This is a genomic window from Sorangium sp. So ce128 (assembly GCF_051525245.1).
In the GTDB taxonomy this organism is placed as follows: domain Bacteria; phylum Myxococcota_A; class Polyangia; order Polyangiales; family Polyangiaceae; genus Sorangium; species Sorangium cellulosum_B.
Map to the genome: position 1 here is coordinate 3,048,825 of NZ_CP150313.1, position 115,009 is coordinate 3,163,833.

Consider the following 115,009-nt stretch of genomic DNA (forward strand, 5'->3'; position numbering starts at 1 on the left):
CGTCGATGAGGATGTTGGGCTTGGGCAGGAAACCCGTGAAGCAACGCTCGATGCCAAGTTCGCGCGCGGAGTTTTGGGCGTAGTCGGCGCCACCCGTGCTCCAGCAATACAGCACGAATCCGTGTTCATGGAGCTGGCGCACGTGTTCGACGACCGCCGACATCGGGATCCGTTTCGAGCCGAAGGAGCGGACGAGCGTATCGTCGACGTCGACGTAGGCCACGAGGTGCTTCGCGTTCATGACAACCTTCCATCTGACCCGTAACTCAGGCGATCGTCAAGGTGCTTCCCCAGAATGGTCAGAACATGCGTGAGTTCGTCTACGGCCCAGACTTTCGCCGCGCGAAGCGCGGTCGGAGGCAGAGCAAGAGAGAGTGCACAGGGAGGCGGGGAGGCGGGGAGGAGAGAGGTTACACAGGGGGACGGGAAGGCGAGAGATGTATCCAGACCAAGGTGGAGAAGCGAGAGGTGGAGACCATCAACCTGATGGTTCGAACGACTGAGCCCCATCTCTCGCCTCCCCGTCTCCCGTCAGGTGCCCCCAGCGCTTCGAACTCACCAGGGGTGCTCGTCGGGACCAGCAGGATCGCGCTGTCATCCGCCGGAGAGCCGCGCCGCGAGCTTGCCCAGCGCCTCCGGGGTGCCGCGGACCGTGACGGAGACCTCGTCGCCGTACTCCTCCCGGACCACCTGGAGCCGATCGCGCAGCTCGGCGAGCACGCCGTGACGATCGTAGGGAATCGATACGGTCTGCTCGACGAGGTGCTGCGCGAAGAAGGCCTCGATCCGCGCCCGGAGCGCGTCGCCGTCCCGGTGATCGAGGGCGCTCATCAGGAGCGCGCCCGGATGCTCGCGGGCGAGCGCGTCGCGCTCCTCGCGACCCAGGCGGTCCGCCTTGTTGAGCAGGAGCAGCGCCGGCGTCTCCGCGGCGCCGATGTCCGCGAGGACCTGCTCCGTCACGCGGATCTGCGAGCGGAACGCTGGATCGGCGGCGTCGACCACGTGGAGCAGGAGCCACGCTTCGCGCGCCTCGGAGAGCGTGGAGTGGAACGAGGCGACCAGCGCGTGGGGCAGCCGGTGGATGAAGCCCACCGTGTCGGCGACGAGCACGGCCGGCGTCGCCGGCGGCGAGAGCTGGCGCACCGTCGTCCCGAGGGTCGCGAAGGGCCTGTCCTCGACGAGGACGTCGCTGCCCGTCAGCTGGCGCATGATCGACGATTTGCCCGCGTTGGTGTAGCCGACGAGCGCCACCCGGAAGCTGTCTGCGCGGGCGAGGCGGCGCTGCTCGGCGCTCTCCTTGAGCTGCTCGAGCTCCCTGCGCGCCGCGGCCATCCGGTCCCGTGCGCGCTGCTTGGCGAGCTCGACGTTCGTGTGGCCGCGGGAGGCGCGGCCGCCGCCGCCCTCGCGATCGCCGAGCGCGTGATCGTCGCGGATCCGCGGGAGCTCGTACTCGATCCGGGCGAGCTCGATCTCGAGCCTCGCCTCGCGGGTGCGGGCCCTCGACTCGAATACGCGCAGGATGACGGCGGTCCGATCGAGCACGTCGACGCCGAGCGCCGCCTGCAGGTTCCGCAGCTGGCCGGGGCTGAGCTCGTCGTCGGCGACGACGACGAGGCGCTCCGCCGGCTGGGACGCCGCGCGGTCGGCCCGGCGCGCATCCGGTCCCCTCGGTACCTCGCCTGTGCCGCCTGTGAGGGCGGCGAGCTCGCGGAGCTTCCCCTCGCCGAGATACGTGGTGGGGGACGAGCGCACGCTCCTCTTCTGGACGACCTCCGCGACGGCGGTGATGTCGAGGCCGAGCAGCAGCTGCTTGAGCTCGGCGAGCGATCGATGAAGTTCGGCCTCTGCGGCCTCCGGGAGCTGAACGGCGATGACGATCGCCTTGTGAACAGGGGAATTGCGACACTCGCGGGTTGAGCGCTTCGATGCAGGCATGACACGACCTCCGGCGAACACGTCCGAGGAGGTCGTCGAGCGCTGAGCAGGAGCAGATCGCGGCGAGGGCTACCGGACGGCGTTCCCCCGCGTCTGCGCGCGCATCACGCCCCCGACCTCCGACAAGGGTTCAGGGACGGGTCGACAGCGCGGCAGACCAGCGCGCCTGCGCGGAATGCGCGGGGCGCGGCGTGGGACGCGCTGTCCTGCTCAGCGCAGCCGGAGGGAGGCGGTGGCCATGGACTGAACCTATCGTATCCGGTGACCAGGGACAACCGGCGAGCGCGCTCGCCGCACCAGCTCGGATGTCCTCCAGGATGAAGTCGAACAACGCCGTTCCGGTCCTGGCTCGGATGTCGCGCTTCAGCTCCTCGATCGCCGCCTGGCTGCGCTCGAGCAAACCCCGACGATCGCCGGGTCGTCGTCGACCTGCGCCTCGACGTGGGGTCGGTCACCCCGCCGCGGCCGCCTCCGGCTTGCCTTCGCCCCTCCCGCTCGGTAGCGTCGGTCCCGGGTAGATTCTCGTGCCGGCCCCGATCGTCGTCGACATCGCGTCGGGCCCTGCCGTGCATGGCGAGCTCCCGGCGCTCCTCGTCGAGGCGTGCTCCCGCGCCGCCGGCGGCGGCGGGTGCGCGCTCGGCGACCCGAAGCGCGCCGGGACCCCGGTCCGGGCGCTCGCCGTCGTCTGGCTGGACGGCCCGGACCACCGCCGCCTGCGGGTCGACGTCGCCTCGGTCGGCGCCCCGGAAGGCACGCTGTCGTCGCGCGAGATCGAGTTCCGCGAGGAGGATCCGCTGCCCGACCGCTACCGCACCGCGGGGCTGCTGGTCGCGGCCCTGGCGTCGGAGCGCGCCGGCGCCCCGGCGCCGCCCGAGCCGACCGGCGCGGCGGCGGCCGGCATCGAGCCGGCGGCCGCCTCGCCGCCGCCGCGCCCGCTGGGCTGGTTCCTCGCCGCCGGCGGGCTCGTCGGCAACGGGCTCGATCGCGGCCCCGCCGGCGCCGCGGGCCCCGCCCGCGCCGGCGCCTGGGTCATGGCCACGGCGCTCGACCGGCGCTCGGGGTTCTTCGGGGCCCTCTCGGCGTCCTATGCCGCGGCCCTGCGCGAGCCGGCCCCGGGGCTGTCCGTCCAGTGGCTCGCGCTCGGGGGCGGCGGCGGCATCGCAGCGCCCATCGCGCCGCTCGACGCGCTCGTCCGGGCGAGGATCGAGGCCGCCGCCGACTGGGTGATCGCCTCCCCGGGCGACCCGAAGAAGCCCGAAGAGACAGGGCACGGCTGGACCCTCGGGGCGCGCACGGCGATCGACCTCGTATGGCCGGCCGAGGGCAGCGTGGCCCTCCTCGGGAGCGCCGAGGCGTTCGTGCGGATCCACCAGACCGACCTCCGCGTCCACCCGAAGCCCGAGGCGGCGCTGCCGAAGGGCGGCGTCACGGGGATGCTGGGGGTGCAGCTGCGCCTGCGCTGATTCCGCGTGTCAGCGGGCCGCAGGAGGCGCGCGCCGCCGAGGCCTCCGCCGCGCCGGACGCGCGCGCCCGCGCGCTGTACTGGCCCATGGTGGCCATGGGCGCGGGCGCCTTCCTGGTGATGAGCCTCCTCATGGTGCCGACGCCGCTCCAGATGTGCGGCGTCGAGCAGCGCTCGGTCCAGCAGGCGAGCTGGGTGATCCAGGTGCACCTCCTGAGCATGTACCTGCCCTCGCTCTCGGTCGGCGCCCTCCTGAAGCGGATGTCGATCGCGCAGCTGCAGGGCGTGGGGCTGCTGTTCCTGCTCGTGGGGTTTCTGGTCAGCTGGGTTCCGGGGTTCGAGGGGGCACCTGGTCGGCTGGCGCTGGTCGGGGTCGTGTGGTGTTACGTGTTCGTGACCGCGACGACCCTTGTCGCGCGCAGCCGCCCGGGCTCCGAGCGCTTTCGCGCGCAGGGCGTCGCGCGTCGCTTCCGGGGTGCTGTATGCTCGGCCGAGATCAGGCTCGGATCGGTACGGGAGCAGCGGAGCGCATGGAGTCCTCGGAGAGAAAGCCGGCAAGTCCAGAAGATTCGGTTCGCCAGATGCTCGTCGAGTTCGCGCGCGCCTTCGAGCGAGGCGACGTGGACGCGTTATGCGACATGTTCGTACGTGACGATGCCCTGATCTTCTACGGCACACACGACAAGCTGCACTTCACGCGCTGGGCCGAGATCGAGGCCTCGTTCCGGCGGCAGAGCGAGATCCTGAAGGACCTCGTGTGCAGGATCACCGGCGATGTCCAGGTGCGTCTGCTGGCCGGGGGAGCGGCCGCCTGCGCCGGGACGGCCGGCTTCGGTATCCACGCCACCATGGGCGGCGTGCGCTTCGACCTGCCCGCGCTCCGACTGACCTGCACGGTGGAGCGCCACGGGGATCACTGGCGGTTCGTGCAGCTCCACCTCTCCGTGTCGGACAGGCCGTTCCTCGACAGCGTGGGCCACGTGCTCGAGAGCGCCTGAGAGCGCCTGAACGCCGCGCCGCCACACCACGCCGGTGCGGCGGCGCGGCCCGCGCCTCACGTGGGGACGTCGCTCGACTCCGCCAGATCCCGGAGCGCCCTCTCGCTCCGGCGCAGCGCCTCCTCGGTCCGCTGGACCTTCAGCGCCTCCTGCTCCAGCTCGCCGCGGAGCACGGTGTTCTGCAGCGACAGCGCGGCCAGGAACTCGAGGAGCGGCAGCCGGCGCAGGATGAACGCGCCGTGGACCAGCCGGTTCTCCAGGTAGAGGAGGCCGCCCACCTCGCCGGGGTTCTTCATGAGCGGCATGCACAGCACCGACTTCGGCCGCTCGCGCACGAGGTACTCGTCCCCGGCGAAGGCGCCGCTCGCCCCGACGTCGCTGAGCACCACCCGCTCCCGCGTCCGCTCGACATAGTTGACGATCGACGCCGGGACGCGGGTCGCGAGCGGCGCCGTGCTCCGCTCGTACACGCGGATGCTGATGCCGTCGCGGTCCACCACGGCCTCGGCGGCGAGCCGCAGGCCGTCCCCGGTGAGCAGGAGACAGCACCGCTCCGCCCCCTCGTGCTCGACGACGAGCCGCATGAGCGACTCCATCATCTCCTTCGGCGTCATGTCGCTCGAGAGCGACCGCGAGACCTTCACCGCGGTCTGCGCGTCGATGGCCTCCGCCGCCATCGTCATGACGCCGCTGCTCGTCGCGCGGCGCTGCTCCTGGTTCAGGACGAGCGCATGCCGCTGCTCGAGCTGCCTCACCTTCTCGCTCGCGCCCCAGCGCGAGTACGACGCCACCGCCTCCCGCAGGTAGAGCCCCGGCAGGCCGCTGTAGCCGCGATCCAGGTAGAACCGGGCGGCGAGCTCGCTCGCGAGCGCCTCCTGGTGGATGAACCGGGACTCGCGGAAGGCCACGATCGCCTTATCGTAGAGCGCCGCGGCCTCGTCGTGCCTGCCGTCGACGCGCGCGCGCTCCGCCGCTACGAGCGCGTGTTTGCCGGCGAAGTTGTCGGGGCAACTCTCGGCCCAGACGCGCAGCTGCTCCTCGTGGCCGGCGAGCGACCGCCGGAGCCCGGCCTGCTCCTCGGCCGGGGCCCCGGAGAAGCGGGCCGCCCGGGCGAGGGCGCCGAAGTAGTGGTACTCGGCCGAGAACAACATCCCGTTGCCCCCCGAGATGTTGCGCTCCGCCTTCTCCGCGGCCAGGGCCGCCTCGTCGGGGTTGGAGGCCAGGAGGTGCTGCGCGGTCTTCATCACGTAATGGACGAGCCGCACGCTCGGGAAGCTCTCCTTCTCGAGGCGGTCCTCGAACGCCTGCTCGTCGAAGTCGTCCGCGCTCATCGTGCCGAGGTGGCGCGTGGCGCCCCTCATCGCCTGGACCAGGCGCAGCATGCTCGTCACGGCGTCCGCGGCGAACGTGATCTTCGCCTTCGTCGCGTAGTCGAGCGCGCTCACCGCGCCCTTGTACGCCTCCTCGATCGGGTCGCCCCGCACGATCACGTTCAGGGTGAGCTGGATGTTGCTGAAGCTCCCCCACGTCAGGTTCCCGACCTCGTTCGCGGCCTGGATGCTCACGCGCTGGCAGGCGATCCCGGTGTCGATGTGGCGCGTCCAGACCGAGATCAGACAGCCATAGAGGTTGGCCACCTCGGGCTTGTAGACGAGCGCGTTCATCTTCTCGGTCAGCTCGTAGCCCACCCTGCCGATCCGGTCGCCGTCCTGGTACGCGCCGAGCTTCTGGCAGAGCGCCTTGCCGAGGCACGTGTACCCGATGCCGGTCGGCTCCGCGTTGCCGTGGAGCAGGCTGAGCCGGACCATCTGGCAGACCAGGAGGTCGTTGAGGTTCGGATCGGTGTAGAAGGTCGAGGCGTACATCACGGCCATCACGCCCATCGCCGCGAGCATCGGCGGCGCCGTCATCCTCGGCTGGCCGAGGATCTCGTCGGCCGTGCGATCGCGGAGCGCGTCGCGCAGCGCCGTGATCTCCGCGACAACCTCCTCGTCGGCCGGCTGCCTCCCGAGCTTGATGCCGAGCAGCGCGAGGCACTCCAGCCCGACGCCGATGCACGCGTCGTGCTCGGACCGGGCCATGTGGTTCTGCATCAGGACGCGGTAGGCCGCCGCCTTGTCGAGCTGCGTGCGCGCGCGCTCGAGGAGCACCGAGCAGAGGTCGATGGACCGATCGAACTCCCCGTTCACGCACGCGCTCTCGGCGAGATCGAGGTGCAGCGCGAAGGCGAGCAGATCGTCGGCTCCCGCCCAGTCGTCCTCCCCGATCAGCGCGCAGCCCGCGGCGAAGTAGGCCACCGCGGAGCCGTAGGCCCCGGAGGCCCTCGCCTTCCTGCCGGCGCGGAGGTTCAGCTCGGCCGTCCTGCGCCGCTCGCCCGGATCGGTGATGAAGGAGGCGCCGATGTTCAGCTGGTTCGTGATCTCGAACAGCCGGTCCTCCAGCGCCTCCTCCGGCGTCTGGACGAGCAGCAGGCGCCCGATGCGCAGATGCGTCGAGGCGTGGTTGCCCTCGCGGATGAGCAGGTACGCGGCCTGCTGCACGCGGTCGTGGAGGAACTTGTACGTGCTGCCTCGGCGCGCCACGAGCCCCTCGCGGATGGCCGGGGAGATGGCGGCGTGCGTCGTCTCGGTCGACTCGCCGTACATGGCCGAGAGGACCTCGGCGTCGAAGCGGGCGCCGAGGCACGCGGCGAGGGAGAGGACCCGCTGCGTCTCGCCGTCCAGCCGCCTGAGGCGGCCCAGCACCAGGTCGACGACGTTGTCGGTCAGGTTCTGCGCGGCGATGGCCTCGATGTTCCAGCACCAGACGGCGCTCATGGGATCGACCCAGACCAGCTTCTGGCGATAGAGCTCCGTCAGGAACTGGCCCACGAAGAACGGGTTGCCGCGCGTCCTCTGGACGAGGACCCTGGTGAGCTGAGCCCCCAGCTCGTCCTCGCAGCGGAAGGTGTCCATGACGAGCTCGAGGACGTTCTCGTGCGGGAGCGGGTCGAGGCTGAGCGTCGAGACGCGCGCGCCCGTGGCGTGGATCTGCCGGAGCACCTCCATGAGCGGGTGCGACGGGGTCACCTCGTTGTCGCGGTACGCCCCGATCACGAGCAGGTGCCGCTTCTCGGGCGCCGCGACGACGTCGCGGATGAGCCTCAGGCTGGCGGGATCTGCCCACTGCAGGTCGTCCACGAACAGCACGAGCGGGTGCCGCTTGCGCGCGACCACGCCGAGGAACGCATGGAACACGCGGACGAAGCGGCTGCGCGCCTCGTTCGGCGCGAGCGGCGGCACCGGCGGCTGCTCGCCGAGGATCAGCGAGAGCTGCGGGATGATGTCGATGATGACCCGCCCCTCCTCGCCGAGCGCGTCGCTCAACCGGTGCTTCCACCCCGCGAGCGACTGCGGGCTCTCCGTCAGGATCTGCCGGACGAGCTCCCCGAACGCCTGGGCGATCGTGCGGTAGGGGATGTCGCGCTGGAGCTGATCGAACTTCCCGGAGATGAACGCCCCGCGCTCGCGGACGATGGGCGCCTGCACCTCCTTCACGAGCGAGGTCTTCCCGACGCCCGAGTACCCGGCGACGAGCACGAGCTCGGCCGTGCCCGTGGCGACCACACGCTCGAACGCCTCGAGCAGGATCGCGCGCTCGCGCCTCCTGCCGTAGATCTTCGTCGGGAGCTGCAGCCGGTCCGGGATGTCGGCCGTCCCGAGCGGGAACGAGTCGATCATCCCGAGCTCCTCCAGCTCGGTCTGGCACATGAGGAGATCCGACCAGAGCCCGCGGGCGGTCTGATAACGCTCCTCCGGAGACTTCGCGAGGAGCTTCATCACGATCTCGGAGACGATCCGGGGCACGTCATGCACCAGCTCCGCGAGCGGCACAGGGGCCCTCGCGATGTGGGCGTGCGCCCACGCGGGCGCGTCCTCGGCGTCGAGCGGCAGCTTGCCGGAGAGCAGCTCGTACAGCGTGACGCCGAGCGAGTAGAGATCGGCGCGCTCGTCGATCGGCCAGTCGACGCGGCCCGTCCGCTCCGGCGCGATGTAGGGCAGCGACTCCGGGTTGATCTTCGTCTCGTCGGAGAGGCCGAGATCGCCGCGCACCACGGCCAGCCCACCGTCGAGCGACACCTCCCCGCTCTCCGGGTGCACGGAGAGGTTCGCGGGGCGGATGTCCAGGTGAAGGGTGCCTGACTTATGAAGTTTCGACAGCGCAGATGCGATCTGCACCGCGTGCGTGAGGAACCGGCGAAGATCCATGAGAGCCCTGGTGATCGTCGATAGGACGATCCTGAGTGTACGGTACTCGAAGCAGGATCCCTGTCAACGTTTCCTCCGGCCTCGCCGGCGAGGCGCCGGCCGCCGGAGCGCTTCGACCCGCTCGGCGCGGACGTCGATCACGACGCGTCAGGGATCCTCGTCGTGTGGTGCACGAGGGCTTTCCATTCACCGCCCTTGAGCTCCCAGACCGCGGTGAAGGCGATGGTGTTATCGAGCTTGACACCGCCCTTGAGCTCGGCGCGCGAGCGGTAGAGGCCGCTCACGATAGCGACGTCCCCGCCGACGATACGCACGTCGCACTGCCGGAGCTCCTGCGTGTACGTCAACATGCTGTCGACGAGCTTCAGGTACTCGTCCTTGCCGCGCTGCACTCCGTTGTAATCGACGTACCGCCAGCCTTCGGCCAGGTGGCGATCGAGGAAGCCGTAGTCCTTGACGGCCCCCACCGCCTTCGTCCACGCCTTGAGGAGCGCGACGTGCTCCTCTCTCGCCTGCTCCGCGGTGATCTTCGACATTCTCCACCTCCGCCGCGCGCCCTGGCCGCACTCGAGCCCGCGCGACCGCGCGGGGGCGTCGCCGTCGCCGCTCCACACCCATGGTAAAGAGCCCGCCGGCCGGGCGTCAACATCAGCCCTGATGTCCCGCCGCCTCGAGGGCCGCGCGCAGATGATCGGCCATGACTTGCACGTTCGGCGGCAAATTCATGGTGATGTGATTGCCAGGGACCTCGTGGACAGTGAGCTGGCCCTGGATCAAATCGAGCCATCCCCGCGCCGGGTTGTTCACGGTCATGGCGTCGCGCTCGCTCGCCTCGAAGAAGAGCACGTCACCCGGGTAGGGGCGGGGGACATAGCGCAGCATCGCCTGCAGGTTGGCGGTGACGATCTTGCGGAACGTGGCGAGCTCCTGGAGCGCCAGCTTCGGGAACATCCGGGAGACACCCTTCTTGCGCTGGAGCACGTGGAGCAGCTGCTCGTCCGGGGAGAGGTGCCGGATCTCCTCCGCGGGGACGGGGAGGCTCGCATCGCCGCTGATCAGGTAGGCGAGGCGCTCGGGGGTGTCGAGATCCTCGGGGAACACCGCCGAGGGCGCGGGCGTGTCGATCATCATGAGAAGCGCGACGCGCTCGCCCCCGGAGATGAGCTGGTGCGCCATCTCGAAGGCGACGACCCCGCCGAAGGACGACCCGCCGAGCACGTAGGGGCCCTCCGGCTGGATGTGCCGCCGTACCGCCTCGAGGTAGCGCGCGGCCATCTCCTCGACGCGGGTCAAGGGCGGCGCCTTGCCTTCGATGCCCTGCGCCTGCAGCCCGTACACGGGCTGCGCCGGGTCCAGGCAGGTGGCGAGATCGTGGTAGAAGTAAACGTGCCCTCCGACCGGGTGCATCAGGAAGAGCGGCCGCCCGGTGCCGGGCTTGATCCGCACGAGCGACGCGGGCAAGAGGCGCGCGGGAGAGCGCCTCGACAGCGAGGTGGATGAGGGCGAGTCGGACTGCGCGATGAGCTCGGCCAGGGCCGCCACGGTCGGCGCGTTGAGCAGGCTGTGGCCGGGGAGATCCATGTTCACGACGCTGCGCAGCCGGGAGATGAGCTGGACGGCGAGCAGCGAGTCGCCGCCGAGCGCGAAGAAGTCGTCGTGGACGCCGATCCGCTCGATGCCGAACAGCTTCTCCCACGTCTCGGCGACGGCGCGCTCCAGCGGATCGCGCGGCGCCACGTAGGCCGTGCCGAGGTCGGGCCGCGGGTGGACCGATCTCGGGATGCCCTCGGACTCGACGTCCCGCGAGGGCGGCGCGATCGAGCTGGCCGAGGGGCGCTGCTTAGCCTGCGCTTCCCGCTTCAGGACCAGGACGTGGGGCGTGGGGCTCGTGAGGACGCGCATCCAGGCGTCGAGCGCCTCGTCGCGCGAGATCCCCTCCTCCGCGGCGGCCGCGCCGCCCTCGCTCGAGTCGGCCGCGGGCTCGGGATCCTTGCCGCGCGAGGCGTCCTGCCGCTGCCACGGGTCCCACTCGATCGCGATCGTGAGCGGGCCGTCACCGGCGGCCCGCCGCTGCGCGAAGGCGCCGAGGAAGGCGGTCGCGGCGCACTGGCCCGCGAGGCCCGCCCCGCGGGCGCCCGCGGTCCGCGCGGCGCACAGCGCGACGAAATCGGGCCGGAGGCCCCGGAGCGACTCGTCGAGGACGAGCGCGCCGTCGAGCTTCGGGGCGAGGAGCGCCTCGCCCTCCTCGCGCGTCATGCGCTGGAGGGGCACGGCGCGGCGGGCGCCCGCCGCGTGGATCACGCCGTCGATCCGCCCGAAGCGCTGGAGCCCCTCGGCCACCGCGCGCTGCATGTCGTCGAGCCGCGTGACGTCGGCCGTCACGAGCAGCACCTCGGCGCCCAGCCGCTCCATCTCGAGCACCGCGCCGATCTTGCGGCGTAGCGCGTCGAAGGCGCCCGCGCCGGCGAGGCCGTCCCAGGCCTCCCGGGGCGGGAGCGCCGTCCGGCCCGCGAGCACGAGCTTCGCGCGCGCGACCTTCGCGAGGTGCGCCGCGAGGGCGGAGCCGACGGCCCCGAGCCCGCCGGCGATCAGGTAGACGCCGCCCTCCCGGAGGCGCGGCGGCAGGCCGTCGGCGCGGTCCATGCGCGCGGGCTCGAAGATCCGGACCCAGCGCTCCCCGTTCCGGTAGGCGATGACGGGCTCGGTCTGCTCCAGCGTGACCTCGGCGAGGAGCTGGTCGATGAGCCTCGCCTCCTGCAGCGTCCGCGGCTCCGGCAGGTCGATGTCGACGCTGATGCACGAGACGTTCGGGTACGCCCTGGGGATGGCCTCGCACGGGCCGAGCAGCGTGGCCTTCTCGGGGCAGAGCACGGCCGCGTCGGTCACCTTCTGCATGTGGCTCGTCACGACGCCGAGCCGCACCTCGTCGCGAATCCCCGCGTCGCCGATCCCCTGGGCCAGCGCGACGAGGCTGGCGAACCCGAGCCGCTGGGCCTCCGCGAGGCGGCCGGCGTCGAGCGGCGCGCGCGCGGGCTTGGTCACGCCCCACAGGAACATGATGCGCGAGGGGGACACGCCCGCCGCGCGCAGCGCGCCGAAGAGGGACGCGTGGTCCGCGCGGCTCGCGGGGGCGACGGTGAACTCGCCCTCGCCCGTCTCGGCGAAGCCCTCGCCCGGCCGCACGGTGATGACCTTGTAGCCGTCCCGGCGGAGCCGCATCTCCATCCGGGCGCCCAGCCCGTAGCTGTCGGCGAAGACGACGCAGCACTGCGCCCTGGCCGGCCGGGCCGACGCCTTCATCGACCCCGACAGCACCGAGCGCTTCCAGGCCAGGAGGTGGATCAGGCCGGCCGGCTCCGGCGCGCTGCGCGCCGGCCGGCGCGCGGCGCTCGAGGGCGGGTCGATCCAGTACCGCTTCCGCTCGAACGGGTAGGTCGGCAGGGGCACGCGCCGGCGGGGCTCGTGGGTGTAGAAGCCCGACCAGTCGACGCGGACGCCGGAGAGCCAGAGCTGGCCCAGCGTCTCCAGCAGGAACCCGATGTCGGACTGGCGGTGGTGGACGTGCCGGATCGACGAGAGCATCACCCGGCGGGCGCCCCGCGCGGGGTGCTGCTTGGCCAGGGTCGCGAGCACCCGGCCCGGGCCGACCTCGAGCAGGGCGCGCGTCGGATCGGCGAGCACCTCGCCGAGCCCCGCCATGAAGCGCACCGGCTCGCGCACGTGCCTCGCCCAGTACCCGGGGTCCTGCGCGTCGGCCGCGGACAGCCAGGTGCCGGTGACGTTCGACGCGATCGGGATCTTCGGGGCGCTCGGGCGCGCGCGGGCCACGATCGCGGTGAACGACGCGAGCATCGGCTCCATCATCCGGGAGTGGAACGCGTGCGACGTCTGGAGGCGCGTGCACTCCAGCTCGCGCTCGGCGAAGAGCCGGTCGGAGAGCGCCTCGACGGCGTCCTCGGGCCCGGCCACGACGCAGGCGGCCGGCCCGTTGACGGCCGCGAGCGAGAGCGCGCCGCCCCCCTCGTCGAGCAGCGGCTGCACCTCGGCCTCGGGCAGCGGGACCGCGAGCATCGCGCCCGGCGGCATCTCCTGCATCAGCTTGCCCCGCCGGGCGACGATCTTCAGCGCGTCCTCCAGCGAGAAGACGCCCGCGAGGCAGGCCGCGACGTACTCGCCGAGGCTGTGGCCGATCATCGCCGCGGGCCGGATGCCCCACTCCATCCAGAGCGTGGCGAGCGCGTACTCGATCACGAAGAGCGCGGGCTGGGCGAAGCGCGTCTGCTTGAGCAGCTCCGCGGCCGCCGCCTCCCGCCCCGGGGGCGGGTAGATCACCTCGCGGAGATCGAACCCGAGCTCGGGCTGGAGCATGGCCGCGCAGAGATCGACGCCGGCGCAGAACGTGGGCTCCCGCTCGTACAGCTCGCGCGCCATGCCGGCGTACTGCGTGCCCTGCCCCGGGAACATGAGGACGACCGGGCGATCGATGGCCTCCTCGACGTGCGCGAGGACCCGCCGCTCCCCGAGCGTCGACAGCAGGCTCACCGCCTCGTCTGCGTCGTTGCAGACGAGCATGCGCCGGTGCGGGAACGTCTTGCGGCCGACCTGGAGCGTGAACGCGACGTCCGGCAGGCTGACGTCCGGGTGCGCCTTGAGGTACCCGACGAGGTTCTCGGTGATCGTGTCGAGCGCGGTCCTCGTGTGGGCGGAGAGCAGGAGGAGCTGCCAGGACCGCCCGCCGGGCGCCGCCGCCGCGTGGGGCGCCTCCTCGAGGATGGCGTGGGCGTTGGTGCCGCCGATGCCGAACGAGCTCACGCCGGCGCGGCGGGGCCCGTCGCCGGGCTCCCAGTCCGCGAGCGCCGCGTTGACGTAGAACGGGCTGTTCGCGAAGTCGATCTCCGGGTTCGGCGTCTTGAAGTGCAGGCTGGCCGGGATCTGCCGGTGGCGGAGCGCCTGCACGACCTTGATCACGCCGGTGATGCCGGCGGCGACGTCGAGGTGCCCGACGTTCGGCTTGACCGAGCCGAGCGCGCACCAGCCCTTGCGCTGGCCGCGGGACCGGGCGCGGAACGCCCGGGTGAGCGCCGCGACCTCGATGGGATCCCCGAGGCGCGTGCCGGTGCCGTGGGCCTCCACGTAGCTGATCGTCTCGGGATCGGTGTTCGCCATCGCCAGGGCCTGCGCGATGACCTGCGCCTGCCCCTCCACGCCCGGCGCGGTGAACCCGATCTTGCCCGAGCCGTCGTTGTTGACGGCCGAGCCCCGGATCACCGCCTCGATGTGATCGCCGCTGTCGAGGGCGTCCTCGAGCCGGCGCAGCACGATGACGCCCGCGCCGTTGCCGACCACCGTCCCCTGCGCCTCGGCGTCGAACGCGCGGCAGCGCCCGTCGGGCGAGAGGATCATGCCGTGCCGGTACAGGTAACCCGACCGCGTGGGGACGTTGATGGCCACGCCGCCGGCCAGCGCCATGTCGCACTGGTAGGTGAGCAGCGCCTGGCAGGCCATGTGGACGGCCACGAGCGAGGTGGAACAGGCGGTCTGGACCGCGACGCTCGGCCCGCGGAGGTTCAGCTTGTACGAGGTCCGCGTGGGCAGGAAGTCCTTGTCGTTGGCGACGTAGACTTGATAGTCCATCGCCTTCCTGAGCTCGTGGTTCGGGTAAAGGTTGCTCAGGAAATACGTGTCGTGGCCGCTCGCGCCCGCGTAGACGCCGATGGTCCCCTTGAACGCCTCGGGGTTGTACCCGGCGTGCTCGAGCGCCTCCCACGCGCACTCCAGGAAGAAGCGGTGCTGCGGATCCAGGATCTCGGCCTCTCGCGGGGTCATCCCGAAGAAGGCCGCGTCGAACCACTCCACCTCGTCGAGCACGGCCCGCGCGCGGACGTAGCTCGGGTCCGAGGCCACCTCCGGGGGCACGCCCGCCGCGGCGAGATCCTGATCCGAGAGCGCCGCGATCGACTCGACCCCATCGCGCAGGTTCTGCCAGAAGGCGTCGACGCTCCTCGCGCCCGGGAAGCGGCCGGCCACCCCGATGATCGCGATTTGGTCCTCCGGGACGGGTTGATCAAGCGGATCCATTCTGTCTGCTCTTGGCTGCCTGCTTCTTTCGTTTCAGGATCTCTCGCTGCTTCAGCGCCCGGGCGTCGGCCTCCGAGAGGTCGCTCCCGCCGCCGCTGCCGCTCGCGAGGAACGCGGCGAGATCGGTGACCGTCGGGCGCGCGAACAGATCGACGATGGAGAGATCGCTGCCGAACGACTCCCGGACGCGCTCGTGGAGGCGCATCAGGAGCAGCGAGTGGCCGCCCAGATCGAAGAAGTTGTCCTGCACGCTCACGCGCTCGATGCCGAGGACGTCCTGCCATATCGCGGTGAGCCGCTCCTCGAGCGAGCTCCGCGGCGCCACCATGGGCGCGCTCTCGGGGCGGAGCTCGACGGGGGCCGGCAGGGCGCGGCGGTCCACCTTGCCGTTGCCCGTGAGGGGCAGCGCGTCGAGCAGCACGATGGCCGAGGGGTGCATGTAGTCGGGCAGCCGCCGCTGCGCGTGATCGCGGATCGCACGCTCGAGCCCGCCGGTCGGATCCGCCATGAACGGGCGCGCGCGGGCCCCGGCTTGCGCGGGCGGCGCCGCGGCCCTGCCGCCGTGCGGGACGACGTACGCCACGAGGCGCCGGTCGCCCGAGCGCGCCGGCTGCGCCACCACGACCACCTCGCGCACGGCCGGGTGCTCGCCGAGGACCACCTCGATCTCGCCGAGCTCGATCCGGTAACCGCGGACCTTGACCTGCTGATCCATGCGGCCGAGGAACTCGAGCTGCCCGTCCGGCATCAGGCGGACGCGATCGCCGGTCCGGTACAGCCGCCCTCCCGGCTCGCCGCCGATGGGATCGTGGATGAACCGCTCCGCGGTGAGCTCCGGCAGATCGAGGTAGCCGCGCGCGAGGCCCTCTCCGCCGATGCAGAGCTCCCCGGGGACGCCGGCCGGGACCTCGTTGAGATCCCGGTCGAGCACGTGCACCCTCGTGCCGGGGATCGGGCTTCCGATGGGCACCGTGTGGCCGACCGGGCGCTCCACCGCGGCGCAGCAGGCGAACGTCGCGGCCTCCGTGGGCCCGTAGCCGTTGATCATCCGGCACCCCGGGAGCTCGGCGAGGACCCGGTTGACGTGCTGCGGGGACAGGACGTCCCCCCCGGCCACGATCTGGCGCAGGCCGCGCAGCGCCGTGATCCGCTCGTCCACGAGGAGGTGGAAGACGCCGGCGGTGAGCCACACCGTGGTCACCCCGTGCTGCCGGATCACGCGATCCAGGTCGTCGAGCGACGCGGGCGCGGGGGGCATGACGACCAGCCGGCCGCCGTTGAGGAGCGCGCCCCAGATCTCGAACTGCGACGTGTCGAAGGAGATCGACGCGAGCTGCAGGAAGACCTCGTCCGGCGCGAAGCGCGCGTACGTCGTGCCCTTGACGAGCCGGGCCACGCCCCGGTGCGGCACGGCCACGCCCTTGGGCCGGCCGGTGGAGCCCGACGTGTACATGACATAGGCGAGTTGGTCCGGCGTCGCCAGCTCCGTCGGGTTGTCGTCGCGCGCCCGGCCGATCTCCTCGGGATCCGCGTCCAGGCAGAGGACGCGCGCGCGGCACCCCGGCAGCACCGCGCCGACGCGCACCTGGGTGAGCATCACGCGGACCCGGGCCTGCTCCAGCATGAACGCGAGGCGCTCGGTGGGGTAGGTCGGATCCAGGGGCACGAAGGCGAGGCCCGCCTTCAGCACGCCGAGGAGCGCGACGATCATCTCGATCGACCGGTACATGCACACGGCCACGCGGTCTTCGGGCGCGAGGGCGCCCTCGTCGGTGCGCGCGAGGGCCCCCTCGTCGGGGCCGGGCGCGGCCCCGGGCCCAGGCGCCCCCGGCGCGCGGAGGCCGAGCAGGGTGTGCGCGAGCTGGTTGGCCCGCCGGTTCAGCTCCCGGTAGGTGAGCGACGTGACGTTGCCCGCGCCGTCGTCGAAGACGACCGCGACGGCCTCGGGAGAGCGCTCGACCTGGGCCTCGAAGAGGCGGTGAATGCACGCGTCCGACCCGGGGCCGGCCGGGGCGGTGCCCCACGCGCGGAGCGCGCTCCGCTCCTCGGGCGTGAGCAGCGGCAGCGCCGAGAGGCGCAGATCGACGTCGCGCGACGCGCCCTCGAGCAGGGCCTCGTAGTGGCCCGCCATCCGCTCGATGGTGCGGGCGTCGAACAGCGCGGTGCTGTACTCGATGCGCCCGATGATGCCGTCCTCGCGCTCGTCGAGCTCCAGCATCAGGTCGAACTTGGACGCGCCCGTGTCCACGTCGAGCTGGCTCAGGGTCCAGCCCGGATCGAGCGCCGGCACGGGCGGCTCCAGCACGAAGGCGACCTGGAACAGCGGGTTCTGGCCGGGGACCCGCTTCGGCTGGAGCGCCTGCACGACGCTGGCGAACGGCACGTCCTGGTGCGAGAGCGCGGCCTGGCTCACCGCCCGCACGCGCCCGAGCAGCTGCCGGAACGTCGGGTCGCCGCGCAGGTCGGTGCGCAGCACGAGCGTGTTCAGGAAGAAGCCGAGGAGGTCCTCGGTCTCCGGCGGGTGGCGGCACGACGCGGACGTGCCCACGACGACCTCGTCCTGCCGCGCGTACCGGTAGAGCATCGCCTTGAAGGCCGAGAGCAGGACCACGAAGAGCGTGACGCCCTGCTCCCTGGCCAGCGCCTTCAGCCGGAGCGTGAGCTCCCGCGACAGGGCGACGCAGTGGCGGGCCCCCGCGAGGCTCGGGGCGGCCGGGCGCGGCCTGTCGGTCGGCAGCTCCAGGGTGGGCAGGTCGGCGAGCTGTCGCCTCCAGTAATCGAGCTGCGGCTGGAGGGCGCCGCTCAGCTGCTGCTCCCGCTGCCAGACCGCGTAATCGGCGTAGTGGATCGCGCGCTCGGGCAGCGGCGACGGCCTGCCCGCGGCGAACGCCTGGTAGAGCGCGTGGAGCTCCCTCGGGAGCGCGTCGAAGATGGAGACTCCATCCATCAGGATGTGGTGCACCACCACGAACAGCACGTGGTCGGCCTCGTCGAGCCGGACCAGCGTGGCCCGGAGCAGCGGGCCGCGGGCGAGATCGAACGGGCGCCGGGCCTCGTCTGTGGCGAGCGCGACGGCGCGCCCCCACCGCGCCTCGGCCGGCAGCGCGGTCAGCTCGACGACCGGCAGATCGAGCGGCGCCGGGGGCAGGATGTGCTGCACGGGCTCGCCGCCGACGACCGCGACGACGCTCCTCAGGATCTCGTGGCGCCTGAGGAGCTCGTCGAGGGCGCGCCCCAGGACCGGGACGTCGAGGGGCCCGCGGAGGCGCAGGGAGAACGGCTCGTTGTAGAACAGCGCGCCCGGGTGGAGCGAGGCGTGGAGCCAGATCTGCCGCTGCCCGTGCGAGAGGGGGATGGGCCGGTCGCGCGGCGCAGGCCGGATGGCCGCGGCGGCCGGGCGCTGCTTCGGCCGGGGGAGCGACTCCACGAGCTCGGCCAGCGCGGCGGCCGTGGGGGCGTCGCACAGGCTCTGCAGGGAGAGCTCGACGCCGAGCGCGCGGCGCAGCCGCGACAGCACCCGCGCGGCGAGCAGCGAGTGCGCCCCGAGGTCGAAGACGTCGTCGTGGACGCCGAGGTGCTCGATCCCGAGCGCCTCGGCCCACGCCGCGGCGATCGCCGCCTCGATCTGGTTGCGCGGCGCGAGGGGCTCGCCGTCGCCGCGATCGGGCCGGGCGGCGTCCGGCGGCGGCAGGGCCGCGCGGTCCACCTTCCCGCTGGGGCCGAGCGGCAGCGCGTCGAGCAGCACGAACGTCGACGGGATCATGACCTCGGGGAGGCTCTCGCGGAGGAAGCTGCGCAGCGCGGGCACGACGGCCCGGGGGGCGGCCGGGGGCGCGTCCGGGCGCGCGACGACGTAGGCGACGAGGCGGCCCTCGCTGGCGACGGCCACCGCCGCGCGGACGGCGGGGTGGCGCCCAAGCGCGGCCTCGACCTCGCCGAGCTCGACGCGGTGGCCGCGGATCTTCACCTGCTGGTCGACGCGCCCGAGGAAGGCGAGATCGCCGCCGGGCAGGCGGCGCACCACGTCCCCCGTGCGGTAGAGCCGGGCCTCCGGGGTGGAGCTGAACGGATCGGGGACGAACCGCGCCGCCGTGAGCTCGGGCCGTCCCAGGTAGCTCCGGGCCAGCCCGGGTCCACCGAGGTAGAGCTCGCCGGCCTCGCCGTCCGGGACCGGGCGCATGGCATGGTCGAGCACGTAGCAGCGCGCGTTCCTGATCGGCCGGCCGATGGAGAGGGGCTCGCCGGGGTCCCGAACCGGGTCGAGCCCGTCGGCCATCGTGGCGCACACGGTGAACTCGGTGGGACCGTAGGCGTTGATGAACCTGCGCCCCTGCGCCCAGCGCGCGGCGAGGTCGGCCGGGCAGGTCTCGCCGGCGACGATGAGGGTCCGGAGCGCGGGCAGCGAGCGCTCCGCGCCCTCGGGGAAGGCGGCGAGCGCGGAGGGGGGGAAGGTCGCGATCGACACCTCCTCCGCGCGCATCCGATCGAGCAGCGCGGGCCCGGGGATCATCTCGGCCTGCGCCCCCATCACCAGGGTGCCTCCCCGGGCGAGCGTCATCGCGATCTCCCAGACCGACGCATCGAAGCTGAGGGACGCGAACTGGAGCACGCGGCAGCCCGGCGCCACGTCGAATCGCTCGGCCAGCGCGCGGGTGAGGTTGGTGAGGCCGCGGTGCGTCAGCAGCGTGCCCTTGGGCCTGCCGGTCGAGCCCGACGTGTAGATGACGTAGGCGAGGTCGTCGGGGCCCGTGGTGTCCGGCGGGTCCTCGCCGCTGAAGCCCGCGGTCAGATCGCGATCGCCGTCCAGGAGGACCACGCGCGCCCCGTGGCGCGGCAGCGACGGGAGCAGCCGCGCCTGGGTGAGCAGGACGGGCGCCCCGGCGTCCTCGAGCATGAAGGCGACCCGCTCCCGCGGGTACGCGGGGTCGACAGGGACATAGGCGCCGCCGGCCTTGAGCGCCGCGAGCAGCCCGATGAGCGCCTCCAGGGAGCGCTCGGCGCAGAGCGCGACGAGGACGTCGCGGCCGACGCCCAGGCTCCTCAGGTGGTGCGCGAGCTGGTTCGCGCGGCGATTCAGCTCCTGATAGGTGAGCCGGTCAGGGCCGAAGGATGCGGCCACGACGCCGGGCGTGCGCCCGGCCTGGAGCTCGAACGAGCGGTGAATGCTGGCGTCCTCGGAGCTGAAGTCGTGATAGGTCATGTCGTGTGTGGTGGTAGGAGTCTCTTCAGGGGCAGAACATCAGCCGCCGTGTGCGAGCCCGAGCAGCGACGCGAGGGCGTCACGCATCTCGTTCAGAACCGTCCCAGGAGCACCGGAGTCAGCTCCAGGGCGGCAGCCGGTGACACGGGCGCGCCCCCGACGTTTCAGGGGCGCGGTCGGCACGGATACCATGCTGCATCACGCTGGTACTCACGCTTCGATGGGCGAGTCCATCGACGCCGTGGCAGGGTGACGGTCCACAATTCAAGGCTATTCGCAGCGCAGCCGATTACACACAACCGCGGAATGAAGGTCAAGCGGGACGTACGGCTTTTTTCGGCGTGGAGGGGCATGTGGTCGCGGCGCTGCGTCATGAGGCGATCGCTCCCGGCCGGCAGTCCTGGCCCGCGTGGCCCGCGACGACCGCGCCGGGCTCGCACACCGCGACGGAGCCCGCCGCGAACGAGGCGTCGGGAGCACTCGTAATCAGGTGGTGATCGACGATGTCCCGATTGCCGATCGTACGGGTTTCATGAATCGAACATCGCCGATCTTCAGAGGTCGCCGAGAGGGGCTGTCGAGCGTCCGCCCCGGCCCCGACCGCACCGAGACATCCCTCGCGCGGAGCCCTGCCGCGGGGCGGGCCCGCGGCGCGTCCATCGCCGGCGCCGCCTCACCGCGCCTCCGCGGCGGACGCGCCGCGACCCGGACCGGCGCCGCGCTCACCCGATACCCACGCGCTCCTCGTTGAAGCCCTCCGTCCGCGTCATCGCCGACTGGAAGAGGCTCGCCAGCACTTTGACCGGCCACGACAGGCTGTCCATCGACCGGCACCACTCGAGCGCCAGGAAGCCCGCGGCCCCGACCGCGAGCAGCAGCGCGGTCGTGATCAGCACGACCCGGCTGTGCAGCGACAGCCGCGGCGGGCGCTCGCCCCGGAGCCGCAGCCTGGCCCGGCGCAGGAGCTCGTCGTGCACCGGGAAGCCGAGGCCGCCGAGGATCACGAGCGTCATCACGACGATGCAGGCCGCGGGCGTCGCGGTGGACTATGGAATACATCATGGACGCCGCTGCGGAGGAGCGGCTTCAGCAGTACATTGACGGCATTGGCACGGTCCTCGGTCATCCCAAGCGCCGGGAGGCGTTTGCGAGCTACACGCTGGGGCTTCTCAGCGATCTGGAACGCAAGAGCGTTGAGCCGATCGCCGCGTTGGGAGTGTGCCAACGATCCAAGTCGCCGGCGCGAAGCGCAGATCCCTGACGGCATTCAGTTCAAGAGCAAGGTGGATCTGGCACTCGACGCGATCGAGCGCGCTGCGGCCGACAACGTGCCGGGTCAGCTCGTGCTTGCGGACGCCGTCTACGGTCGCTCGGCAAAGTTTCGCGACACCGTGCGCCTGCTCGGCTTCGACTACCCCGTCGGTGTGGACTCGACGACGATGGTCGTCGCCCTCGGTCCCGGCGGGCGCTGGAACAAGACGCCCATGACAGCCGACGAGCTCGCGCGCAAGCTCGGCAAAAAGGCGTTTCGTCGGATCACATGGCGCGAAGGTACGGGCAAGAAGCTCGCGTCGCGGTTCGCCTTGCGCCGCGTTCGGCGCGCCAATGATGATTGACGATGGCATCCCGGTCGAGGAGCACGAACCGCTGTGGCTGCTCATCGAGTGGCCGTTCGGCGAAAGCGATCCCTCGAAGTTCGCGGTCACGACGCTGGGGACCAAGATGTCCAAGAAGCAGATCGTACGCCAGTACAAGGAGCGCTACCGAACTGAGCAGGCCTACGAAGAGATGAAGGGCGAGCTGGGGCTCGATCACTTCGAAGGGCGGCGATTCCGAGGCTGGCACCACCATGTTTCCGTCGTCCTGTGCTGTTACGCCTTCATCGTGGCCGAGCGTGATCGGTCTTTTTTCCCTCGGCAGACGCCGAAGGTCACGCCCACCCGCTCCGCTTCGCGGCCTGAGCGTCACTTCGCCGACTCGCTCGCGACCGTTCGCCGCGCGATCGCTCGCGCCTTGATCGCGTGGCTGCCTCGTTGCCCTGCGTGCCACCGCCCGCCGTTACGCCGCAGCGCGCATTGGTTCGTGTCCGCGCCGCGCTGACACAGTAGTGGTAGGCTCTTCTGGCTTCGCAGGGCGCGGTCCGATGCGCTTGCGCGCCAACGTGGGCGACTTGCCGAGGCGAGCACGCCAGCGTACTTGACGGTGTGAAAGCGCGGCGGCGGGACGCTGGCCGCGAGGCGGCACACGAGCGAGAGCGGATCCATGTCCACCGCGACAGTCCCGTCAGCGAAGGCGCGCCTCCGCGACAGCCGCACCAGGCCGTCCTGCTGCGGCTCGACGCGCTCCTTTGCGATCGGGGGTCGCAGCACGTAACGCAGCAGCGCCTCCCTCGCCGCGGCATGGTGCGCACCGGCGCGCGTCGCTGCGTGCGAGGTGAAGCCATCGAGCGCAGCGCACAGCGGCTTGTCGTACGCGAGCGCGCTCGGAGAAGACGGCGAGAGCCCGCGGAGCCACTGCGGGGCGACGACGTATGGCGCGGCTCTCGTCCCGAGACGGCGGAGGCACAGAGCGCTGCCTCGGGCTCGTCGTCCTCCTCGACGTCGTGCTCGAGCTCGAGATGCCCGTGCCGCCGGAGGTAACGGAGCATCCGCCCGACGGCGTGCTCTATGACCTGACCGACCTCGCGCTCGCAGGTGACCGAGCTCGTTCCACACGAGCTCGGTGCCGTCTTCGTGATAAGCCCCGTCGAGGAAGACCACGTGCAGATGCGGATTGAGCCGCATGTCGCCGGACGTGCGTTGCACGTCGGTCACCGCGCCGCTCTTGACCGCGCCGCACGCGCCTCGGCGCGCGGCGCGCTCTTCGTAGAACCGCTCCACGCTCTCGACGAAGATGCGGGTCAGCACGCCGAACAACGCCCGTCCTGGGCGAGCCTGCGCCGCCACGGAAACGGAGACGTCACCCCCCACGGACGGAGCGCCACCTCGGGCAGGACGTCCTCGATCAGGTTCGCCGCCGTGGCACACATGCGTCGGCCCAGACACGACGGGCAGAAACCGCGTCCTTTACAGCTGAAGGTCACCAGCCGACTCTCTTCGCAGCGCTCGCACCGGAGCCGCGCGAACCCGCGGCAGAGCAGCCCGCAGTCGAGGTAGGCTTCGAGCTCCTTCTTCGCGTGCTTGGGTATCCGGACGGCGATGGCGCCGTCGTCGATGGCCCCGTACAGCGTCTCCACGTTGTCGCGCACGATCTCGTAGAGCGTCGTCTTCTCGGGGCGACGGCGCTCGTAGACGACGCCCGTGGTGCGAGCCGCGCTGGCCACACGGCGCCGACACCGCACGCCGCACGCCACGCGGTGACGGCGCGTTTTCGCCGCGAATTTCGACAACCCGCCGGGCTATCGCCCATGGCGGAGCGGCGGGCCGGGGGGCGGCGGGCCGCGACGCGCGCTGCCGCGGCGGCGGAGGCGCTCGCCGAGCACCCGGCTCGCGCTCGATATGTCGGCGCGCGAGAACGCAGAGCGCCCGCGCGGGCGATCCCAGTAGAGCCTGCGGGCACTGGCGAGCGGCAAGGCTCCGGCAGCGAGTCGACGCGAGCGGCGGGCTCGACGTTCGGCCCAAGCTTGCTCACCCCTCCGGTGCCACCGGCAGCCCGAGCAGCCGACCGATCGTCTCGTGAACGACCCGGGCCACCACCTCGTCCCCGAGGGCGACGGCGCGGCTCAGTGTGCCGGCGAGCGAGGCGATCACGGTGGCGCGAGGCGACTGATCGATCACGGCGCTCTCCCCGGGCCCGGGGCTTGACGCTTGGGCCCGGGTTGGGCCCACGCCTTCCGAGGGGGTGCGATCCGTCGTCACGCTCTCCCAAAATCCCCGGGGAAGCGACGGATCGCGACGGTTCAGCGCCGCGGAAGAGTCCCGCCAGAAAAACCGGTCGATAGCGAGCGGTCGCTGGAAACAGTAGCGATTTTCGTGGTTTCCGCTTGTTTCGCCGCCGAGGACGGCTCCGGTATGGCCCAACGGGGCGGTCTCCGCGGCCGCATCGCCCGCGGTGAAGGGCCGCGGCATCACCAATCGGGGTCGGCGCCTGGCCTGGCGGCGCAGCGCCGAGGGATTCTCCTTCGCGCGCCGCCCTGTTGCCGGGCCCTTCGATGCGCTGCCGCCTGTTTCGGGATCGTGCCTGCGTCCCGCACTCTGCCGGCCCAACGCCTGAATCAAGCCGAGCCGCGAAGCGGCTTCGGCTTGAATGAATTGTCAGGCCGCAACATGCGCGAACGATTCAAGACGGCCGCAGCTCATACAGCGGTAAGTGACTATAGGTAGCGTCTTGTTGCCGGATTGAACGGCAGAGAACCGCCAGGGTGAGGTGTTGGGAACACCGCTTGCCCAGCTGACTTGGCTACCGATGCCACTGTCACCACTGTCGAGCATGAAGCCCTTTTCTAGCTCTCCGTCACATCTGATGCATTGTCCATGACAACCTCGACATGTTCAGATCGGCTGCAACGCTTTGTCAGACGTCATTGGTGTCGTATGGATGAGGAAGATCCTGGACCCACCAGGTCGGATGCTGAGGGTAACCGGGCGGTGAGTCCTCCCACTCCTCCTGACGCCCGTAAGGCAAGAGGTCTCGCATGCTGTTGGCGAAGACCAGCCGGTCCACCCCACGTTGCGTGGTGGTATAGGTGCGGTAAACGCCGTCGGCGTTCCGGAGGAACGCGCTGAGCAGAAAGTTGCCGCCTGCCCCACAGTCAGCGGAGAAGGTCGTGCCTCGCGACGATGCGAACGGAATGTGCATCCAGCGCTGATGCTCCCACACTCTCTGCATCTGCTCCAGCGGCATGTCCGATACAGTCGCCCAGCTCGCGCCGGCTTGCGCGAGCCGTGCGAGACCATTGGCCGGGATGCCGTCGGTGAACCATGTGCAGCCCGGGCAAATGTGTTTCGGACCCGTGTCCATGAACTGGTAAAGGAGCAATTGGCTATTCTCACCGAACAAGTCGAGTAACGAGACCGTTCCGCGTGGAGTTACGAACGCATAGTCGGATCGAAACCTCACCATCGGCAAACGGCGACGCTGTGCTGCGACTGCGTCCTGGGCACGGGTGGCCGCCTTCTCGGCGGCAAGCAGCTCCGCGCGGGCATGAGCCCACTCCTTGGGATCGACAACATTGGGCTCTTTGCCCGTGGCAGTCGGCTTCTTCATGGTCCTTCCTCCATCAATGAGAGTGCGCGACGATGCCTAACGCCTGAGTCAAGTCGACCCGCGAAGCGGGTTCGGTTTGAATGAACTGCTAGGCCGAGATGGTAGCACGAGCCGCTGGCGACACAACCGCGAGTCTGGGGTGACGGATGCAGACGATAGCTTGGGCGAGCCAAGAGATTGGCGAAGCCAAAGCAGGTGATGGCGCCGGCCGGACCGCCCAGACGCCAACCTTCCGATTGCGAAGCACGCTCAGCGAGTTGGTCGTGGCGCCGACCCGGACCATCCGGAGCCGTGGCCGAGGACGTCCCCGAGCTGGAAGCTGGCGAGCTTGACTCTGATGGCATCTTGTGCGGGTTGGTCAGTCTTGCCGCGAATGCATGCTTCTTGCGGCGGCCCACCCGAGAACGACGAGGACTTGCTCGCCTAATTATCAGTCGATTGGTCAACCGAAGCCGCCGGACCAGGTCTGTCTGGCTCGTCGCCTTTTGTGACCGGATCGCACCGGTTCGCCCCCGCGGAATCGTCCCGCCAGAAACGCCGGTCGATGAAGAGCGGCGGCCGGGAACAGCAGCGATTTTCGTAGCTTCCGCCTGTTTCGCCGCCGAGGGCGGCTCGGGTGTGGCCCAACGGGGCGCCCTCCGCCGTCGCGTCGCCCGCGGTGAAGGGCCCACGACATCACCGATCGGGGTCGGCGCCTGGCCTGGCGGCGCAGCGCCGCGGGATTCTCCTTCGCTCGCCGCCCTGTTGTCGGGCCCCTCGATGCGCCGCCGCCTGTTTCGGGATCGTGCCTGCGTCCCCGCACTCTGCCGGCCCAACGACGCGCGGATCTGCCGCCGCGTGAAATGCGACCGGCAGCATCCGCTGGTTGGGCCGCTCGGATGAGAACAGCGGATCTGCGATTGAACGATGCATGCGATGCTGGCGCCGTAGGATGTGGCGATTGGTGGTATCCGTTCGTGGTACCGCGTCGTGACGAGCGCTGAGCTGGCCCGCGAGCTGGGCGCGATGGGGCTCCTCTGCGTCAGCGCGCGCGCCGGTAGTGCATCGCCACCGCGCCGCAGCGGAGCGGCTTGGCCGAGACCAGCTCGAGCCGCCGCGCGGCGGGCAGCCCGCTCTGGTACAGGGTCGGGCCGTGGCCGGCGAGCTTGGGGTGGACGAGGAACTCGTACTCGTCGATGAGATCCAGCCGATCCAGCTCGGTCGCGAGCTTGCCGCTGCCGAGGAGCACGCCGGCCGGGGTCGCGTCCTTGAGCTTCTGCACGCCCATGCGCAGATCGCCGGCGATGTGGTGGCTGTTGGTCCACGGGAAGTCCTTGCGCGTGGACGACACCACGTACTTCGGCTTGGTCTCCAGCTTGACCGCCCACTCGCGCATCGCCGGAGGCGCCTCCTCGTCGCCGCGGGCGACCGCCGGCCAGTAGCTCTCCATCATCTCGTAGGTGACGCGGCCCCACAGCATCGCGCCGCTCTCGTCCATGAGGCGGGTGAAGAAGGCGCGCGTCTCGTCGTCGACGGTCCCCTCCTGGTGGTCGACGCAGCCGTCCAGGGTGACGTTGATGGTGAAGGTCAGCAGTCCCATGCGGCGAGTCTCCTTCGGAACGAGGCATCGGTCAATGTTCCGGTAGTGCAATGCGCACCGCGAGGCTCCCGGCTTTGTCATCTCGCAAGACTCTCGAGTCCATGGTGTCGCAAAGCACAGGCCCAATCTGACGTTCTGGCAAGATGTGCAGCTGCAGGGATTCCTGAGTCCCCCCTACTCTAGGTGAAACGTTTCGGTAGCGGCCCAGGGGACAAGTCGGCTCACCTTCGAGGAGACTTGGGTCTCGACGCGTCCTCGTGCCCCACGTGCTGGTGGACACGGTGGACGTCTACGAGCTGAGGTAATCAGCGGACGCACGCTGGACCGCGCCTGCGGGTGGTGAGGGAGCTTGGGGTGCTCACCGGAGGGGCTGGGGTGCAGGCGAGCCACAAAAGGGGCTCGCCGGATGGAGTGCAGGCGAGCCGCAAAAGGGGCTCGCCGGAACGCAAGCTCTCCCGCGACGAATGGCAGGCCCGCCGCGCGTCGATTTCGTGAGCCGGGGGACGCGTTCGGGTAGCATCGCGGCCGTGGCCCTGCTGCTTCCGCTCGCCCCGCCGTACGATCCGCTCGACTGGGCGAAGCGGCCGTTCCCCGAGCGCGCACGCATGGTCTGCGAGGCGTGGGCGCTGCAGGGCTCCGGCGCGCCGCTCGCCGTCTACGTGCTCCACGCGGTCAAGCTCGCCCTCTATGCCGGCGCCTGGGTCCTGTTCTGCAGCACCTCGCCGAGCCTCGGCGGCCTCTCGACGATCGGCGACTGGTGGCTGCACCCGCTCGCGTTCCAGAAGGCGATCCTGTGGAGCATGCTGTTCGAGGGCTTAGGCTTCGGCTGCGGGTTCGGTCCGCTCAGCGGACGCTACGCCCCGCCCGTCGGCGGCGCCCTCTACTTCCTCCGCCCCGGCACCACGAAGCTCGCGCTGTTCGCGCGCGCGCCGCTCCTCGGCGGCACGCGGCGCACCCCGCTCGACGTCGCGCTCTACTTCGCGCTGCTCGCCCTGCTGGTGCGCGCGCTGCTCGCCCCCGCGCTCGGCGCCTCGCACCTCGTGCCGATCGCCGCGCTCGTGCCGGTCCTCGCCGTCGCCGATCGCACCATCTTCCTCGCGTTGCGCGCCGAACACTACTGGACCACTGTCGTCGTGTTCGCGGCCACCGCCGACTGGATCGGCGGCGCAAAGGCGGTCCAGCTCGCGCTCTGGCTCTGGGCCGGCGTCTCGAAGCTCAACCACCACTTCCCGACCGTCGTGTGCGTGATGACGAGCAATAGCCCGTTCGCCCGCTTCGCATGGCTGCGGCGGCGCATGTACGTCCGCTATCCGGACGACCTGCGCCCGTCGCGGCTCGCGATCGCGATGAGCCACGCCGGCACCGCGCTCGAGCTCGGCGTGCCCATCGTGCTCGCGTGCTCGACCGGCGAGACGGCGATCGCCGTCGGCGTCGCGATGGCGCTCGCGCTCCACGCCTTCATTACGAGCAATGTGCCGATGGGCGCGCCGATCGAGTGGAACCTGATGGTGGTCTACGGCGTGTTCGCGCTGTTCTGGGCCCACCCCGGCGCGTACCCGTTCGACGTCGGCCCGCCGCTGCTCGGCGCGCTCCTCGCGATCCTGCTTGTCGCTGTTCCGCTCCTCGGCAACATCGCGCCAGGGCGGATCTCGTTCCTGCTCGCGATGCGGTACTACGCCGGAAACTGGCCCTATAGCGTGTGGCTGTTCCGCGGCGACAGCTATCGCAAGCTCGACCGGCTCGTGAAGGCCGCGCCGTGGATCTACGACCAGCTCGACCGGTTCTACGACTACGCCACGTCGGTCGGCCTCGTCGGCAAGGTGCTCGCGTTCCGCCTCATGCACCTCCAGGGCCGCGCGCTGCCGGTCCTGCTGCCGAAGGCGATCGAGGGCCCGCTCCACGAGTATGAGTACCTCGACGGCGAGCTCGTCGGCGGCCTCGCGCTCGGCTGGAACTTCGGCGACGGCCACCTGCACCGCGATGGCTTGCTGCGCGCGATCCAGGACCAGTGCGGCTTCGCCCCAGGCGAGCTGCGCTGCATATTCGTCGAAAGCCAGCCGCTCGGCGGCGCGAAGATGGCGTATCAGATCCACGACGCTGCCTCCGGCCTGCTCGAGGCCGGCGAGCTCGACGTGCGCGAGCTGCGTGGGCGCCAGCCGTGGGCGGGCCCCGTGACCGACGTGGACGCCGTCGTCGTCGGTCCGCGCAGCTGATTGCGATCCTATGGGCTCGACTAGCTTTCACCCCTGTCTAGCCAAGAGGCTGCGACTGCTCACGCGCAGCCCGAGGCGGTCCGCCCATACCGGACCGCCGCCGAGGGCGAAGGGGAGCCCTCTCCTCGAGCCATTCTCGATGCTCGTCAACGCCGCGAGGCGCGGGGCGTATGGGGCACGCCGCGCCGGTGCAAGGTGACGACATGACCATCAAGAAGGATCTGAAGCGGCTGATCCGTCAGCGCCAAGCCGCGACGGGCGAGCGGTACACGACGGCTCGAGAGCACGTGCTGTCGGCGAGATCCAAGATCCGTCAGTCCGACCGGTGACTGCTTATCGAGGCGATGGATCGGTCACGGCGAGCTCCCCAGGCCCGTGGCTCGACCATTGGGCCCGGGTTGGGTCCACGCCCTCCGAACGGGTGCGATCCGTCGTCACGCTCTCCCAAAATCGCGGAGCGATCCGACGGATCTTTCCTGGGACCGAAGAGCGCTCCGCGCAAAGATCAATAATTACGATGGATTCCAGCTGAGGCTCGACCGGCCGAGGTCTCGATGGCGTGGGCCCGAGAGGCATGAGTCGAGCACTCGGCGTCGGCGACGCACACTTCGCCGGCGCCGGCGTCGATCGTCAAGAGCGAGGACGGCCATCACGAAGTCGTCGGCGGCGCGCACCTGAGAAATGGCCGTCGCGCTCCTCGACCGCAGCCGAGCACGCGCGCAATGGCCATCAATGAGCCTGCTCGGCGGACCATCAGCTGGTCTGAGCGTCAACACGCTGTTACCCTCGGGCAGCGGGCGCGAGGGCGGCGTCGCCGTGCAGCAGCCGGCCGATCTCGCCCGCCTGCCGCTCCCTGCGGTTCAGTCGCGCGGCGAGATCCACGAGAAAGCCAGGTGGTACTGGTCGCCAGTGGCGTTCTTCACCTCGAGCTTGATCCTGCGCCGAATGAGGTCTCCCCAGTGCTCGTCGAAGGGAAACGGCTCCGACCCCCCCGGATGCACCTCTCTCGAGATCACTTGATGCCACCCGTGCTTCTTGCGGCGAATGCTCAGGACGACCGTCCCACGGACGGCGTAGATGAAGCCCTTGATCCCCTTGGCACGCTCCTCCATGCGCTCGTCGTTCATCTCGTTATCCCAGCAGAAGTCCATACCGGCGCAGTATTTCTGCTGGAACTCTTCTCCGCTCATGGGAGGTGCGGAGAGCGCCGCGCCCCCCTCGGCCACGGGTTCGACGTCGGGCGTTTCAGCCGCTCGCTCGGAGAGGGCGGCGCGCAGCTCTGCGGTCCTGAGGGCCTCCGGCGCCGGCTGGCCCGCGAGCGCTTCGTAGACCTCGGTCGCATCGAGCGCGTCGAGGTCGAGCTGGGCCAGGGGATCCGCGCCGCCGCTAGGAGGTGTGCTTTCGATGGAAAGCTCCCCGGCGGCCGACTCGAAGAAACGAACCTCTGCCCCGTTGGCTGTCCTGACGACAGCGAGGACGTTCTCCGCCGCCGCGACGCCCTCGGGCGTCACCGTCCCAAGCGCGCCCGGCCGCGGCAGTTCGACGCCGATCTCCGCAGCATCATCGGCGTCCTCTGCCCGCTGCCCGTCGTCCGCCGGCGTGGCGATGCATGCCGGCGCGAAGGCGATGAGAAACGTGATCAGCCCGGGTCTCCACGCTTGCTCCATGATGTTCATTTCCTTGACGCTCCTGGGAGGCACACGTTCGGCGCAGGCTGTGGCCTCAGGCACACCACACGCGGCGTCATGAGAGCAGCACGCGTCAATGTCTCGGCGAACGCCGATTCAACCCACAGCGTGATACCAGGCGCCGCAAGGAGAGCCATGCGATACGCGCACTTCCCTTCGATGACTGGTTGACGCGCCTTCGGGGCGCTTCGGCACGCAACCACTGCGCACGGGCGATCTCAGCAGAGGCCGCGGGCGCTGGCGAGCGGCAAAGCTCCGACAACGAGTCGACCCGAGCGGCGGGCTCGACGTTGGCTGCCTCGCTCGGGAACACCGGCTGTCAGTCGCAGGACCGGCCCATCCAACGTCCGACGGACGCGCGACCCCTGACGGCGAGCTTGCTGGCACCTTGAGCCGCGCCGTCGCCCTCGGGTTGGCGCGCTCGGACTGGTCGTGACGGCTCGATCTCGGTAGGTTCTTCGCGATGAACGGTGACGTCGTCCGCCTCTCGTCAGCGGTGCGCGCTCGGCTCGCGCGCCTCGGCGCGAACGTGCCCCACGCGACCGCCGCCGCGCGGGCGCCGTCCAGCGGCGAGCTGAGCACCGCGCAGTTTTTCACCTTCTGGGAAGCGCTCGGCGCGTCGTCGCCGCACGACGTCGGGCTTCGTCTGGCGATGGAGACGCAGGTGCACGAGTACGACATCTCCTCGCTCGCGGCGCTGCACTCTCCCGACCTCGGCACCGCCTTGACCAAGCTCGCCCGCTACAAGCGGCTTTGCGGGCCGAAGGACATGGCCATCGACACGGCGGGGAAAGAGGTGGTGATCCACACGACCTACCTGCACGCGCCAGGCCCCATGCCCCCGCGTCTGGTCGACGCATCGCTCGCCTCGCTCCTCGTGCTCTTGCAGCGAGGCAGCGGGCTCGCGCTCGCGCCGAAGCGCGTCGAGCTCTCTCGCGCGCGCAGCGACGAGCCGATGCTGCTGCGATTCTTCGGCTGTCCGCTGCGGTTCCGCGCGAAGCGCGACGCGCTCGTCCTCGAGGAGCGCCTCCTGACGACGCCGTTCATCACGCACAACGCCGACCTGTTGCAGGTGCTCGTCCCCAGCCTCGACCAGAAGCTCGCGCCTCTCGAGCATGGTTCGTTCGTCGAGCAGGTCCGCGCGGTGGTCGCTCGCCGCATGGCGGGCGAGCGGCCGAGCATCGCGAAGGTGGCGCGCGAGCTGTCGCTCAGCACGCGCACGTTACAGCGGCGCCTGGGCGAGCTGGGGGTCAGCTATCAGCGCGTGCTCGACGAGGTCCGGCACCGCGCCGCGCTGCGCCTCCTGCGCACCGACGACGTCGACGTCAACGAGATCGCCTTCCTGCTCGGCTTCGACGAGGTCAACTCCTTCACGCGGGCGTTCCGAGCCTGGGAGGGGACGACCCCGAACCGCTGGCGCGATTCGATTCATTTGTGGCGCGATCGGATTTGATCGCTGACGCCCTGCGCACGATGTTTCGTGCATGACGGAGAACAACTCGCAAGTATGGTTCATCACCGGAAGCTCGCGGGGGCTCGGCCGCGCCATCGCCCTCGCCGCGCTGGCCGCCGGGCACCGCGTCGTCGCCTCGGCGCGCAAGCCCGCCGATCTCGATGACCTCGTGAAACAGCACGGCGACCGCGTGAAGACAGTGGCGCTCGACGTCACGCAGCCCGAGCAGGCCGTGAGCGCGGTCAAGGAAGCGATCGACGCCTTCGGTCGCATCGACGTGCTCGTCAACAATGCGGGCTACGCGAACGTCGACTCGGCTGAAGATATCCCGCTCGACGATTTCCGCGCGCAGATCGACGCCAATTTCTACGGCGTCGTACATGTCACGCGCGCGGTGCTGCCCGTGATGCGCGAGCAGCGCAGCGGGCGTATCCTGCAGATCAGCTCCATCGGCGGACGGCGCGGCGGCACCCCGGGTCTGAGCGCGTACCAGGCGGCGAAGTTCGCCGTCGCGGGCTTCAGCGAGGTCGTCCTCAACGAGGTCGCGCCGCTCGGCATCCAGGTCACCATCGTCGAGCCGGGCGGCTTTGGCACCGATTGGGCTGGCAGCTCGATGACGATCTACCCGTCGCAGCTCGACTACGAAGCCACCGTGGGCGCGACCAACAAGCGGCTCCGGGGCAACCCCGGCGCGGCGCGCGGGGTGCCCGAGAAGGCCGCGAAGGCGCTGCTCGAGCTTGCGTCGCTGGACAGGCAGCCGCGGCGCCTGCTGCTGGGGAGCGACGCGTACGTGCTCGCCAAGCTGACGCTGCAAGAGCTCGGTGCCAGCGATGATGCCCACCGGGCCCTCAGCGCGAGCACCGACGCCGACGGCATACCCGACTTCGCCGACACCGACGTGGGGCGAGCGATGCTGAAGCTGCACCACAACTGACGAGAGCGCAAAGCGAGGACACCATGGAACTTCACTCACCCCCGGAGGTCGTGAGGGGCTATATCGAAGGACCGCGTTCCCTCCACAGCCTGCGGGGCCAGGCTATCCGGAGGCGCGCCGGGCGCCGCCGGGCGAGCTCGAGCGCGGACGCAGGCCGCTCTTCGCCGCCCGCTTCGGCTTCGGCGCGTCCGCTCGCGGGAGGAGATTCTCCCCTCCCCACGCCATCACCGCGTCGATGAAGGCGCGGAGCTGCGGCGGCATGAACTCCCGCTCCACGTAGACCACCGCGATGTGCGAGTCCGCCTGGATCGCGCCTGGCAGCACGTGCAGGAGGGCGCCGCTCTCGAGGTGAGGGCGCACGATCTGCTGCGGCAAGAACGCGATGCCGAGGCCCTGGAGCGCGGCGTCGCAGAGCAGGAGGAGGTCGTTCGTGAAGAGCGCGCCCTCGACCTGGAACTTACCGTTGGAGGACGGCCAGTGCGTCTGCGGCAGCTCCCCCCGGGCGAAGCCCATCATGCAGCGGTGGCTCCGCAGATCACGGCGCGTGCGCGGCGTGCCGCGGGCCTCGAGGTACGCGGGCGAGGCGACCGCGAGGAGCGGCATGCGCGCCAGCGTCCGGGCGACGAGGCCGGGCTCGAGCGCGCTGCTCGCGCGGAGCGCGACGTCGTAGCCGCCGCGCTGGAGGTCGACGTACTGGGTCGTGCTGTGGACGTGGAGGCGGACCTCGGGGTAGCGCCGCGCAAAATCGCAGATCATCGCGTTGAAGCTCGTGTCCACCATCGGCGGCACCGAGACGCGCAGCTCGCCGCGCACGGCGCCGTCGGCCTTGCGCACGCTCGCCTCGGCGTGGTGGACGGCGTCGAGCACGACGCGGGCGTGGCGGTAGAGCGCCTCGCCCGCGTCGGTGGGGGCGAGGCTGCGCGTCGTCCGGCGGAGCAAGCGCACGCCGAGCCGCTCCTCCAGCCGCGCGAGGCGGCGGCTGATGGTGGCGCGAGGGACGCCGAGCTCGGCGGCGGCGCGGGACAGCGATCCGGCCTCCACGGTCTTCGAGAAGGCGAGGAGCTCGGAGGTCTCGAGGGGTTCGTCCATTTGGATCAAATCCTGGCAGGTGCTTCCAACTGTTGATGCATTGTTACAGGCGTGTCCAGGGCTCAGAATGCCCGCTCATGAACGACAAGGCACGCACCATCGGTTACTGGATCGCGACGAGCCTCCTCGGCTTCGCCTGAGGCGGAATCTCACGGAACGACTCGCCCCACCTCACCCACGTACCACCGAGCAAGCATCATGAGCGACCAACTCCTCCAGCAAGTCCTCCTCGAAGCCCGCACCCACAACGGCTGGCTCGCCGAGCCCATCGACGACGCGACCCTGCACCGCCTCTACGAGGCCCTGCGCCTCGGCCCGACCGCGGCCAACAGCGTGCCGGCGCGGCTCGTCTTCGTGAAGAGCCCTGAGGCCAAGGAGCGCCTGCGCCCCTGCCTCGCGGAGGGCAACGTCGAGAAGACCATGAGCGCGCCCGTCACCGCGATCATCGCTTACGACACGCGCTTTCACGAGAAGATGCCGAAGCTCTTCCCGGCGCGCCCGACGATGGGCGAGGCCCTCGCCGGGATGCCGCCGGAGCAGCGCGACTTCTTTCTCCTCCAGAACGCCTCGCTCCAGGCCGGCTACCTGATCCTCGCGGCCCGCGCGCTCGGGCTCGACTGCGGGCCGATGGGCGGCTTCGACCGGGAGAAGGTCGACGCCGCGTTCTTCGCCGACGTGCCGTGGAGATCGATCCTCCTCATCAACCTGGGCCACGGCGATCCGGCGAAGCTCTACCCGCGCAATCCTCGCCTCGATTTCGAAGAGGCCTGCCGTATCGCGTAGTCGACCGGTCCCCGCCGGAAAGCAGGCGGAGGCCGGCACATCCCCGGATCAAGCCGCGCTCCTTCGGACCAGGGCCCGCAGGGGCGGCGAGAGGGCGCGGCCCGAGAAGAAGAGGTCGCGGAACCAGCGCTGCGCCGGGTCGTCGTCGTGGCGCTGCGACCACACGGCGACGACCTGGGCGGCGGGCAGCTCGAAGGGGGCGCGAACACCCGAAGCCCGAAGAGCTCGCGGGCGCGCTGGGCGACGCTGCTCGGGATCGTGCAGAGAACGAGCAGCGCCTCGAGGGCGGGGAGGGGGTTCAGGTTGATGCTCCATCGTTCGATCTCGCTCATGCCTGGCATGAGATAGATCCCATTTTCCTCATGGGTCCAGCGACGCATGCTGGGCGGCCTATGAGATCGTGCGATGTCGAGGTCATGGTGACGGGGGGTACGGGATTCATCGGGCGCTGGCTGCTGGCCGAGCTGACCCGGACGAAGGCCGTGGCGGCGCCGGTGCGCCGGGCGCGGCAGCGGGCCGCCGAGCTTTCCGCGTTCGTCGACGCGCACGGCGGCGATTCGCGGCGACTCCTGGTGGTCGAGGGTGATGTCGAGGCGGCGTCGCTCGGTCTGTCGGAGCGCTTCGAGCAGGTGCGCGACGTCTATCACCTGGCGGCGCGCTTCGCCTTCGGGCTCGGCGTGCAGGAGGCGCGGCGCTGCAATGTCGAGGGCTCGCTGCACGCGGCCGAGTGGGCGCTCGGGCAGCCCCACCTGCGACGCTTCGTCTACCTCGGCGGCTACCGCATGATGCACGCGAGCGCCCGGCCGGGCGCGGAGAGCGTGCTGACCGAGCGAGCGCGGGACCGGCTCTACCGCCAGCACGGCGCGTACGAGGGGTCGAAGCACGAGTCGTTCCTCGCCGTGCGCCGCTTCGCGGCCGAGCGCGGGCTGCGCTGGACGGCCGTGCATCCGAGCAGCGTCATCGGCGACTCGCGCACCGGCGAGACCACGCAGCTCACGGGCGTCGGCGAGATGGTCGAGCAGCTCTGGCGGGGCCGCCTGCCGGCCCTGGTCGGCAGCGAGCGCACCTTCCTGCCCCTGGTGACGGTCGACTACCTGGCGCGCTTCCTGGCGAGCGTGCCCGAGCGCCCGGAGACCGCGGAACAGGACCTCTGCGTCCTCGACCAGGCGACTCCGCGGCTGCCCGCGCTGGTCCGCGGCATCGCCGCCCACCTGAGGCGCAGCCCCCCGGCGTGGGTGCTGCCCCTCGGCCTGGTGCGCCTGCTGCCGGAGGCGCTCACCGGGGTGACGCGAGAGAGCCTGTCGTTCCTCGCCGAGGATGCGTATGACACCAGCGCGGCCGACGCCCACGCCCGCGCGGTCGGCCTGGTGATGCCGCCGATCCACACCAGCGTGGAGCGCTGGTGCGACTACCTGGTGACGACGCGCTTCGGCGCCACACCCGGGAACGCGCCCGGCCGCCGGCCGGCGTCCTCCGTCGCCTGATCCGCGATCGGGGCCGCCGCCGGCCCGGAGCGGAGCGCCCGTGAAGCGCGCGCACGACGTCGGGTGAGAGTGCCCACGCGCGTGGGTCATCCGTCTTGTTTTCGTCGAGCCCCACGGCGCCGCGCTCGAGATCGAGATCGGACGGCTCCAGCGACCCGGGGGACCAAGGTAAGATTCAGACGCCTTGGCGCGGCGGCGGTCCGGTAAGGGCCGCGGCGGCGTCTGCGTGTCATGCTGGCCCAGACACCGCGCCAAGGCACGCTCCCCCTTGCCGGTCGTGCCCAGGCCCATGTTGCCGCGAAAGGAGCTCCGAACCCTACCTCGCTTGACGACGTGCTGTTCCAGCCACCGCGTCGCGCGGCGACACCGCCGCGGTGGCTCGCTTCCATCCCACCAAGGAGCGTTCATGCGACTGTCATTATCTTCGGCACATTGCGTCCTCGCCTTGGTCACCGGGCTCACGGGCATGGTCGGGTGCTCGGACGACCCTGGTCCCGGCAGCAGCGCGCCCGACGCGGGCGCGCCCGGCGATCCCGACGCGGGCGCGCCCGACGGCAGCCCGCCCTCCTCCGCGACGTTCGGTCCGCTCGGCGATCGGCCGGATCTGCCCGTCGACGGGCGGCTCACCATCGACGGCCTGCTCTCTGCCGTCGATGTCGTCCAGGACAGGGACGGTAGGCCCCATATCTATGCCGGGAACCTCGTGGACGCGATGCGCGTCGAAGGGTATCTGACGGCGCGCGACCGCGCGCTTCAGCTCGAGATCTTGCGGCGCACCGCCGAGGGGAGGCTCGCAGAGCTCTTCGGCGATCTCGATCCCACCACCATCGATCAGGACATCGCTCTCCGCCATGTCGGGCTCGGTCGGATCGCCAGGGCCCAGTACGACGCGCTCCCCGAGGGGGAGCTCCGCCAGATGCTCGACGCGTACGCGGACGGGGTGACCCAGGTGTTCAAAAAGATCCGCTCCGGGGACATCCTCCTCCCCGAAGGCGCGACGGGGATACCCGTCAAGGCGTTCACCGACTGGAGCGGCGCCGACTCGCTCGTGATCAGCCGCTTCCAGAGCTACCTCCTGTCGTTCGACGCCGAGCTGGACATCACCATGCAGCAGTTCTTCGACGCCGCCCGGACGACGTTCGCGTCGAGCAGCGCCGATCCGCTCGCGCAGAAGCGCGCCGGCTTCGAGCGGGACTTCCTGAGGTTCGCCCCCTCCGAGCCCGCGGTGACCAGCAGCGGCTATTCCGCCTCCCCGGCGCGGGAGAAGGCGCAAACGGCGGAGGGCAAGGCGGCGAAGAGAGCGTCTCGCGCAGGGCGACCGGGCCGCGCCGCGCCGGGCCGCGCGAAGCTCATTTCGTCGCTGACCGGCTACCTGAGCGCGGTCCAGCGCGCCAGGAGCAAGGTCGCCCCGGAGGGCTTCGGCTCGAACAACTGGGCCATCCACGCGAGCCGGAGCGCGACGGGGCACGCGCTCGTGGCCAGCGATCCCCACCTGTCGCTGAGCGCGCCGGCCGTCTGGTATGCCGTCTCGATCCATGTCACCGCGCCCGAGGGCAAGGACGCGAGCCGCGATGTTCACGTCGGGGGCGTCACCTTCCCCGGGATTCCGGGGATCATCCTGGGCCACAACGAGCACGTCGGGTGGGGAGCGACGGTCGCGATGTACGATGTCACCGATGTCTATGCCGAGAAGCTCACGCCCGACGGCAAGGCCGTGCTCTTCAAGGGCAATCCAGTGCCCCTCCAGACGGTCGAGGAGGTCATCGCGATCGCCGGCAGGGAGCCCTATACCTACCGTGTCCCGATCGTGCCCCATCACGGCCCGCTCCTGCCGACCATCGTCGACCACGCGGTGGTGGATCCGGACCCGGCCGTGGGGGCGCTCAGCGTCCGCTGGACGGGGCTTGAGCCGACGAAGGAGCTGGAGGCCATCTTCGGCCTGCTGCGCGCTCGCTCGGTCGATGATGCGGAGGAGTCGCTCTCGAAATTCAGCGTCGGCGCGCAGAACTGGGTGATGGGCGACGCCGCGGGCGACATCCTCTGGACGACGCACGCGGCGATCCCGACGCGGTCTCGCGAGGCGTTCGCCTGGGACGCGGCCACCTATACGGGCGTCCTCCCCTGCATGGTGCTCCCCGGCGACGGGACCGCGGAGTGGACCGGGACGCTCCCCGAGCACCTCATCCCCCGGGCGAAGAACCCGCCGGCGGGATACATCGCCACGGCGAACAACGACCCCATCGGGGACTCCCTGGACAACGATCCATCGAACGGCGCGCTCCCCGACGGCACCCCCATGTACCTGGGTTGCAGCTTCGACATCGGGTTTCGCGAGGGCCGCATCCAGGAGCGGATCGATGCCCACGAGGGACCTCTGTCGCCGGAGGATTGCGCGGCGATCCAGGGCGACATCAAGTCGGCGCTCGGCGCGAGGCTCGTGCCCCACCTCCTCCGCGCCGTGGACCGCGCCGACGAGGAGCGCGCGACGCCCGGTACTCACGCCGATCTGAGCGCGCTCGTCGCGGACGCCACAGCCGACGACCTGCAGCGCCTCGCCGCCCTGCGGGCGCTCCTCGACGGCTGGGGCAGGGAGGCGGACTACAAGGCGGCCGCCGGCATCGATCTCGATACCGCCATGCCGCTCGCGGACGAGGGCGATGGCCCCGGCGCGATCGACGCCCGCGCCTCGGAGGCGACCTTGGTCTTCAACCTCTGGCTCGTCCGGGTGGTGCGCCGGGTGCTGGGCGACGAGCTCGGCCAGATGGGCTTCTCGTCGTTCTCCCGGGAGCTGTCGGCGAAGGCGCTCCTCCACCTGTTCTCCGCCGATCGGGAGCAGCTCGCCACCTTCGATCCGGCCGTGCAGGACAGCACGCTGTGGGACGACATGGGCACGCCAGCGGTCGAGTCCAGGGACGAGCGCGTGCTGCGCGCCCTGCTCGACGCCCTCGCCTGGCTCGATCGACAGGGCGGCTCCGGGGCTGCGGCGCCTCGCTGGGGCGCCTTTCACACGGTCACCTTCGACGCGCTCGTCCCCCGCTTCAGCAGCCTCAGCATCCCTCCGACGAGCGATCCCCTCTGGAGCGGCGGCTTTCCGCGCGGCGGCGACGAGTTCGCGGTGGACTCCTCGGATTATCGCCTCTCGTGGGCGCTCGACGAATCACCGGATTTCCGGTACGTCCACGGCCCGTCGCAACGGCTCGTCGTGGAGCTCGACCCGGCGGGGCCGAAGGCGTGGAACGCCATTCCAGGAGGCAATGTCTGGGACGCCGAGAGCCCACATTTCCGCGATCAGGCGGAGCTCTGGCGAAAGAACCAGACGCGCCTGGTGCCGTTCCTGCTCCCCGACGTGATCCAGGCGAAGGAGTCGCGCACGGTGGTCGAGGCGCCGTAGCCGGCGCGTCCTCCGAGGCCCCCCCGGGCCGGTATCCGTCACGTGACGATCCGAGCACGCGATCGAAGCGAGGCCTCGGGTGTCGTCGATCATCGTTCACGTCGCCGGTCGCGAGCGCCACGGCGTTGGAGCCGCTGTTGTACGTTATGTCAACTGCCGGTCGTTGGCGGGAAACTCTTGACAGATCGGCATGCCTTTGCGCGGGCTATCCTCTGAAGACCCCTTGATGGAGGCCGGCTTGCCATGACCCGCAGCGAGGACGAGCGCGCCATCGACGCCGTCGTACACGCGTTCTTTCAGGCCTTTGGAAACAAGGGTGGAGTCCGACCGGACCTCGACGCGCTGCGCGCGCTCTTCCTCGCGGAGGGCGTGATCATCAAGACCTGCGGAGAACAACCGACCATCTACGACCTGCGCTCGTTCATCGAGCCCAGGGAGAAGCTCTTGACGAGCGGGGAGCTGGTCGATTTCTCCGAGGAGGAGGTCTGGGGGAGGACGGACCTCTTCGGGAACATCGCGCAGCGCTTCTGTGTTTATCGCAAGTCCGGGCTGCTCTCGGGGCAGCGCTTCGAGGCGAAGGGCACGAAGTCCATCCAGCTGGTCAAGACGCCCGCCGGCTGGAAGATCAGCGCGGTTGCCTGGGACGACGAGCGGGAAGGGCTGAGCGTCCCTCCGGCTCAGGACGTCACACGACGCGGCCTGTAGCCGACAGGCGCTCGCTCCTCGGAAGGCCATCGCGAGATCAGGAGCCCGTCGCTAGAATGCCGGCGGTTCCACGAGGCCTGCGGCGCGCGGCGCGTGGGCGAGAAGGGCTCTGCCGGCATCCCTGGCCGGCTGCTCCCGCTCTTCGAGCTCGATCTGTATCGGTCCTGCCCGTCGTCAACGGTCGCCGCGCCGAGGTGGAGGCGGACGGGGAAGCCGTCGACCTGCGCGCGTGACGCGGGCGCTCCCGTGCGCGAGGTCGTCAACCGCGGTGGACATCGGGGATCACGCGTCCGGTCGTCGGCCGTCGCCGATGTAGAGCGGCTCGTCGTCGGGCCGAAGCTCGATCGGCGGCGGCGACGCGCGATGGCCGTCCCGCTCGTCGTTCGCGTCGAGCCCGATGGAGACGGCGGCGGTGCCCGCGACGAGCACGGGCTGCCCCACCTCGATGACCGTCTCCCGATAGCGCACCGCGCCGTGAAAGCCGGCGAAGAACGACGCGCGCTCGAGGCCGTAGCGCTTGCGAAAGGCGTCGACGTGGTCGGCGGCGTCCGGGGGCGGTTCGGCGTCCGCGAGGTCGAAGCGCACGTGGCCGCTCGGGCGGACGAGCGCCTGGCCCGTGCCGTCGTCGAGGGCGAAGTCGGGGGCCCACTCGGCGTCGTCGTCGACGACCCAGACGAAGCCCAGGTTGTTGAGGCCGAAGCCGCCCTTGCGCTCCTGCCGCCAGCGTACGATCCGGAAGGCGACGCACGGGCGCCCGCTGAAGGGCGAAACGAGCGGCTCGCCGACGGGCATCGCTCGGCCCCTCGCGGCGGCAAAGCGGGCTGGCCGCAGCTGCGCGATCGATTCGACGCACGCCCGGCGCAGGCGCTCTCGCCCGGCGCGCCGCAGCGCCCATCGAAGCCCGGCCCCGCCGAGGCCGAGCGCCAGCGCGACCCCCAGCGCGGAGAGGAGCAGGGCTTCCACGAGGGCATGATCGCTCAGAGTGCCTCGCCCGGCCAGGGCGACGCTCGTTCGCGCGAGGCGGCCGACGGGAGCCGCTCCGGGGTATCGTCGCCGCCCATGCGCGATCGCCAGCAGGTGTTGCGCCAGACGCGGGCCCGGCTGCACCCGGAGCGCATCGCCCGGCGGGAGGGCGCGCTCGTACGAGCGCGCATGCCGATCGAGGGCGCCCTCGGGCAGCTCGACGAGACCGGCCTCCGGCGGCTGCTCCAGCGCTTCTCGCCCGCGCCATGCTCACCCTCCGGCAAGTCGATCTGGCGCGGGCGCCTCGCTCTGGAAAAGAGGCTGCCGTGGATCGCAGTGGAAGTACGTGCCGTAGCGTAGAAGGCGGCGGGGTTAGCCGCCTTATGCCCCGAGATAGGCCGCCAGCTCGTCAGGCTTTCCCATGGGAAACGCTTCCTTCAAATAGTCGAGGAAGGCGGACACACGAGCGCTCAGCAGCCGCCGGGACGGATAGAGCGTCCACACGGCGATGTCTGGGCCGTCGACATCGCCCCAATGCACCAGAGTTCCAGCGGCCAGATCGCGACTTACAAGTGAAATGGGGAGGCGCCCGGCGCCGACGCCCGCTCGGACGGCATCGCGGACCATGAAGAGCGACGATAAGCGCAGGACTGGATCAACCACGATGCGCGATCTTCCGGCTGGCGCCACGACATCCCAGGATGCAGTCCGGTCGCCTGCCCCCCGCACTACAGCCGGAACAGCGAGGTTGTCCGCCGGTCGAGCGAGGCCCGGGCTCGCGACGACCACCAGCCGATCGCGCAGCAAGATTCGTCCGACAAGGCTTTCATCCGGATCCGGATTGACCCGGATCACCAGGTCGTAACCTTCCTCCACCATGTCGACGGTCCGATCTTCCGTCGTGACCTCAAGCCGGACCTCCGGATATTTCAGCGCGAACCCGGCCGCAAGCTTGCCCATCGCGGCCTGCGAGAAGAGCAAAGGCGCGCTGATTCGTAACTTGCCTCGCGGCCGATCCCCACCCGAGGCGATCGCCGCCGCAGTCTCGTCGAGCTCGGTAAGCAATGCCCCCGTTCGCTCGAAGAGCGCCCGTCCTTCCTCGGTGAGCTTCAGCGTGCGCCCCCCGCGCTCGAAGAGACGCAGGTCGAGGGCGGCCTCCAGCTCCGCGACCCGGCGGGACAGGGTCGCTTTCGGGCGCCCCGCGGCGCGTGCGGCTCGTCCGAAGCCTCCGTGTCGGGCGACGAGGCTGAAATCAGCGAGAGCAAGCAGATCCATGCGTTCCACCGGTGAGACGGTCTGTCCCAGAATAACGTCTATCGGCGTGAATGTAAACCACTAATTTACAGGGTGTCTTTTGACCCCAACCAGAGTGATCCCCATGTCCATCCTCGTTACCGGCGCGACCGGCACGGTCGGCCGCCAAGTTGTCGAACAGCTCGCGAAGCGCGGCGCCGACGTGCGCGCTCTCGTCCGCGATCCCGCCAAAGCCAACTTCCCGGCGGGCGTCGCCGTCGCGCAGGGCGACCTGCTCGACGTCGACCCGCTGCGGAGCGCCTTCTCGGGCGTCTCCACGCTCTCCCTGCTCAACGCCGTGGTGCCTGACGAATTCACCCAGGCCCTGATCGCCCTCAACCTCGCCCGCGAGGCCGGCATCGAGCGGATCGTCTACCTGTCGGTGATCCACAGCGACCGCTACGTGAACGTGCCGCACTGACGGCCGAGCGATGCTCGACACTCACGACAAGGAATATCATCATGATCTATTCGACCGCCACCGTCCCTGTGAACCCGGAAGGCGAGACCGAGCTGACCCGCGCGCAGGCATGGGAGGGCCTGGTCCTCAAGGCCCGCGACGCCCGCCTGTTCCTCCCGCCCGGCCTCTGCACCCGTTGCGACGTCGTCGAGGAGAGCGGTTCTCACATCGTGCGTGAAGCCACGATCGCAGGCGGCGACCTGCGCGAGATCATCACGTTCGAGCCGCAGAGCAAGGTCACTTTCTTCCAGGCCACCGGTCCCCGCGAGGGCGTCATCATCAACGAGCTGTTCGAGGACGCCGACGGCACGCTCCAGCTCCGCTTCTACTGCTACCTCGGCCTGCGCGGCAAGGAGCCGAACGGCCCCGAGGAGCAGGCCGAGCAGGAGTGGATGAACAGCGATAAGGGCTACAAGAGCGCATTGCTGTCAACGCTGAAGCGCACCCGCGAGCTGCTCGCGGAGGGCCGGCTCTGAGCACCACGAGGGACATGAACGACGGGACTGCCTCCTGGGAGGCGCCCCGCTTTCCGAGGTAGCTACCATGCAAAGCTCCGTGACCGACACCATCCGGACTGCCCAACCGAAGATACTCGTCCTTGGAGCGACCGGCGCCACCGGCCGCCTGATCGTCCGCCAGGCGGCGGCGCGAGGGTACGACGTCACCGTGCTCGTGCGTTCTGCCGAGAAGGCGAGTGACCTCAAGGGGGCGAAGCTCATCGTCGGAGATGCCCGCGACGAGAGGGTCCTGCGCCAGGCGCTCGAGGGCCGGGACGCCGTGGTCAGCGCGCTCGGCACACCCGCCAGCCCATTCCGCGAGGTGACCCTCCTCTCGTCCGCGACGCGCGCGCTCGTGAGCGCAATGAAGATCGAGCAAGTCTCACGTCTGGTCTGCATCACAGGGATTGGCGCCGGCGACAGCGCTGGGCACGGCGGCTTCCTCTTCGATAACCTGATTTTCCCGCTTCTCTTGCGCAAGGTGTACGCCGACAAGAACCGCCAGGAGACCATCGTCAGAGATAGCGGGCTCGACTGGATCCTCGTTCGCCCCTCCGTCCTCAACGACAAGCCCAGCCGCGACACGATCCGGGCGCTCACGGATCTCTCCAGCTTCCACGGCGGAACCATATCGCGAGCAGATGTTGCGAGCTTTGTCTTGGACCAGGTGCTCGACGACGCCTGGGTGCGTCGTTCCCCGTTGATCACCTGGTGAAAGCAACTCAGCGCGATCAGACCTGTCGTTGTCCGTGATGAAGCACGAAATCAGCTCGTCGGACGCAGGCCATGCAGGCGATGCGTGCCATGTTCGCCGCAGCGCCGAAGCTCGAGTTCCAGGCCGGAAGTCGCGCCGCGTTCGACGAGATCATCGGCCGCGCGCGCCCGCCTGAGGCGGTCAGCTTCGAGCAGCGAGAGGTAGGCGGCGTACCAGGCTGGTGGCGCCGTCCGAAGCACGCGGACGACACTGCGTTCCATGGAAGGAAGTCCAATCGTTTCGGAGACGTCAGGCCCCACCTCTGGGACCTGCCCTGGGTTGACAGAACATTCTTTTAGGCGATCGTCATCCCTCCAGAAAAAGTGACCCCCCCGTCCCCTCGGGACCAGCGCTGCCGCCTATCGAACCCGTGCTGCTGGCCTCGTTGGCGATGTCGCTCGTCTGGCCACAGTGACAAGCGAGGACGAGCCATCCATTGCGATCATCGGCGCGTTGCAGCGTTTCGCGCCCCCGAAGCACTAGCGCTCGGGCGCGTTTTCGGCTTGCCGGCGTTCGGAGCGACCAGCTAGTATCTTTCGCGGCATGTTGATCGTTCGCGCGGAGCAGCTTCGGGCCCTGGCCGCGGCGCGCGAGGCGCGCTTCATGAGGGAGCTGGAAGCCCATGTACGGCGCCATTTCCCGGCGGTCGCGGAGGCGCAATCCCCGTCGGCGCTCCAGGCCTCGCTGCGCGCCGCGGTCGCGCGCGCCACCGCCCACGGGCTCGAGAGTCCGGAGGACCTGTGCCTCTATGCCAACATCGGCGCGGTCCTGGGATGGGAGTTCGAGGCGACGCCGCAGCACGCTTGGATCGGAGAGCTGCTCCGTGACGCCTCGATCGCGTCCACCTCCCATCGCCTCCGCCTCGCGGTGAACGAGGTGGGACGGCGCCTCTCGCTCGAGGAGCAGAACCGCGTGACCGAGCAGCAATTCAAGGCCACCGCCCAGGCCCGCGCAGGCTCGACATGAACCCTTTCATCGGCGGCCCCACCTCGCAAGCGTTCTTCCAGGCGAACATCTCGGCCGGCGGCTTTGGCACCGTGTCCCTCCAGGGCACGACGACCCCGTGCCCTCCGGTCACCAAGCAGGCGCTCGAGGTCACCGTCGTCGAGCGTATCGGAGAGGGCGTGCGCCCCCTCGGCGATCATCTCATCGAGGTCTCCAGAGGGCAGGCGCGCTACCGCCTATCAAGCTCCGCGTTCGGCCCGGCGCGCTTCGAGGGGCTCGACAGCGTGACGCACGGCTTGACCCTCGTGGGCATCGACCAGGACGCGTGGGACGTCATGATCAGCGAAGGGCTGCCCGAGAGGAGCATCACGAGCAACCTGCCCCCGGACTGGCGCCCGCCGGAGGACGCGCAGCTCGGCGGCGGAGAGCACACGGTGCAGCCCGGTGAGGGCGTTGACAAGCTCGCGCTCCGCTTCGGTCATCTCCCCGAGTTCCTCTGGGGCTACGAGCCCAACGCGGCGCTCCGCGGCGCCCGCGAGAGCCGGAACACGCTCCACCCCGGCGACAAGCTCCACGTACCGCCGCGGCGCCCGAAGCAGATCGACGTCGTCCCCGGCCATCATTACGTGCTGGTGCGCAAAGGCACCATGTCCCGGCTCCGCCTCCGGATCGAGGTAGCGTTCGAGCCTCTCGACAAGGCCCGTTATCTGCTCGAGATCCCGAATTTCCCCACGTTGAGCGGCCCCACGGTGAACGGCTACATCGACGTGGCGGTGCCCGCCTCGACCAGCGTGGTGCGCGTGACGATCGACGGCTTGCCGCGGCCCATCGAGCTCCGCCTCGAGACGCTCCTGCCCCTCCGGAGCGACGCCGGCGTCCAGCAGCGGCTGCACAACCTGGGCATGCCCTGCGGCCGCACCGATGGCACCATGGATGACCAGGCGAGCGCGGTGTTGCGGCGCTTCCAGCAGATCGTGAAGCAAGCGCCCACCGGCGCGATCGACAACAACGTCCGCGCCGCGCTGTGGAACCTGCACGATCGAGGGTGATCCATGGCCAATCCGCTGACCATCGCCGAGCTGCTCGAGCGCCGCCGCGCCAGGATCGCGGCCTACCACGACGCCACGCTGGACGTGCTCGAGAAGCGCGCCGGGAGCCTCTCGGATCCGAGCGACCACACCACGGTGATCAACCTGCCTCTCCCGCCCACCGTCTTCACGATGGTGAGCTGGAACGTGCAGACCTTCGAGGCCGGCAAGAGCCTGGGGACCCCCTTCGTCAACCAGGTCATCAACAGGGTGCTCGAGGCCCTCGACGCGGACGCCTGCATCCTCCTCGAGAGCCGCGCCGACTCCTACGTCAACATGAACGCTATCGAGACCGGGCACGTCGGCACCTCGGACTGGAAGCAGATCGCCAACGAAGAAGACGTCGTGGAGGAAGACGAGGACGACGACGAGCCGGACGACATCACGTTCCAGGAGGCCCTCCTCGGCGAGCAGGATGACGCTCCCATCGACGGCGGCGAGCCGCTCACCTACGCGCAGAACGTCAGCGAGATGACCGGCAAGCGCTGGCTCCCGCCCAAGGTCATCGCCGTGTACGACGCGTTCATGGTGCCGCTCTGTCGTGACATCCGTGATCTCATCCGGATCAACACCATCGAGCAGAAACGCCAGCAGGCGGGGAAGCTCCCGAAGAAGGAGCAGGGGCAGAAGGACCGGCTCACGACGAAGCTCGCGACGAAGGGGAGGCTCACGGTCAAGGAGCAAGAGCGGTTGCAGCGGCTCCTGGGAATGGAGCAGGAGCGGACCGGGAAGCTCACGAAGAAAGAGGAGAAGACCCTCGCGTCGCTGAAGAAGAGGCGCGACGCGAAGCTCGGGAAAGACCCGCATCACTACGACGACGCTCGGATCCCGGACGCCGACCGCGCGAAGTTCGCGTCGAGCTACAACTTCCACCCGAAGCTCTTGAAGGGCCTTTGCGTGGGGGACGGCGGCGCTCCCTCCGTGGCATGGCGGGCCGCGCTCGCCGAGGAAGGCGCCGCTCCTCTCCGCGACTACTACGATCTCTACTTCATCCAGAATGACTGGTCGGAGGGGGTCGTCCCCTGGGGCCAGGACCTCTCGGGCGTCACGGCGATGCACAACTGGCGCTTCTTCCTCCGCTTGAAGAGCTGCGTCTGCGGCGAGTATCTCGGCGCCGGCGCTTGTGCTCGGTGTGAGCCGAGCGGCCCCTACACCACCGCTCTCGCCAACCTGCGCCAGGCGGTCGACGCGGTCACGTTCTACCGGTGCACCTGCCAGGAGAGCTATTCGATCCTCCTCCGGCAAGAGACGGAGGTGCTCGGCTCGAGCGCCACGGGTCAGTGGATGCAAGGCAAGCTCGTCTCCGTCAAGGCTGCCGCCGCGCGCCTCTTGATGCGGGCCCCCGACGAGCACGACAAATCCCACGGCAAACTCGTCATCAAGTCGGGCCCGCTCCTCGGTTTTCAAGACCAGAGCGTCGGCTTCTACGGGCGCTGTCCCTATCTCCTCCCGGTCGAGCTCTGGCTGCCTTACCGCGACGTGAGCCACAAGCTGTACCTGGTCGCGTTTCACGCCCCGTTCGGGGCCGACAACCTCGACGGCATCAAGCTGCGCGCCGCGGCCATGCGCGAGCTGCTCGAGGGAGGCGTGGGAAAAGGGTCGAAGCTCGGCGACGAGCCCGACGTCCTGGTCATCGGCGATTTCAATCTGGACTGGGCGCCGAGCTTGACGAAGCCGAGCGGCCAGCAGGGGATCGCCAACGAGCTCTACACGGATCTCACGGGCAAAGGGTTCGTCCCGCTCATCGACGGCGGCGTGGCCAGCTCGCTCATCAGCATCCATGGCCAGTCGAAGTGGAAGCAGACGACCCCGGTCACCTCCAACTACACGAGCAGCGCCTACGACAACTGCTTCCTTCGCGGTGACGACGTGCGCGCGCACGTGGCCAACGCCGCGGTCGTCGACGTGATCTCGTGGATCGAGGACAACCTCGGAGACTTCGATCTCCCCGCCACGGATCCGCAGCGCGACACGCTCAGCGCGCTGCCCACGAAGACACAGGCCTTCTACATCTACAGGAAGTACGTCAGCGATCACCTGCCCATCGTCTGCGACATCCTCGTGGCCCCCATGACGCCCCGGATGAAGCACCTCGCGCAGTCTGCCAGCGTCGAGGTCAACCAGCAGGAGGAGCGTCGGATCCGGGAGCAGGGCAAGGCCCTCATCCGGCTCAGCAACCTGTCTCAACACGAGGTGGTGTTCGGTTTTGAGGAGCTCCTCTCCTGCGACACGACGACGGACGAGGTCGACAGCTATCAAGTCAGGGACGATAAAGCGGGCCGCTTTGGTGCCTTCGTGGGCACCGTGGATCGCCACGAGGACGATCACCTCATCCTTCGCTGCGAGCCGACGCGGGGGCACGTCGCCTGGCTGGCGTGGCGCCCCGAGGCGCGCCCCCGTCAGATAGCGGTGGTCCTCAAATACCACCCGCCCGGGACGCGCATGAAATGGATCGTGCGCAATCCCAATCCGTTCCATTGACGCAGCGCCCGACCCGGGCGCTCTCCAGAATGGATGGGCGCTGCCCGCGCCCTCTTCACCCGGGGTCAGGATCTGGATCTCGCTGCTGATGGTGCGGACCGCCTGCTCATCAGCGCGGCGGGACCCGCAACGATGCAGGCCGCTCCCACCTCCGCTCCCGGCGTCGTCCGCCTCGTACGAGGTCGTCGTGCTCGCGCCGCCGCTCACCGGATTCGCGACAGATTTGTTGCTCCCAGGGGCGCTGCCCCTGCGTTACACCTTTCGTTGCCGGCGGACGGCGTGTGAGCACGTGACCCGCTCTCCGCGGAGCGGCACGAGCTCCCCTGGGTGAAGATCCAAAAGGAGTACGTCTTCGTGAGCCGAGCGGGCGCGCGTCGCTCCGCGATTTGTTCGAGAGGCCGTCGTCACGTGGACGCTCACAAAAGTCCACGACGGCGCCCGGATTCGCCTGGTGCATGCCGGTTTCTGCACGACGAAGAATGATTCTTCGCTCGAGAGCATGCGCGAAGGATGGCCGAAGGTCGTCCGAGGAACGGCAGCATCTCCAAGGAACAACACCTTCGCAGCGCTCTGCGGTGTCCAGGAGCCATGTTGGAGCCACCTCGGCGATTCGTGACGTGCGGGCTGGCTCGCAGGACTTGTCCCGCGCTCGAAACGACCGTGCACCTCGAGCGGCCAACGCTTCGATCCGGTGGCATCGAAGCGCGGAACCTCCCGGGTTCCGGGGCTTCGAGCCCCGCGAACGGATCGCGCCAGGGCGACGGCGCGGCTCAGGGTGCTGGCGAGAGAGGCGATCACGGCCGCCCGAAGCGAGGGCTCGGTCACAGCGAGCTCCCCAGGCCGCGCGAGCCCGCTCGGGACCAGGAGCCCCGCGAACGTGGGGAACGGCCCCGCGACCACCTCCGAGCGCTCCCGAGGGCGTCCCGCTGGAGCGCGCTCACCATCCCGGCGGCTGCCACTTGGTCCCGGCCGCGCCGCCGTGGACGACCGCCCAGCCGAACTCGGGTGCTAGCCGTCATCTCGTACTCGAAATGCTCGGCTGCGGTGAACAGGGCCTGCGATACATTATTGAAAATCGCTCCGGCATCTTTTTTTCAGCAGTCGATGGACAGCGTGAGCGAGTCGCTCACCCGCCCGAGGAAGGCAAAATTGCTGGGGTCGAACCAGTCCCAGTCCCCGTTGTCGCAGCTCCCGAACTCCCTGGACCTGTCGTCCCATTTATCAAGCTCGCTCCCGGCGGCCATGCCCCAGAAGATCTCGTCGGAGGGTCCGAAGGCCGTATCGCCTGACCTTAGGATGGTCTGCATCTTGAACGGCTGGATAATGAAGATTTCGTTCGCATTCAGCACCTCGCCCGGGTCCGCCTCATCGGTTGGCGACATCCACGATGCGCACGTTGGGCTGGGAGGTCACCTCATTTTTCAGCGCCGGCAGAGAGTCGGCCAGGTCCTTCATGGTGTAGGGCTTGTCGAGCGGCCACTCGGCGATCACGTCGGGCAAGAACTCTCTTTTCCGAGGGCCTTCGGTCTCGCGGTACACGTTGCCCCACGCCTCGATCCCTATCGGGGAGACCGCTTGCCCGATGGCATCGACGAGCATTCGCTCGAGATCGCTGAGCTCGTAGCCCGCCTCGAGCCGCGCCGCGGCATGAAAGGCCACCCCGACAAGGGGGTTCATCGCGCGGTTCTTCTGCAGCCTCTGGGCCCCGCGGGAGCCGGCGCGCGCGCCCGACAAGTGCTCGCTGAGCTTCTTCACGCGCTCGGCAGCTTTCCCGCTCAACGGCCTCTTGGTCTTCGTCGTGGTCATGGCACATCCCTGTTACAGGTGAATTGAAAGCTTCGTTGGGTGTCCAGCCCATCGCTGGTCCCCACGCGCGGCACCCTATCGGACGGACGGCACCGGCCGCTATCGGGGAGAAGGGAATCCAAGCCGAGTCTTCAATGTCAAGCCCAAACTGCCAAGTCTGGCCCGAGTTGACATGACGAATAGGCGTTTACGGGATTGCGCCGGGACCTCGCCGCCGCTGCTGCTCAGGCGCAGTCCCGCAAACGTCTATTCGTTGGGCCCGCGTTGGGTCTATGCCTCCCGAGGGGGTGGGTGCCAGTTTGCAGCCTCATGGGGCCACCTGACGGCGTTTTTTGCAGGGTCATGGGGCCACCCCAATTGCAGGAGGATGGGGCCACCCGCGCGGGGGCGTGACCCAGTTTTTTGCAGGGTCATGGGGCCAGCTTCCGAGGTTTTTTGCAGCCTCATGGGGCCAGCTCGGGACGCCGCGGTCGGGATCTGAAATGGGCTCCTTGCGACGACGGCGCGGGTCGCCGTCGGAAGGAGGCCGATGCCCTACCGAGAGCTGATCATGGTTGACATCAAGGAGATGCTCCGCCGTCGTGCGGCGGGTCAGAGCGCGCGTCACGTGGCGCGCGAGACGGGGTTCGACCGCAAGACGGTCGGCAGGTACTTCGATGCCGCAGCGACGCTGCCCCTGCCGCGCGGCCGCGAGCCGACGGACGAGGAGATCCACGCCATCGCCCAGCGTGTACAGGCGCGCCCGGTGCCCGACGCCAGTGAGGAGTGGCAGCAGATCGGCGCGCATCGCGCGAGCATTGAGGCCTGGCTCACCCAAACTCGGCCGCTGAAGCTGCGGAAGATCCACACGCTGCTCAAGCGCGACCACGGCGTCAGCGCGAGCTACTACACGCTCCGACGCTTCGCCAAGGAGGAGCTGGCGTGGCGTAAAAAGACGCCGACGGTTCGCGTCGCGGACACCGAGCCCGGCGAGGTCGCGCAGGTCGACTTCGGCCTGATGGGCAGGCTGTTCGACCCGACGACGCAGCGGGTTCGCAACCTGTGGGTGCTGGTGGTGACGCTCGCGTACAGCCGCTACCAGTTCGTGTGGCCGTCGTTCGAGCAGACCACAGCGGCGGTGTGCGCGGGCCTGGATGCAGCGTGGAAGTTCTTTGACGCGATGGCACGAGTGATCCTCCCGGACAACATGAAGGCCATCGTGCTGCGCGCCGACGAGCTCGCCCCGGTGCTCGTGCCCGCCTTCCTCGACTACGCGCAGACGCGCGGGCTGTTCGTCGATGCCGCGCGCGTCAGGTCGCCCAAAGACAAGGCGCGGGTAGAGAACCAAGTCGCCTACGTGCGGGAGAGCTGGTTCGACGGCGAGTCGTTCACGAGCCTCGACGAGGCGCGCACGTCCGCCGAGCGATGGTGTCGCGACGTCGCCGGCGCGCGCGTCCACGGCACGACACGCGAGGTGCCGCGCGAGGTGTTCGAAGCGCGCGAGAAGAGCGCGATGAAGCCGGCGCCGGCAGAGCCGTTCGACGTGCCGCACTGGACTGACGCGAAGGTGCACCCCGATCATCACGTGCAGGTGCTCCGGTCGCTCTACAGCGTGCCTACGCGCTACGTCGGCAGCACGGTGCGCGTTCGCGCCGACAGCGTGTCGGTGAGGATCTACGCCGGCACGGAGCTCGTGAAGGTGCACGCGCGCGTCGCGCCGGGCAAACGCGCAACCGACCCGAGCGACTACCCCGCGGGCAAGGACGTCGCGGCGGTGCGTGACGTGGCCTCGCTCGTCGCGAGCGCGAAGAAGTGCGGTGCGCACGTCGGCATCTACGCCGAGCGGCTGCTCGACGTGCCGCTCCCCTGGACGCGCATGCGGCTCGTCTACGCGCTGCTGCGGCTGTGCAACAAGTTCGGAAGCGGGCGTGTCGAGGCGATTTGCCAGAGCGCGCTCGCGTTCGATGTCGTCGACGTCCAGCGCGTTGCGCGCATGCTCGAGACGGCGAAGACGCCCGCATCACCGTCGACCGATGAGCGCAAGGTCGTTGCGCTCCCCACGCCGCGGTTCGCGCGCAGCACCGAGCACTTCGCGACACGCACGCCGGCGGCTGCCGCGGCGAAGGAGGAGGCGTGATGAGCTCCAGTGACGTCGACCCTGCGCTCGTCACGGCGCTCAAGCGTTTGCGTCTCGGCCGCATCGCCGCGACGCTACGCGAGCGCCTCCTGCTCGCCGAGAAGCAGTCGATGGGACACGAGGAGATGTTGCTCATGCTGCTGACCGACGAGATCGCGCGCCGCGAGGCGAGCGCGACGGAGAGCCGCGTGCGCGACGCCGGGCTCAATCCCAGCATGCGTCTGGAGCTCTGGGACAAGACCGCGAAGGTCAGCTTCGACAAGCGTCTGCTCGGTGGGTTCACGAGCCTGCGCTTTCTCGAGGAGCACAAGCACATCGTCATTCTCGGCTCGGTCGGCGTGGGCAAGACCTTCCTTGCGAGCGCGCTCGGACACCTCGCGTGCCAGCACGGCTACAGCGTGCGCTTTCTGCGCGCCGACGCGATGCTGCGCAGGCTGCGCCAGAGCAGGCTCGACAACTCACGCGACGCCGAGATGGTCGCGCTCACGACCGTCGACCTGCTCATCCTGGACGACTTCGCGCTCGAGGCGATGAACAAGGAAGAGAGCCGCGACGTGTACCAGCTCTTCCTCGAACGTACGGGCAATGCATCGATGATCGTCACGAGCAACCGCGATACAGCCGAGTGGATCGCGATGTTCGACGACGTGCTACTCGCGCAGAGCGCCGTCGATCGGTTCAAGAACGCGGCGTTCGACTTCATCATCGAGGGCGAGTCGTACAGGCCACGGCTCAAGCCGAAGCTCGACGAGACCAACACGGCTCCGCCACTGCCCGCGCGCAGCAAGCCGCCAACCCACCCACGCAGCAAGCGGCGATGACCGCTGCGGCCCCGGCGACGAGGTCACGCCCGGGGCCGCGCCTCTGACCCCTCGCTCCACTCGGCGCGCCTGGCCCACCCTCGTCGACGTGACCGCGGGCGCCGCCGGGGGCGGGGTGGACCTTCCTGCTCGTGAGCGTCGCGGACCCTGCACGGGAGCCTACAGGGGGCCTCGGTGGCCCCATGACCCTGCAAAAAAGAGAGACGTCGCCGGTCGCTTCGCGCCCGGCTCCGGGGACCTCGACACGCTTCGCGGTCTCGGGCATCGTCGAGACCGATCACGTCGTCTCCCCCTGGCCCCATGACCCTGCAACGTGGTGGCCCCATGACCCTGCAACGTGGCAGTGGGATCCGTCGTCACGCTCTCCCCAAATCCCGGGGCATCCGACGGATGGCGACGGTTCGCCCCCGCGAAATCGTCCCGCCAGAAACACCGGTCGATGACGTGCGGTCGCCGGAAACAGCAGCACTCTTGATAGTTTCCGCCTGTCTCCCCGCCGAGGGGGGCTCCGGTGTGGCCCAACGGGGCGCTCTGCGCCCCCACATCGCCCGCGGTGAAGGGCTCGCGGCATCACCGGTCCCACCGTACGGCCACGCTGCAGCGGAGGCTGGGGGTAAACCTCTCTTTGCGTTCTCCCGGCGGTTCGTGCCGGGACGGGGGTGTGCTCAAGGCCGCGGGGGTCGCGACAGAAAGCCCCGCCAATCGGATCGAAACCCCCGCCCTGTCGAGGCTGCACGAAGGGTGATACTCCTCCGCTGGAGGCGGTCCGGGCGACCGTCTGCCGAGGAGAAGGCGTGATGAAGACGGACGAGCACGGGAAACACGCAGTGAACTTCGGGCGCGAGCGAGCCTTGAGCTACGACGACCAGGTGCGCCGCTTCTGGGCGGGTTATGGCGTCATGCAGCAGGTCATCGCCGAGGTGATCGCCGCTGCGCTCCCCGACGAGGAGGCCGCGTCGCTGCTGATCGTCGGCGTCGGGACCGGGAGCGAGGTGAAGCCGCTCGCGCGCTACGCGGGGGCCGGCGTTCGTTTCACGGGCGTCGACCCCTCGCCGGAGATGGTCGCCGTCGCGAGAGAGAAGCTCGCGGCGGAAGGCCTCCTCGAGCGGACGAGCCTGCATGCCTGCGAGCTGCGCGATCTCGCGCGCGGGCCCTTGTTCGACGGCGCCCAGATGATCGGCGTCCTGCACCACGTCCCGGGCGATGAGGCGCGCGTCGAGCTCTTGCGGGAGGTCGCCGGGCGCCTGAAGCCCGGGGCGCCCTTCGTGATCGGCTGTCGGACTGGAGACGATCCGCTGCTGAGCGCCGTCGAGGACCGGCGGGCCCTCGCGGAGGGGCGGCCGCCCGAAGCGGCGGAGCAACGACGGAAGGCCATGGCGTCGATGAAGATGCCGGCCTCGGACGCCGAGGTCTTCGCGCTCCTGGCCCAGGCAGGCTTCATTGCGCCTCGCCTGATCTTCTGCGAGCTGCAAATCAAGACCTGGGTGACGCGCTACGACCCGTCCACGCTCGGCGCGTGACGCGGCGGCACGCGGGGCCGCCGCTCCGCCCGATGTCGCTCCTGGTCAACCTGGCAGGGCTCGACGCTGCGGTAGGGGAGGAGGAAGTCCAGCCGTTCCGGAGACGTCGAGCCCCACCCGCGGGATCGCTCCGCCCTGACGAAGCACCGGTCCGGACATCGACTCCCCGGGTGCGCGCGAGTACGCACTGTACCGAGCCCCGCCTCGGGGGATCTCCCTCGCCATGGCGCCGGAGCGCCGGCCAGACGGCCCGGAAGGTGCCTGAGCCAAACACGCGCTCTTCGCCGAAGCGCGTGGCGGAATGCCGCAGTGAGGCACGCGTGCGGTTCGCGCGTGGAAGGGAATGACAGGCGATGAGGTGCGCTCATCGGGCGCGAGCGCGTTCACGCAAGCTCCTTCCGCGCGTCTCTCTCGACGAACGCTCAGCCCGCACGCCTGGACCGCGCTTTGCAGTTGCACAAGACATGCTGCAAGACATGCATCCGCACGCTGCGTTCATCGTGGGAGTCCTGGGGGTCTCGCTGACGCTCGGCTGCGCCGGCGAGCCTGGAACAGCCGAGGCGCTCGGAGAGAGCGCCGATGCGTTTTCAACGGCGCCGGGTGAGCCGAACCACGAAGAGATCACCAGCACCGCGCTGGCGTTCCTGAAGCCTGCAGTGATCGGCGCTCTGAAGGTCGGCAATGTGTCGACGGACGCCGAGTTCTACTTCAGCAATGCTGCTCACTTCGATGACTGCAACTTCAGCGGAGGAGCCGCCTTCATCGCCGAGAAGCAAGCCGAGGCGGTGGCGGCGCTGGGCCCGGGCATCGCGCTGCTGGATGGTGATGCGCTGGCATTGCTGGCGTTCTCCCGTTCGCTTCACGCGGTGCAGGACTTCTACGCACACACGAACTGGGTGGAGCTCGGCGGCGACGTCCTCGTGGACCAGTCGCTCACGGCGTTCCCCGCGCTCGCGCCGTACTCCCCGGTGCCGTCGACGGGCTTCATCGTCGTGCAGGGCCACAGGCCGAGGGGGGCGGCGGTGACTCGCGACGACGATGCGCCGTACCCGGAGTACGCGATCGTGACCTTCCGCCAGCGGCGGACGACCGCCTATGGCCTTGTCTCGGGCACGGTCGACTACGAGCCGGGCGACTACTGTCCGCCCCCGGTGGCGATGACCCATGACGAGCTCAGCAAGGACAAGACCTCCTTGACCGATCGCGTCGAGCAGCACCTCGCGGCGAAGTCGCTCGCGATCCAGCAGACGCGTCATGAGTGGTGCCGGCTCAATCAGCTCGCGCACGATGCGTGGGGCGACGCCGGGACCGCGCGTCTCGCGGCGTGGGTGGCCGACCCGAGCTCGGCGCCCGACTGCACCACCGAATGAGGCGGAGGCGTTCTGGCGCGCCTTCGCCCGTCACCACCCGTCACAAGGCGAGGCACGGGGTAGCTCTGGAGGGCATCGGCGTTAACCAAGCTTCGCGCCGCGTTCCCCTACCTCCGAACGTTTACGTGGTCGTGGTCGTGGTCGTCAACGGCAGGCCGTAAACGACCACCACGTAAACGTTCACATTGATGACCGATGGGGCGGGCTTCGTGCCCTGAACGCGACCGAGCGAGCTCGGTCAACGCTGATGAGCTCCGGGGCGGAGCCTCAGGCGATAGCTTCGGCGATAACGCTCGAGGCCATCACTCGACGACGATGGAGGAGATCTTGTCGTTCATGGCGCCCAGGGTTGGCGCATCGGAGGTGTACTGCACCGAGGTGCCGGTGTACCCCGCGTCGTAGTACGCCGTGACCGTGTAGCCGGGGGGCACCTGGATCGAGGAGATCCAGTCGTTTGCGATCGCGCGAGCGCGGATGTCGAGAACGTCGTACTGCCCGCGGTCGAGCACGACCGCCCTGCCGCCGAAGGCGTCGTGCTCGTACACGGTGATGCCCGAGGTGGCAGGCGGCGGGGCGTTGTAGTTCGAGTACTGTTGCCACAGGGTCTCCAGATCGTAGCCCGTCAAGTCGACCCACGTCTCGCTCGAGTACTCCCCTTGACGCAGGATGTCGTCGAGCGCGTCGACCACTGGCGGCAGGCCCACGCGGTACGTCGCGTCCATCCATTTGAAGAAGGCGGCCGCATCACCGTAGCCGAAGAGGTAATGCGACCCGTACGTCCACCCGCTCGGGATGGACCAGCCGGCCTCCTCGTTCTTGAGGCCGTAGGCGTCACGCACATAGTCGGCGCCCCCCTCGATGATCCAGCCGGGGACCTCGCCCCAGTATCCGAGCTGGACGACGTGCATCGTCTCGTGCACGACCACGTCCGCGCCCAGCGGGTTGTCGAGCATGAACTGCCTGTTGTAGAAGGTGTTGGTGCCGCTCGCCCAGGCGATGCCGGGCTGGTCGGTGATGTGCAGCCCCACCGTGGTGGCCGCGGCCGGGTTGAAGCGCTGCACGAGCTGCGGGTACACGGTGTAGAACGTGCAAATCATGTCCTCGAGGATGACGTCATTGAAGTTTGGGACGGTGGTGACGTCGAGGGTGTAGGGGCTGCCGTCGCCGCAAGCCGGAGTTGGCGTGCCCCCCTCGAAGCGGAGGTTGTCGAGCACCGTAGCCGTGCTGGACTCCGGCACGTTCAGCGCCAGCGTGATCCGGAGATCCGAAACTTGCTGCTGAAACGCGCTCTCGAGGTGAGCCGGCACCGAAAACGAGAGCGTGCTCCACGTGTTTTCCGGCACGTTCTCCAGCGAGGCCAGGCCCACCCAGGCCCTGTTCAAGCCGAGCGTCGGGCTGCTCACGTACATGTGCACCTGACCCCAGACCGAGCTCACGGGGACCCGGATGTCGAGCGCGAGCTCGTCCGTGACGCCCGACAGGGTGGAGAGCGCCGAAGAGGTCAGCTCCGCGTACGAGAAGTCGCGCAGCCCGAGCGCGGCCGCGCCCTCCGTGTGGTGCGTCGAGGATTCGAGGATCCCGTCCGAGGCCGTCCAGTCGGCCACGTTCTCGAACCCGAAGACCGAGTCCTGCTGCGTCAGCGCGAGCTCGGCTGTCTCGACCGGGGCCTCTTCATGGGGCTCCCCGGCGACGGCGCAGGCGCTCAGCGCCCAGCACGTCAGCACCAGACTCGCTCGGCTCAGCAGCTTGCGTGTACTGTGATGAATCGATCGTGTCATGTTCCTCGTTGTGCGCGTCTAGAGGGCGTACCCGCGCGAGCGAATCGTCGGATTCATGCGCTCGCCGCGAGCACGCCAGGACGGGAGCCATCGCGATAGGCTCCCGCCAGCCCATCAATGCTTCCGAGGTTCATCGATTCAAGCACCCTTTACATTACTTTACATCGCGCGTCGCGCATCGCGACAGCTTTGTTACTCCCGCGGCGCTGCGGCGAAGCGTACGTTCTGAGCGAGCCCGAGGCTCGGCGAAAGGACGGCACCCATGGCTCAGCACGAAATCACGAACCGCACCGCCTGGATCGAGAGACGCAAGGCGCTGCTCGAGCAGGAGAAGGCTTTGAAGCGCGCGCACGATGAGCTCGCTGCGGCTCGGCGCGCGCTGCCCTGGGTTCGGGTCGAGAAGAGTTACCTCTTCGATGGACCCAGCGGCACGGAGTCGCTCGCCGAGCTGTTCGGCCCGCGCTCGCAGCTGATCGTCTATCACTTCATGTTCGCGCCGACGTGGGAGGCGGGCTGCAAGAGTTGCTCGTTCTGGGCGGACAACTGGGGTGCTGCCGTGCAGCACCTCGAGGCGCGGGATGTGACGTTGCTCGCGGTTTCGCGGGCGCCGCTGGCCAAGCTGGACGCGTTCAAGCGGCGCATGGGCTGGACGTTCAAGTGGGTGTCCTCGGGTCAGAGCGACTTCAACTACGACTTCCAGGCCTCGTCCCGGGACGACGAGCGCGAGGCGGGGAAGGCCATCTACAATTTCGCGACCCTGCCACCGGGCAGTCCGCCCGACATGCCGGGGTTCAGCGTCTTCTACAAGGACGCTGACGGCGCCGTCTTCCATACGTACTCGACTTTCGGACGAGGCATCGAGGTCGCGAACACGACGTACCAGCTGCTCGATCTGGTGCCGAACGGCCGTGGCGAAGCCGGGCAACGCGCTCCGGCCAGCATGTCCTGGGTGCGGTACCATGACGAGTATCCGAAGAGCGCCTGAGCTGTGGAGCGCCGGGACGCCGTCGACTCCACGCTGTTCAGCTTCGGCTCGACGGGGCACAATGCTCGTCATCATGAGGATGGTCTTCCGAGGCGGCGCGGCGTACGGCCCGAACGGGCGGTTCGGCGCGTGGGTGGTGAGCGTCGACGCCGGGGGGAGCGTGACGCTCGCGGGCCAGGCGCTCGGGGAGGAGATCCACCGGGGACCGGAGCCCCTGTCGGAGTCGGAGCTGGCGGCGCTCGATAAGTTGCTGGGCTGCGCCGCGACGGTGGACGCGGCGTCGAAACGAATGGGCGTCCCCGGGGAGACGCAGGTTGGTTTCGACATCGAGACGCCTGCCGGGCGCCGCGAGATCCGGCGATGGCACCGGGAGGCGCAGGAGCAGCCGCCGCTGGCGGGTCTGCTGCGCTGGCTCGACGAGGTGATCCAGGCGCGGACGGGGCGATTCGCGGCCTTCGGGAGCTGACAGGCAGCGCGGCGCACCACGGCGTCGTGAACGGCGGCAGACTGGCTCACGATGGTGCCGGCATGACAACGGCCGACGTCTCCCGCGCACGATCCAGCGTGAGCTCGTGGGCCACAAAGCGTCGACGTCGCGGACGCCACGTTTTCCCTCCGTCGGTCGGCGGCGCAACACCGCAGGTGGCATGCTCCGTGCCTGCTTCTTGCGAGCGTGACCAATTTTAACGACTCACGAAGAGGCCTGGTGCACGGCGATGATGCCTGCCGAGGCCCGGACGCGAAGGGACGGCCGCCGGCAACCGCCTACATCAACCGCATTGCCACGGCCGTGCCGCCGCACGACGTGCACTCCTCTTTTGTCCGCTTCGCGAGCACGCTGTTCAGCGACGAGCGCAGCCGCGTGCTGTTCGGGCGGATGGCGGACAAGGCGCAGATTTCACACCGGTTCTCCGTGCTGGCCCCGAGCGCCGAGGTGGGCGGCGCCTCGGTCGACGCGGGGCGGTTCTACCTGCGCGGCAGCTTCCCGACGACCGCGGACCGCATGCGTTTGTACGAGAAGCACGCGCCGGAGCTCGCCGCGCAGGCCGTCTCCGACCTCGACCTCGGGAGCGCGGCGCGCCGGATCACCCATGTCATCGTGACGTCGTGTACGGGCTTTTCCGCGCCGGGCATCGACCTCGATCTCGTCGCGCGCTTCGGCCTCGATCCATCGGTCGAGCGCACGACGATCGGCTTCATGGGGTGTTATGCGGCGATCAACGCGCTGAAGCTCGCGCGGCATATCGTGCGGTCATCGCCCGAGGCGCGCGTGCTCGTGGTGAACGTCGAGCTGTGCACGCTGCACCTGCAGGAGGCCATCGCGATGGATCAGATGCTGTCGTTCCTCCTGTTCGGTGACGGCTGCGCCGCGGCCGTGGTCAGCGCCGAGCCGATCGGGCTCGCGCTCGACCGGCTCCACGCCGTCGTGGTGCCCGGGACGCGCGAGCTCATCACGTGGAACATCCGCGACCTCGGCTTCGAGATGTTCCTGTCCGGCCGCGTGCCGGGCGCGATCGACCGGGGGCTCAAGGCCGCCGCGGGCGCGATCCTGGACGGCGCCGCGCCAGGCGAGATCGACCTCTGGGCGGTGCACCCCGGCGGGCGGTCGGTGCTCGACGCGGTCGAGCGCGCGCTCGAGCTCGGGCCGGCGGCGCTCGCGGCGTCGCGCGACGTGCTCGCGCGCTTCGGCAACATGTCCTCGGCGACCCTCATGTTCGTGCTGCAGTCGATCGTCGCTGACGCGCGGCCGGGCATGCGCGGATGCGCCATGTCGTTCGGCCCAGGCTTGACCGCCGAGACGATGCTGTTTCATACGGACTAGACCGATGGGCGCCCTCGACTTCTCGCGTCGATCCACGCTCGACGAGCTGATGGATACCCAGCCCGTGGACTTCGAGGACTTCCGCGCTTGCCTCGTCGATCTGGCGCAGGTCAACCGGCTGACCCTCGCTCACCGGCCGACGTTCGCGTTCCTCGAGCGCCTCGTCGCGCGCGGCCTGCGCGGCCTGCGCGGCCTGCCCGAGAACCGGCCGCTGGAGGTGATCGACGTCGGCAGCGGCTACGGCGACATGCTGCGGGGGATCGACGCGTGGGCCAGAGAGCGCGGCATCGCCGTCTCGCTCACCGGCGTCGACCTCAACCCGTGGTCGCGCCGGTCGGCCGTCGAGGCGACTCCGCCGGGCCGGCCGATCACCTGGGTCACCGCCGACGCCTTCGCCTACGAGCCGCCCGGCGGCATCGACGTCGTGTTGAGCTCGCTCTTCACGCACCATCTCCCCGATCCGGTGGTCGTCCGTTTCCTCGCCTGGATGGAGGCGAAGGCGCGGCTCGGCTGGTTCATCAACGATCTGCACCGCCACCCGCTGCCCTATCACTTTTTTCGCCACCTCTCGCGCCTCGCGGGCTGGCACCGCTTCGTGCAGCACGATGGCCCGGTGTCGATCGCCCGCGCCTTCTCGGCGAGCGACTGGCGGCGTCTCATCGCCGAGGCCGGGCTCGATCCGCGCGCCGTCGAGGTTCGATGGTGGATGCCGTTCCGGCTCACCGTCGGGAGGCTCAAGGTCCCGTGAACGACGCTGTGGTCGTCGGAGGAGGCCTGGCCGGGGCGGCGGTCGCGCTGCTCCTTTCGCAGGCGGGGCGCGAGGTCGCGCTGATCGAGCGCGAGGCCAGCCCGGCGGACAAGGTCTGCGGCGAGTTCCTGTCGCGCGAGGCCGCGCTCTACCTTGCGTCGTTCGGGCTCGATCTGCGGGCGCTCGGCGCGGTGCCTATCGAGGCCGTGCGCCTGGTCGAGCGCGATCGGGTCGCGGCCGCCGCGCTGCCGTTCCCCGCGCTCAGCCTGTCGCGCCGCGTGCTCGACGAGGCGCTGCTCGCGCGCGCCGCCGCGGCGGGCGCGTCGATCCGGCGGGGCGTCCGGGTCCAGGCGCTCACGCGGGCGGGCGCGGGCTGGGGGGCGCGGCTCGAGGACGGCAGCGCGATCGAGGCGCGCGCCGCGTTCCTCGCGACCGGCAAGCACGACGTCCGGGGCCTGAGGCGGCCTTCCGGGCTGCAGGACGATCTCGTCGCCTTCAAGCTGCACTGGCGGCTGTCGCCGCGGCAGGCGGCAGAGCTCGACAGGCACGTGGAGCTCGTGCTGTTCGAAGGTGGTTATGCCGGTCTGCAGCCGGTCGAGGGCGGCCGGGCGAACCTCTGCCTCCTCGTCCGCAAGAGCCGCTTCGCCGCGCTCGGGCAGCGCTGGGACCGCCTCCTTTGCGCGATGCGCGAGGGGTCGCCGCACCTCGACGCGCGGCTCGCGGGCGCGGAGCCGTGCCGGGCGCGGCCGCTCGCGCTCTCGGCGATCCCGTACGGCCATGTCCAGCGCCGCGCGGACGGGATATGGCGCCTCGGCGATCAGGCGGCGGTCATCCCCTCCTTCTCTGGAGACGGCATGTCGATCGCGCTGCACAGCGCGCGGCTCGCGACCACGGCGTACCTCGAAGGGGCGAGCGCGGAGGCGTTCCAGCGCCGGCTCTCGCGCGACGTGCTCGGGCAGGTGCTGCTCGCGACCGGCCTCTCTCACGGCCTCGTGCGGCGGCCCGTCCAGGCGGCGCTCGGCGCGGCGGCGCGCCTTTGCCCGGGCCTCATGGCGGCCGTGGCCGGGCGCACGCGCGTGTCCGAGGCGGCGCTCGTGCGCGGAGGGCTGCCGGTCGCCGCGTTGGAGGGCGGGCTCGGGCCGCTCTGCGCGACACGCTAGAGCGACAAGGATCCCGGCCGGACTCCTCGCTGGCGAAACCAGGGAGGCGGCGCGGCGGGATCGAGGAAGATCCTCCGCCGTTCAGCCTGCTTTCGGGCGGACCGGCTACTGTGCATGAGCATGGGAACCGCCGAGCCACACCCCGCCAGCCGCCGGCTCAGGCTCGTCTCCACCCAGGGCGCCGGGGGCCAGCCCGCGCCCGCGCCCGCCAGCGACGAGGAGATCCTGCTCGCCTTCCGGCGCGGCGAACGAGGGATCGGCCTGCGGCTCTACGAGCACCTGCTGCCGGTCGTCGACCGGACCCTGTACCGGATCCTGGGTTGCCGCGAGCAGGACCACGCCGACCTCGTGCAGGGCGCGTTCGAGCAGATCGTGAGCACACTTACCAAACAGCGGTACGCGGGGGAGTGCAGCCTGGCGGGCTGGGCGTCCGTCATCGCCTGCCATGTCGGGCTGAGCGCGCTGCGCGCCCGCCGGCGCGAGCGGAAGGTCATCGATCGCACGCCGGGGTCGCCGGAGCCTGGCGCCGGGCCCGAGCCGCCCTCGCAGGGCGCCGACCCCGAGCGCGAGGTGAGCGCGCAGCGCGATCTCGAGGCCCTGCGCCGGCACCTCGCGGCGATGGACGGCGACCGCGCGACCGCGCTGCTGCTCCACGCCATGGGCTATTCTCTCAATGAAATCGCTGACTTGACCGGTGTTTCCGTGGCCGCGGCCCAGTCGCGGCTGTCGCGGGGGCGGCGGGAGCTCCAGGCGCGCTGTGAACCCGAGGCGGCGGCGCGACGCGACCCCGCTCGACCCGAGGAGCCACGATGAAGCAGGACGACGTTGACACCACCCGGGAGGATCGCGCGGCGGCGGCTGGCGCGGACGGCGTGGATGCCTCGCTGCGGGCGCTGGTCGAGCAGCCGGTGCCGCCGCTGCCCAGGATCCAGGCGAGGTACCTCCAGCAGCGGATCGCCGGCCGCATCGACCAGCTCGCCGCCGAGGCGGTGGAGCAGCGCGCCCGCGCCGCCCGGCGGAAGCGGGCCGCCGTGGCCGCGGCGGCGCTGGCGGCCGCCCTGACCGCGGCGGCCGCCGGCGTCTTCATCGTGGTCCGGGCGCGCGACGCCCCGCCCGCCGCGGCGCAGGTGACGGCGCTCCAGGGCTCGGTCGAGATCGCGGCCGGGGGCGCGACCCGCTCGCCGCCGTCGCTCGCCCTCGTGCCGCTCGCGAGCGACGAGGAGCTCCGGACCGGCGAGGGCGCGCGGGCGAAGGCGTCGCTCGCGACGGGCGCCACCGTCGAGGTCGGGCCCTCGACGCGCGTGAGGTTCGCGCCGGTGGGCGCCGGTCGCGACCGCGCGGGTGACGTCGTCGCCCTCGAGCAGGGCAGGATCGCCGTCGACGTGCCGCCGCTGCCGGCAGGCACGAGCCTGTCGGTGCGCACGTCGGACGCCGTGGTCACGGTGCACGGGACGCGCTTCTCCGTCGAGCGGCGGCCCGATACAGCGGGAGAGCCCGCCGAGACGCGCGTGTCGGTCGTGGAAGGGCGGGTCGCCGTGCACCGCGGCGAGGTCGAGCGCTTCCTGAGCCCAGGCGAGACGTGGTCCTCCCGCGACGAGGAGCGCCGGTCGGACCGGCCCGCCGAGGGACGCCCGGGCGACGCGCCGGCGCCGCCTCGCGACCTCGGTCAGGACAGCGCCGCCGGCGAGGGCGGCAGGGGCGACGGGGCCGGCGAGGGCGGGGCGGGGGAGCCGCGCGCGCCGCGCGACGCGCGCCAGGCCCCGTCGCGCGCCTCGCTCACGGCCGAGAACGAGCTGCTCCAGGGCGCGATGGCGGCGCGGAGGCGCGGGCAGCCGAGGCGGGCGATCGAGCGGCTCGACCTCCTCCTCGGCCGCTACCCGGACTCGCCGCTCGCCGAGATCGCCCGCGTGGAGCGCCTGCGCGCGATCGAGATGCTCGGCGACAAGGACCGGACGGCGGCCGAGGCGCGCCGGTACCTCAAGGACTACCCGCAGGGCTTCGGGCGCGAGGAGGCCACGTCCGCCTCCCGCCCCGGCGGCGCTCGCCCCTGAGCGCCCGCGCGCGAGCCCGTCTCGATTTTTGACGAAACCCTGCCTGCTCCCGGCGCCTCCGGCGACCTTCACTTCATCGAGGAGATCATCGCGCCGGCGATCGGGTTCGCCGGCCGCGCTCCATGTCGTGCTTGCTTTCGAATTGGGAGGATCCCGATGCGTTCATTCGCGTTGACAGGGTGGTTCTGTGGTGGGCTGTTGTCGCTCGCGGCCTTCGGCTCGGGCTGTTCCCTATCGGGCACAGGAGGCGCAGACGGCCGCATCGTCTCCGGGGAAGACTGCGTCCCTTCGGACGACGAGGGCAGCGCGCCGGCGCCGAGCTTCCCGGGATCCGGCATGTCGGGCGCCGGCGATCCCATCACCGCGGATCTCGATCCGCTGTCGTGCGGCGCGAGCGCCCGGGGGGTCCCCGTGGACGGGACCGCCCAGGTCGACTGTTATTACACGAACAGCGATCCGACGACCCCGATGGCCTTCGTCGAGCGGGTCGTCGAGATCGCCGAGAGCGAGGAGCTCGTGCACGTGCGGCTGACGCTCAACCCCGCGTTCGTCGACAACACGTATGGCGAGACGGCGATCGGGTGGGGCGGCGGCGAGGAGCCCGGCGGCCCGCAGCCCGGCGGCCCGAAGCCCGGCGACGCGCCGAAGCCGAAGGGGCACGGGGGCCACACATTCAAGGATCTCGTGGGCAGCGACAAGGCCCAGTTCCAGCTGACGGACGGGAAGGGAGAGCTCGTGCTCGACTTCTACGTCGACTACCTCTCGGTCGACGAGGCGAGCCCCTCCGGTTATGCGTCGCTCGGCGTGCTCGGCGGAGAGGGCAAGATGCTCCTCGGAGACGCCGGCGCCGTCGTCGCGGCGACCACCTCGATCGACCGCGATCTCAACGCGTGCGGGTACGGCGCGTACCTCGAAGACTCCCCGGAGACGGACGAGAACTACACCCCCAATTCGGAGACGCCGGACTGGGATTACCGCGTTGTCTACGACGTGTGGGTGAGTGCCTCGGCGTTCGGCGCGGCGGGCTTCGGCGACGCGACCATCAGCTATGTGCACGCCTCTCCGAGCAAGTACCCGTCGGACACGGTCACCGTGACGCCGGGGCCGTGCCCCACGCCGACGTGTGAGGGCGACGACCCGCCCGCCGGCGGCGGCGGGGGCAGCGATGCAGGTGAGGATCCGGGTGGAGGCGGGGAATGCAAGGAGTCGGGTGGGGAGTGCACGGCCAACGCGGACTGCTGCTCGGACAGCGACGTGTGCGTGAGCGGGGTGTGCGAGCCGATCGTGATCCCGCAGTGAGCCGGTGATCCCCGGCGCCAGCGCGCCGGCGCCGGGGAGGTGCTGACGAGCCCCTCGGCCTGGGGCATGCCCTTGAGCTCGGCGATCAACGCCCGGCGCTGCCGCTCGGTCAGCTCGGTATCGAGCACCTGGTACAGGGCGGCGATCGGGCTCGCGATCTTCCCCGAGTCATTCGGGAAGATTCACAGGGAGGCGGGGAGACGGGGAGTAAAATCCCAGCAATCTCCCCGCCTCCCTGTTCGATTATTATCTAGGAATGTGAACTGGTGGTCCCCGGCGCCGTCGCCGCCGCGGCTCGCGGAGGATGCTACTTGCCCAGCAGGGCGTTCATCACCCTGTTGTAGGTCTCCTTCTTCCCGTACTGGTCGTTGAAGAGCAGCGACTGCGAGCTTTGCCCGTTGCACAGCGCCCCGCTCCAGCTGTTGAGCCACGACCTGCCGTCGTTGATCCCCCAGAAGGTGACGGCGGTGCACTTGGGCTCCTTGAAGCAGGCCGCGACGATGTCGTGGTAGTACGTGAGCTGCTCCTCCGCCGTGACCACGCCGCCGCAGCGGTTGATGTCCATCTCGGAGATCAGCACCTCCAGGCCCAGGTCGGTGAAGCGCTTCATGTTCGCCGCCACGTCCGCTCCACCGGCCTCGTTGTTCGGCGGCCCGATGTGCATCTGGAACCCGACGCCGTCGATCGGGACCCCCCGATCGACCATCCCCTTGACCATGTTGTAGACGAACTCGACCTTGTCGTTGCGCGCGTCGATGCTGTAATCGTTGTAATAGAGCTTGGCCTTCGGATCCTGCTCTCTTGCGATCTGGAAGGCGAGGTCGATGTACGATTCCCCGATCTGGTTGTAGAACACCGTGGGCCTCATGCGGGGATTGCCGACCCCGGTGTCGCTGTCGGTCTGGACGGCCTCGTTGACGACGTCCCAGTGGTCGAGCCGGTCCTTGAAGTGCCCCATCACCTGGGTGATGTGCCTGCGCATGGCCGCCTCGACGTTGGCCTTCCCGGTCATGGAGCTCATCCAGCCGGGCAGCTGGCTGTGCCACACCAGGGTGTGGCCCTTGACCTTCATGTTGTTCTGGCGCGCCCAGTTCACGATGTTGTCCGCGGAGCCCCAGCTGAAATTCCCCGCGCTGGGCTCGAGCGCGTCCCACTTCATCTCGTTCTCCGCCGTCACGTAGTTGTGCTCGGCGGCGGCGACGCGCTTGTAGTCGTTGTTACCGAGACCACCGCCGGAGATGGCCGCTCCGATCAGCAGCGGGGGGTTCGCCTTCTCACCGGCCTCCCGCAGCGTGCTGGCGCTCGCCGCGGGGACTCTGGCGCTGGCGCCGCCGCCTGTGCCATCGCTGCCGCCCGTGCCCTCGCCGCCGGTACCGCTGCCGCTCGTCGCGCCGCCGCTGCCGCTCGTCGCGCCGTTGCTGGCGCTCGTCGTGTCGCCGCTGCCGGTCGTCGCGCCGCTGCTGGCGCTCGCCTCGCCGCTGCCGGTCGTCGCGCCGCTGGGGGTGCCGCTCGTCGTGCCGCCGCTGGTGGTGCCGCCCGTCGCGCCGCCGCTGCCGGTCGTCTCCCCTCCATCGCCGTCACCGCTGTCCGAGCAGCCGGCTGCACACAGGAATGCCGAGAGGAGAAGCGTAAAGGGTGCTGATCTCATGCTCGCATGCTCCAAAGTAAAATGTATTTACAAACTCACGCGACCTGGTGCCTTGATCATCCGCGGGTCCACGTCGCGCGCGGGCGGCACCCGAGGTGGTGCCGAACCGGCAGTATATCGGCCGCTGTCTCCCAAGCATACAGCTTCACGAGGTGGACCCGAAGGATAAGGGGCTCCGGAAGGGAATTCCAGGGCCGTTCGAGAAATTTGACATGGGGGTAATGTGCGCCCGAGACCGAGTCGGTAGGGCGCCCCACACGGGGCTCGCCGTGCTCCTGGGGTGCACCTGCTGCTGGGGCGCACCTGCTCCCCGGAACGAGCAGGAGGTCGCCGCAGACCTCGACGATCGCGCGACGAAACGTCCTTTGGCGCCGGCGTTCAGAGGCAGCGGGGAGAGGGGAAAGTGATCTTCACATTCCGGATCTCCTGGCGCGCGGTGGCGTCTCCCGTGCCGGCGGCGAAGCCATAAAAGAACTTCGACCCGACGGGGAAGCCGGGGATGGAGAACCCCTGGAACTGGCTTTTGCCGTCGATGATCAGGCTCACCTTGCCTTGGTTGAGCTCGATCTGCGCCGTATGGAACGCGCCGTCGCCGAGCGCGACGCCGCTCGTCCCCTGGCCCAGCGAGCCGAGGACGCCTCCGTCGCAAGGCTGCGTGAGATCGTCCACGCCCACGTGGTTCTTGTTGGAATCCGTGCAACCGAGGTTGTGGTAGGTGTCGATCTCGACGCCGTAGCCGGCGAGCCCGGCCATACCGAGGCCGCCGCCGGGCTCGCCCACGGCCGTCTCTCCTGTCGTCTGGAGCATGAAGCCCATCCCGTCGCCGCTGCCGAGGCGGAACTCGAACGTCGCGGTGAAGACGTCGGCGACGAGGGCATTCCGGTAAATGATGGTGCCAGCCTGGCCGTGTCTGGCCTCGGTGAGCACGCCAGTTAGCGTGTCGGCATCCCAGAAGGCGTCCCCATTGAAGGACCACCTGTCCGGCGGTGAGGCCATGTCCGCGGCGAGGCTCACGCCGCAGGCGGTTCCAGCGGGGCACGTGCCCTCGTCGCGCTGCCCATCGCAATCGTTGTCGGCGAGGTCGCACACTTCCGGCGCCGGGACACACCCGGGGCCTGGCTCGTCGGGGCCTGGCGCTTCCAGGCCTGGCTCCTCGAGGCCTGGCTCCTCGAGGATGTCGCTCCGACCGCCGCACATGGACACGGCGGCGGCGAGCGCCGGAAGCAGGAAGAGTGCCTTTGTGCGCGCTCGACGGCCTGCGCCTGCCGCCGCGTGTGAAGCGCGGAGTGGCTGTGAAGATTGCATGTGCTCTCGATCCTCAGCGCGACCGCGGAGCGCGTGGATGATGCAACACCCTCGCGCCAGCACGCCTGCGCGGCAGCCTACCAGATCGAGGCGAGCGCACCTCCAGGAATCCGGGGGGTGAAGGTCGGGATCTTGCCGAGCACGACGCGGCCGCGCCCTCTCCGGGCGTTCGACCGGCGTGCGTCTCGACGAGCGGCGCCGGTCCATGGCATGGATGGGCCTCATGGCCGAGCGCTCCATCTCGATCCCGATCGTCGATAGCAGCCCTGTCTCCGGCGTGATCCACGTCCCGAGGACGCGGGCGAAGCGCTCCGGCGTGGCGGTCGTCCTCGGCCATGGCGCCGGCAACGACATGAACGCGCCCCTCGTGGTCGACGTCGCCGGGCGGCTTTTGGCGCGCGGGCACACCGTGCTCCGCTTCAATTTCGTCTACAAGGAGCTCGGCCGGAAGGCGCCCGATCGGCAGCCGCTCCTCGAGAAGGCGTTCGAGGCGGCGATCGAGAGGGCGCGCGAGGACGCGCCGGAGCGCCTCGTGATCGGCGGCAAATCGATGGGCGGGCGGATCGCGTCGCTCCTCGCTGCACGCGGCGTCCGCGCGGACGGGCTGCTGTTCCTCGGCTATCCGCTCCACCCCGCGGGCAAGCGCTCCCCGCTCCGGGACGCGCACCTCCCCGCGATCCCCGCGCCGCTCCTGTTCCTTCAGGGCACGCGCGACCCGCTGTGTGATCTCGCGCTCCTCCGGCCCGTCCTGAAGCGCCTCGGGCAGCGGGCCAGCCTGCACGTGATCGAGGGCGGCGACCACTCGCTCGATCTCCTCAAGTCCGCGGGGCGGACCAGGGAGAGCGTGCTCGAGGAGATCGACCTGGCGATCGACGGTTGGCTGAAGGCGCGGGTCCTCGCCCCGCGCCCGAAGGCGCCGTGACGGCGAGGGCCCGCCGCACGGCGCGCCGGATCTCTGGAGGGCATGAGCTTTCGCATCGATGTACTGGGGAGCCGATGAGCCGCCGCCGTCGTCGCGCTCGCGGCGCGGCGCGCCGTCAATTGATGATCGCCGGGTCCTCGATCGTGAAGCACTCGACCGACGACGCAGCGTACTTGATCGCGTTGTACCAGAACTGCGAGATCTGGAAGACCTGCGCCGCTGATCGCTCGTAGCAGGGGCTGTTCGGGTCCGTGTACATCTGCGGATTGAGGCACGCCGCCGTCCCGCGCCACTGGCCCGAGTAGGTCACCCACTCGTCGCCGAACACGACGACATGGCCCTTGCCGATCTCCTCGTGCACCGCGAAATTGTTCCTGCCGTCGGTGCTATCGACGATCGCGGTCGTCGATTTGATCGAGCGCGCGATGTAGGCGCCCACGCTCTGGATGTTCCTGCCGATCGGCGTGTCCTGATTCCAGGTGCCCACGGCCACGGGGAGGTCGCCGCCGAGCGGCAGCGAGCCGCCCCAGCAGTTGCAGTTTGCGCAGCCGTTCCGCGCAGGATCGAGCAGGCCGTCGGCATTGAACTGGATGTCGGTGAACGAGAGGAGCTGGTTGGTCGCCGTGATGTCGTGGATGGTGCATCCCTCGCCATTGCACTGATAACCGCTCAGCGCGATGAGGCCGCCGCCGTTGTTGACCCAGTCCTTGAGCGCGTTCACCTCGTCCGGCGAGAACTCCCACGGCGCCCCGTCGTCGTTCTGGGCGCCCTTCGTCACCATCCACTGGAGGAGGATCACGTCGTACTTGGCGAGAAACTCCGCCGTGAGCGTGGGCTTCTCTCGGTTGTAGTTGTCGACCTGGGCCGTGCTCTGCGTGTTGAGCCAATCCTGGAGCGCCGTGGTGCTGTCGCTGCTGCACGGGCCCCAGACGCCTTCGCGGCCGATCGACGCGATGTTGATGCAGGTGCAGTTGCCCGCGTCGTCGCAGGTCGTCTGGTGACCGGCGTCGGGCGGCGGGTCGCCGCCCGGCCCCGTGCTCGTCAGCCCGATCTCGCCGCCGATATCGTCGCCGGTGCTGGTGCTGCTGACGCTGCTGGTGCTGCTGCCGCCAGCGCCGCCGGCGCCCTGGCCGACCGCGCCATTCCCCGTGGTGTTGCCGTTGCCGCCTGATGAACAGGCGATGACGGGCAGCCAGAGCGCTGCGAGCACAGCGCAGCAACGCGTCGCGAAATGAAGTCTTGTCATGATGCCTGAGACTATCACTTCCCGCGCCTGGCCGGAGATCCAAAATGGGGGAGGCTCTCCACCCGAAACGCTACAGGGTGCTTGATTTCCAGCTCCAGCCGCGCGAGCTCCCTGCGCGACAGCTCCGGCGTGAGAGTCGCCCCATGCTCTACCGGCCGGCCAGGCGCGAGCAACGGCACGAGCGTGGCGATCGACCCTCGCGGTGTCTTGGGCGCAGCTATGCGCACGTGTGGCTGCGGGTGCGTGTGGTGTGGGCGAAAGAAGGCGGTGTTGGAGGAACGGTCGGGAGTGCGGGCGCCGGAAACGTGCTACGCGGTTTCGTGAGCTCTCGCAGGGCTTGCGTTTGGCACGCAGCGTTAGACGTCGACGCGCCGGGTCTGCCGGGAGAATTGAAGCTCTCCCCGGAGGGTGTCGACACCTTGCCGGAGAGTTGAAGTTCGATCTGGAGGGTGTCGACAAGGCGGTGGCCGGGCCAGGTCGGAACGGGCGGCCGGATGCGCCGGAATACGCAATGCGGGATTCCATCTGGGCGAAATTTTTGAGACGAGCGGCTGTGATGCCCGACCCCCGTCTGTGCTTCACAGGCTGCGAGGTAGGGCGGCGCTGCCGAGAGCGTGGCGGTCGACGCGGCGGCGCGCGACGACGCGAGCTCGTCCCGAAATGTGCCTCGGCTTCGACAGCAATGTCGCTGCGGAGCTCGACGAGACCTGCCGCAAACGTTGCCGCGACCGAGCCAGTCGTTTATGTCTGGGAGGGGCCTCTCTGGGAGGGCGGGCGCTTGCCGGATGCGTTGAGAGGCCCTTCGCGACGCACGCCGAGGTCCAGAGTGTCGTCCCCTCGAGGAGATCTTCTCATGTGGCGCCATGAATTGAGGAACTGGGTGGCTGCCTGGATCACCCGGACGGCGGTTCGGTCGGCATCCACGGTCATCGCCGCTGCTGCCGCGGCGCTCGCCGTTGCGGGCTGCACGTTCGGCGATGATCCGCAGAGAGCTCAGCCCATCGTCCGGAACTGGTTCGATCAGCACTGCATCCCCGTGGAGTGCTTGTTCGAGTGTTGCCAGGGGTGGAATTACACTACTAGGCCGCTCCTCCACGGAAGAAGTTGGTATGGCCCTCAGTGCGATGAAGTTCGGACAAGAAATGCTGCCTATTCGGAGTACGTTGTTCTGATGTTGGAGGCCCAGAATTGGTGTACTGAGGACTTTACCTTTTTCGAGTCGGGGTACTGCGCGATCGTTGAACCCCCCGATGTCATCAAAGAGTTTGGCCCTGATGGACAGCCCGTGTATGCGGGGTTGAGCTTCGTGGTCTGCCCGCCGAGGGGGCAGCCAGCGGCTCGCCCCCTGGAGGATGTGGAGCTCATCCCCGAGGAGTGAGGAGGATAACGACGGTCATGCCTGCGCGCATCCTCGCGACCGCCATCCTCGTAGCCTCCGCCTTCGTCCGACCCTCGAAGGTCTTCGCCCACGAGGGCCCCTGCACGGCCCCCGAGCCCTTCAACGGTTTCTGGGGCGGCGGGCAGGTCCAGGTGAGAGAACGCGTGGCGGGAATTCCGCTCCTCGCCATGACACGCTTTTCATACAGGCAGATACGATACTCTCCCTGCGCCAGCGGGATGCGCGTGTTTCCTCTCGGGGTCGGCGAAGCGAGCATCAGCGTGGGGGTACCTCTCTTCGACAACCGGCGCGGCGGGTGGCTTCTGCAAATGGCCGCCAAGGGGCAGGGCTCGCAGAGGTCGAGCGAACCGGTGAACGGTGTCATCACCGGCGCGCCCGCCACCGCGGGCCATATAAACTTTTGGGGGACCTCGCTGCCGCTGATCCAGCTCACGGGGGCGGCGTCGGCGGCCATCATGCCGCAGTCCTCAGACGTTCCCCTCTCGATCGCGTATCTCGGAGGTGTGCGGTTCTATGCTCTTCATGACAAGCACGCGCAAGCGAACTTGGGGATCATGGTCGGCGGCAAGAATGCTGTCGTCAACGCCGTTCCCTCTCTTTCGGTCCGGGGTAGCGATCTGGCGATATGGAATCATAAAGTCGCGATCGGATTAGAGCTCCGCTCACCCATCGAGTTTTCTGGTGGCCCGGCACCCGTTCGGTGGCGGCTCTGGGGCGCCTTGACCTTCGCGCTCGACAAGCTGGACGACCACGCGCGCGACACGCAAATGCACCGGCCTTCCTTCGACTTGGTCCGTTCACCCGTCGAAGCCACCCCACCCACCCAGACGGCCTGGGAGATGACGTTATGAACACGTCCGTTCATTCGTCGGGCAGCCCGAATCGTTTGCGGCACCTGCGGTGCATCTCTTGCACGTCGCCGATCAGGCTGTTCCTCGTCCTGACTTCGCGGTTAAGTTTTGCTTCGTAGATTCTGAACTTCTCTTCTTGCGTCAGATCGTCTTCGTTCAGGTGTGCTGGAAGATCTGTGAATTCGGTGCACTTTTCGAAGCTGTTCACCATCAACTCGCCAACTCCGCCCTCGTCCACGCATGATGCGCTGTATGTCAAGACGAACAGGAAGTTCAGGTGATCTCCGATCGCGCTGCAAACGTAGGCATTGGTTAATGTTTCTCGTATTTTGCATTCCTTTACCTCCTTTTGCAGTGCCTCGACCTTGGCGGTCTTCTCCCATCCGGCGCCGTTCGTTTCTCCCGGAGGAGACGCCGCCGTGGCCGGCGGGATGGCTGTCGGTTTCGCGCGCGCTCTCAATTCTCGTCGGCACGCAGCGAGCGCTCGCTTCACCTCCGCATCAGGGATGGACGCCGCGCTCTTGTCCATGGCTGGAGGTCTGCGCTCCCTCGTCGCCCAGCCGACCAGCACGCCACCACCAAAGACGAGGCCGAGCACGGCCACCGCGATGAGGAGACGAACCATGAGGCCAGCGCTCTTGGGGCGTTCGCTCATGCATCAATCTCCCTGAGGCTTTGGTGCCTGCTTCGGCATCGGAGGGAGCTTCGGGGGCGTCTCCGTGCACGTCCAGACGAACTCTTTCAGGCTGCGGAGCAGCTCGTCTTCGGTGAGCGTCTCACGAACCCGGATCGCCTCGGCGACGAGGCTCGATTCTTCCTTGGTGAGCTCGTTCGAGCGAAAATCCGCGGGAACGTCCGAGAGCGCCGCGCAGCTCTCGAAGTTCTTCTCGATGAGATCGGCAGACCTGGACTTCGGCCCGCACATCAATCCATCCTTGGGTAAAGCCATCAGCGCTTTGAACTGGCGACCCGCGGCGCTGCAAAGCTCGGCGTCGACCAGGATCTCGCTTTTCCTGCACCGTTTCAGCTCCACCTCGAGCTCATCCACGGTGGCCGCTCGTTCGGGAGTGTCTTGTCTCTCTTCCCCCGGAGGAGCCTCGGCCGCCGAGGTGGTCTCTCGCGGCTCCGAACGGGCTGCCAGCTCTTCTCGACATGCAGCGAGCGCTCTCCGGTCTCTCCGCACCCAGGGATCCGAAGCAGGCTCCGCTCCCTTCTCCTTCGCTGGCGGCCTCCGGTCCAGGAGGGATCTGCCGACCAGTACGCCAGAGCCGAAGGCAGGGACGAGCAAGAGCGTCGCTCCGAGAACACGAATGACATGATCCGTTTTCTTGGCGTTCTCCGTCACGACCCGCCCTCTGCTCCAGCCTGCTCCTCCTCCGCGGCGCGCGCCTCGTTCAGCGCGAACAGCCGGTCGATCAGCGCGTCCTCGAACGCGCTCCGCGCCTGCCGCTCTCCCGGCGTCGCGGGCTCCGCGTACGGGGGGACCTCCACGCCGTCGAACCCGTAGGCCGCCAGGACGGCCCGGTCCATCTCCTCGTGGAGGCCGCGCAGCTCGACGATGCTCGGCTCGTTGCACCTTGGGTCCTTGATGAGGTTGTACGTCTCCGTCAGCCCCAGCCGCGACGCCAGCATCCACCGCGCGCGGGCCGCGTAGAGGCGCTCGCCGGCGGCCTCGACGCGGCCGCCCTCGGCGAGGTGGTCCGGGCGAGGGAAGGGGAACGTCTCCACGCAGTCCGACGGCGCGTACCGGAGGCCCTCTCCCATCGTCGAGGAGAGCAGCCGTGCCCACGTCTCGTGCGCGCGCGACTGGAGGACGGCGAAGCGCGCATGGTCGTCGATCGCGAACACACACAGCTGGTCCGAGAACGTCCGGCCCGCGGGCTGGAAGGCGAAGCACAGGTGCTTCGTCACCCGCGCCGCGACGAGGCACCGCTCGAGCGGCGCGATCCTGCGCCGGAGCTCAGGCCGCGTGTTGGCGAACTGCCACCAACGCGCCCGGTGGCCCGCGTCGATGCCGGTGCCCTTCAGGCGATCCCGCGCCGGCTTCACCCGGCTCCGCACGATCGAGAGCAGCGCGGGCCACCGGCCAGCCTCCTCGAGCCCGCGCTCGCCGAAGTCGATCACGTGACGGTGCGGGCTGTGCGAAGGGGACGAGTTGACCTCCTCGCCGCCGAGGAACGGGCGGAGCACCTCGCCGGCCGCAGGATCACCCGCGGAGAGCGCCCGCGCCTCGCCCTCGGTCAGGACGAAGCCGTCGCCCCGGAGGAAGCAGCCGATGAAGCACAGATCCCGGCTGGCCCCGAGCGGGCGCGGGTCGGGGCGCTCGGGCATCGCGCGCAGGTGCGAGTTGATGTGGCCCACGGGCACGCCGTCGAGCCGCGGCGGCGGCACGCCGTCGCCCGGCGACATGCCCAGCGCGAGGTGGACGACGGCGACGTGGACCGCGGCTTCTCCCGGCCACGGGACGCTGCGCACGGCGTGGTAGATGATCGCGCCCCCCGCCTCGACGAGCGGCCTGAGGCCCGAACGCCGGGTGTCGCCCTGAGCTATCGTGTTCGTGGCGATGAGCCCCACCGTCCCACGGCGCCCGAGCAGCGCGGCCGCGCGGCGGAAGAAGTGGGCCGCCAGATCGGTGTTCTTCGTGGCGCCGTGCAGCTGCTCGAGCCACGCGGCGTAGAGCTCGCCGTGATCCGTCGAGATCCGCTTCCCGCCCAGGAACGGCGGGTTCCCGACGAACGCGCCGAGCCGCGCAGGCCGCGGCTCGCGGGCGCCGCGCGGCCCGTCCGGGCGCGGCTCCTCGAACACCTCCGGGAGCTCCAGCGGCCAGTGGAACGCAGGCAGCGGCGGCGGCCCCCCGGGCGTCCCCTCGCGGAGCGCCCGCTGCATCGACAGGAGCTCTTCCGAAGGCGGACCGCCGCCGCGGAGCCACGCGATCGCGAGCTCGGCCCGCCGATCGCGCTCCTTCAGCCGGTCACGGTCCTTCTCGTGCGCGAAGAACGCCCCCACGACGAGGTCGCCGAGCAGCCGCGCCCGGGCGATCGCCTCGTCCGCCTCCTCGGCGAGCCGCGCTCGCCGGCGCGCGGCGTCGGCGTCGTCGCCTTCCGGGACGCCCGGCCCTCCCGGGTTTCGCAGGCTCGCCGGGAGCTGCGCTTCGTCGCCTTCCGGGACGCCCGACCCTCCCGGGTTTCGCAGGCTCGCCGGATGCTCCGCCTCCTCGGCGAGCCGCCGCCGCAGCTCGAGCGCCCGCGCCACCGCGGCATCTATCGCCTCGCAAAACGGCGGCGCCGGCGCCGCGGGCTTCCAGTGGAAGCCGCGCAGCTGGGCAAGATCGAGGCCGACGAGCGAGTCGCCGTGCCGGAGGGCGTGATCGACGAACGTGAACGGCTCGTCCTGCGCGCGCGTCACGAGCCAGAGCGACAGCCTCGCCAGGCTCACCGCAAAGGGGTTCTTGTCGGCGCCGTACAGGCAGCGCCGCGCGACGAGCCGCCGCGCGTGGCCCACGGCGCCCTCGCCCGGAAGGGCGAGCCGCGCCGCCGCCGCCGCGTCGCCGCGCGCGGCCTCGCGCGTCCAGGCGGCCACCACCTGGTCGGCCAGGTACCGGCACGCCTCCATGAGAAACGCGCCGGAGCCCATCGCCGGATCGCAGATCGCGAGCCGGAGGAGCGCCTCGGACGCGGGCTCCTCGCCCAGCTGCCGGAGCAGCGGCTCGAGCGTCCGCGCGACGATCGGCGCGGACAGGCTCCTCGGGGTGTAATGCGAGCTCGTCCGCCGCCGCTCGGCGATCGGCTGGAGGAACAGCCGCCCCGCCCCGAGCACGTCGGTGTCCCTCGCGCGCAGCGGTCCGAGCGCCTTAAGGACGCCGGCCGCGGTCTCCGCGGCGACGAGCGCCCCCCCGAGCCTCCCCGCCTCCCGCCGCGAGATGCCCGCCCGCTCGGCGAGCCACGCCGCCCGTCGCGCCGTCGGCTGCGCGAGCGCCTCGGCCGCGCCCACCCAGACCCTGTCGGGCCGGAGGCACACCGTCGGCCCGGCGGCGCGCTCGACCCGGTAGCCCATGAGCGCCTCGTAGAGGCCGCCGAGCTGCTCGACGTCGATCGCCCGGTACGACAGCGGGCGCCCATCGAGCACGAGGAGCCGATCGAGCACCGCGTGCACCGTGCCGTCGTCCACCGACGGCGCGCGCGGCGCCGCGGGGTCGTCCGGGGCCGCGTGTTTCGTCGGCCACGGGCGGTCCTCTGGCGGCCCCGCGTGCTCCGCCGGCTTCGCGCGTTCCGCCGGCCTCGCGGGCTCCAGGAACGGGTATCGCTCGGGGTCGAAGAGCTGCCCTCCCCGCGCCGGCAGGGTCAGCTCGGGGCGGCGGAGCCCGTGGAACATGGCGCGGAACAGCGCGACGAGCCGCGGCCACGCCCCGAAGCGCCGCCGCAGCACGCCCGGGCGCGCGCCGCGCTCCGCCGCGAGCTCCTGGAAGAGCGGGCGCACGCCGAGGTGCGCCGCGTAGTACGGGTCCGAGGCCGGCAGGAGCCCGCGGTCCTCCGCGTGCAGCAGGAACACGAGCCGGAGGATCGCGGTGAGCAGGCCGCCGTGGAGGTGCTCCGGGCCGCGGGCGAGCGCGTCCTCGAGCACGCCCGCCCCGTCACGCTCGGCCGCGTCCTCGAAGCCGCGGAGCAGGACGCCGAGCGCGTCGAAGGCCCGATCCGCGAGCGCGCCCGCGACGTCTGCCTGCTGCGCCCTGCTGTCCCCGGGGACGGGCTGATCCATGCCGAGCGCCCGGAGTGTACGCCAGCGCCGCGCGATCCGCTGCAGGTTTTACCTGCGCGCGGCTTTCAGGGCTTGATCTTCGCCGCGAGCGCTCGTGTGACCGCCGGCCTCGCCTTGATCGCCTTCTCCCAGCGCGCGAGGTTCGGATACGGCTCGATGTCGACCCCCATGCGCGCGGCCCCGGAGATCCACGGAAACGTGGCGATGTCCGCGATCGAGTACTCGTCGGCGAGGTACTCGGACTCGGCGAGGCGGCCGTCGAGCACCTTGTAGATGCGGTCCTGCTCGTTCTGATAGCGCTCGATCGCGTAGGGGATCTTCTCGGGCGCGGCGCTGCGGAAATGGCCGAGCTGGCCGAGCATCGGCCCCACCGCGCCCATCTGGAACATCAGCCACTCGATGACGCGCGACCGGCCCGGCTCGCTCGCGGGCAAGAGCTTGCCCGTCTTCTCGGCGAGGTAGATGAGGATCGCGCCGGACTCGAAGACGGTGACTGGCCCGTTCGGGTGGTCGTGATCCCGGAGCGCGGGGATCTTCCCGTTGGGGTTGATGCGCAGGTACTCCGGCGTTTTCTGGGCGCCGGACCCGATGTCGATGGGCTTGATCTGGTAGGCGAGCCCGAGCTCCTCGAGGAGGATGACGGGCTTGTAGCCGTTCGGCGTGGTCCACGTGTACAGGTCGATCATCTGGTGCTCCCTCCCATCGGCGGTGGCCCCGGCACCCGTCCCGGTAGCCGCGGGATGGTCCTCGGGTGACCCGCGGAGGTCAAGCGAGGGCTGAACCGGGCGGAGCGGGGCCGCAAGGATCGGATGAACGGACCGGATGGACGGACGTCCTCGGGGCGCTCCGGGACAACGTGGGGATGCCAGGGCGAGGCGTGCTGCCTCTGCCCGCTGCACCCGGAATCAAGCTCGAGCTTCACCTAGATTACTCCCGAGCGAATCGACGGGAGCGAACCCGCCCGTGCGTCTCCCCGCGGCGCTCTGCGACGATCTAGCACCGCCCTGGCGGTCACGGTCGCGATGGCCGCCGCTGCACCTGCGGGATCTGCCATGGTCGTTGCGATCGCAATGCACAGGCGGATAGCATGAGACCCATGTCGGCCGCCGACGCCGAGCCGAGCGCACGTGACGCCAGAACCCAACGATGGAATCGAGCGATGGCAGACAAAAGATCTCCAAGACCGAACCCGAATGGCTCTCGCTGCTTGGCTCGCACCGCTACCGAATGCTCTGCTATGGCAACACCGAACGTCCGTTCACGGGGAAGTACTGGAACCAGCACGGCACGGACACTTATCGATGTGCCGACTGCAGCACCCAACTCCTTTCGTTGCGGACGAAGTTTGACTTCGGGACCGGCTGGCCCATCTTCAGCGCAGTCCTCGACGAGAAGCGAATTGAGCGCCGGGCCGACCCGAAGCATGGTCTCGAGCGGGTGGAGGTCGTATGCGTCCGCTATAATGGACATCGGGCGCATGTCTCCGACGACAGGCCAGAGCCAATGGGCGAGCGCTTCTGCATCAATTCTGCCTGCCACGAGTTCGAAAGCGAATGACTCGCGGGGCGGCGAATGTCACGTCGACAAATTGGCCGTGACCGGCGGGTTCCCGCCGAGCGCCGCTCGGAGCGCCAAGGGGGTTATCAGGGATTGGAACGCCTTCGGCTACGAGGCGACCATCTGGATAATTTGATGCGGCGCGCATCGTTGCAAACGAGCAAAAGGAAAGGCAAGCACAATGGGTCAATGGGTCTACAAGGCGACGTCTGCACGAGTTGACTACCAGGGCACGGAGAATCTGGCGCACAGCTACAAATTCCTCTGCCGATCCGCCTTCACCCGCAAGGGGGCGCGTCCGGCGCGGGTCCGCGAGGTGATGTCTGATGATACGATTCATTTCTACTATCGGCTGGACGACGGGAAAGTGAAAATCATCGGAAGCTTCCGCGTGATCGATGGTGGGACGGTGTATCCCGATCAATTCTCTGGCTACGCAGCCGGAGCCGCTCTCGTCGGTGTAAAGGAGACGAACGCGAGGTTGATCCATCTGCTGGAAAAGGATCATAGGTCAGACCCGAACAAAGGGTACGTCCGCGACCCCGTGCTGAAGATCTTCACCGGGTGGGCGATCGAGCACCTCGAGAAGACGCAAACCCCATCCTTCGATCAGGATACGCTTTTCCCTGGGCCGTATATCAATCTTTGGCACTACCCGGACTCTCGTCTTCCACTCATTAAAGATTGAATGGGCGACGATTGGTGGAGGTTCGGCATGTTGATCGATATTTTCTCCCAGAAAACGATTCGTCATGTGCCTTACGGCGACCAGTTCGAGATCTTGCGCCGACGCCTGACAGGCGCCGAGTTCCAGGCCATGGTCGATCGCATCAACGAACTGATTGATGCCGGCGGCGCTCAGGTCGCGACCGCGGGGTGGCTTCCCGGCAACGATTGGGATGGTACGCCATTCGAGCCTATCTACACGAAAGCAGCTCGACAAAATTACGAGCTGTCGGCGCGGTTCTTTGGCCAGTTGGTGTGGTACACGATTATGCAACGTCCGGAGCGCTGGGCTTCGGGTCGCTTCGAGAAGGATGGCGAGGATATCGGCAGTCGCACGTACTTTCGCGTGGGGACCATATGATGAGTCAAGTGCCGCCGAACAAGCCGTTGCTGTCCGGCTCCCGACAGAACGGCAACTTGTTCGGAAGACTCAAGTCCGGCGCGATCGCGATGCTCCCTGGCGATCGGTTACTGGGCGTACGCATCGTCCGGTAGCACGCCGTTGCGCGGGCACTGCGGGTGACCATGTCGGGCCCGAAAATTCGATGGACGGAACGCCTGCGCGCGGGTACCGTAGGGAAGAGGATGCGGACGCCACTCTCTTCTTTGCCCCAGCTTATGCAACTGTTTGGGCTGCAGACAGCGCCGGAGACCATGGCGCACACGCAATTGGGGTCCATGTTGATTCTGGATACCAATATCGTTCGGAAGCTGATCCTCGACGGCTATCCTGTTGACGCTTTCGTGTCTTATGCGCGCGAGGGAGGAACGGTCCATCTCGCTGATAGCACCATCGTTGAAATTCTTTCGTGGCTTCAACGCCCGGGGGACGGTTGGTCGGCGTGGAAGCGAGAGAGGGATAAACTGCAAGCATTCGTGGATGGCGTACGCCCCGTGTTGATGGGAGGCCGCGAGATCTTGGCGCAGGCTGGTCTCTTGCTCGATGCTCCGCCCGCAATGCTTCCACCGAGCGATCAAGAGGAGATCAACCGTACAATCTGGCGCTTTCTCAGCACTGCAGCATCGCCCGAGGAATTGGGGCCTGTACGGGCGCATATCCGCAACGGTGCGGGGCGCAGCGAATTGGTCTTGGACCCATCAGGGGCCTCGAGGCAGGTGGCGAGTGAGAAAGAATCATGGGTTGAGATGTTCGGTCGCTATGGGGCTGCTGCTGAGGCAGAGGGGTTCTCGGTTGACGGTAGGACCGTGTCGCGCAAAATGATCGATGAGATCGCGGTGCGGCTTGGTCGCTTCGTTGATCAAAAAGCAACGTCGTCGCCCCCCCCCGCTTCGGTCCGCCTCGACGCGATGATTCGAGTTCACGTTCTTTTGTCGCTTCGAAGCCTTCAAACGAAAGAGCGATATAATGCCAGAAAAGAATCCAACGACGTCTTCGACTTCGATCTTTACCGGTATCTCGCCCTTCCCGCGGCGCTCTGCACGAGTGACGGTGGAATCATCCGCGACTTGCGCGCTGCAGGTGCTTGGCAAGTAGAGTGGGTCGTCACCCCCGAGGCTCTGGCAGATCCGGAATGTCGACGCCGGTTGCTCTCCTTGCGATGGCCCTCGTAGGACTCGACCATGCAGGCCACAGGGCCGCGCATCAAAAGGGGGGCGGGACTGCCGAACAAGTGGCTGGATCTGGCCGCGCTTCGCGCGGCAGCTCAGCCCTCACCCGTTCGGAGGAGGGAGATGTGGTCGCCTGCGCCCCGAACGGGCGCGAGGACCTGGCTTGCCTGCGGGATGATCCTTCGTCGCGCTGGTCTTGCTCGAGCTGATGATGCCGGGCGTGTATGGGTTTCAGTGCGCCGAGCAGAAACGCGCCCCGACGCTCGCCGCCGCGCTCACCGTGGTGATGACCGCGCGCGGCGCGACGGAGCGCGCCGGTATGGATGCGGACGCGATCCTCAGCGAGCCATTCGACGTGCTGAAGCTGATGGACACCGTCGAGCGCAGCTGCCGAAGAGAGTGAGCAGGCGGCGGCGCGCGGCGCATGGATGGAACGACGCGCGTCTCAGCGGTTGCAACAGAGCACGTGCGTGTCACCGGGTACGATTTCCCCGCTCACCACCGTGGAGTCGGTCGAGGGGGCGCAGGTAGGCTCGTCCTTCGTGAAGATCGACCGTACCGCGCCGATCCGCCCCTGAATCGTGTTCGTGCAGAGCGGCTTATCCAGCCCGGAGATGAGAACGGATCCGAGATCTTCGGAGCAGTCCACCTGCCGGTGCAACGTGGTCTGCACGCGGCAATCGCCGAGGCTCGGCTCGCCACAGGAGCACGGGCTGCACTTGCGCGTATCGTTGTAGAGGGGGAACTCCCACTGTATCTCGTGGCCGGCCCAGCACTCTCCGTTCGGCTGCGGCGGATAACAACGGCTGAACGACGTGAACACGACGTCCATGTCTGGACCACAAGCCCGGACGAAGTGCATGTTTGTATGCCGCAGCGCAGGAACCTCGGGGATAGGTTGGCAGTCCGTCGCAATAGGATAGTCGAAGCTCACAAAGGCATAGGAATCGCTGGGAATGGGCTCGGGAAGAGGAAAACAGGTCCCATTCCAGGCGCTGCCCGGATCGATCGTGGCTACGGCGTCGCTGAGGGCGCAAATGGACGAGGAGTGTACGCGCACTGTGTGAGGGAGCACGCATCGCGACGGTCCACACGTGCAGGGCTCGCATTCTTCCTGCCCGGGCGTCCCCATCCACCCTTCCCACAAGAGGTTGCCGTCGCTGTGCGGGTCGCATCGCGGAGCATACTCGGGGTGGCCGCTATAGAGCAGGATGAGCTGGTTCGGATCTGGCTCTGGCAGGTTGTCGGGGGGGACCGGCGAGGAGCAGCCGATGAGCACCCACGTGGCCAGCATGGAGAGCGCAACCGAGCGCAGCGCGGCGGCTACCCCACGGAGTTGGTCAATTGTCAGCACTGGCATGAATCACCTCCACAAGCTCCACGCTGGAGCAGCAGAAAATTCGGGTCTCGCCGCTCTCGATCGTGCCGTCCACCAGGGAGACGTCGGTTGTTGGCGAGCACGTTCCCGGCTCGTCCTGTGCGAACACCACACGCACCGCTGCCAGAGGCAAAGCCTCATGTGCTTCACGGCAGATTTCCTCTTCTGTACGGACTTCGTTGATCGAGGCCAGCATGTTCGAGCATCTCGCGTCGCTGAAGAGCAGCACGTCCGCTATGCAGCTTCCACCGACGGGTTCACCGCACTCGCAGGGCGTGCAGGTGCGCGCGTCTCGGAGCTTCTCCTGAAACTCGAAGCGCGTGTCGAAGCCCAAGCGGCACGAGCCATCGTCTTCAGGGGTAATACACGCGAGCCCTTTGAAGTCTGTCACATACTCATCGGTCCACGGGCAAGCTCGTGCAAACTTCCCGCTGAGGGGCGGCGGATTAAGGTCCTTCGAGGGGTGGCACTTGTCAGCCATCGTAGGTGGCTTGAGGGTGACCGCGGTGAACGCGTCGCCCGGGACAGGTGACGAGATCTCGGCGCAGTGCCCTGGCGGGTCGGCTGCACCGGCGAGGTCGATCTTCATCCCTTCGCCTGCGCAGAGCGGTGCCTCGTGCGCCAGCATCCTGTCCGGCAGCGCGCACGCGGCAGGGCCACACGCGCACGGCCCGCATACGTTCTGGTACTGAGGATTCATGGATACATCGGCCCAGCCATCCCAATAGTCGAGTCGACCATCGGGACAGATGGGGAAATCTGGCGTGTCGCCTACCCACAACATCACCGGGTTGTCGTTGTACCGAGGCTTGGGGATCTCGATGTCATCCCCGCAGCCGAGCAGCGCGGCCGCGCTGAGAACGAGACAAGAGGTTGATCGCATCGTGAAGCCCTTCCGCTGCTCAGTAATCGACCTTCTGACAAGGGATGATGCCGTCGCAGGGATCGAACTCCCGCGCCGGCGGCGTCATTGCCTGCGGTGGGGGAGCGGCGGGGCGGGTTGTGCGGGGCCGCGGCGGGACGGGCGGCGCGGTAGCCGCTGGTGGCGGCTCGGGGCGCCGCTCGGGAGGCGGAGGAGACGGCAGTTGGCTGGCTCGGAGGGTGGCTACCAGGACGCCCCGTGCCAGGTGCAGCGCGGCTGCGCGGGGGGGCTGCCTCCACCAGAGGAGGACCGCCGCCGCGCTGCCCAGCAAGAGCGCGAGCGCGAGCACCGGGCCGATCGAGCGTGGGCTGGAGCGCCGCGCTGGCGTGCCGCTCGGACGCGTAGGGATCGAGGGCGGCGGCGGTACCGGCAGCATCGGATCGAGGTCCGGCAGGTCAGGCGCCGGGGGCGACGGCGGTGCGACCGGAGGCGCGTGGGCGACGTCACCCCGCGCGTGCCGTGGTGGCACCGCGCTCTGGAGCGTGTCGGGCGCCTCCGAAGAGCGCGGCGTGGCGACCGGAGGCGCGTGGGGGACGCCGGCCCGCGCGTCCCGCGGTATCGCGCTCTTGACCGTATCGGGCGCGTCGGAAGGGCGCGGTGTGAGCGGCGCGACGGTTCGTCCCCCCTCCTCACCCGAGGACAACGCCTCCGTCTCGTCCTCCACGGGGATCGGCGCGCCCTCGTCCGGCTCGCACCGGGCGCCGGACGGCTCCGCGGGGACGTCACGGGCAGGCCCCGGAGGCTCGCCGAGCTCTTCCCACGCCCGGGCGAAGGGCGTCAGCGCAGCGAGCATCTTCTCGATGCTCGGGTGCCGTCGCTCGGGGTTCTCCGCGAGGGAGATCTTGATCATCCACTGAAGCAGCGGCGGCAGCCCGGCGGGAAGGCTCGGGGGCCAGGTCCACGTCGAGAGGGGGCGCTGGCACAAGAGCTCGTACAGGATGGTGCCGAAGCCGTAGACGTCCGTCCGCCGTCCCACGCGTCCACCGCCGATGAGCTCCGGCGGCGCATACCCGTACGGATCTTGATTGGCTTCCTCCGCGCCGAGCTGAAAGAGACGAACGAAGCCGAAGTGCGTTATCGCGTACCGGTCATCGCCCACGACGAAGACCCGGTCCGGGCTGATGGCGCCGTGGATGACAGAGCGCTCATGCGCGCGCACGAGGCAACGGCCGATGTCGATCAGCACCTTGAGCGCAGCCGGCCCGAGGTCGTTCCCGCGCACGGCGTCGATGAGCGGGATCGCGCCGCCGAGCACCGGGGTCGCTGCCCATGCCACGGAGCCGTTCACCCCACCGTAGAGCACGCGGACGACCTCTGGGACGTCGTCGGAGAGGCGTTGAAGGCGCGCCATTTCTTCGGTGAACGCGCTTTCATCGAGGCCTGATCCCTCGCGGACGTGCAACCAGACGAGGGCTCCCGTGTCGCCGAGCTGCCGAGCGAGGAAGTGACGGACCATGCCGCGCTCCTCTCTGAGCAGCTCGTGGCCTTCCCAGATCTCGCCGGCGGCTACCATACGAGCCTGACCTCCGCGCCGGCGCATCGCGGGCGGATCTCGGCTTTCCGCGGCCAGACGACGTACGCGACCGTCGCGGCGCCGAGCGCTGCGCCGGCGACGAGCGCAGCCGTGCCGAAGCCATGGAACAGGCTTGCTCGTGAGTCGGCGGCGCTGGCTTCGTCGTAGACCTCGCGGAACTGCGCGCTGCTCGGGGCCATCGAGCCGTCCGACAGGCGGGCCGCCTTCGCGGACGTCTCGTGCTCGGCGAAGTCACCGGCGTCGCGAAGCTCGACGGCGGCGAGGAGCAGGGTCATCGAGGCGGCGGCGCCGGCGGTGATGATCCAGGGGGCGCGGGCGCTTGTGACGGGAGCCTTGGGCGCCTCGAAGGGGGGGAGGGGGACGCGGCGCGACTGCCGCGCCTCGACCTTCACGAGCGCACGGACGACCTGCCCCTGCTCGCCCATCGCCGTGACCTCGTGCTGCCCAGGCGCGACGAAGACCGGGCTGCCTGCGCTCACCTCGCGACCGTCCACGAGCAGCCGTGCCGTGCCCGGCGGGGGGCTCACATGGAGCTCCGCCACGCGCTGCCGCACCGCTGCGAGATCGGCGTGCCTCACCTCGTAGCGGCGGCGCTCGATGTCATCGGTCGGCGCTGGCATCTTCTCGACGCACTCCTCGAGCTCGGCCGCGGCCTCCTCGAGGCGGTCGAGGCGCAGATCGTATTGCCCGAGCTGGCACACGGCCATCGTCGAGGGAGCGATCGCGTTGACCCGCGCCCAGAGCTCGCGAGCGCGAGCGAGCTCGAGCCGCTTGGCGGCCTTCTCCGCCTCATCGATGAGCTCCTGGACCTCGCGGGACCGCGGGGGAGGCTCCGCTGCCCCGAGAGGGACGGCGCCGGCAAGGACCACGGACAGGGTGGCGGCTCGCGCTGCATGGACGAAGAGGAGACGATCACCCACCGTTCACCGTGCCGGCATGAAGGGACCACGACGCAGCGCTTACAGCACCAGCGCGGGGGGTGCTCTTCTACACCATGTTGCAACACGAGCGAACGCGGATGTTGCCTGCCTCCGCGCACGACCCCAGTCGTCGCATTGCCTTCATGCGCAAAAAATTCTCATGGATCGCCACAAAAACAGACCGCCGCACATCTGTGCAACTCCCACGGTCGCCGAAAATCGCTGCCACCCCCGCCCAGGGGCAGCCAGCGCAGCGCGCCCGGGCGCGCGCCGCGCTCCGCGAGCTCCTGGCACAGCAGGCGCACGCCGAGGTGCGCCGCGTAGTACGGGTCCGAGGCCGGCAGGAGCCCGCGGTCCTCCGCGTGCAGCAGGAACACGAGCCGGAGGATCGCGGTGAGCAGGCCGCCGTGGAGGTGCTCCGGGCCGCGGGCGAGCGCGTCCTCGAGCACGCCCGCCCCGTCACGCTCGGCCGCGTCCTCGAAGCCGCGGAGCAGGACGCCGAGCGCGTCGAAGGCCCGATCCGCGAGCGCGCCCGCGACGTCTGCCTGCTGCGCCCTGCTGTCCCCGGGGACGGGCTGATCCATGCCGAGCGCCCGGAGTGTACGCCAGCGCCGCGCGATCCGCTGCAGGTTTTACCTGCGCGCGGCGTTCAGGGCTTGATCTTCGCCGTGAACGCTCGTGTGACCGCCGGCCTCGCCTTGATCGCCTGCTCCCAGCGCGCGAGGTTCGGATAGGGCTCGATCGCTACCCCCATGCGCGCGGCCCCGGAGATCCACGGAAACGTGGCGATGTCCGCGATCGAGTACTCGTCGGCGAGGTGCTCGGACTCGGCGAGACGGCCATCGAGCACCTTGTAGATGCGGTCCTGCTCCTGCTGATAGCGCTCGATCGCGTAGGGGATCTTCTCGGGCGCGGCGCTGCGGAAATGGCCGAGCTGGCCGAGCATCGGCCCCACCGCGCCCATCTGGAACATCAGCCACTCGATGACGCGCGACCGGCCCGGCTCGCTCGCGGGCAAGAGCTTGCCCGTCTTCTCGGCGAGGTAGATGAGGATCGCGCCGGACTCGAAGACGGTGACTGGCCCGTTCGGGTGGTCGTGATCCCGGAGCGCGGGGATCTTCCCGTTGGGGTTGATGCGCAGGTACTCCGGCGTTTTCTGCGCGCCGGACCCGATGTCGATCGGCTTGATCTCGTAGGCGAGCCCGAGCTCCTCGAGGAGAATGACGGGTTTGTAGCCGTTCGGCGTGGTCCACGTGTACAGGTCGATCATCTGGTGCTCCCTCCCATCGGCGGTGCCCCCGGCACCCGTCCCGGTAGCCGCGGGATGGTCCTCGGGTGACCCGCGGAGGTCAAGCGAGGGCTGAGGTCCTCGCGCTCCCCCTCGCGCGGCACGTCGATTTCACCCGAGCGAACCGTCCTCGCATGCCCTTCGAAATCCCACCGCCCCTGCTCGAACGCCTGCGCGCTCGACGTCTTGAGCAACGTCAGCTGCGGGCGACCCGCAGTGCTGCCGGCGCGCCGCGCGAGCAGGCGGGCGGCAACTTCATCGATTCCATTCGACACCTCTTCTCCGGAGCTTCTTCCGTCGATCAGGCGGCCGGGCAGTACGTCGCGGCCATGGCCTCCTGGCAGGACGAGGTTGAAGACAAGTACGACGCGTTCTTGCTCGACCCCGGCATGGGACCGATGACCTACCTGACCTCCGACGGCCGCGTTCTCGAGGACCTCCGTGGCTGGGACGGCGATGAGATCGTCGAGGTCGGCGGTTTGCACGCACATTCCGCGCTGATCGTCGGCGCCCGGAAGACGGGCATCGTCGAGCTTCTCGAGCTGATCCCGCAGCCACCTCCGGGTTCGTCGGTCTGCTCGAAGTGCAACGGTAAACGCGTAGCTGAACCGGCCCCCGGATTCGGAATCGAGCTCCCCTGCAACGAGTGCGACGCGCGCGGGTGGATTGATGCTGGCTGACTCCCGGAGTGGCTCCGCGCTCCACGCCTCGCGCGCAGGTCGAGTCGAGCGCCTCACCGGCGAAACACGCGTGACGCCCTTGACGCCCTTGACCAGAGGGCCGGTTTGCTCTTCGTTTTCCCCAACCATGAAGCTCGTCATCCGCTCCGCTGGCGTCTGGGGGCATCCCAATCTCCGGACGTGGGCGCCCGACGATCCCGACGCGTTCGCCGAGCTCGTGATGCTGGACATCGGGCCCAGAAAGGGGGCGGGCGCGGATTCCTTCACCCTCAGGGTGGCCACGCCCGCCGGGCTGGACCGGCTGGAGGCACGCGATGGCATCCTGGCCACCCGCCCCCTGCTCGTGATGCGCCGGTACGACTTCGACGATCTCTGGCGCTGGCTTGAGCAGACCGTCGCGTCCTGCGAGGCAGAGACCTGGCCCGCCTGCGTCGAGAACCTCCGGCGCTACTTCGCCTGGGAGTACGAGAGCTACCGGGAGCCGTGACACGGCGCGCGCTCTCCTGCTCGCCCCCGCTGCGTCGCCCCCGTTGCGCGCCGCAGCGCCGGCGTTCGGCGTGCGCGGCGGCTCCTCCGGCCCGGCCGCCCAGCCGGCGCTCGCGGCCCCCGGAAAGGCGGCGATCGCCGCCGGTGTCAGGCGCATCTACGCGACCGCGCTGGACACCATTTGGGCCTTGCGGCGCAGAGCCGGTCTGTGAGATTTTGTGCGGGGGAGGTCCTAACACTACGGCGGGAAGTCGGAGGGGGAAGCGAACCGCCATGACGCCAAGGGCGCCAAGAAACCAGGGAAATGAGAGGGGAGAATGCCGGGACGGCACTTCTTCTTCTCCTTTGGCGACCTTGGCGCCATGGCGGTTCTTCTTTGCGCCGCTTGTCCGAGGGTAGAGAAATGAGGCTGACAACCTTTCTGGAGGAGTACGCGAAGCACACGGCGCTCAACGTCGGGCAAGTGATGCAAGGCGTCCGGTACTTCTACTCTCATCCGGACTGTGACGACGTCGCGCCGCGAGGGACGTTCAAGCACTGTTTCTTGTCGATGTCCCTTCGAGCGAAGCGAATCGCGAACGACGTCTTCTTCTCGGTGATTCCACCTCACTGGCATCACACGCCAGAGGAGCTTCGCGGGATGCGACCGATACCGATCAAGAAGTGGTTCTTCTATGGATATTCAGCCTGGCAATTCGACGAGTCCGGAGAGGTCAGAGCCGATCTCGACGGAACAGAGGATCGAAGGTGGGATCCGCGATGCCAGAAGCCACAGACTTGACGGGTGGAGCGCCTGACGACGGTCTGCGGCCCGCAGCATCCCGGTCGAGCACGTCCACGTGAGCGCCCCGGCGGTGCTCGATTGAGGCCGTTCGCCATGAAGGTACAACCCTACAAGCTCGGTTCGCTGGCACCCGATAACCGCTGGGTCGAGCATCGATACCCGGACGCGTGGGATCTCCAGCGCACCACGGGCCCCGATCGCCTGGTGCTCGCGCCGGCCGAACGCCAGATCGACCTCATCCTCGATCTCCTGCGACCGTTGCCGGCGCCGTTCGGTGTCCTCCACGTGCTCGTTGTGTCCCGCTGCGGCAACGCGGCTGCTCGGCGGCAGGAACCAGCCCCGATGCAGTTGCGAGATGTGGCCGGCTTTCTTCGCGAATTCGAAGAGTTCTTCGAGCGCGATGGCCGCCATCACGTCTGGGTCACATCATTGCCCTCGCAGAGCACGATCGTCTACGACAACCACAACATTGTCTACGCCTACGGCCCGCTCGAGCAGTTTGTCGGCCATGCCGAGGCGCGCGGCCTGGCACGGCGCGCGATCGAGATCCCTGTCCCGCACCACCACTGCTTCAATTCCGAGTATGACGACGCGGAGGCAGCGTTGCTCGCTCGCTTCGATTGGCTTGAGTTTCCGCTCCAGCCCGGAGACGACCCGTGAACGCGGTGGCTCTCTGTGTCGCCGACGCTGGCCGACCTGGGCCTGCTGCCGATGAGAGGGTGAGCACGCGTCCCCGCTCGCGGCAGAGGCCCCGTTCGGCAGCAAAGGGGAGGCGATGCTTTCATGGGCTGAAGTGAAGCCTCTGATCTCGCAGATCGTCGGCCCGCGACTTGCCGATCTCGGGTTCCACAACCCAGGCCGTGCCATGTGGCGGATTCGCCCGTACTTCGTCGACGTCGTCTGGTTTCACTGCCCTCGCGCCGGCATCTTCCAGGTCGAGTTTGGCTGTGGGCTGCGCAAAGCCGTCCGAAATAATCCGGCTCCCTGGCATTGCCAGTTTCGCACGCAGCCGGGGCATTCGTTCAACTGGGAGGAACTACCCTGGTCGTTTCGCGTGTCGGAATCGGAGCAGGTCGAGGTCCTTCGGCTACTCGCCCCTCGGGTCGTGGCAGCCGCAAAGCGGTGGTTCTCTCACTTCGACACGATCGACAGCGCCATCCGCGCGCTGGAGAGCAATCCGTTGTCGGGGCCGCGAAGTGCAGCGCTCTGCGCCCCCGGCAGTCCTGCGTACAACAAAGCGATGTCCGAGCTGCGCGCCGCGGCGGCCGGCGTGGCCGGACAACCTGCTGCGGCGGACGAGGCCGGGGCTCTGCACCGCCCTCGCCGCTGAGCGCGAACGTTGTCGCTCACGATGAGCCGACGCCCGCGGGCTCGCCCCGCGGGGGCGCGACCGGCAGCGCCGCGCGGGCGCCGCCTTCGGCCTCGAGCGACGCGGCGGCGAAGAGCTCCTCCGGCGAGAGGATCCGGTCGATGTCGAGCAGCAGGAGGAGCCTGTCGCCCACCTTGCCGAGGCCGACGAGGTGGCCCTGGCGGGCCCGCGTGCCGAACGGCGGCGGCGGCTCGATCGCCGCCGCGTCGAGGTCCACGACGTCGCCCACCGCGTCGATGAAGAGGCCCATCCGGGTGAGCTCGCCGTCGAACTCCGTCTCGACGATGAGGATGCAGCTCCGCCGCGCGATCACCGACGCCGGGAGCCCGAGCCGGACGGCGAGGTCGATGACCGGGATCACGCGCCCCCTCAGGTTGAGCACGCCGAGCACGGCCTGCGGCATCCTCGGCACCCGCGTGATCGCGGTGATCTCGACGATCTCCCGCGCGCGGAGGATGTCCACCGCGAGCTCGTCCCCGCCCACGAAGAACGAGATGTACTGCGACGATCGAGGCTCCGGCGCGGCGCTCACGGGACCTCTGCGCGCGCGGAGGCGGCCCGATCCGCGCCCCGCGGCGGAAAGCGCTCGAACTCGGCGTCCTCGTGCAGCGCCGCGGGGGAGCGCAGGGCCCCGTTCGTCCTGGCCCGGGCGAGCGTCGCGAGCACGCCGGCGCCGTTCGAGGCGCCCGGCGAGGCCGGAGAGCCCTCCCGGGAGGGCGGCGGGAGGCGCCGCGCGTCGCCGGCGCCGGGGGCGCGCGGCACGCGGGTGCGCTCGGGGAACGCGAGCTCGTCGCCCACCTGGAAGAAGCGCAGCATGCCCGAGAGCGCGTCCGCCTGGGCCGCGAGCTCCTCGGCCGTGCTGGCGAGCTCCTCGCTGATCGCGGCGTTGCGCTGCGTCACCTCGTCGACGCGGCGCATGGCGCTGTTCACCTGGCCGACCGCGTCGGCCTGGCTGAGCGAAGCGGTCGCCACCTCCTGCGTGAGCGCCGAGGTCTGCCGGATCGAGGGCGCCATCTCCTCGAGCAGCCGCCCCGAGCGATCGGCGATCTGCACGCTCGCCGACGCGAGCGCGCCGATCTCCTTGGCGGCGGCCTGGCTCCGCTCCGCGAGGCGGCGGACCTCGCTCGCGACCACGGCGAAGCCGCGGCCGTGCTCGCCGGCCCGGGCCGCCTCGATCGACGCGTTCAGCGCGAGCAGGTTGGTCTGGTACGCGATCTCCTGCACGATCGAGACCTTCTCGGCGATGTCGCGCATCGCGGCCACGGTGCGCTGGACCGCCGTGAGGCTCTGCTCCGCGGCGGCCGCAGCGCCGGTGGCGAGCTCGCCGGTCTGCCGGCTGCTCTCGGCGTTCTTCTGGATCGAGCCGCTCACCTCGGAGAGGCTCGCCGACGTCTCCTCCACCGCGGCCGCCTGCTCGCTCGTGCCCTGCGACAGGTTCTGCGAGGTGGCCGAGATCTGCGTCGAGGCCGCGGCGAGCGACTCGGCGCCCGTGCGGATCTCCAGGAGGACGGTCGAGAGCTTGTCCGCCATCTCCCCCATCGCCTCCTCCAGCTGCCCGAGCTCGTCGCGGCCCGCGGCCACGCCCCGGTGCCGCAGATCGCCGTCGGCGATCCGCCTGGCGAGCCCCACGGCCGAGCTCAGCGGGCCCGTGATGCTGCGCGAGACGAGGACGCTGACGAGCACGCCGACCGCCAGCGCCACGAAGGCGATGAGGCCCATGTCCCGCGAGGCGCGCCGCGCGTCGCCGCTCAGGGACGCCTGCATCGCCTCCATGTGCCTCGTGCTCGCCTGGGCCAAGCCCTCGGCCGATTCCTCGAACCGGTGGATCTCGTCCTTGTAGCCGGTCATCACGGCGTTCGCCGCCTGGGCCGTGGGCAGCTGTCCGGCGAGCGTTTCCTGCATCACGCGGCGAAAGCCGACGATGTAGCTCGCCAGGTCGCGCCGCATCGCGGCGACCGACTCCCGCTCGTGGGGCAGCGTCACGAGACGGTCGAGCTCGTCCAGCCGGCGCTGGATCTGCGCCTCGAGCTCGTTCCATTTCTCCTGATACCCCTGCTGGACGGGGCGATCGCCCATGCTGAGGAAGCAGTCTTTCTCGTAGCGGCGGAGCTCCATGAGGTCCCGCTCGATCTGCGTCGCGATCGCGAGCTCCCGGACGTCCGACACCAGGATCTCGTGTGTCTTCTCCGCGACGGAGGTCAGGCCGAGGTGCCCCGAGATCGCGATGGCGACCATGAGCATCGCCATGAACGCGAGCGAGAGCGAGAGACGCAGCGCAATCCTGAGCCGGTTCATCGTGTCCTCCCCTCCGGATCCATCGCCCCTCCCCGCGCCTCCGAGGGGGGAGCCCGCCATCGAGCCCTGGGCGCGAGCTCTCCGCCGCCGGCGCGGCCGCGGGTGAGGTCGTGCATCAGCGCGTCCACATCGAGGATCAGCGCGAGCCTGCCGTCGGCGAGGACCGTGGATCCGGTGATGCCCCGGGTGCGGCGGAAGAGCCGGCCGAGCGGCTTGATGACCGTCCTGCCCTCGCCGTCGAGCGAGTCGACGACGAGGCCGGCCTGGCCCCCCTCGTGGGCCACCACGACCACGCTCTCGCGGGCCGGCGCAGGCCCGGAGAGCCCGAAGAGGTCGCGGAGCCGCACGCACGGCAGCGCGCGCCCGTGCACGTGAAGGACGCCGCCCGGGCCCGCGGCGAGGGCGCCGCGCGGGAGCCCGACGCAGGCGACGACCGCGCCGAGCGGGATGACATAACGCTCGCCGGCGGCGCTCACCGAGAAGCCCTCGATCGTCGCGAGGGTGAGCGGGAGCCGGAGGATCAGCGTGGTGCCGACCCCCGCGGCGCTCTCGATCCCGATCGAGCCCTCCAGCGACTCGACGCGGCGCCACACCACGTCCATGCCCATCCCCCGGCCGGACAGATCGGAGACGGTCGTGGCCGTGGAGAAGCCCGGCTCGAACACCAGGTCATAGAGCTCGCTGTCGGAGAGCGCGTCGGCGTCCGTGCACCTGCCCTGCGCGCTGGCCCGCGCCGCGATCTGGGCGCGGTTCATCCCGGCGCCGTCGTCGGAGACGCGGAGCGCGATGCCGCCGCCCTCGTGCGTGGCGCGCAGGGTGATCGTCCCGCGCGCGTCCTTGCCGCGCGCCTTCCGCACCTCGGGCGGCTCGAGGCCGTGATCGATGCCGTTGCGGATGAGGTGCGTCAGCACGTCGCGGAGGCGCTCGATCACCGCGGTGTCCACCTCGACGTCGCCGTGCACGACCACGAGGCGCGCGAGCTTGCCGTGCGACCGGGCGAGATCGCGCACGGCGCGCTCGTACTGCCGGAACCAGGGGCCGACAGGCACCATCCGCGCGCGGCGGATCGCCTCCTCGAGCTTGGTGTTCAGCCGGTCGAGCTCCTCGAGGCCGTCCCGCAGCGCCGCGCCGACGGCGCCGCCCGCCAGCTGGACCTCGCGCGCGATCCGGTTCCGGGTGATCGCGACCTCGCCGATGAGATCGACCATGCAATCGAGCTTCTCGACGGTGATGCGGACGGTCTTCGGGCCCGAGCTCCGGTCGCCCTCGTCCGCGGCGCTCGCGGTGGCCCCCTTCGGCGTCGAGGGGGTCCCCTCGCGCTCGGCGCGCCGGGCGCTCCTGAGCCGCTCGAGCACGCTCGCGGGCAGCGAGGTCGACCCCGACGGCTCCTCTCCGGCGTCCATCTCCGCGAGCTGGCGGCGCGCCGAGTCGACCGTCTCGAGGAGCAGCGAGACCACCATGCCGGTCACCGGCAGCGTGCCCCGGTGCAGATCCTCGATCACGTCCTCGGCGGCGTGGGTGAGCTCGCTCAGCCCGTGGGCGCCGACGGAGCTGGCATTGCCCTTCATCGTGTGGGCGACGCGGAAGATGCGCTCCAGCAGGTGGCCGGCGTCGGGCCGCCGCTCGAGCTCGAGGAGCGCGCTCTCGAGCTCGTCGAGGTGCTCGGCCGTCTCGGCGGCGAACATCTGCATGAGCGCGGCCCGCTCGGCATCCATCGCGATCACAGGGGCTGGATGGCGGCGCTGCCGTCGTCGGTGCGAAAGATGAGCTTCCGGCCCTGGCTGCCGCCCGTGTCCTGCTGGACGACCCGGATCCCGGCGGCGCGCAGCACCATGACCCCGACCGCCACGTTCTGGTGTCCGAGGTGCGAGTCCCGCTCCCGGAAGGCGGAGATCATGCAGGCGCCGCCGACGATCCGGGCCTGGAGCGAGCGGGGCGTGGCGCCGAGGGCCGCCAGACGATCGAGGAGCTGCTGAAAGGCGGTGTCTCCGAAGCGCCCGAGCGGCAGCTTGAGGTTGGGGCAGCTGGGGAGCACGTAGTGGTTCATGCCGCCCACGCCGAGCGCCGGCTCCCAGAGGCAGATCGCGACGCACGAGCCGACGATCGTGGTGATGATCGTCGGCTCGCCCGACGCGAAGACGTTGCCCGGCGTGAGGTAGTGGGGCTGCGGGCTGCGCGGGGGGGGCGCGCTCAGCCGCGCTCCTCCAGCGCCGTACCGCTGCGACGGGGGCTTGAGCATCGTCATCGCATCTCCAGGGCGCCGCAGCGCTCCCGCCCCGCGCAGAACGGCCCGGCCGCCAGCGTGCCGAGCGCTTCGAGAAGAGCCTTGTCGATCGGCCCGAGCTCGGGTTTCTGCGAGAGCAGGTGGAAGACGGCGATGACGCCGACCACGCGCTCGTCCATCGTGAGCGGGACACAGGCCATGACGTCGCCCTCGCCGCGCGCGCAGGGGGCCTGGGGGGCGGCCGGGTCGCTGCCGAGCGCGGCGCCCTGCCGGAAATACGGCTCGATCCGCCGCGCCACGCGCCCCACGATGCCCTCTTCCGGCGCCAGGAGGACGGCGGACGACGGAGCGACGCCGTAGGCCGCGACGACCCTCGCCGCCCCGCTGCCGTCGATCTCGAAGACGGCGATCTCCTCGGAGCCGACGAGGTTCGCGATGATGTCCTGGAGGGCGCGGCACGCGTCCTCACGGGTCCGGAGCGGCAGGAGCCGGCGGCTCGCGACATAGAGGCTCGCGAGCTGCGAGCGCTGCTGTTCCTCCTCGGCGCATCGAGCGGCGGCGAGCGCGAGCGCCGCCTCGGCGCGGACGGCGCGGGCCTCGAGGCGCCCGCGGGCCCTCCGGACCCGGACGAGCAGCCGGCCGAGCGCGCGGGCGCGCCGCGCGAGCCGCTTCTTCTGCCCTTCGAGCGCGCTCACGTGCGCTCGTGACGATCGCTCGCGGCGCACCGCGCGCTCCACCCCGCGTTCCGCTTGTCCATCACGCGACATGTCGGTCTTCACCTCATTCGCCGAGACAGCTCTTGACCTTCTCGAGGAGCTCCAGGGAGTCGATGGGCTTCGTGATGTAGTCGGAGCAGCCACAGCGAAACCCCTCTTCCCTGTGCGAGACCTCGCCTCGGCTCGTGACGAGGACAATGGGCGTCTCCCGCGTCGCCTCCTCCGATCGCAGCCTCCGGCAGGCCTCGAATCCATCCATGGCCGGCATGATCACGTCGAGCAGGATCAGATCAGGTCGCTCGGCGAGCGCCCTGGCCACCGCCGCGCTGCCGTCCTTGGCAGTGACCACGTCATAGCTCTTCCGGAGGATCATCTGCTCCATCATCAGGACGGTCTCCGAGTCGTCCACCAGCAGGATCTTCTTTCGAGACACCACCGCCTCCCCTCGCAGGCAACGAAGGCCACTCGAGCGCTCGCCCGCGCGGCTCGAACGCCCCCTCTCCCCAAGGGGCGTCGCCTTTGCCCAAGGTACGCTCGGGTCACGCCTCAAGTAAACATCAATCGAGGCAAGAACACTCGGACATACAGCATCTTTCCATCGGGCCGGCGGACCAACTGCCCGGCGGGTCGGCCCGCCGGCCTCGACCTTCTCGACAGCGCGGGTGCGAGGGCCGGACGCCGCGGCGAGAGCGTCTGTGTCTGGCGGAGGTGCAGAGGCCCTTTGGAAGGGGACACAACAAAGCCATCGTGTTGTACGGCCGCTTACGACGTGGGCGGACACGCCAGAGCTCCGGGCTCCCATGGGTCGGGAGACGGTGTTCTCTGGTGAGCGCAGGCGGTCAGTTGTGGTGTTCGACGCGGACGTGCCCGCGCGGCGCACGTGCGCCGTGGCCAGATCGAAGCGCGGCGAGCCGTCAGGGGCGGAGGCGATAGAGCAGGCGCGCTTTGCGTCGCCTCAGGGCAGTGGCCTGGCAGCGTTGGCTCTCTCGACGAGCTGTCGAGTCGCAGCGTCGACCTCTTCGATCGTCTCAGCGTCGACCTCTTCGATCGTTATGGATGCCCGCGCTGCCCTGTTCGACGTTGGCACCTCGGTGATCCCGGGTGAGCTCGGCCTGGCGCGCTCTGTTCTGCGCCCCGCGTCGCGGCCCCGGAGCTTGGCCGAGCCACCGGCCGGTGGTACCAGGGCACGATGGACGTGAGAGCTGGGGCGCCTTCCCGGGATCCTGCGCGCACGGCGCTGCTGATCATCGACATGCAGAACGACTTCCTCGCGGAGGGCGGCGCGTTCTCGAAGCGCCACTGCGATCCGCACCAGCTCGCGCAGACAGTGGCCTGGCTCGCGCGCGCGGCGCGAGCGCAGGGGCGGGTCGTGGTGTGGGTGACCTCGGCCTACGGCGAGATCGACGCGGCGCCGGACGCGCTCCGCGGGCAGACGCACACCGGCAGCGCGTGCTGCGCCCGCGGCACCTGGGGCGCCGAGCTGTTCCCCGCGCTCGTCCCGGTGCGCGCCGAGCGCCCCGCGGGGACCGCGGAATGGCACGTCGAGAAGCGCTGGTATTCGGCGTTTCGCGACACCGAGCTGCACGCCCGGCTGGCGCAGGCGGGCGTGACCGCCGTGGTCCTGTGCGGCGTCGCGACCAACGTGTGTGTCCTCGCCGCGGCCCGCGACGCGCGCCGGCTCGGCTATGACGTCGACATCCTCGGGGACGCGACCGCGGCGGGGACCGCGGGCAAACACGCCGTGGCGCTGCGCGAGATCGAGGGCCTCGGCGGCCGGCGCCGCAGCTGGGCCGACCTGCTCTCCGAGGGACCGGGGCCCGTGCACATCGCCGGCATCGGCGCGGGTGAGACGGCGCTGTGGTGCGGCGCCCTCGACGAGCGCCTCGCCGGGGACGCCGGCGCCTTCGCCGCCGTCGAGCGCGAGGTCGCCTGGACGACGATGCGCCACCGCGGAGGGGAGGTGCCCCGCCTCGTCGCGATCCAGGGCGAGCGCTCGCCCGACGGCGCGATGCCGCTCTATCGACACCCGGTCGACGAGCAGCCCGAGCTCTGCCCCTTCACCCCCGCCGTCGACCGCATTCGCAGGGAGGTCGAGCGCCGCGTCGGACACCCGCTCAACCATTGCCTGCTCCAGCTCTACCGCACGGGGCGCGACTGGATCAGCGAGCACTCCGACAAGACGCTCGACCTCGTGCGCCCGTCGTTCATCGTCAATGTCTCGCTCGGACGACAGCGCACCATGGTGCTCCGGCCCAAGCGCGCCGAGGACGGGGATGCCATCCAGAAGGTCCCTCTGCCGCACGGCTCGCTGCTCGTCATGGACCTGGAGACGAACCGCCGATTCTATCACGCCATTCGCCAGGAGGGGGACACGGAGGGTGAGGGCGGCGGCCCGACGCCGCCATCGCGCATCTCGCTGACGTTCCGGCATATCGGCACGTTTCACGATCCGGCGACCGGGGCTGTCTGGGGCGTCGGCGCGCCCGCGTCCGAGCGCGCCGACGCCGAGGCGCGCGCCCGAGCCCGATCCGCGGTCCCCGAGCCGGAGCGCGAGGCGGAGGAGCGCGGCGAGGCAGAGCGGATGTTGCAGCTCTTCCGCGCCGAGAACATCGACCCCACCTTCGATGTCGCCGCGTACCGCCCCGGCTTCGAGGCGCTCAATTTTCGCACGCTCCGCGCGTCGCAGGAGCCCGGGGGCGACCGATGAGCGCGCGGCGCGCGGTGTACTTCGTGAACGGCTCGATCTCGAGCTGGCGCGTCCTGATGGCGGCTCACGAGAAGGGACTCGCCTTCGAGCCGCGCCGCCTGCGCGTGATGCGGGAGCCCCGCGAGACGCGCACCCCGGAGTTCCTGGCCCTCAACCCGCGCGGCCAGGCCCCGGTGCTCGTGGAGCCCGACGGCACCGTCATGAACGAGTCGCTGGCCATCCTGACGTACCTCGAGCTGCGGTATCCCGACCCGCCGCTCCTCCCGCCGCTCGCCGAGCCCGGCGCGCTCGCCCGCGCGCTCGCCTTCGCGCAGGAGTCCGAGGCCACGGCGTGTGTCTACGACCCGCTGGAGGGCCTCTTCGAGGCCGGCCCGGAGGCCGTGTCGCCGGACCGGCGAGCAGCCATCCTGGGCGCGCTCTCTGGCGTGGAGCGAGAGCTCGCGCTGTGGGATGCGCGGGCCCAGAAGACGCGGTTCATCGCGTCGGACGCCTTCACGCTCGCCGACTGCGCGTTCTACCCGGTGCTCGCCTACATGCAGCGGCGCGGGCTGTCGCTCGCCGGTTATCCGGCGCTCGACGCCTACGAGCGCCGGGTGCGCGGTCGCCCCTCGGCGGTTGCCTCGTACCCCGAGGGCTGGTCCCACGACCGGGCGCGCCCCGACCTGTTCGCGCAGGCGCGGGCGCTCGCCGCCGCGACGTAGCGCGGCCGCCCCGCTGGCCGTGGAGTGAACGCGGCACGTCATCCGGGCTGAAGTTGGCCATCATCACTGAACCTTCCAGAGCCGTCATTCGACCGGGACTCATCGGACAGGATCAACCGCCGTCCGTTGCGCGGTGAGCTGAATAGTTGCACCACCCTGTGCTTGACATGAAAGCGCGTTCGGACGTCTCATTGCGCCGCGATCCCAGCTGCCGTTCCGGTGAGTGCAAATCCAACCGATGAACGTTGATTATGCTCGCTCCAGGAGGTCCATCCATGCGAACGCTTGCCACTCGAGCCGCCCGCGTTGCCCTCGGTCTTTGCCTCACAGCCGCTGCCTGCGGGCAGTCCGAGCCGAACAACTCCGGGCAGGGAGGTGCGGGCGGCGGCGCGGACGGCTCGGGCGGCGAGAGCGCGACCAGCAGCGGCGACACGACGTCGAGCTCCAGCTCGGGCAGCGGCACGGCGTCGAACTCCAGCTCGAGCGGCGGCACGACATCGAGCTCCAGCTCGGGCGTCGATACGACGTCGAGCTCCAGCTCGGGCACGGGTCCGGACGACACCCCTGTCGAGAACGCGAGCGCCGATTGCGAGGTCGCCGCCCTGCCGGAAGCGAGCGCTCTACCCAAGGTCTCCAAGTTGCCCGACCCGTTCACGAAGCTCGACGGAACCAGCGTTTCCACGAAAGCAGAATGGCACTGCCGGAGGCAGGAGATACGCAAGCAAGCCGAGAAGTACATCTACGGCGAGAAGCCGACGCCCGACGTGGTGACCGGCACCGTCACCGAGAACAAGATCTCCGTGCACGTGGAAGCCCAGGGCAAGAAGATCGACTTCAGCGCCGACATCGTGCTGCCCTCCAAGGGGGAAGCGCCCTTCCCCGCGATCATCAACGTGGGCGGGAAAGGCGGGTTCGGCGGCATCACGCTAGGTGAAAGCCGCATCCTGGAACAAGGTGTCGCCGTCATCTACTACAACCACAATGAGATCGGCAGGGAGGGCACAGCGGAGCAATCCAGAGGAAAACCCAACCCGGGAAAGTTCTATGATATCTACGGCGGTGATCACTCCGCGGGCCTCTTGATGGCATGGGCCTGGGGCGCCAGTCGGATCCTCGACGTCATCCAGGCGTCGGGAGGCGACATCATCGATCCGACCGGGATCGGCGTCACGGGGTGCTCGCGCAACGGCAAGGGAGCATTTGCCATCGGCGTCTTCGATGATCGGATCGCCTTGACGATCCCCCACGAGACGAGCACCGCCGGGGTGCCGGCCTACCGCATCGCCGACGTGCTGGGCAAGGAGCGGACGGACCACAACTACTTCGGGCTGAACTGGCTCAGCAACAATTTCGAGCCATTCGTCTTCAAGAACAATGCCTCGAACGCCGTCAAGCTCCCGATCGACACCCACGCCCTGATCGCGATGATGGCGCCGCGCGGCCTGCTCGTCCTCGAGAACCCGCACCAGGCTCAGATGGGCGCCCCCGCCGGTCATACCGCGACAGCGGCCGGAGCGGCGGTCTACAAGGCGCTGGGCGCCGAGAAGAATGTCAGCTACCACTCGAAGGTCGCCGAGACGGCGCATTGCTCTTACAAGAACGAATACACCGATCTCCTCGCCAAGAATATCGCCAGGTTTCTGAAGCACGAGGGCGAGGCGCCCGGAGAATTCGTCGTGGGCTCGGGCGGCTCCCTCAGCATGGCGGACTGGGTGGACTGGCAAGCCCCAGCGCTGGAATGATGGCGCTGTTTCGGGGAGCGCGGCGACAGGAGACGCCGGCATCGACGGGGAGGCTGCGTTCTGGCCCGCGCTCCTGGATCTCATGAAGGCGGACGCCCCTCGAGGAGATCTTCATGGTGATTCCAGCGGCAACTGACGCTCTCCGAGGGCTCGTGGTCCGGCGCCTCGTGTCTGCATCTGCATCCGCCGAGCGGTGATGACCGCGGCCACGAGCGCGACGATCGTCGTGACCAGGAGCGGCGCGGCGCCGTCGCCGGACATGTGCGCGCGAGAGACGTTGTCGAGGTGGATGCCGAGGTGCGCCGCCCACGCGACGAGCACGCTGCCGCCGGATCGGAGGTGCAGCGCCGTCATCAGCACGCTGAGCGACGTGATGAACAGGAGGCTGAGCGCCCACGACCACCACGGGACGCCCGGCAGGCACAGGGCGGGAAGGTGCCAGAAGGTCCACGCGACGCCGAGGACGAGGCTGGCGCGCACGGGCCCCTGCGCCGGAAGGAGCCGCCGGAGGGCATAGCCGCGCCATCCCAGCTCCTCACCCAGCGGGGCGAGGACGGCGATGCCGCGGTGTTCCGGCGTGACAGGCGTAACCAGGAGCGTCGCCGGCAGGCTCCCGCCGGCGAGCGCCAGCAGCGCGAGGCCGAGGAGGTGCAGCGCCGCCGGCATGCACAGGGCGAGCGGCGCGTAGCCCCAGCCCGCCGGGGCGGGGTGGGGCGAGAGGAGCCCCGAGAGCCCTGCTCGGCCGCCCTCCTTCCAGGCGCACACAACGGCCGCGAGCGAGGGGCCGACGGCGCCGAGCACCAGCGGCGCCATGGCGACGCCGGGAGGGATGCCGGCGCCCCACTGCTGGAGCAGCAGGGGCAGCTGGCAAAGCCATGTGATGGCGTACGCGAGGAGGAAGAACCGGGCCACGGAACGAGGCATGGATCGGCGGGACAGCGGCGAGCGCAGGTTGTTCCCCGTGGCCGCGGCCGGGCAGCGCGGGGTCGTCCCCGCTTCACCCATCGGGCGAACCAGCCGGGTCAAATGATGGAACCGCGAAGTCGCCATCAAGCGCCAGGATTTCGTGATTCTATTGGCGTCCTTGGCGGTTCAAAAGACCCCACCTTCGGCCAAAGTAGCCCTCCTCCCCAAGGGCATCCCGCGTGGGGCTCACCGCCCGCGCGTGCGCCCGAGCAGCGAGCGCAGGATCTCCTCTGCATGCGTCCACAGCAGCGAGCCTCCCGCCTCCGGGAGCACGCGCCTCTCTGCCGCGCTCAGCCGCCCGGCGAGCGACGCCCCGAAGTCCGGTGAGTGCACCGTGCTCGTGTCCCGCGCGCCGTACCACAGGTCGACCGGCGCGCGGATGCTCCCCGGATCGAACGGCCACGGGCTCATCGTCAGCACCGTGTCGCGCGCGTAGCCGGCCGGCCCCTGAGAGAACGCCTCATCCATCGCGTGCCGGTAAGCGCGCTCGAACACCGGGGCGGTGTACACCGCGCGGTCGACGTCCGCGAGCGTCGAGAGGACGAAGCTCCACATCGCCTCGGCGCTGAACCCGCCGAAGAACGCCTCCGCGCGCGCAGGATCGGTCGCCACAAGCTCCACGAGCCGCCGCACGTCGGGCGCCAGCGCATCGGCGAACACCGGATTCGCCAGCTCATCGGTCCCCGCGACAACGGCCACGCCAGCCACGACGCTGGCCGCCGCGCAGGCCAGGGCGAACGGCGCGCCCGCCGAGAACCCGACGGCCGCCACGCCGGACAGCTGCCGCGCCTCGAGGAAGCGCCGTATGTCCTGCGCCCAGTCGCCGAGCGTGCGGCCCGGGGCCTGGTCCGACGCCCCGAGCCCCGGGCGATCCACGGAGATCAGCCGCACGCCGAGCCCGTCGACGACGTCGCCCCCGAACCCCATCGACCGGCTCGTGGCGCCGCCGGGGCAGAGCAGCACGGGGATGCCGCCCTCCGGTCCCCACTCCGCCCAGCCCAGCCGCCGGCCGTCTGGAAGCGCCGTCTCCCCGAGCCGGACCGGCTCCACCACGCCGCTGATCATGGCCCCAAGGTAGTTGACCTGCACCGAGGATGCCAGGCGCTCCACGCGTGTCGGGAAGGCGCCGAGACCGAGGACGGATACCCGCGTGTGATGCGTCGCCCCATCCGTTTATCGGCTCCAGCCCCCGGCGGGGCTCAAGGGAAGCCGGAACCAGCAGCGCTCCTGCGGGACGTTGCTCCTGAACAGCAGCTCGTCCGGCGGAGCCTTCCTCTCTCGAGGAGACTCGCGACGCTGCTCGACGGTGCGCGGTCAGGGGTGGATGTTGAGCTCGTAAACGCCGGATTCATCGATCGCGCCGTCGACCACGATGACGATGCTCTGCCCTGCGTCGAGCGACACCGTGACCTCCGACGTGAACAGGTGCAGGTCCTCCCCGAGCACGTCGTCGCTGCACGCGATCTCCTCGCCATAACAGTCCCCGTCGAAGACGGCGAGCACGGTGTCGTAGTCGGAGCCGACCGTATCGATCGTGTACGTCCCCGCCTCCGGCGCGGTGAACAGGTAGGCCACCTCAGGCGCGTCGATGCCGCCGCAGCTCGCGTCCACCTTGGCGAGGCTCCCCTTGGTCGTCCCCGTCGCGGTCTGGGAGGCGAGGGGCGCGAGCTCGATGGGCTTATCGCACGTGCCGGTGCCGTCGAACAGGTCCACGTGGAGCATGTAGTCGCCCTCCGCGCCGTGGCTGTCGACGCTGATCAGGGCGGTCTGGCCGGCGTCGAGCCACACGAGCTTGCTCGAGTCCCTGCTGTCGTTGACGCAGGCCATCTCGTCGCCTTCGCACCCGCCGTCGCGCACGGACAGGATCGTATCGATCGTGGAACCCACGGTGTGCATGCGGTAGAAGCCATCTGCAGGCGCGGTGAAGCTGTACGTCGCCTCGCCGCCGGGCACCGAGGCGCAGGAGGGCGCCAGGAGATCGGGATACCCCTCGGTGCTGCCCGTGACCGACTGCGGGACCACGGCGTCGAGCGCGAAGAGAGGGCACTGCGGCGCCTCCCGCTGGGTGATGTTGAGCGTGTAATCGCCGCTCGTCGACGCGCTGTCCACGGAGACGATCACCGTCTGGCCGGCGGAGAGGAACAGGCTCGCCCGCGAGTGGGTGACGACCCCCGCCGGGTCCACGTTGTCATTGCACCTGAGCGAGGGGCCGGAGCACGAGCCGTCCAGCACCTCCAGGACCGTATCGAGCGCCGAGCCGTCCGTGTCGAAGATGTAGAGCGCGTCGGCCGGGGCGGTGAAGCGATAGGTCGCCTCGGGGGCCCCGCGAGAGGCGCAGTCCGGCGCGAGGTGATCGGCGAGATCCGCGGTCGTGCCCGTGACCGTCTGCGGCACCGTCGAGCCGAGATCGATGAGCGGGCACCGCACCTCGTCGACCTCGAGCCGGTAGTCGCCCGTCGGGCCAGCGGTGTCCACCACGAGGATGACCGTCTCGTCGGCCGCGAGCGAGAGCGTGATGAGCGCCGGCTCGAACAGGCCGTCGACGCACGCGATGAGATCGCCGGCGCACGAGGCGCGGCGCGCCTCCATGAGGACGGGGAAGCTCGAGCCGGTCGCGTCGAACGTGTAGATGCCCTCGCGCGGCGCGGTGAAGCCGTAGGTCGCCTCGCCCCCGGTCGAGAAGGTCGCGCAGGCCGAGATCAGGTTGCGGAGGTGCTCGTTGTTCCCGGTCACCGTCTGCGGCAGGGTCGCGCCGATCTGGACGCCCGGGCACGGAGGGGCCTCGACGATCTCCAGCGTGAAGCTCGCCCGCGGGCCGGCCGGATCCGCCACCGCGACGAGCACCGTCTGACCGGCCTCGAGCGTCGCGAACGCGTTCGACTCGCCGGCGCCGTAGCGGCAGTAGAGCGAGCGGCCCGTGCACGTGCCGCCCTCGCGGACCTCGACGATCAGGTCCGACGGGGCGCGCCCGCTGAACACGTACGTGCCGTCCGACGGGGCCGTGAACGTGTACGTGGCGTCCGGGGTCGCGCTGATGTCGCAGTCGGCGGACACCGTGTCCTCGCGCAAGACGGTCGTGCCCGTCACCGTCTGCGGGACGACGGGATCGAGGGCGGTCGGCGCGCACTGGACCGGCCCGGGCTCGGCCACGCGGAGCGTGAAGTCGCCCTGCGCGCCGCGCGCGCCGCTCACCACCACGAGGATGCGCTCGCCCTCGGCGAGATCGACGGAGATCTGCGACTGGACGCTCCCCGCGTTGTCGTTGCAGGCCAGCTCCTCGCACGTGTCCGCCCGCAGCGCGCCGAGCGCCGTGTCGTACGAGGCCTCGAAGGTGTCGAACAGGTACGTCCCCGCGTGAGGCGCCGTGAACAGGAACGCCTGATCGGCCGCGCCAGGCTCCGAGCAGGTCAGCCAGCGGCCGTCGGCGGCGCCGATCGTCGTGCCGCTCACCCGCTGCGGGACGGCGGAGCCGATGTCCTGGGAGGGCTCCGCGCTGCACGCGCAGGTGCCGCCCTCGCAGGGGCGCCCGGGGTCGCAGGCGCGATCGCACCGGCCGCAGTGCTGCGGATCTGCGGCGAGGTCCACGCAGCTGCCGGCGCAGTCGGTGAGGCCCGGGAGGCAGGTCTGCCGGCAGATGGATCCGGAGCACGCGCGCCCCGGCGGGCACGGCGCGCCGCACTTGCCGCAATGATCCGGATCGGTGCGCGTGTCGACGCACTCGTCGCCGCAGCGCTTCACGTAGCGGCCCTCGCGGCACTCCGATGGCCCGCCTCCGTCACCGCCACCGCCGCCACCCCCGCCGTCACCGCCGCCGCCACCCTCACCGCTGGTCCCCAGCGGCTCGCAGGCGCCCTGCAAGCACGCCTCCCCGGCCGGACATTGCTGGCCGCACGCGCCGCAGTGCTCCGGATCGGCGTGCAGCGCCACGCAGGCCCCGCCGCAGACCGAGTAGGGAGCCTCGCAGCGCGGCGCCGGGGCGTTGTCGTCGCCGCCGCACGCAGACGCCGCCGAGAGGAGCGCGGCAGGCAGCCAGAGCGCGGCCCTCGAGAGCGCGCGCCCGAAGCGAAATCCGTGTCTGTTCATCGACATCCCCCTGCGGCACGCGCCGTCGACGCGCGCGAGCCGGCGGAGAATGCGAGCGCCTTTCCGACGTTCGGCTCCCGGGCTCCGCGCTGGTCGTTAATGGCTGACGTGGCCGCTCCGCTCATCCGACCCTGCCACCGAGGCCTCGCTGCGCCGGCCGGCGACCCGACGGCACCTCGGCCGGGTAGGCCGCTGCACGATCGTGCCTCACGTCGCGAAGCGAGGTCAAGGCGCGCCGTCCGGCAGGCTCTTCGGGAGGGCGAGCCCGCGCCAGGTAGAGAGCGACAACCGCGCCACCCCTTGCTAGAACCGCCCGCATGTCGCGGCCCGCGCGCCCTGAAGTCCTCGCTCCCGCCGGTGATCGCGCCGCCATGGAAGCCGCCGTGCGCGGCGGGGCCGATGCCGTCTACTTCGGCCTCCGGGGGGGAGCCGCGGGCGGCGGCGCGGCGTCGCCCTTCAACGCCCGCGCGCGGGCCGCGAACTTCGACGCGGCGGAGCTCGAGGAGGCGGTGCGCTTCCTCCACGCCCACGGCGTGAAGGGCTACGTCACCCTGAACACGCTGGTGTTCGACGACGAGCTCCCGGCGGTCCGCGGCGCGATCGAGGCGTGCGCCGCGGCAGGCGTCGACGCGGTCATCGTCCAGGACCTCGGGGTGATGCGCCTCGCGCGGGCGCTCGCGCCCGGGCTCCCGATCCACGCCTCCACGCAGATGACCTGCACCGACGCGGCCGGCGTCGAGCTCGCGCGATCGCTCGGCGCCGCGCGCGTCATCCTCGCCCGGGAGCTCTCGCTCGACGACATCGCCGCCATCCGCCGGGCGACCGACGTCGAGCTCGAGGTGTTCGTCCACGGCGCGCTCTGCATCGCCTACTCGGGGCAGTGCCTGACGAGCGAGGCCATCGGCGGCCGCAGCGCCAACCGCGGCGCCTGCGCTCAGGCCTGCCGCCTGCCGTACCGCCTCGTCGTCGACGGCGCGCTGCGCGACCTCGGCGACGCGGCCTACCTCCTGTCGCCGGAGGACCTCGACGCCACCGACGTCATCCCCGACCTCGTCTCGCTGGGCGTCGCCTCGGTGAAGATCGAGGGGCGCCTCAAGGGCCCGGAGTACGTCGGCGCGACCGCGCGGCTCTACCGCGCCGCGATCGACGCGGCGCTGGGCGAGGGGGCGGGCCCCGGGGCCACGGACCGGGAGGCGGCGCTCCAGGCGTTCTCGCGGGGCTCGGGCCCCGGCTTCCTGCGCGGCGTCGACCACCAGCGCCTGGTCGACGGCCGTACCTGCGATCACCGCGGCATCGAGGTCGGCGAGGCGCGCGGCGCCGGTCGCCGGCGCGGCCACGAGGTCGTGGTCGTCCGCGCCGCCCGGCCGCTCGCGCGCGGCGATGGGATCCTCGTGGAGGGCGGGTTCGCGGGCGAGGGCGAGATCGGCGGCCGCATCTGGGGCCTGTGGGTCGCTGGCCGCGAGGTCGAGCGCGCGCCGGCGGGGGGCGACGTCGAGGTGTGGCTCGGCCCGGACCGGCGGATGCCGGACGACGTGCTGAGCGGCGCGCGGGGGCTGCGCGGGCGCCGGGTCTTTCGCACGAGCGACCCCGTCGCCACGCGCTCGGTCCGCGAGGCGCTCGACCGCGCCCAGCGCCGGGTGGCGATCGACGTCCGCCTCGAGGGCCGCCTCGGCGAGCGCCCGCGGCTCTCGGCGGCGACGGAGGGCGGGGCGTCGGCCTCGGTCGAGATCGACGCCCCGCTCGGCCGCGCCGATCGATCGCCGCTCGACGAGGCCACGCTGCGGAAGCAGCTGGATCGGCTGGGCGACACGCCGTTCGCCCTGCGTGGCGTCGGGCTGTCGCTCGACGGGCCTGCGCTCGTGCCGCCGTCGGCGCTCAACCGCGCGCGCCGGGCGCTCGTCGCGGCGCTGATCGAGGCGTCGCACCGCCCCCATCCGTCGGCGCCGCTCTCGGCCGAGGGGCTCGTCGCCGGGGTCGCTCCGCCGGACGCGCCGCCGCCGGCGCCGGGCCTCTTCGTGCTGTGCCGCAACGTGGCGCAGGCGCGGGCGGCGCTCGACGCCGGCGCGAGCGGCGTCTACCTCGATTTCCTGGAGATGGTCGGCCTCGGCGCCGCGGCGCGCGAGCTGATGGCGGCCGGGGCCTCCGTCGGGGTGGCGCCGCCGCGGATCCGCAAGCCGGGCGAGGAGAAGATCGACCGGTACCTGCTCTCGCTCGGGCCGGCGGCGATCCTGGTCCGCAGCCTCGGCGCGCTGCTCGACGCCACGCCGGGCGTGCCCCGGATCGGCGATTTCTCGCTGAACGTCACGAACAAGCTGGCCGCGCGCGAGGTGCTCTCGCGGGGGCTCGCCGCGTTCACGCCGTCGTTCGACCTCGACGCCGCCCAGCTCGAGTCGCTGCTGGACTCGCCGTTCGGGCCGTTCGCCGAGGTGGTGGTGCACCACCCGATGCCGCTCTTCCACATGGAGCACTGCGTGATCGCGGCGACGCTGTCCGAGGGCAAGGATCACCTCACCTGCGGCCGCCCGTGCGAGCAGCACGCGCTGTCGCTGCGGGACCGGGCGGGCATGGATCACCCGCTCGAGGCGGACGTGGGGTGTCGGAACACGGTGTTCCACGCGGCGCCGCAGAGCGCGGCGCACCTCGTGCCGAGGCTCGCGAGCTGCGGCGTGCGGCGGTTCCGGATCGAGCTGGTGCGGGAGGACGCCGAGGGGGCGCGGCGGGTGGTGGAGGCGTACCGGCGGCTGCTCGCCGGGGAGGTGGCGCCGGCCGAGGTCGCGCGCGGGCTGCGGGCCGAGGGGAGCTACGGGGTGGTGCGGGGGTCGCTGCGCGTGCTGCAGGCGTGAGCGGAACGGCCATGGGCCGTCGATCTGATCATCGCTTGAGGGGGAAGGACACCCAACCTCCGGGACGGCAGGCCCTGCACGGTGGTCAGCTGCCATGACCGGAGTGTCATGCATGGCGCCCTCGTCGCCGGCCACTCCCACTCGCATTTCGCGCTGGCATGTGCGCTGGCATGTGAGTTGCTGAGCTCTGCCGGCATGAAAACATGGGGTTTGATGGCGGTGGGGTGTTGGCTGCTCGCTGGCTGCAGCGGTCCTGATTTCGACGCAAATCGCGAGAAGTGGCGTTCTGACCGCCCGGCGGAGTATGTCATCTCGATCTGCGGCACGGGCTTCGACGGTGGGTGTACGCTCGCCGCGGTCTCCGGCGATACCGTCGTCGCCACCGCCCGCAGCGGGATCGACACTCCGCGCGGCGATTGGACGTTCGCTGAGGCGCCCGAACAAGCGGATCCGGTAGAAGCCCTGTTCGACCGAGCCGCGCGCGAGGGCGATGACTGCGAGCTCGACAGCGTTCTCTTCGATGACCGCTACGGCTATGTGGCGGACTATTATCGGGACTGCGGTGAAGAAGGGGGCGGCGAGGAAGTCACCTGCTTCCAGGCCGACACGAGCGACGTGACGCGCTGCGCGGAGTGAGCGCGGCGAGCAGCGCGACGATCGACACCCGGGGCGCGTCGGCGCGCCGCTCGTCGCCCGCCATGCGCTCTACCAGCGCGGGCGACGAGCGGCGGTCCGATCAGAACACGAGCACCTCGCCGCCTGACGCGAGCTGGCACGCGCCGTCCTCGGGATCTCCGCCGGTGCGGAGGATCTCGGACGGCTCCGGCTCGCGGTAGACGCCGGAGAGCGCGATGTCGACCATGCGCAGGATCGCGCGATCGAGCTTGGTGACGAAATAGCAGGGGATCGTCGGCTCCTTGTGGGCCCCGCCAACCCCGGAGTCATCCGTCAAGAAGAGGTATCGGCCGCCCGTCAGCTGTGCGGCAGAGCGCATGCTGAGCTCGGTGAGCTCATCCACGCCGCTCGACGCGACGGGATAGACGGCCACCCCGAGGTCCTTGAGGGCTCGTATCCCGCCTGCCATCGCCGCGGCGTTGTCCCCGTGATGGGGCGCGTCCGCGACCCAGAAGGCGAGGCGCGCGGTGTCGTCGCCCGTGCGCCAGGAGAGGTCGGCCGTCTTGGAGAGCGCCATGTCCGGCGCCTCCGGGAAGTCGCCGCCGCCGTCGGCTGCCTGCTCGGCGAGCTTCTCCTGGAACTCGTCGGGATCGGTGCGGAAGTCGAACCAACGGACGATGTAGTCGTCCTCGGTGTCTCTGTACAGGACGAGCGACCAGCGCTGCTCGGCGTTCGGGTACCTGGCGAAGATGGAGTCGGAGAGCGCGATGAACTCCGTCTGGAGATATGTGATCTCGTCGCCCATGCTGCCGGTGGTGTCGATGACGAGCGAGACGTCGAGCCTCTGCTTCTTTCCTGGAGGGGCCGCGAAGAGGCTGTGCGCGGCCTGGTGGTCGGCCTCGGTGAAGGGCAAGATGCCCGGGAGCTGCTGCGAATAAAACGTGCTCCGGTACGAGAGGAAGAAGTCGAAGTTGCGGTTGTCGTCCCAGACGCCCGCGGTGAGCGTGCCAGGATCGATGCTGGTTCCGCCGCCTGCGCCGCCTGCACCTCCGCCGCCTCCTGTGCCCAGGCTGCCGCCGGGGGAGCCTTCGCTCGGAGGACCGCTTCCATCCGACACACCTCCCGAAGCGGCTGAGCCGACCGCAGGGCCTGAGCCGAAGCTCGTATCGGGGTCAGCGCCGGCGCCCCTCCCCGGGATCTCCCCGTCACCGCCCTCTGCTGAGCTCGATCCGCCCGAGCACGCTCCCAGCGCGAGAAGGCCTCCCACCATGAAAGCGAAGCGAAAACGGGTGTGCATCGGGATCTCCTCGGCCGCCAGGGTCGTCACGCGCCGACGTCGGACGCGGCCGGGGAGGCTGCGATGCACGGCGCGTACCGGGTCAGAACCACGTGATTTCATGTACTTACGTGGCTACACGTGGTGCGTTCTGTGCCAAGGCGCGCCGGAGCGCGCCGAGGAGCAGCAGGCGCGCGCCCTCGGGATCGCCGCCGAGGTTGTGGGTGATGTCGCCACGCCGGGGACCTGCTCCCCGCTGTAGACCCCGCAGAAACTACTTCTGCTGCCACGGCTTGCGGAACTCCGGATCTCGGCTGAACCCTTCTCGGTCCAGATGACCGATCACTCCATGACCGTCTTGCGCCTTGAGCAGCGGAGTTGCTGATCTGCTGCTTCCCAGGCAGCGTCGGCGACTTGGTCTGGGAGATGGGATTGCCGATGATGGCGTGGCGGTCGGTCATCCGGCTCCTGGCAGAACGGGTCGAGGCGGGGCCCCGAAGACGACGTGTGAACGTTCACATATCCGATGTCAACTCGAAACGACCGCCAGCGACCGTCCTTGTGCCCCCATGGCAGACAGGTCTCCTCCGGAGCGCCGCGTCAACGGGGGCGGGCATCGGGCCGCCGTCGGCGATGATCGCGGCAAGGCGCCCGCGCCTCTTGCCGCGGCGCTCCGGAGGAGCCGCCGCCAGCCTCGTGCTCCCTCGGGCTCGGGAACCTTGCGGACCGGTCGATTGGAATTGACGCTGCCCATGTGATCGTTCACATTACCGCCCAGGGGTATCCTTGTTGCTACGCCTTGCTCGGGTCACCACGCGTACCGAGGCATTCTTCGTCTGATCGATTTTTGCACCAGCTCCGTTCGCTCGGTCGTCGCGGAGGCGATCGCCGGACGATGGGGATTGGCATGGCCGAGGGGGCTCCACAAGAGAACACCGCATCCCGCGCTTGTTCGGCGGCTGTCGTGAAATCTCGAGTGCTGTTCACCGGAGATGATTCCTTCAAAGATCCGGCGGTGCTGGCGACGCTGCCGGATGACAACCGTCGGCGGCGTGATCTATGTTGAAGAGCATGAACCCACAAAACTACGTGTCACGGAGGATGTTCCTGGCCATCCTGGGCTCGGCGTCCGTCGTCGCCGGCTGCTCCCGCGAGGAGAGCGACGCCGCGCGCGCCGCCCAGACGCCGGCGCCTGGCGCCGATACCGCGGGGCGGAAGCCGAAGAAGCTGACCGAGATCGTCGTCGGCTTCTCGCAGACGGGCGCCGAGAGCTCCTGGAGGATCGCGCACAGCAAGTCGATCCAGGCGGAGGCGGAGAAGCGCCACGTGCAGCTCCTCTTCGCAGACGGTCAGAACGTGCACAACAACCAGGTCAACGCCGTCAACGGGTTCATCACCAAGGGCGTCGACGTCATCGTCATTGCGCCGCAAGAATCCGTGGGCTGGAAGCCCACATTGAAGGAGGCCAAGCGCGCCGGGATCCCGGTGGTGCTCACGAGCCGGGGCGTGGACGCGGAGGAAGATCTGTACGAGACGGTGATGGTCGCGGATTTCGTCTGGGAGGGGCGCCGGGCAGGGGAGTGGCTCGCAAAGCAGACGAACGGCAACGCGCGGATCATCGAGCTCGTGGGCACGCCGGCGGCGGACGTGGCGGTGATGCGCAAGACCGGCTTCGCCGAGGCCATCGCGAAGCATCCGGACATGAAGATCATCGCGAGCCAGAGCGGTGACTTCACGCGCACCAAGGGAAAAACGGTGATGGAGACGCTGCTCTCGGCCCACAAGGGCGAGATCAACGCCGTCTACGCTCACAACGACGACATGGCGCTCGGGGCGATCCAGGCGATCCAGGCGGCAGGGTTGAAGCCCGGGCAGGATATCCTGGTCATATCGATCGACGCCGTGAAGCCGGCGTTCGAGGCCATGATGGAGGGGAAGCTGAACGCGACGGTCGAGTGCAACCCCATGCACGGCCCCCTGCTCTTCGACACGATCGACAAGATCGTGCGTGGTGAGAAGGTGCCGAAGCGCACGATCGTCCCTGGCCAGATCTTCGAACGCGAGCAGGCAGCGACGGCCATCGGCTCGCGGCCCTACTGAGGGAAGGCCTTGCTCTCTGTCGAGGGCCTCAGCAAGTCCTTCCCCGGCGTTCGCGCGCTGCACGACGTGCACGTCGAAGCGCGCGCCGGCGAGATCCAGGCGTTGATGGGGGAGAACGGAGCCGGCAAGTCGACGCTGATCAAGCTGCTCACCGGCGTCTATCCTCCCGACGCCGGGACGTTGCGCCTCGGCGGCGCGGTGATCCGGCCGACCTCTCCCCGCCACGCGGAATCGCTGGGGATCAGCGCGGTGCACCAGGAAATCAGCCTGATCCCGCACCTTTCGATCGCGGACAACATCATGCTGGGCCGGCAGCCTCGGCGCTTCGGCCTGATCGACAGGCGCGCTGTCCGCGCGAAGGCTCGTCAGGCCCTCGCGCGCCTCTCGCTGGACCTCGACGTGTCGCGATCGGTGGCGGCGCTGCCCACCGCGCTGCAGCAGATGGTCGCGATCGCCCGCGCGCTCGCCGTGGACGCGCGGATCCTGATCCTGGATGAACCAACCTCCAGCCTCGATGAAGCGGAGACGCTGCGGCTCTTCGACGTGATGCAGAGGCTGAAGGCCCAGGGGTTGGCGATCCTCTTCGTGACTCACTTCCTGGATCAAGTCTACGCGGTCAGCGATACGATCACGGTGCTCAGGAATGGCTGCTTGGTCGGGCAGTACGCGAGCAGCGCGCTGCCTCGCCTGGAGCTCGTTCAGGCGATGCTGGGCGTCGAGCTCGGCGCGAAAGACAGCGCCGCGCCAGGCGGCCCCGCCGGTCCGGGAGGGGCGGCGAGCGCCGCGGAGCCGGCGCTCGCCGCGCGCGGCCTCGAGAGAACGGGGGTCATCGGGCCGATCGAGCTCGCGCTGCGGCCCGGCGAGGTGGTGGGGCTGGCGGGGCTGCTCGGCTCTGGCCGGAGCGAGACCGCCAGGATGCTCTTCGGGATCGAGCCCGCCGATCGCGGTGAGCTCGCGGTGAACGGACGTGCGACCGAGATCAAGACGCCACGGCACGCGAT

General features: G+C 69.7%; 95 protein-coding genes and 2 pseudogenes (2 of these 97 only partly in view). 54 read left to right on the plus strand and 43 right to left on the minus strand.

The window, feature by feature from the left end; genetic code table 11:
- Positions 1–241 carry the 5' portion of a DUF705 domain-containing protein gene (locus WME82_RS11890; protein ID WP_438042929.1) on the minus strand. It extends 110 nt beyond the left edge of the window, so the window shows 241 of its 351 coding nt (coding positions 1–241); the start codon lies at positions 239–241; its stop codon lies beyond the left edge, outside the window.
- Between the two features lie 353 nt (positions 242–594).
- Positions 595–1,935: a GTPase HflX gene (hflX, locus tag WME82_RS11895; RefSeq protein WP_438042930.1), complete on the minus strand. Its 1,341-nt coding sequence runs from the start codon at positions 1,933–1,935 to the stop codon at positions 595–597.
- A 524-nt stretch (positions 1,936–2,459) separates the two neighbouring features.
- Between hflX and WME82_RS11900 the strand changes: the two genes are divergently transcribed.
- The 3 genes from WME82_RS11900 to WME82_RS11910 all read left to right on the plus strand — a co-directional run bounded on the left by WME82_RS11900 (position 2,460) and on the right by WME82_RS11910 (position 4,395).
- Positions 2,460–3,398 carry a hypothetical protein gene (locus WME82_RS11900; protein WP_438042931.1) on the plus strand — a complete coding sequence of 313 codons (939 nt, stop codon included), beginning with the start codon at positions 2,460–2,462 and terminating at the stop codon, positions 3,396–3,398.
- An 86-nt stretch (positions 3,399–3,484) separates the two neighbouring features.
- A complete protein-coding gene (locus WME82_RS11905) occupies positions 3,485–4,060 on the plus strand; it encodes a hypothetical protein (protein ID WP_438042932.1) in 576 nt (191 codons plus the stop codon).
- Positions 3,979–4,395: a nuclear transport factor 2 family protein gene (locus WME82_RS11910; RefSeq protein ID WP_061614382.1), complete on the plus strand. Its 417-nt coding sequence runs from the start codon at positions 3,979–3,981 to the stop codon at positions 4,393–4,395. The genes WME82_RS11905 and WME82_RS11910 overlap by 82 nt, the downstream gene beginning before the upstream one ends.
- 56 nt (positions 4,396–4,451) lie before the next feature.
- Here the strand turns inward: WME82_RS11910 and WME82_RS11915 are convergent, their stop codons facing one another.
- The 5 genes from WME82_RS11915 to WME82_RS11935 all read right to left on the minus strand — a co-directional run bounded on the left by WME82_RS11915 (position 4,452) and on the right by WME82_RS11935 (position 20,933).
- Positions 4,452–8,642 carry an ATP-binding protein gene (locus WME82_RS11915; protein WP_438042933.1) on the minus strand — a complete coding sequence of 1,397 codons (4,191 nt, stop codon included), beginning with the start codon at positions 8,640–8,642 and terminating at the stop codon, positions 4,452–4,454.
- 137 nt (positions 8,643–8,779) lie between these two features.
- Entirely contained in the window at positions 8,780–9,178 is a 399-nt protein-coding gene (locus WME82_RS11920) for a YybH family protein (RefSeq protein WP_438042934.1), read from the minus strand.
- Between the two features lie 112 nt (positions 9,179–9,290).
- Positions 9,291–14,720 (minus strand): type I polyketide synthase, encoded by a 5,430-nt coding sequence (locus WME82_RS11925; RefSeq protein ID WP_438042935.1) that lies wholly within the window; start codon positions 14,718–14,720, stop codon positions 9,291–9,293.
- The gene (locus WME82_RS11930) at positions 14,707–19,920 is read right to left on the minus strand and encodes an amino acid adenylation domain-containing protein (RefSeq protein WP_438042936.1); all 5,214 of its coding nucleotides are present in this window, start codon (positions 19,918–19,920) and stop codon (positions 14,707–14,709) included. The genes WME82_RS11925 and WME82_RS11930 overlap by 14 nt, the downstream gene beginning before the upstream one ends.
- A 722-nt stretch (positions 19,921–20,642) precedes the next feature.
- A complete protein-coding gene (locus WME82_RS11935) occupies positions 20,643–20,933 on the minus strand; it encodes a hypothetical protein (RefSeq protein ID WP_437747501.1) in 291 nt (96 codons plus the stop codon).
- 47 nt (positions 20,934–20,980) lie between these two features.
- Between WME82_RS11935 and WME82_RS11940 the strand changes: the two genes are divergently transcribed.
- From WME82_RS11940 to WME82_RS11950, 3 genes are read left to right on the plus strand one after another with little or no spacing between them, the layout of a single operon-like run.
- The gene (locus WME82_RS11940) at positions 20,981–21,181 is read left to right on the plus strand and encodes a hypothetical protein (protein ID WP_437328969.1); all 201 of its coding nucleotides are present in this window, start codon (positions 20,981–20,983) and stop codon (positions 21,179–21,181) included.
- Positions 21,114–21,536: a transposase gene (locus WME82_RS11945; protein WP_438042937.1), complete on the plus strand. Its 423-nt coding sequence runs from the start codon at positions 21,114–21,116 to the stop codon at positions 21,534–21,536. Before WME82_RS11940 ends, WME82_RS11945 begins: the two co-directional genes overlap by 68 nt.
- The gene (locus WME82_RS11950) at positions 21,526–22,020 is read left to right on the plus strand and encodes a hypothetical protein (RefSeq protein WP_438045043.1); all 495 of its coding nucleotides are present in this window, start codon (positions 21,526–21,528) and stop codon (positions 22,018–22,020) included. Before WME82_RS11945 ends, WME82_RS11950 begins: the two co-directional genes overlap by 11 nt.
- 131 nt (positions 22,021–22,151) lie before the next feature.
- Here WME82_RS11950 and WME82_RS11955 read toward each other — a convergent pair.
- From WME82_RS11955 to WME82_RS11975, 5 genes and pseudogenes are all read right to left on the minus strand, one after another.
- A pseudogene (locus WME82_RS11955) lies at positions 22,152–22,703 on the minus strand (transposase); the annotation flags it as partial.
- A 116-nt stretch (positions 22,704–22,819) separates the two neighbouring features.
- Positions 22,820–23,242 (minus strand): transposase zinc-binding domain-containing protein, encoded by a 423-nt coding sequence (locus WME82_RS11960; protein WP_437870663.1) that lies wholly within the window; start codon positions 23,240–23,242, stop codon positions 22,820–22,822.
- Positions 23,243–23,546: 304 nt separating this feature from the next.
- Positions 23,547–23,696 carry a hypothetical protein gene (locus WME82_RS11965; protein WP_438042938.1) on the minus strand — a complete coding sequence of 50 codons (150 nt, stop codon included), beginning with the start codon at positions 23,694–23,696 and terminating at the stop codon, positions 23,547–23,549.
- A 736-nt stretch (positions 23,697–24,432) separates the two neighbouring features.
- Positions 24,433–25,125, minus strand: a complete 693-nt coding sequence (locus WME82_RS11970; protein ID WP_438042939.1) for a DUF899 family protein — start codon at positions 25,123–25,125, stop codon at positions 24,433–24,435.
- Between the two features lie 1,021 nt (positions 25,126–26,146).
- Positions 26,147–26,704, minus strand: a complete 558-nt coding sequence (locus WME82_RS11975) for a dihydrofolate reductase family protein (RefSeq protein WP_438042940.1) — start codon at positions 26,702–26,704, stop codon at positions 26,147–26,149.
- Positions 26,705–27,231: 527 nt separating this feature from the next.
- Between WME82_RS11975 and WME82_RS11980 the strand changes: the two genes are divergently transcribed.
- Both WME82_RS11980 and WME82_RS11985 read left to right on the plus strand, forming a co-directional pair.
- Positions 27,232–28,917 (plus strand): DUF3556 domain-containing protein, encoded by a 1,686-nt coding sequence (locus WME82_RS11980; protein WP_438042941.1) that lies wholly within the window; start codon positions 27,232–27,234, stop codon positions 28,915–28,917.
- A 203-nt stretch (positions 28,918–29,120) separates the two neighbouring features.
- A complete protein-coding gene (locus tag WME82_RS11985; protein ID WP_269454199.1) occupies positions 29,121–29,246 on the plus strand; it encodes a hypothetical protein in 126 nt (41 codons plus the stop codon).
- Positions 29,247–29,777: 531 nt separating this feature from the next.
- Here WME82_RS11985 and WME82_RS11990 read toward each other — a convergent pair.
- Positions 29,778–30,593: a hypothetical protein gene (locus tag WME82_RS11990; RefSeq protein ID WP_438042942.1), complete on the minus strand. Its 816-nt coding sequence runs from the start codon at positions 30,591–30,593 to the stop codon at positions 29,778–29,780.
- A 475-nt stretch (positions 30,594–31,068) separates the two neighbouring features.
- Here WME82_RS11990 and WME82_RS11995 point away from each other — a divergent pair, with 475 nt between their 5' ends.
- Positions 31,069–32,058 (plus strand): AraC family transcriptional regulator ligand-binding domain-containing protein, encoded by a 990-nt coding sequence (locus tag WME82_RS11995; protein ID WP_437870679.1) that lies wholly within the window; start codon positions 31,069–31,071, stop codon positions 32,056–32,058.
- Positions 32,059–32,089: 31 nt separating this feature from the next.
- Entirely contained in the window at positions 32,090–32,992 is a 903-nt protein-coding gene (locus WME82_RS12000; protein ID WP_438042943.1) for an SDR family NAD(P)-dependent oxidoreductase, read from the plus strand.
- Between the two features lie 102 nt (positions 32,993–33,094).
- Here the strand turns inward: WME82_RS12000 and WME82_RS12005 are convergent, their stop codons facing one another.
- Positions 33,095–34,081 carry a LysR family transcriptional regulator gene (locus WME82_RS12005; RefSeq protein WP_438042944.1) on the minus strand — a complete coding sequence of 329 codons (987 nt, stop codon included), beginning with the start codon at positions 34,079–34,081 and terminating at the stop codon, positions 33,095–33,097.
- A gap of 198 nt (positions 34,082–34,279) precedes the next feature.
- Here WME82_RS12005 and WME82_RS12010 point away from each other — a divergent pair, with 198 nt between their 5' ends.
- From WME82_RS12010 to WME82_RS12025, 4 genes are all read left to right on the plus strand, one after another.
- Positions 34,280–34,864, plus strand: coding sequence for a malonic semialdehyde reductase (locus WME82_RS12010; RefSeq protein WP_438042945.1), 585 nt, complete (start codon positions 34,280–34,282; stop codon positions 34,862–34,864).
- 392 nt (positions 34,865–35,256) lie between these two features.
- The gene (locus WME82_RS12015; protein ID WP_438042946.1) at positions 35,257–36,348 is read left to right on the plus strand and encodes an SDR family oxidoreductase; all 1,092 of its coding nucleotides are present in this window, start codon (positions 35,257–35,259) and stop codon (positions 36,346–36,348) included.
- 406 nt (positions 36,349–36,754) lie between these two features.
- A complete protein-coding gene (locus WME82_RS12020; RefSeq protein WP_438042947.1) occupies positions 36,755–39,739 on the plus strand; it encodes a penicillin acylase family protein in 2,985 nt (994 codons plus the stop codon).
- A 243-nt stretch (positions 39,740–39,982) separates the two neighbouring features.
- Positions 39,983–40,444 carry a DUF4440 domain-containing protein gene (locus tag WME82_RS12025; protein ID WP_438042948.1) on the plus strand — a complete coding sequence of 154 codons (462 nt, stop codon included), beginning with the start codon at positions 39,983–39,985 and terminating at the stop codon, positions 40,442–40,444.
- 282 nt (positions 40,445–40,726) lie between these two features.
- On the opposite strand, the gene WME82_RS12030 is transcribed toward WME82_RS12025, so the two are convergent.
- A complete protein-coding gene (locus WME82_RS12030; protein ID WP_438042949.1) occupies positions 40,727–41,407 on the minus strand; it encodes a hypothetical protein in 681 nt (226 codons plus the stop codon).
- A 6-nt stretch (positions 41,408–41,413) separates the two neighbouring features.
- Between WME82_RS12030 and WME82_RS12035 the strand changes: the two genes are divergently transcribed.
- On the plus strand, positions 41,414–41,767 hold the full coding sequence (locus WME82_RS12035; protein WP_438042950.1) for a hypothetical protein: 354 nt from the start codon (positions 41,414–41,416) through the stop codon (positions 41,765–41,767).
- 21 nt (positions 41,768–41,788) lie between these two features.
- On the opposite strand, the gene WME82_RS12040 is transcribed toward WME82_RS12035, so the two are convergent.
- Positions 41,789–42,682: a LysR family transcriptional regulator gene (locus WME82_RS12040; RefSeq protein WP_438042951.1), complete on the minus strand. Its 894-nt coding sequence runs from the start codon at positions 42,680–42,682 to the stop codon at positions 41,789–41,791.
- A gap of 103 nt (positions 42,683–42,785) precedes the next feature.
- Between WME82_RS12040 and WME82_RS12045 the strand changes: the two are divergent.
- From WME82_RS12045 to WME82_RS12055, 3 genes and pseudogenes are all read left to right on the plus strand, one after another.
- A pseudogene (locus WME82_RS12045) lies at positions 42,786–43,118 on the plus strand (SDR family oxidoreductase); the annotation flags it as partial.
- A gap of 44 nt (positions 43,119–43,162) precedes the next feature.
- Positions 43,163–43,636 carry an SRPBCC family protein gene (locus WME82_RS12050; RefSeq protein WP_438042952.1) on the plus strand — a complete coding sequence of 158 codons (474 nt, stop codon included), beginning with the start codon at positions 43,163–43,165 and terminating at the stop codon, positions 43,634–43,636.
- 67 nt (positions 43,637–43,703) lie between these two features.
- Positions 43,704–44,372, plus strand: coding sequence for an NAD(P)-dependent oxidoreductase (locus WME82_RS12055; RefSeq protein WP_438042953.1), 669 nt, complete (start codon positions 43,704–43,706; stop codon positions 44,370–44,372).
- Positions 44,373–44,422: 50 nt separating this feature from the next.
- Here WME82_RS12055 and WME82_RS12060 read toward each other — a convergent pair whose 3' ends face one another.
- Positions 44,423–44,632 (minus strand): hypothetical protein, encoded by a 210-nt coding sequence (locus tag WME82_RS12060; RefSeq protein WP_438042954.1) that lies wholly within the window; start codon positions 44,630–44,632, stop codon positions 44,423–44,425.
- Positions 44,633–44,954: 322 nt separating this feature from the next.
- Here WME82_RS12060 and WME82_RS12065 point away from each other — a divergent pair, with 322 nt between their 5' ends.
- From WME82_RS12065 to WME82_RS12075, 3 genes are read left to right on the plus strand one after another with little or no spacing between them, the layout of a single operon-like run.
- Complete coding sequence (locus tag WME82_RS12065; protein WP_438042955.1) at positions 44,955–45,377, plus strand: hypothetical protein; 423 nt, start codon at positions 44,955–44,957, stop codon at positions 45,375–45,377.
- Positions 45,374–46,405 (plus strand): peptidoglycan-binding domain-containing protein, encoded by a 1,032-nt coding sequence (locus WME82_RS12070; protein WP_438042956.1) that lies wholly within the window; start codon positions 45,374–45,376, stop codon positions 46,403–46,405. The genes WME82_RS12065 and WME82_RS12070 overlap by 4 nt, the downstream gene beginning before the upstream one ends.
- A gap of 3 nt (positions 46,406–46,408) precedes the next feature.
- Positions 46,409–48,925 (plus strand): hypothetical protein, encoded by a 2,517-nt coding sequence (locus tag WME82_RS12075; protein WP_438042957.1) that lies wholly within the window; start codon positions 46,409–46,411, stop codon positions 48,923–48,925.
- A 1,094-nt stretch (positions 48,926–50,019) separates the two neighbouring features.
- Here WME82_RS12075 and WME82_RS12080 read toward each other — a convergent pair.
- The gene (locus WME82_RS12080) at positions 50,020–50,232 is read right to left on the minus strand and encodes a hypothetical protein (RefSeq protein ID WP_438042958.1); all 213 of its coding nucleotides are present in this window, start codon (positions 50,230–50,232) and stop codon (positions 50,020–50,022) included.
- Positions 50,233–50,290: 58 nt separating this feature from the next.
- A complete protein-coding gene (locus WME82_RS12085) occupies positions 50,291–50,731 on the minus strand; it encodes a hypothetical protein (protein ID WP_438042959.1) in 441 nt (146 codons plus the stop codon).
- 529 nt (positions 50,732–51,260) lie between these two features.
- Between WME82_RS12085 and istA the strand changes: the two genes are divergently transcribed.
- From istA to WME82_RS12105, 4 genes are all read left to right on the plus strand, one after another.
- Positions 51,261–52,847: an IS21 family transposase gene (gene istA, locus WME82_RS12090; RefSeq protein WP_438038801.1), complete on the plus strand. Its 1,587-nt coding sequence runs from the start codon at positions 51,261–51,263 to the stop codon at positions 52,845–52,847.
- The gene (locus WME82_RS12095; RefSeq protein WP_438038802.1) at positions 52,847–53,668 is read left to right on the plus strand and encodes an ATP-binding protein; all 822 of its coding nucleotides are present in this window, start codon (positions 52,847–52,849) and stop codon (positions 53,666–53,668) included. The genes istA and WME82_RS12095 overlap by 1 nt, the downstream gene beginning before the upstream one ends.
- 797 nt (positions 53,669–54,465) lie before the next feature.
- Entirely contained in the window at positions 54,466–55,188 is a 723-nt protein-coding gene (locus WME82_RS12100) for an SAM-dependent methyltransferase (protein WP_438042960.1), read from the plus strand.
- Positions 55,189–55,664: 476 nt separating this feature from the next.
- A complete protein-coding gene (locus WME82_RS12105) occupies positions 55,665–56,558 on the plus strand; it encodes a hypothetical protein (RefSeq protein ID WP_438042961.1) in 894 nt (297 codons plus the stop codon).
- 302 nt (positions 56,559–56,860) lie between these two features.
- Here the strand turns inward: WME82_RS12105 and WME82_RS12110 are convergent, their stop codons facing one another.
- The gene (locus WME82_RS12110; RefSeq protein ID WP_438042962.1) at positions 56,861–58,336 is read right to left on the minus strand and encodes a basic secretory protein-like protein; all 1,476 of its coding nucleotides are present in this window, start codon (positions 58,334–58,336) and stop codon (positions 56,861–56,863) included.
- 262 nt (positions 58,337–58,598) lie between these two features.
- Here WME82_RS12110 and WME82_RS12115 point away from each other — a divergent pair, with 262 nt between their 5' ends.
- The 8 genes from WME82_RS12115 (at position 58,599) to WME82_RS12150 (ending at position 66,401) form a co-directional block, all read left to right on the plus strand.
- The gene (locus WME82_RS12115) at positions 58,599–59,321 is read left to right on the plus strand and encodes a DUF899 domain-containing protein (protein ID WP_438042963.1); all 723 of its coding nucleotides are present in this window, start codon (positions 58,599–58,601) and stop codon (positions 59,319–59,321) included.
- 73 nt (positions 59,322–59,394) lie between these two features.
- A complete protein-coding gene (locus WME82_RS12120; protein ID WP_438042964.1) occupies positions 59,395–59,787 on the plus strand; it encodes a hypothetical protein in 393 nt (130 codons plus the stop codon).
- A 240-nt stretch (positions 59,788–60,027) separates the two neighbouring features.
- Complete coding sequence (locus tag WME82_RS12125) at positions 60,028–61,143, plus strand: type III polyketide synthase (protein ID WP_438042965.1); 1,116 nt, start codon at positions 60,028–60,030, stop codon at positions 61,141–61,143.
- Positions 61,144–61,147: 4 nt separating this feature from the next.
- Positions 61,148–61,891, plus strand: coding sequence for a methyltransferase domain-containing protein (locus tag WME82_RS12130; protein WP_438042966.1), 744 nt, complete (start codon positions 61,148–61,150; stop codon positions 61,889–61,891).
- Complete coding sequence (locus WME82_RS12135; RefSeq protein WP_438042967.1) at positions 61,888–63,051, plus strand: NAD(P)/FAD-dependent oxidoreductase; 1,164 nt, start codon at positions 61,888–61,890, stop codon at positions 63,049–63,051. The genes WME82_RS12130 and WME82_RS12135 overlap by 4 nt, the downstream gene beginning before the upstream one ends.
- A gap of 114 nt (positions 63,052–63,165) precedes the next feature.
- Positions 63,166–63,864 (plus strand): RNA polymerase sigma factor, encoded by a 699-nt coding sequence (locus WME82_RS12140; protein WP_438042968.1) that lies wholly within the window; start codon positions 63,166–63,168, stop codon positions 63,862–63,864.
- Entirely contained in the window at positions 63,861–65,102 is a 1,242-nt protein-coding gene (locus WME82_RS12145; RefSeq protein WP_438042969.1) for a FecR domain-containing protein, read from the plus strand. Before WME82_RS12140 ends, WME82_RS12145 begins: the two co-directional genes overlap by 4 nt.
- A 156-nt stretch (positions 65,103–65,258) precedes the next feature.
- Positions 65,259–66,401 carry a hypothetical protein gene (locus tag WME82_RS12150; RefSeq protein ID WP_438042970.1) on the plus strand — a complete coding sequence of 381 codons (1,143 nt, stop codon included), beginning with the start codon at positions 65,259–65,261 and terminating at the stop codon, positions 66,399–66,401.
- Between the two features lie 307 nt (positions 66,402–66,708).
- Here the strand turns inward: WME82_RS12150 and WME82_RS12155 are convergent, their stop codons facing one another.
- On the minus strand, positions 66,709–68,049 hold the full coding sequence (locus WME82_RS12155) for an endo-1,4-beta-xylanase (RefSeq protein ID WP_438042971.1): 1,341 nt from the start codon (positions 68,047–68,049) through the stop codon (positions 66,709–66,711).
- A 378-nt stretch (positions 68,050–68,427) separates the two neighbouring features.
- Positions 68,428–69,354 carry an L-type lectin-domain containing protein gene (locus WME82_RS12160; protein WP_438042972.1) on the minus strand — a complete coding sequence of 309 codons (927 nt, stop codon included), beginning with the start codon at positions 69,352–69,354 and terminating at the stop codon, positions 68,428–68,430.
- Positions 69,355–69,577: 223 nt separating this feature from the next.
- Here WME82_RS12160 and WME82_RS12165 point away from each other — a divergent pair, with 223 nt between their 5' ends.
- Positions 69,578–70,276 (plus strand): alpha/beta hydrolase family protein, encoded by a 699-nt coding sequence (locus WME82_RS12165; RefSeq protein ID WP_438042973.1) that lies wholly within the window; start codon positions 69,578–69,580, stop codon positions 70,274–70,276.
- 115 nt (positions 70,277–70,391) lie between these two features.
- Here WME82_RS12165 and WME82_RS12170 read toward each other — a convergent pair whose 3' ends face one another.
- The gene (locus WME82_RS12170; protein ID WP_438042974.1) at positions 70,392–71,522 is read right to left on the minus strand and encodes a hypothetical protein; all 1,131 of its coding nucleotides are present in this window, start codon (positions 71,520–71,522) and stop codon (positions 70,392–70,394) included.
- An 853-nt stretch (positions 71,523–72,375) separates the two neighbouring features.
- Between WME82_RS12170 and WME82_RS12175 the strand changes: the two genes are divergently transcribed.
- On the plus strand, positions 72,376–72,900 hold the full coding sequence (locus WME82_RS12175; protein WP_438042975.1) for a hypothetical protein: 525 nt from the start codon (positions 72,376–72,378) through the stop codon (positions 72,898–72,900).
- 17 nt (positions 72,901–72,917) lie between these two features.
- Positions 72,918–73,772: a hypothetical protein gene (locus WME82_RS12180; protein ID WP_438042976.1), complete on the plus strand. Its 855-nt coding sequence runs from the start codon at positions 72,918–72,920 to the stop codon at positions 73,770–73,772.
- Between the two features lie 10 nt (positions 73,773–73,782).
- Here the strand turns inward: WME82_RS12180 and WME82_RS12185 are convergent, their stop codons facing one another.
- From WME82_RS12185 to WME82_RS12200, 4 genes are all read right to left on the minus strand, one after another.
- Positions 73,783–74,427, minus strand: a complete 645-nt coding sequence (locus WME82_RS12185) for a hypothetical protein (protein ID WP_438042977.1) — start codon at positions 74,425–74,427, stop codon at positions 73,783–73,785.
- 3 nt (positions 74,428–74,430) lie between these two features.
- Positions 74,431–75,117 (minus strand): hypothetical protein, encoded by a 687-nt coding sequence (locus tag WME82_RS12190; protein WP_438042978.1) that lies wholly within the window; start codon positions 75,115–75,117, stop codon positions 74,431–74,433.
- Positions 75,114–78,527: a DNA methyltransferase gene (locus tag WME82_RS12195; RefSeq protein ID WP_438042979.1), complete on the minus strand. Its 3,414-nt coding sequence runs from the start codon at positions 78,525–78,527 to the stop codon at positions 75,114–75,116. Before WME82_RS12195 ends, WME82_RS12190 begins: the two co-directional genes overlap by 4 nt.
- Before the next feature lie 65 nt (positions 78,528–78,592).
- Positions 78,593–79,213, minus strand: coding sequence for a glutathione S-transferase family protein (locus WME82_RS12200; RefSeq protein ID WP_438042980.1), 621 nt, complete (start codon positions 79,211–79,213; stop codon positions 78,593–78,595).
- A 460-nt stretch (positions 79,214–79,673) separates the two neighbouring features.
- On the opposite strand from WME82_RS12200, the gene WME82_RS12205 reads away from it, so the two are divergent.
- The 5 genes from WME82_RS12205 to WME82_RS12225 all read left to right on the plus strand — a co-directional run bounded on the left by WME82_RS12205 (position 79,674) and on the right by WME82_RS12225 (position 82,782).
- Positions 79,674–80,084, plus strand: coding sequence for a peptide-methionine (R)-S-oxide reductase (locus tag WME82_RS12205; RefSeq protein ID WP_438042981.1), 411 nt, complete (start codon positions 79,674–79,676; stop codon positions 80,082–80,084).
- Positions 80,085–80,265: 181 nt separating this feature from the next.
- Entirely contained in the window at positions 80,266–80,772 is a 507-nt protein-coding gene (locus WME82_RS12210) for a hypothetical protein (protein WP_438042982.1), read from the plus strand.
- A gap of 27 nt (positions 80,773–80,799) precedes the next feature.
- Positions 80,800–81,171, plus strand: a complete 372-nt coding sequence (locus WME82_RS12215; protein WP_438042983.1) for a hypothetical protein — start codon at positions 80,800–80,802, stop codon at positions 81,169–81,171.
- Between the two features lie 317 nt (positions 81,172–81,488).
- Positions 81,489–82,382 carry a hypothetical protein gene (locus WME82_RS12220; protein WP_438042984.1) on the plus strand — a complete coding sequence of 298 codons (894 nt, stop codon included), beginning with the start codon at positions 81,489–81,491 and terminating at the stop codon, positions 82,380–82,382.
- A gap of 193 nt (positions 82,383–82,575) precedes the next feature.
- A complete protein-coding gene (locus tag WME82_RS12225) occupies positions 82,576–82,782 on the plus strand; it encodes a hypothetical protein (protein WP_438042985.1) in 207 nt (68 codons plus the stop codon).
- 42 nt (positions 82,783–82,824) lie between these two features.
- On the opposite strand, the gene WME82_RS12230 is transcribed toward WME82_RS12225, so the two are convergent.
- From WME82_RS12230 to WME82_RS12255, 6 genes are all read right to left on the minus strand, one after another.
- Positions 82,825–83,211: a hypothetical protein gene (locus WME82_RS12230; protein ID WP_438042986.1), complete on the minus strand. Its 387-nt coding sequence runs from the start codon at positions 83,209–83,211 to the stop codon at positions 82,825–82,827.
- 508 nt (positions 83,212–83,719) lie between these two features.
- Entirely contained in the window at positions 83,720–84,640 is a 921-nt protein-coding gene (locus WME82_RS12235; RefSeq protein ID WP_438042987.1) for a hypothetical protein, read from the minus strand.
- A gap of 19 nt (positions 84,641–84,659) precedes the next feature.
- Positions 84,660–86,135, minus strand: a complete 1,476-nt coding sequence (locus WME82_RS12240; protein ID WP_438042988.1) for a serine/threonine protein kinase — start codon at positions 86,133–86,135, stop codon at positions 84,660–84,662.
- Positions 86,136–86,185: 50 nt separating this feature from the next.
- A complete protein-coding gene (locus WME82_RS12245; protein ID WP_438042989.1) occupies positions 86,186–87,133 on the minus strand; it encodes a hypothetical protein in 948 nt (315 codons plus the stop codon).
- A gap of 158 nt (positions 87,134–87,291) precedes the next feature.
- Positions 87,292–87,717: a hypothetical protein gene (locus WME82_RS12250; RefSeq protein ID WP_438042990.1), complete on the minus strand. Its 426-nt coding sequence runs from the start codon at positions 87,715–87,717 to the stop codon at positions 87,292–87,294.
- A 65-nt stretch (positions 87,718–87,782) separates the two neighbouring features.
- Positions 87,783–88,403 carry a glutathione S-transferase family protein gene (locus WME82_RS12255; RefSeq protein ID WP_438042991.1) on the minus strand — a complete coding sequence of 207 codons (621 nt, stop codon included), beginning with the start codon at positions 88,401–88,403 and terminating at the stop codon, positions 87,783–87,785.
- A 152-nt stretch (positions 88,404–88,555) separates the two neighbouring features.
- Here WME82_RS12255 and WME82_RS12260 point away from each other — a divergent pair, with 152 nt between their 5' ends.
- From WME82_RS12260 to WME82_RS12280, 5 genes are all read left to right on the plus strand, one after another.
- On the plus strand, positions 88,556–89,101 hold the full coding sequence (locus WME82_RS12260; RefSeq protein WP_438042992.1) for a hypothetical protein: 546 nt from the start codon (positions 88,556–88,558) through the stop codon (positions 89,099–89,101).
- A gap of 127 nt (positions 89,102–89,228) precedes the next feature.
- On the plus strand, positions 89,229–89,588 hold the full coding sequence (locus WME82_RS12265) for an immunity 8 family protein (RefSeq protein ID WP_012234832.1): 360 nt from the start codon (positions 89,229–89,231) through the stop codon (positions 89,586–89,588).
- A 402-nt stretch (positions 89,589–89,990) separates the two neighbouring features.
- The gene (locus tag WME82_RS12270) at positions 89,991–90,368 is read left to right on the plus strand and encodes a hypothetical protein (protein ID WP_438042993.1); all 378 of its coding nucleotides are present in this window, start codon (positions 89,991–89,993) and stop codon (positions 90,366–90,368) included.
- Between the two features lie 96 nt (positions 90,369–90,464).
- Positions 90,465–91,031 carry a hypothetical protein gene (locus WME82_RS12275; protein ID WP_438042994.1) on the plus strand — a complete coding sequence of 189 codons (567 nt, stop codon included), beginning with the start codon at positions 90,465–90,467 and terminating at the stop codon, positions 91,029–91,031.
- A 115-nt stretch (positions 91,032–91,146) separates the two neighbouring features.
- Positions 91,147–91,701 (plus strand): hypothetical protein, encoded by a 555-nt coding sequence (locus tag WME82_RS12280; RefSeq protein WP_438042995.1) that lies wholly within the window; start codon positions 91,147–91,149, stop codon positions 91,699–91,701.
- Positions 91,702–91,717: 16 nt separating this feature from the next.
- Here WME82_RS12280 and WME82_RS12285 read toward each other — a convergent pair whose 3' ends face one another.
- From WME82_RS12285 to WME82_RS12310, 6 genes are all read right to left on the minus strand, one after another.
- Positions 91,718–92,272 (minus strand): chemotaxis protein CheW, encoded by a 555-nt coding sequence (locus WME82_RS12285; RefSeq protein ID WP_438042996.1) that lies wholly within the window; start codon positions 92,270–92,272, stop codon positions 91,718–91,720.
- Entirely contained in the window at positions 92,269–94,035 is a 1,767-nt protein-coding gene (locus tag WME82_RS12290; protein WP_438042997.1) for a methyl-accepting chemotaxis protein, read from the minus strand. The genes WME82_RS12285 and WME82_RS12290 overlap by 4 nt, the downstream gene beginning before the upstream one ends.
- Positions 94,032–95,750: a chemotaxis protein CheA gene (locus tag WME82_RS12295; protein ID WP_438044879.1), complete on the minus strand. Its 1,719-nt coding sequence runs from the start codon at positions 95,748–95,750 to the stop codon at positions 94,032–94,034. The genes WME82_RS12290 and WME82_RS12295 overlap by 4 nt, the downstream gene beginning before the upstream one ends.
- Before the next feature lie 5 nt (positions 95,751–95,755).
- Positions 95,756–96,280 carry a chemotaxis protein CheD gene (locus WME82_RS12300; RefSeq protein WP_437870737.1) on the minus strand — a complete coding sequence of 175 codons (525 nt, stop codon included), beginning with the start codon at positions 96,278–96,280 and terminating at the stop codon, positions 95,756–95,758.
- Entirely contained in the window at positions 96,277–96,954 is a 678-nt protein-coding gene (locus WME82_RS12305; protein ID WP_438042998.1) for a GAF domain-containing protein, read from the minus strand. Before WME82_RS12305 ends, WME82_RS12300 begins: the two co-directional genes overlap by 4 nt.
- Before the next feature lie 85 nt (positions 96,955–97,039).
- Positions 97,040–97,408: a response regulator gene (locus tag WME82_RS12310; protein WP_437299247.1), complete on the minus strand. Its 369-nt coding sequence runs from the start codon at positions 97,406–97,408 to the stop codon at positions 97,040–97,042.
- Positions 97,409–98,164: 756 nt separating this feature from the next.
- Between WME82_RS12310 and WME82_RS12315 the strand changes: the two genes are divergently transcribed.
- The 3 genes from WME82_RS12315 (at position 98,165) to WME82_RS12325 (ending at position 102,125) form a co-directional block, all read left to right on the plus strand.
- Positions 98,165–99,682, plus strand: coding sequence for an isochorismatase family protein (locus WME82_RS12315; RefSeq protein WP_438042999.1), 1,518 nt, complete (start codon positions 98,165–98,167; stop codon positions 99,680–99,682).
- On the plus strand, positions 99,679–100,383 hold the full coding sequence (locus tag WME82_RS12320; RefSeq protein WP_438043000.1) for a glutathione S-transferase family protein: 705 nt from the start codon (positions 99,679–99,681) through the stop codon (positions 100,381–100,383). The genes WME82_RS12315 and WME82_RS12320 overlap by 4 nt, the downstream gene beginning before the upstream one ends.
- Positions 100,384–100,658: 275 nt before the next feature.
- Positions 100,659–102,125: a glucuronyl esterase domain-containing protein gene (locus WME82_RS12325; protein ID WP_438043001.1), complete on the plus strand. Its 1,467-nt coding sequence runs from the start codon at positions 100,659–100,661 to the stop codon at positions 102,123–102,125.
- Between the two features lie 111 nt (positions 102,126–102,236).
- Here the strand turns inward: WME82_RS12325 and WME82_RS12330 are convergent, their stop codons facing one another.
- The 3 genes from WME82_RS12330 to WME82_RS12340 all read right to left on the minus strand — a co-directional run bounded on the left by WME82_RS12330 (position 102,237) and on the right by WME82_RS12340 (position 107,174).
- Positions 102,237–103,130 carry a CPBP family intramembrane glutamic endopeptidase gene (locus WME82_RS12330; RefSeq protein ID WP_437870742.1) on the minus strand — a complete coding sequence of 298 codons (894 nt, stop codon included), beginning with the start codon at positions 103,128–103,130 and terminating at the stop codon, positions 102,237–102,239.
- 147 nt (positions 103,131–103,277) lie between these two features.
- Positions 103,278–104,156 carry an alpha/beta fold hydrolase gene (locus tag WME82_RS12335; RefSeq protein ID WP_438044880.1) on the minus strand — a complete coding sequence of 293 codons (879 nt, stop codon included), beginning with the start codon at positions 104,154–104,156 and terminating at the stop codon, positions 103,278–103,280.
- Between the two features lie 249 nt (positions 104,157–104,405).
- On the minus strand, positions 104,406–107,174 hold the full coding sequence (locus tag WME82_RS12340; RefSeq protein ID WP_438043002.1) for an MXAN_6577-like cysteine-rich protein: 2,769 nt from the start codon (positions 107,172–107,174) through the stop codon (positions 104,406–104,408).
- Positions 107,175–107,545: 371 nt separating this feature from the next.
- Between WME82_RS12340 and WME82_RS12345 the strand changes: the two genes are divergently transcribed.
- On the plus strand, positions 107,546–110,017 hold the full coding sequence (locus WME82_RS12345) for a DUF3656 domain-containing U32 family peptidase (RefSeq protein ID WP_438043003.1): 2,472 nt from the start codon (positions 107,546–107,548) through the stop codon (positions 110,015–110,017).
- Between the two features lie 108 nt (positions 110,018–110,125).
- Positions 110,126–110,653, plus strand: a complete 528-nt coding sequence (locus WME82_RS12350; RefSeq protein ID WP_438043004.1) for a hypothetical protein — start codon at positions 110,126–110,128, stop codon at positions 110,651–110,653.
- A gap of 100 nt (positions 110,654–110,753) precedes the next feature.
- Here WME82_RS12350 and WME82_RS12355 read toward each other — a convergent pair whose 3' ends face one another.
- Positions 110,754–111,749: a vWA domain-containing protein gene (locus WME82_RS12355; protein ID WP_438043005.1), complete on the minus strand. Its 996-nt coding sequence runs from the start codon at positions 111,747–111,749 to the stop codon at positions 110,754–110,756.
- A 280-nt stretch (positions 111,750–112,029) separates the two neighbouring features.
- On the opposite strand from WME82_RS12355, the gene WME82_RS12360 reads away from it, so the two are divergent.
- From WME82_RS12360 to WME82_RS12370, 3 genes are all read left to right on the plus strand, one after another.
- The gene (locus WME82_RS12360) at positions 112,030–112,170 is read left to right on the plus strand and encodes a hypothetical protein (protein ID WP_437745652.1); all 141 of its coding nucleotides are present in this window, start codon (positions 112,030–112,032) and stop codon (positions 112,168–112,170) included.
- Between the two features lie 809 nt (positions 112,171–112,979).
- Positions 112,980–114,008: an ABC transporter substrate-binding protein gene (locus WME82_RS12365; RefSeq protein WP_438043006.1), complete on the plus strand. Its 1,029-nt coding sequence runs from the start codon at positions 112,980–112,982 to the stop codon at positions 114,006–114,008.
- Between the two features lie 9 nt (positions 114,009–114,017).
- Positions 114,018–115,009: the 5' portion of a sugar ABC transporter ATP-binding protein gene (locus WME82_RS12370; RefSeq protein WP_438043007.1), read on the plus strand. It continues 529 nt past the right edge of the window; the window shows 992 of its 1,521 coding nt (coding positions 1–992); its start codon is at positions 114,018–114,020; the stop codon falls past the right edge of the window.

Bases quoted from the DNA above. Each gene is read 5' to 3' on its own strand.
- hflX (WP_438042930.1), bottom strand. From the start codon at position 1,935: ATGCCTGCATCGAAGCGCTCAACCCGCGAGTGTCGCAATTCCCCTGTT.
- WME82_RS11905 (WP_438042932.1), top strand. From the start codon at position 3,485: ATGGTGGCCATGGGCGCGGGCGCCTTCCTGGTGATGAGCCTCCTCATG.
- WME82_RS11910 (WP_061614382.1), top strand. From the start codon at position 3,979: ATGCTCGTCGAGTTCGCGCGCGCCTTCGAGCGAGGCGACGTGGACGCG.
- WME82_RS11915 (WP_438042933.1), bottom strand. From the start codon at position 8,642: ATGGATCTTCGCCGGTTCCTCACGCACGCGGTGCAGATCGCATCTGCG.
- WME82_RS11920 (WP_438042934.1), bottom strand. From the start codon at position 9,178: ATGTCGAAGATCACCGCGGAGCAGGCGAGAGAGGAGCACGTCGCGCTC.
- WME82_RS11925 (WP_438042935.1), bottom strand. From the start codon at position 14,720: ATGGATCCGCTTGATCAACCCGTCCCGGAGGACCAAATCGCGATCATC.
- WME82_RS11930 (WP_438042936.1), bottom strand. From the start codon at position 19,920: ATGACCTATCACGACTTCAGCTCCGAGGACGCCAGCATTCACCGCTCG.
- WME82_RS11935 (WP_437747501.1), bottom strand. From the start codon at position 20,933: ATGACGCTCGTGATCCTCGGCGGCCTCGGCTTCCCGGTGCACGACGAG.
- WME82_RS11940 (WP_437328969.1), top strand. From the start codon at position 20,981: ATGGACGCCGCTGCGGAGGAGCGGCTTCAGCAGTACATTGACGGCATT.
- WME82_RS11950 (WP_438045043.1), top strand. From the start codon at position 21,526: ATGATGATTGACGATGGCATCCCGGTCGAGGAGCACGAACCGCTGTGG.
- WME82_RS11970 (WP_438042939.1), bottom strand. From the start codon at position 25,125: ATGAAGAAGCCGACTGCCACGGGCAAAGAGCCCAATGTTGTCGATCCC.
- WME82_RS11975 (WP_438042940.1), bottom strand. From the start codon at position 26,704: ATGGGACTGCTGACCTTCACCATCAACGTCACCCTGGACGGCTGCGTC.
- WME82_RS11985 (WP_269454199.1), top strand. From the start codon at position 29,121: ATGACCATCAAGAAGGATCTGAAGCGGCTGATCCGTCAGCGCCAAGCC.
- WME82_RS11990 (WP_438042942.1), bottom strand. From the start codon at position 30,593: ATGAACATCATGGAGCAAGCGTGGAGACCCGGGCTGATCACGTTTCTC.
- WME82_RS11995 (WP_437870679.1), top strand. From the start codon at position 31,069: ATGAACGGTGACGTCGTCCGCCTCTCGTCAGCGGTGCGCGCTCGGCTC.
- WME82_RS12000 (WP_438042943.1), top strand. From the start codon at position 32,090: ATGACGGAGAACAACTCGCAAGTATGGTTCATCACCGGAAGCTCGCGG.
- WME82_RS12005 (WP_438042944.1), bottom strand. From the start codon at position 34,081: ATGGACGAACCCCTCGAGACCTCCGAGCTCCTCGCCTTCTCGAAGACC.
- WME82_RS12010 (WP_438042945.1), top strand. From the start codon at position 34,280: ATGAGCGACCAACTCCTCCAGCAAGTCCTCCTCGAAGCCCGCACCCAC.
- WME82_RS12015 (WP_438042946.1), top strand. From the start codon at position 35,257: ATGAGATCGTGCGATGTCGAGGTCATGGTGACGGGGGGTACGGGATTC.
- WME82_RS12020 (WP_438042947.1), top strand. From the start codon at position 36,755: ATGCGACTGTCATTATCTTCGGCACATTGCGTCCTCGCCTTGGTCACC.
- WME82_RS12025 (WP_438042948.1), top strand. From the start codon at position 39,983: ATGACCCGCAGCGAGGACGAGCGCGCCATCGACGCCGTCGTACACGCG.
- WME82_RS12035 (WP_438042950.1), top strand. From the start codon at position 41,414: ATGATCGCTCAGAGTGCCTCGCCCGGCCAGGGCGACGCTCGTTCGCGC.
- WME82_RS12040 (WP_438042951.1), bottom strand. From the start codon at position 42,682: ATGGATCTGCTTGCTCTCGCTGATTTCAGCCTCGTCGCCCGACACGGA.
- WME82_RS12050 (WP_438042952.1), top strand. From the start codon at position 43,163: ATGATCTATTCGACCGCCACCGTCCCTGTGAACCCGGAAGGCGAGACC.
- WME82_RS12055 (WP_438042953.1), top strand. From the start codon at position 43,704: ATGCAAAGCTCCGTGACCGACACCATCCGGACTGCCCAACCGAAGATA.
- WME82_RS12060 (WP_438042954.1), bottom strand. From the start codon at position 44,632: ATGGAACGCAGTGTCGTCCGCGTGCTTCGGACGGCGCCACCAGCCTGG.
- WME82_RS12065 (WP_438042955.1), top strand. From the start codon at position 44,955: ATGTTGATCGTTCGCGCGGAGCAGCTTCGGGCCCTGGCCGCGGCGCGC.
- WME82_RS12070 (WP_438042956.1), top strand. From the start codon at position 45,374: ATGAACCCTTTCATCGGCGGCCCCACCTCGCAAGCGTTCTTCCAGGCG.
- WME82_RS12075 (WP_438042957.1), top strand. From the start codon at position 46,409: ATGGCCAATCCGCTGACCATCGCCGAGCTGCTCGAGCGCCGCCGCGCC.
- WME82_RS12080 (WP_438042958.1), bottom strand. From the start codon at position 50,232: ATGCAGACCATCCTAAGGTCAGGCGATACGGCCTTCGGACCCTCCGAC.
- WME82_RS12085 (WP_438042959.1), bottom strand. From the start codon at position 50,731: ATGACCACGACGAAGACCAAGAGGCCGTTGAGCGGGAAAGCTGCCGAG.
- istA (WP_438038801.1), top strand. From the start codon at position 51,261: ATGCCCTACCGAGAGCTGATCATGGTTGACATCAAGGAGATGCTCCGC.
- WME82_RS12095 (WP_438038802.1), top strand. From the start codon at position 52,847: ATGAGCTCCAGTGACGTCGACCCTGCGCTCGTCACGGCGCTCAAGCGT.
- WME82_RS12100 (WP_438042960.1), top strand. From the start codon at position 54,466: ATGAAGACGGACGAGCACGGGAAACACGCAGTGAACTTCGGGCGCGAG.
- WME82_RS12105 (WP_438042961.1), top strand. From the start codon at position 55,665: ATGCATCCGCACGCTGCGTTCATCGTGGGAGTCCTGGGGGTCTCGCTG.
- WME82_RS12110 (WP_438042962.1), bottom strand. From the start codon at position 58,336: ATGACACGATCGATTCATCACAGTACACGCAAGCTGCTGAGCCGAGCG.
- WME82_RS12115 (WP_438042963.1), top strand. From the start codon at position 58,599: ATGGCTCAGCACGAAATCACGAACCGCACCGCCTGGATCGAGAGACGC.
- WME82_RS12120 (WP_438042964.1), top strand. From the start codon at position 59,395: ATGAGGATGGTCTTCCGAGGCGGCGCGGCGTACGGCCCGAACGGGCGG.
- WME82_RS12130 (WP_438042966.1), top strand. From the start codon at position 61,148: ATGGGCGCCCTCGACTTCTCGCGTCGATCCACGCTCGACGAGCTGATG.
- WME82_RS12140 (WP_438042968.1), top strand. From the start codon at position 63,166: ATGAGCATGGGAACCGCCGAGCCACACCCCGCCAGCCGCCGGCTCAGG.
- WME82_RS12145 (WP_438042969.1), top strand. From the start codon at position 63,861: ATGAAGCAGGACGACGTTGACACCACCCGGGAGGATCGCGCGGCGGCG.
- WME82_RS12150 (WP_438042970.1), top strand. From the start codon at position 65,259: ATGCGTTCATTCGCGTTGACAGGGTGGTTCTGTGGTGGGCTGTTGTCG.
- WME82_RS12155 (WP_438042971.1), bottom strand. From the start codon at position 68,049: ATGAGATCAGCACCCTTTACGCTTCTCCTCTCGGCATTCCTGTGTGCA.
- WME82_RS12160 (WP_438042972.1), bottom strand. From the start codon at position 69,354: ATGCAATCTTCACAGCCACTCCGCGCTTCACACGCGGCGGCAGGCGCA.
- WME82_RS12165 (WP_438042973.1), top strand. From the start codon at position 69,578: ATGGCCGAGCGCTCCATCTCGATCCCGATCGTCGATAGCAGCCCTGTC.
- WME82_RS12170 (WP_438042974.1), bottom strand. From the start codon at position 71,522: ATGACAAGACTTCATTTCGCGACGCGTTGCTGCGCTGTGCTCGCAGCG.
- WME82_RS12175 (WP_438042975.1), top strand. From the start codon at position 72,376: ATGTGGCGCCATGAATTGAGGAACTGGGTGGCTGCCTGGATCACCCGG.
- WME82_RS12180 (WP_438042976.1), top strand. From the start codon at position 72,918: ATGCCTGCGCGCATCCTCGCGACCGCCATCCTCGTAGCCTCCGCCTTC.
- WME82_RS12185 (WP_438042977.1), bottom strand. From the start codon at position 74,427: ATGAGCGAACGCCCCAAGAGCGCTGGCCTCATGGTTCGTCTCCTCATC.
- WME82_RS12195 (WP_438042979.1), bottom strand. From the start codon at position 78,527: ATGGATCAGCCCGTCCCCGGGGACAGCAGGGCGCAGCAGGCAGACGTC.
- WME82_RS12200 (WP_438042980.1), bottom strand. From the start codon at position 79,213: ATGATCGACCTGTACACGTGGACCACGCCGAACGGCTACAAGCCCGTC.
- WME82_RS12205 (WP_438042981.1), top strand. From the start codon at position 79,674: ATGGAATCGAGCGATGGCAGACAAAAGATCTCCAAGACCGAACCCGAA.
- WME82_RS12210 (WP_438042982.1), top strand. From the start codon at position 80,266: ATGGGTCAATGGGTCTACAAGGCGACGTCTGCACGAGTTGACTACCAG.
- WME82_RS12215 (WP_438042983.1), top strand. From the start codon at position 80,800: ATGTTGATCGATATTTTCTCCCAGAAAACGATTCGTCATGTGCCTTAC.
- WME82_RS12220 (WP_438042984.1), top strand. From the start codon at position 81,489: ATGTTGATTCTGGATACCAATATCGTTCGGAAGCTGATCCTCGACGGC.
- WME82_RS12230 (WP_438042986.1), bottom strand. From the start codon at position 83,211: ATGGACGTCGTGTTCACGTCGTTCAGCCGTTGTTATCCGCCGCAGCCG.
- WME82_RS12235 (WP_438042987.1), bottom strand. From the start codon at position 84,640: ATGCGATCAACCTCTTGTCTCGTTCTCAGCGCGGCCGCGCTGCTCGGC.
- WME82_RS12240 (WP_438042988.1), bottom strand. From the start codon at position 86,135: ATGGTCCGTCACTTCCTCGCTCGGCAGCTCGGCGACACGGGAGCCCTC.
- WME82_RS12250 (WP_438042990.1), bottom strand. From the start codon at position 87,717: ATGGATCAGCCCGTCCCCGGGGACAGCAGGGCGCAGCAGGCAGACGTC.
- WME82_RS12255 (WP_438042991.1), bottom strand. From the start codon at position 88,403: ATGATCGACCTGTACACGTGGACCACGCCGAACGGCTACAAACCCGTC.
- WME82_RS12260 (WP_438042992.1), top strand. From the start codon at position 88,556: ATGCCCTTCGAAATCCCACCGCCCCTGCTCGAACGCCTGCGCGCTCGA.
- WME82_RS12265 (WP_012234832.1), top strand. From the start codon at position 89,229: ATGAAGCTCGTCATCCGCTCCGCTGGCGTCTGGGGGCATCCCAATCTC.
- WME82_RS12270 (WP_438042993.1), top strand. From the start codon at position 89,991: ATGAGGCTGACAACCTTTCTGGAGGAGTACGCGAAGCACACGGCGCTC.
- WME82_RS12275 (WP_438042994.1), top strand. From the start codon at position 90,465: ATGAAGGTACAACCCTACAAGCTCGGTTCGCTGGCACCCGATAACCGC.
- WME82_RS12280 (WP_438042995.1), top strand. From the start codon at position 91,147: ATGCTTTCATGGGCTGAAGTGAAGCCTCTGATCTCGCAGATCGTCGGC.
- WME82_RS12290 (WP_438042997.1), bottom strand. From the start codon at position 94,035: ATGAACCGGCTCAGGATTGCGCTGCGTCTCTCGCTCTCGCTCGCGTTC.
- WME82_RS12295 (WP_438044879.1), bottom strand. From the start codon at position 95,750: ATGGATGCCGAGCGGGCCGCGCTCATGCAGATGTTCGCCGCCGAGACG.
- WME82_RS12300 (WP_437870737.1), bottom strand. From the start codon at position 96,280: ATGACGATGCTCAAGCCCCCGTCGCAGCGGTACGGCGCTGGAGGAGCG.
- WME82_RS12315 (WP_438042999.1), top strand. From the start codon at position 98,165: ATGGACGTGAGAGCTGGGGCGCCTTCCCGGGATCCTGCGCGCACGGCG.
- WME82_RS12320 (WP_438043000.1), top strand. From the start codon at position 99,679: ATGAGCGCGCGGCGCGCGGTGTACTTCGTGAACGGCTCGATCTCGAGC.
- WME82_RS12325 (WP_438043001.1), top strand. From the start codon at position 100,659: ATGCGAACGCTTGCCACTCGAGCCGCCCGCGTTGCCCTCGGTCTTTGC.
- WME82_RS12330 (WP_437870742.1), bottom strand. From the start codon at position 103,130: ATGGGTGAAGCGGGGACGACCCCGCGCTGCCCGGCCGCGGCCACGGGG.
- WME82_RS12335 (WP_438044880.1), bottom strand. From the start codon at position 104,156: ATGATCAGCGGCGTGGTGGAGCCGGTCCGGCTCGGGGAGACGGCGCTT.
- WME82_RS12340 (WP_438043002.1), bottom strand. From the start codon at position 107,174: ATGAACAGACACGGATTTCGCTTCGGGCGCGCGCTCTCGAGGGCCGCG.
- WME82_RS12345 (WP_438043003.1), top strand. From the start codon at position 107,546: ATGGAAGCCGCCGTGCGCGGCGGGGCCGATGCCGTCTACTTCGGCCTC.
- WME82_RS12350 (WP_438043004.1), top strand. From the start codon at position 110,126: ATGCATGGCGCCCTCGTCGCCGGCCACTCCCACTCGCATTTCGCGCTG.
- WME82_RS12360 (WP_437745652.1), top strand. From the start codon at position 112,030: ATGTACTTACGTGGCTACACGTGGTGCGTTCTGTGCCAAGGCGCGCCG.
- WME82_RS12365 (WP_438043006.1), top strand. From the start codon at position 112,980: ATGAACCCACAAAACTACGTGTCACGGAGGATGTTCCTGGCCATCCTG.